The sequence below is a fragment of the Paracoccus versutus genome, assembly GCF_029909795.1.
Taxonomy (GTDB): domain Bacteria; phylum Pseudomonadota; class Alphaproteobacteria; order Rhodobacterales; family Rhodobacteraceae; genus Paracoccus; species Paracoccus versutus.
The window spans coordinates 1-111,488 of sequence record NZ_CP038196.1 but is presented as its reverse complement, the minus strand read 5'-3'; the positions used below and the strand labels follow the sequence as shown (position 1 = coordinate 111,488).

At 64.2% G+C, this 111,488-nt stretch carries 111 protein-coding genes and 3 pseudogenes (1 of these 114 running past the window's edge); 62 read left to right on the top strand and 52 right to left on the bottom strand.

Features of this window, described 5'->3' with window-relative positions:
- The 4 genes and pseudogenes from E3U25_RS00560 to E3U25_RS00545 all read left to right on the top strand — a co-directional run.
- A protein-coding gene (locus tag E3U25_RS00560; protein ID WP_116221745.1) for a TRAP transporter large permease crosses the window boundary here: on the top strand, positions 1-1,084 show its 3' portion. 227 nt of this gene lie to the left of the window's left edge; only the last 1,084 of its 1,311 coding nucleotides appear in the window; its start codon lies off the left edge, out of view; it ends in the stop codon at positions 1,082-1,084.
- Between the two features lie 79 nt (positions 1,085-1,163).
- A complete protein-coding gene (locus E3U25_RS00555) occupies positions 1,164-2,300 on the top strand; it encodes a C4-dicarboxylate TRAP transporter substrate-binding protein (protein WP_166435456.1) in 1,137 nt (378 codons plus the stop codon).
- Between the two features lie 122 nt (positions 2,301-2,422).
- Positions 2,423-4,015: a GMC family oxidoreductase gene (locus E3U25_RS00550; RefSeq protein WP_116221443.1), complete on the top strand. Its 1,593-nt coding sequence runs from the start codon at positions 2,423-2,425 to the stop codon at positions 4,013-4,015.
- Between the two features lie 90 nt (positions 4,016-4,105).
- A pseudogene (locus tag E3U25_RS00545) lies at positions 4,106-4,324 on the top strand (DUF4172 domain-containing protein); the annotation flags it as partial.
- Positions 4,325-4,589: 265 nt separating this feature from the next.
- Here the strand turns inward: E3U25_RS00545 and E3U25_RS00540 are convergent.
- Positions 4,590-4,952, bottom strand: coding sequence for a hypothetical protein (locus E3U25_RS00540; protein WP_208861556.1), 363 nt, complete (start codon positions 4,950-4,952; stop codon positions 4,590-4,592).
- 9 nt (positions 4,953-4,961) lie between these two features.
- On the opposite strand from E3U25_RS00540, the gene E3U25_RS00535 reads away from it, so the two are divergent.
- Positions 4,962-5,357, top strand: coding sequence for an antitoxin Xre/MbcA/ParS-like domain-containing protein (locus E3U25_RS00535; RefSeq protein ID WP_208861557.1), 396 nt, complete (start codon positions 4,962-4,964; stop codon positions 5,355-5,357).
- Positions 5,358-5,529: 172 nt separating this feature from the next.
- On the opposite strand, the gene E3U25_RS00530 is transcribed toward E3U25_RS00535, so the two are convergent.
- Both E3U25_RS00530 and E3U25_RS00525 read right to left on the bottom strand, forming a co-directional pair.
- On the bottom strand, positions 5,530-7,296 hold the full coding sequence (locus tag E3U25_RS00530) for a recombinase family protein (protein ID WP_116221444.1): 1,767 nt from the start codon (positions 7,294-7,296) through the stop codon (positions 5,530-5,532).
- A gap of 315 nt (positions 7,297-7,611) precedes the next feature.
- A complete protein-coding gene (locus tag E3U25_RS00525) occupies positions 7,612-7,947 on the bottom strand; it encodes a hypothetical protein (protein WP_147304489.1) in 336 nt (111 codons plus the stop codon).
- 53 nt (positions 7,948-8,000) lie between these two features.
- On the opposite strand from E3U25_RS00525, the gene E3U25_RS00520 reads away from it, so the two are divergent.
- From E3U25_RS00520 to acuI, 10 genes are all read left to right on the top strand, one after another.
- On the top strand, positions 8,001-8,966 hold the full coding sequence (locus tag E3U25_RS00520; RefSeq protein ID WP_116221445.1) for a branched-chain amino acid ABC transporter permease: 966 nt from the start codon (positions 8,001-8,003) through the stop codon (positions 8,964-8,966).
- Complete coding sequence (locus E3U25_RS00515; RefSeq protein ID WP_062562776.1) at positions 8,963-9,964, top strand: branched-chain amino acid ABC transporter permease; 1,002 nt, start codon at positions 8,963-8,965, stop codon at positions 9,962-9,964. Before E3U25_RS00520 ends, E3U25_RS00515 begins: the two co-directional genes overlap by 4 nt.
- On the top strand, positions 9,961-10,716 hold the full coding sequence (locus E3U25_RS00510) for an ABC transporter ATP-binding protein (protein ID WP_010397854.1): 756 nt from the start codon (positions 9,961-9,963) through the stop codon (positions 10,714-10,716). Before E3U25_RS00515 ends, E3U25_RS00510 begins: the two co-directional genes overlap by 4 nt.
- Positions 10,713-11,420 carry an ABC transporter ATP-binding protein gene (locus E3U25_RS00505; protein WP_010397856.1) on the top strand — a complete coding sequence of 236 codons (708 nt, stop codon included), beginning with the start codon at positions 10,713-10,715 and terminating at the stop codon, positions 11,418-11,420. The genes E3U25_RS00510 and E3U25_RS00505 overlap by 4 nt, the downstream gene beginning before the upstream one ends.
- 87 nt (positions 11,421-11,507) lie before the next feature.
- Positions 11,508-13,619, top strand: coding sequence for an acetate--CoA ligase family protein (locus tag E3U25_RS00500; protein ID WP_116221446.1), 2,112 nt, complete (start codon positions 11,508-11,510; stop codon positions 13,617-13,619).
- A gap of 2 nt (positions 13,620-13,621) precedes the next feature.
- A complete protein-coding gene (locus tag E3U25_RS00495) occupies positions 13,622-14,380 on the top strand; it encodes a GntR family transcriptional regulator (RefSeq protein ID WP_116221447.1) in 759 nt (252 codons plus the stop codon).
- A 100-nt stretch (positions 14,381-14,480) separates the two neighbouring features.
- On the top strand, positions 14,481-15,683 hold the full coding sequence (locus E3U25_RS00490; protein WP_116221448.1) for an ABC transporter substrate-binding protein: 1,203 nt from the start codon (positions 14,481-14,483) through the stop codon (positions 15,681-15,683).
- A gap of 38 nt (positions 15,684-15,721) precedes the next feature.
- Entirely contained in the window at positions 15,722-16,921 is a 1,200-nt protein-coding gene (locus tag E3U25_RS00485; protein WP_116221449.1) for an MFS transporter, read from the top strand.
- A 28-nt stretch (positions 16,922-16,949) separates the two neighbouring features.
- Positions 16,950-17,768 (top strand): enoyl-CoA hydratase/isomerase family protein, encoded by an 819-nt coding sequence (locus E3U25_RS00480; RefSeq protein WP_166435457.1) that lies wholly within the window; start codon positions 16,950-16,952, stop codon positions 17,766-17,768.
- Positions 17,769-17,790: 22 nt separating this feature from the next.
- Positions 17,791-18,774 carry an acrylyl-CoA reductase (NADPH) gene (gene acuI / locus E3U25_RS00475; RefSeq protein WP_116221451.1) on the top strand — a complete coding sequence of 328 codons (984 nt, stop codon included), beginning with the start codon at positions 17,791-17,793 and terminating at the stop codon, positions 18,772-18,774.
- Between the two features lie 194 nt (positions 18,775-18,968).
- On the opposite strand, the gene E3U25_RS00470 is transcribed toward acuI, so the two are convergent.
- The gene (locus E3U25_RS00470) at positions 18,969-19,613 is read right to left on the bottom strand and encodes a DsbA family protein (protein ID WP_062562779.1); all 645 of its coding nucleotides are present in this window, start codon (positions 19,611-19,613) and stop codon (positions 18,969-18,971) included.
- A 166-nt stretch (positions 19,614-19,779) separates the two neighbouring features.
- Between E3U25_RS00470 and E3U25_RS00465 the strand changes: the two genes are divergently transcribed.
- The 3 genes from E3U25_RS00465 (at position 19,780) to E3U25_RS00455 (ending at position 22,997) form a co-directional block, all read left to right on the top strand.
- Positions 19,780-20,481 carry a L,D-transpeptidase gene (locus E3U25_RS00465; protein WP_116221452.1) on the top strand — a complete coding sequence of 234 codons (702 nt, stop codon included), beginning with the start codon at positions 19,780-19,782 and terminating at the stop codon, positions 20,479-20,481.
- A gap of 279 nt (positions 20,482-20,760) precedes the next feature.
- Positions 20,761-22,101 (top strand): c-type cytochrome, encoded by a 1,341-nt coding sequence (locus E3U25_RS00460; RefSeq protein ID WP_116221453.1) that lies wholly within the window; start codon positions 20,761-20,763, stop codon positions 22,099-22,101.
- Positions 22,098-22,997 carry a c-type cytochrome gene (locus E3U25_RS00455; RefSeq protein WP_116221454.1) on the top strand — a complete coding sequence of 300 codons (900 nt, stop codon included), beginning with the start codon at positions 22,098-22,100 and terminating at the stop codon, positions 22,995-22,997. The genes E3U25_RS00460 and E3U25_RS00455 overlap by 4 nt, the downstream gene beginning before the upstream one ends.
- A gap of 73 nt (positions 22,998-23,070) precedes the next feature.
- Here the strand turns inward: E3U25_RS00455 and E3U25_RS00450 are convergent, their stop codons facing one another.
- Positions 23,071-24,444, bottom strand: a complete 1,374-nt coding sequence (locus tag E3U25_RS00450; protein ID WP_116221455.1) for a sensor histidine kinase — start codon at positions 24,442-24,444, stop codon at positions 23,071-23,073.
- A complete protein-coding gene (locus E3U25_RS00445; protein ID WP_062562783.1) occupies positions 24,441-25,112 on the bottom strand; it encodes a winged helix-turn-helix domain-containing protein in 672 nt (223 codons plus the stop codon). Before E3U25_RS00445 ends, E3U25_RS00450 begins: the two co-directional genes overlap by 4 nt.
- Positions 25,113-25,209: 97 nt before the next feature.
- On the opposite strand from E3U25_RS00445, the gene dsbD reads away from it, so the two are divergent.
- The 12 genes from dsbD (at position 25,210) to E3U25_RS00385 (ending at position 38,005) form a co-directional block, all read left to right on the top strand.
- Positions 25,210-26,994 carry a protein-disulfide reductase DsbD gene (dsbD, locus tag E3U25_RS00440; RefSeq protein ID WP_116221456.1) on the top strand — a complete coding sequence of 595 codons (1,785 nt, stop codon included), beginning with the start codon at positions 25,210-25,212 and terminating at the stop codon, positions 26,992-26,994.
- Complete coding sequence (locus E3U25_RS00435; RefSeq protein WP_116221457.1) at positions 26,991-27,797, top strand: TlpA disulfide reductase family protein; 807 nt, start codon at positions 26,991-26,993, stop codon at positions 27,795-27,797. Before dsbD ends, E3U25_RS00435 begins: the two co-directional genes overlap by 4 nt.
- Positions 27,794-28,234 (top strand): hypothetical protein, encoded by a 441-nt coding sequence (locus E3U25_RS00430; RefSeq protein ID WP_116221458.1) that lies wholly within the window; start codon positions 27,794-27,796, stop codon positions 28,232-28,234. Before E3U25_RS00435 ends, E3U25_RS00430 begins: the two co-directional genes overlap by 4 nt.
- The gene (locus tag E3U25_RS00425; protein WP_116221459.1) at positions 28,231-28,869 is read left to right on the top strand and encodes a DsbA family protein; all 639 of its coding nucleotides are present in this window, start codon (positions 28,231-28,233) and stop codon (positions 28,867-28,869) included. Before E3U25_RS00430 ends, E3U25_RS00425 begins: the two co-directional genes overlap by 4 nt.
- An 87-nt stretch (positions 28,870-28,956) precedes the next feature.
- Complete coding sequence (locus E3U25_RS00420; RefSeq protein WP_116221460.1) at positions 28,957-29,586, top strand: DsbA family protein; 630 nt, start codon at positions 28,957-28,959, stop codon at positions 29,584-29,586.
- 200 nt (positions 29,587-29,786) lie between these two features.
- Positions 29,787-31,334 (top strand): cbb3-type cytochrome c oxidase subunit I, encoded by a 1,548-nt coding sequence (locus tag E3U25_RS00415; protein ID WP_116221461.1) that lies wholly within the window; start codon positions 29,787-29,789, stop codon positions 31,332-31,334.
- Entirely contained in the window at positions 31,331-31,951 is a 621-nt protein-coding gene (locus E3U25_RS00410) for a cbb3-type cytochrome c oxidase subunit II (RefSeq protein ID WP_116221462.1), read from the top strand. Before E3U25_RS00415 ends, E3U25_RS00410 begins: the two co-directional genes overlap by 4 nt.
- On the top strand, positions 31,948-33,198 hold the full coding sequence (locus E3U25_RS00405; RefSeq protein WP_166435458.1) for a c-type cytochrome: 1,251 nt from the start codon (positions 31,948-31,950) through the stop codon (positions 33,196-33,198). Before E3U25_RS00410 ends, E3U25_RS00405 begins: the two co-directional genes overlap by 4 nt.
- Positions 33,188-34,234, top strand: a complete 1,047-nt coding sequence (locus E3U25_RS00400) for a c-type cytochrome (RefSeq protein WP_116221463.1) — start codon at positions 33,188-33,190, stop codon at positions 34,232-34,234. The genes E3U25_RS00405 and E3U25_RS00400 overlap by 11 nt, the downstream gene beginning before the upstream one ends.
- Positions 34,231-36,405, top strand: coding sequence for a heavy metal translocating P-type ATPase (locus E3U25_RS00395; RefSeq protein WP_116221464.1), 2,175 nt, complete (start codon positions 34,231-34,233; stop codon positions 36,403-36,405). Before E3U25_RS00400 ends, E3U25_RS00395 begins: the two co-directional genes overlap by 4 nt.
- Positions 36,405-36,920 (top strand): L,D-transpeptidase family protein, encoded by a 516-nt coding sequence (locus E3U25_RS00390; RefSeq protein WP_116221465.1) that lies wholly within the window; start codon positions 36,405-36,407, stop codon positions 36,918-36,920. The genes E3U25_RS00395 and E3U25_RS00390 overlap by 1 nt, the downstream gene beginning before the upstream one ends.
- 131 nt (positions 36,921-37,051) lie before the next feature.
- Complete coding sequence (locus tag E3U25_RS00385; protein WP_116221466.1) at positions 37,052-38,005, top strand: LysR family transcriptional regulator; 954 nt, start codon at positions 37,052-37,054, stop codon at positions 38,003-38,005.
- 5 nt (positions 38,006-38,010) lie between these two features.
- Here E3U25_RS00385 and E3U25_RS00380 read toward each other — a convergent pair whose 3' ends face one another.
- The 5 genes from E3U25_RS00380 to E3U25_RS00360 form a co-directional block, all read right to left on the bottom strand.
- Positions 38,011-38,238, bottom strand: a complete 228-nt coding sequence (locus tag E3U25_RS00380; protein WP_276330414.1) for a DUF2274 domain-containing protein — start codon at positions 38,236-38,238, stop codon at positions 38,011-38,013.
- A 428-nt stretch (positions 38,239-38,666) separates the two neighbouring features.
- Positions 38,667-39,383, bottom strand: a complete 717-nt coding sequence (locus E3U25_RS00375) for an IS110 family RNA-guided transposase (protein WP_276330415.1) — start codon at positions 39,381-39,383, stop codon at positions 38,667-38,669.
- Complete coding sequence (locus tag E3U25_RS00370; protein ID WP_116221469.1) at positions 39,361-39,678, bottom strand: transposase; 318 nt, start codon at positions 39,676-39,678, stop codon at positions 39,361-39,363. The genes E3U25_RS00375 and E3U25_RS00370 overlap by 23 nt, the downstream gene beginning before the upstream one ends.
- The gene (locus E3U25_RS00365) at positions 39,675-39,944 is read right to left on the bottom strand and encodes a hypothetical protein (RefSeq protein ID WP_244295030.1); all 270 of its coding nucleotides are present in this window, start codon (positions 39,942-39,944) and stop codon (positions 39,675-39,677) included. Before E3U25_RS00365 ends, E3U25_RS00370 begins: the two co-directional genes overlap by 4 nt.
- Before the next feature lie 233 nt (positions 39,945-40,177).
- A complete protein-coding gene (locus tag E3U25_RS00360; RefSeq protein ID WP_244295033.1) occupies positions 40,178-41,170 on the bottom strand; it encodes an AraC family transcriptional regulator in 993 nt (330 codons plus the stop codon).
- Between the two features lie 135 nt (positions 41,171-41,305).
- Here E3U25_RS00360 and E3U25_RS00355 point away from each other — a divergent pair, with 135 nt between their 5' ends.
- The 6 genes from E3U25_RS00355 to E3U25_RS00330 are packed head-to-tail and all read left to right on the top strand — an operon-like array spanning position 41,306 to position 48,006.
- Positions 41,306-42,958: an acyl-CoA synthetase gene (locus tag E3U25_RS00355; RefSeq protein ID WP_116221470.1), complete on the top strand. Its 1,653-nt coding sequence runs from the start codon at positions 41,306-41,308 to the stop codon at positions 42,956-42,958.
- A 3-nt stretch (positions 42,959-42,961) separates the two neighbouring features.
- Entirely contained in the window at positions 42,962-43,729 is a 768-nt protein-coding gene (locus tag E3U25_RS00350; protein WP_116221471.1) for an SDR family NAD(P)-dependent oxidoreductase, read from the top strand.
- A gap of 28 nt (positions 43,730-43,757) precedes the next feature.
- Entirely contained in the window at positions 43,758-44,939 is a 1,182-nt protein-coding gene (locus E3U25_RS00345; protein ID WP_116221472.1) for an acetyl-CoA C-acyltransferase, read from the top strand.
- On the top strand, positions 44,936-46,063 hold the full coding sequence (locus E3U25_RS00340) for an acyl-CoA dehydrogenase family protein (protein WP_116221473.1): 1,128 nt from the start codon (positions 44,936-44,938) through the stop codon (positions 46,061-46,063). The genes E3U25_RS00345 and E3U25_RS00340 overlap by 4 nt, the downstream gene beginning before the upstream one ends.
- Positions 46,064-46,065: 2 nt before the next feature.
- A complete protein-coding gene (locus E3U25_RS00335; protein WP_116221474.1) occupies positions 46,066-47,217 on the top strand; it encodes a CaiB/BaiF CoA transferase family protein in 1,152 nt (383 codons plus the stop codon).
- 24 nt (positions 47,218-47,241) lie between these two features.
- Positions 47,242-48,006, top strand: coding sequence for an enoyl-CoA hydratase-related protein (locus E3U25_RS00330; protein WP_116221475.1), 765 nt, complete (start codon positions 47,242-47,244; stop codon positions 48,004-48,006).
- Between the two features lie 11 nt (positions 48,007-48,017).
- Here E3U25_RS00330 and E3U25_RS00325 read toward each other — a convergent pair whose 3' ends face one another.
- The 4 genes from E3U25_RS00325 to E3U25_RS00310 form a co-directional block, all read right to left on the bottom strand.
- Positions 48,018-48,695: a TetR/AcrR family transcriptional regulator gene (locus tag E3U25_RS00325; RefSeq protein ID WP_116221476.1), complete on the bottom strand. Its 678-nt coding sequence runs from the start codon at positions 48,693-48,695 to the stop codon at positions 48,018-48,020.
- Between the two features lie 64 nt (positions 48,696-48,759).
- On the bottom strand, positions 48,760-50,088 hold the full coding sequence (locus E3U25_RS00320; RefSeq protein ID WP_116221477.1) for an aspartate aminotransferase family protein: 1,329 nt from the start codon (positions 50,086-50,088) through the stop codon (positions 48,760-48,762).
- Between the two features lie 23 nt (positions 50,089-50,111).
- Positions 50,112-51,398, bottom strand: a complete 1,287-nt coding sequence (locus E3U25_RS00315) for an amino acid permease (protein WP_116221478.1) — start codon at positions 51,396-51,398, stop codon at positions 50,112-50,114.
- A 53-nt stretch (positions 51,399-51,451) separates the two neighbouring features.
- Positions 51,452-52,432 (bottom strand): phosphotransferase enzyme family protein, encoded by a 981-nt coding sequence (locus tag E3U25_RS00310; RefSeq protein WP_166435459.1) that lies wholly within the window; start codon positions 52,430-52,432, stop codon positions 51,452-51,454.
- A 352-nt stretch (positions 52,433-52,784) separates the two neighbouring features.
- On the opposite strand from E3U25_RS00310, the pseudogene E3U25_RS00305 reads away from it, so the two are divergent.
- Positions 52,785-52,956: pseudogene (locus E3U25_RS00305) on the top strand (IS256 family transposase); the annotation flags it as partial.
- A 409-nt stretch (positions 52,957-53,365) separates the two neighbouring features.
- Here the strand turns inward: E3U25_RS00305 and E3U25_RS00300 are convergent.
- Positions 53,366-53,488 carry a hypothetical protein gene (locus E3U25_RS00300; protein ID WP_276330411.1) on the bottom strand — a complete coding sequence of 41 codons (123 nt, stop codon included), beginning with the start codon at positions 53,486-53,488 and terminating at the stop codon, positions 53,366-53,368.
- Between the two features lie 299 nt (positions 53,489-53,787).
- Here E3U25_RS00300 and E3U25_RS00295 point away from each other — a divergent pair, with 299 nt between their 5' ends.
- The 6 genes from E3U25_RS00295 to E3U25_RS00270 all read left to right on the top strand — a co-directional run bounded on the left by E3U25_RS00295 (position 53,788) and on the right by E3U25_RS00270 (position 61,532).
- Entirely contained in the window at positions 53,788-55,191 is a 1,404-nt protein-coding gene (locus E3U25_RS00295; protein WP_116221749.1) for an aldehyde dehydrogenase family protein, read from the top strand.
- A 12-nt stretch (positions 55,192-55,203) separates the two neighbouring features.
- Positions 55,204-56,796, top strand: coding sequence for an AMP-binding protein (locus E3U25_RS00290; protein WP_116221480.1), 1,593 nt, complete (start codon positions 55,204-55,206; stop codon positions 56,794-56,796).
- A gap of 310 nt (positions 56,797-57,106) precedes the next feature.
- Positions 57,107-58,081: a phosphotriesterase family protein gene (locus E3U25_RS00285; RefSeq protein WP_116221750.1), complete on the top strand. Its 975-nt coding sequence runs from the start codon at positions 57,107-57,109 to the stop codon at positions 58,079-58,081.
- A 14-nt stretch (positions 58,082-58,095) separates the two neighbouring features.
- On the top strand, positions 58,096-58,509 hold the full coding sequence (locus tag E3U25_RS00280; RefSeq protein WP_116221481.1) for an ester cyclase: 414 nt from the start codon (positions 58,096-58,098) through the stop codon (positions 58,507-58,509).
- A gap of 364 nt (positions 58,510-58,873) precedes the next feature.
- Positions 58,874-60,520, top strand: coding sequence for an electron transfer flavoprotein-ubiquinone oxidoreductase (locus tag E3U25_RS00275; protein WP_116221482.1), 1,647 nt, complete (start codon positions 58,874-58,876; stop codon positions 60,518-60,520).
- A gap of 97 nt (positions 60,521-60,617) precedes the next feature.
- Complete coding sequence (locus tag E3U25_RS00270; RefSeq protein ID WP_116221483.1) at positions 60,618-61,532, top strand: LysR family transcriptional regulator; 915 nt, start codon at positions 60,618-60,620, stop codon at positions 61,530-61,532.
- Between the two features lie 5 nt (positions 61,533-61,537).
- Here E3U25_RS00270 and E3U25_RS00265 read toward each other — a convergent pair whose 3' ends face one another.
- The 15 genes from E3U25_RS00265 to E3U25_RS00195 all read right to left on the bottom strand — a co-directional run bounded on the left by E3U25_RS00265 (position 61,538) and on the right by E3U25_RS00195 (position 73,555).
- A complete protein-coding gene (locus E3U25_RS00265) occupies positions 61,538-61,777 on the bottom strand; it encodes a DUF2274 domain-containing protein (RefSeq protein WP_116221484.1) in 240 nt (79 codons plus the stop codon).
- 2 nt (positions 61,778-61,779) lie between these two features.
- Positions 61,780-62,919, bottom strand: coding sequence for a TraB/TrbI/VirB10 family type IV secretion system protein (locus tag E3U25_RS00260; RefSeq protein ID WP_116221485.1), 1,140 nt, complete (start codon positions 62,917-62,919; stop codon positions 61,780-61,782).
- Positions 62,916-63,905: a P-type conjugative transfer protein TrbG gene (trbG, locus tag E3U25_RS00255; protein WP_116221486.1), complete on the bottom strand. Its 990-nt coding sequence runs from the start codon at positions 63,903-63,905 to the stop codon at positions 62,916-62,918. Before trbG ends, E3U25_RS00260 begins: the two co-directional genes overlap by 4 nt.
- A complete protein-coding gene (gene trbF / locus E3U25_RS00250; protein ID WP_116221487.1) occupies positions 63,902-64,591 on the bottom strand; it encodes a conjugal transfer protein TrbF in 690 nt (229 codons plus the stop codon). The genes trbG and trbF overlap by 4 nt, the downstream gene beginning before the upstream one ends.
- On the bottom strand, positions 64,591-65,946 hold the full coding sequence (gene trbL / locus E3U25_RS00245; RefSeq protein WP_116221488.1) for a P-type conjugative transfer protein TrbL: 1,356 nt from the start codon (positions 65,944-65,946) through the stop codon (positions 64,591-64,593). The genes trbF and trbL overlap by 1 nt, the downstream gene beginning before the upstream one ends.
- A gap of 3 nt (positions 65,947-65,949) precedes the next feature.
- Positions 65,950-66,240 carry a putative entry exclusion protein TrbK-alt gene (trbK-alt, locus tag E3U25_RS00240; RefSeq protein WP_116221489.1) on the bottom strand — a complete coding sequence of 97 codons (291 nt, stop codon included), beginning with the start codon at positions 66,238-66,240 and terminating at the stop codon, positions 65,950-65,952.
- A 20-nt stretch (positions 66,241-66,260) separates the two neighbouring features.
- The gene (gene trbJ, locus E3U25_RS00235) at positions 66,261-67,049 is read right to left on the bottom strand and encodes a P-type conjugative transfer protein TrbJ (protein ID WP_116221490.1); all 789 of its coding nucleotides are present in this window, start codon (positions 67,047-67,049) and stop codon (positions 66,261-66,263) included.
- The gene (gene trbE, locus E3U25_RS00230; protein WP_116221491.1) at positions 67,046-69,679 is read right to left on the bottom strand and encodes a conjugal transfer protein TrbE; all 2,634 of its coding nucleotides are present in this window, start codon (positions 69,677-69,679) and stop codon (positions 67,046-67,048) included. Before trbE ends, trbJ begins: the two co-directional genes overlap by 4 nt.
- An 11-nt stretch (positions 69,680-69,690) precedes the next feature.
- On the bottom strand, positions 69,691-69,972 hold the full coding sequence (locus tag E3U25_RS00225; protein ID WP_116221492.1) for a VirB3 family type IV secretion system protein: 282 nt from the start codon (positions 69,970-69,972) through the stop codon (positions 69,691-69,693).
- The gene (locus tag E3U25_RS00220; protein ID WP_116221493.1) at positions 69,972-70,304 is read right to left on the bottom strand and encodes a TrbC/VirB2 family type IV secretion system protein; all 333 of its coding nucleotides are present in this window, start codon (positions 70,302-70,304) and stop codon (positions 69,972-69,974) included. The genes E3U25_RS00225 and E3U25_RS00220 overlap by 1 nt, the downstream gene beginning before the upstream one ends.
- The gene (gene trbB, locus E3U25_RS00215) at positions 70,301-71,305 is read right to left on the bottom strand and encodes a P-type conjugative transfer ATPase TrbB (protein WP_116221494.1); all 1,005 of its coding nucleotides are present in this window, start codon (positions 71,303-71,305) and stop codon (positions 70,301-70,303) included. Before trbB ends, E3U25_RS00220 begins: the two co-directional genes overlap by 4 nt.
- A gap of 268 nt (positions 71,306-71,573) precedes the next feature.
- Positions 71,574-72,008 (bottom strand): Cu(I)-responsive transcriptional regulator, encoded by a 435-nt coding sequence (gene cueR, locus E3U25_RS00210; RefSeq protein WP_116221495.1) that lies wholly within the window; start codon positions 72,006-72,008, stop codon positions 71,574-71,576.
- Positions 72,009-72,023: 15 nt separating this feature from the next.
- The gene (locus E3U25_RS00205; RefSeq protein ID WP_244295036.1) at positions 72,024-72,788 is read right to left on the bottom strand and encodes a MauE/DoxX family redox-associated membrane protein; all 765 of its coding nucleotides are present in this window, start codon (positions 72,786-72,788) and stop codon (positions 72,024-72,026) included.
- Positions 72,789-72,954: 166 nt separating this feature from the next.
- Positions 72,955-73,350 (bottom strand): CopM family metallochaperone, encoded by a 396-nt coding sequence (gene copM / locus E3U25_RS00200; protein ID WP_116221496.1) that lies wholly within the window; start codon positions 73,348-73,350, stop codon positions 72,955-72,957.
- Between the two features lie 10 nt (positions 73,351-73,360).
- On the bottom strand, positions 73,361-73,555 hold the full coding sequence (locus E3U25_RS00195) for a heavy-metal-associated domain-containing protein (protein WP_116221497.1): 195 nt from the start codon (positions 73,553-73,555) through the stop codon (positions 73,361-73,363).
- 246 nt (positions 73,556-73,801) lie between these two features.
- Here E3U25_RS00195 and E3U25_RS00190 point away from each other — a divergent pair, with 246 nt between their 5' ends.
- A complete protein-coding gene (locus E3U25_RS00190) occupies positions 73,802-74,140 on the top strand; it encodes an ArsR/SmtB family transcription factor (protein WP_116221498.1) in 339 nt (112 codons plus the stop codon).
- 7 nt (positions 74,141-74,147) lie between these two features.
- Here E3U25_RS00190 and E3U25_RS00185 read toward each other — a convergent pair whose 3' ends face one another.
- Entirely contained in the window at positions 74,148-75,035 is an 888-nt protein-coding gene (locus E3U25_RS00185; protein ID WP_116221499.1) for a DMT family transporter, read from the bottom strand.
- A 229-nt stretch (positions 75,036-75,264) separates the two neighbouring features.
- Here E3U25_RS00185 and E3U25_RS00180 point away from each other — a divergent pair, with 229 nt between their 5' ends.
- Both E3U25_RS00180 and E3U25_RS00175 read left to right on the top strand, forming a co-directional pair.
- A complete protein-coding gene (locus E3U25_RS00180; protein ID WP_116221752.1) occupies positions 75,265-76,245 on the top strand; it encodes a cation diffusion facilitator family transporter in 981 nt (326 codons plus the stop codon).
- A 232-nt stretch (positions 76,246-76,477) separates the two neighbouring features.
- Positions 76,478-77,962 (top strand): MFS transporter, encoded by a 1,485-nt coding sequence (locus tag E3U25_RS00175; RefSeq protein ID WP_116221753.1) that lies wholly within the window; start codon positions 76,478-76,480, stop codon positions 77,960-77,962.
- A 96-nt stretch (positions 77,963-78,058) separates the two neighbouring features.
- Here E3U25_RS00175 and E3U25_RS24890 read toward each other — a convergent pair whose 3' ends face one another.
- Together E3U25_RS24890 and E3U25_RS24885 are read right to left on the bottom strand one after the other, a co-directional pair.
- Complete coding sequence (locus E3U25_RS24890) at positions 78,059-78,547, bottom strand: GlxA family transcriptional regulator (protein WP_244295039.1); 489 nt, start codon at positions 78,545-78,547, stop codon at positions 78,059-78,061.
- Between the two features lie 6 nt (positions 78,548-78,553).
- Complete coding sequence (locus E3U25_RS24885) at positions 78,554-79,051, bottom strand: DJ-1/PfpI family protein (RefSeq protein WP_244295042.1); 498 nt, start codon at positions 79,049-79,051, stop codon at positions 78,554-78,556.
- A 126-nt stretch (positions 79,052-79,177) separates the two neighbouring features.
- On the opposite strand from E3U25_RS24885, the gene E3U25_RS00165 reads away from it, so the two are divergent.
- Positions 79,178-79,609, top strand: coding sequence for a hypothetical protein (locus E3U25_RS00165; RefSeq protein ID WP_116221500.1), 432 nt, complete (start codon positions 79,178-79,180; stop codon positions 79,607-79,609).
- A 28-nt stretch (positions 79,610-79,637) separates the two neighbouring features.
- Here E3U25_RS00165 and E3U25_RS00160 read toward each other — a convergent pair whose 3' ends face one another.
- Positions 79,638-80,594 (bottom strand): GlxA family transcriptional regulator, encoded by a 957-nt coding sequence (locus tag E3U25_RS00160; protein WP_116221501.1) that lies wholly within the window; start codon positions 80,592-80,594, stop codon positions 79,638-79,640.
- Between the two features lie 101 nt (positions 80,595-80,695).
- On the opposite strand from E3U25_RS00160, the gene E3U25_RS00155 reads away from it, so the two are divergent.
- Positions 80,696-81,238, top strand: a complete 543-nt coding sequence (locus E3U25_RS00155) for a cysteine hydrolase family protein (RefSeq protein WP_116221502.1) — start codon at positions 80,696-80,698, stop codon at positions 81,236-81,238.
- A 340-nt stretch (positions 81,239-81,578) separates the two neighbouring features.
- Here the strand turns inward: E3U25_RS00155 and E3U25_RS00150 are convergent.
- Positions 81,579-82,172, bottom strand: a pseudogene (locus tag E3U25_RS00150) (transposase); the annotation flags it as partial.
- Positions 82,173-82,761: 589 nt separating this feature from the next.
- On the opposite strand from E3U25_RS00150, the gene E3U25_RS00145 reads away from it, so the two are divergent.
- From E3U25_RS00145 to E3U25_RS00115, 7 genes are all read left to right on the top strand, one after another.
- Positions 82,762-84,789 carry a hydantoinase/oxoprolinase family protein gene (locus E3U25_RS00145; RefSeq protein WP_116221503.1) on the top strand — a complete coding sequence of 676 codons (2,028 nt, stop codon included), beginning with the start codon at positions 82,762-82,764 and terminating at the stop codon, positions 84,787-84,789.
- 3 nt (positions 84,790-84,792) lie between these two features.
- Positions 84,793-86,760, top strand: coding sequence for a hydantoinase B/oxoprolinase family protein (locus tag E3U25_RS00140; protein WP_116221504.1), 1,968 nt, complete (start codon positions 84,793-84,795; stop codon positions 86,758-86,760).
- A 154-nt stretch (positions 86,761-86,914) separates the two neighbouring features.
- Positions 86,915-88,117, top strand: coding sequence for an ABC transporter substrate-binding protein (locus tag E3U25_RS00135; RefSeq protein ID WP_166435460.1), 1,203 nt, complete (start codon positions 86,915-86,917; stop codon positions 88,115-88,117).
- A gap of 58 nt (positions 88,118-88,175) precedes the next feature.
- Entirely contained in the window at positions 88,176-88,949 is a 774-nt protein-coding gene (locus tag E3U25_RS00130; protein WP_244295045.1) for an ABC transporter ATP-binding protein, read from the top strand.
- Positions 88,949-89,692 carry an ABC transporter ATP-binding protein gene (locus E3U25_RS00125; RefSeq protein WP_116221755.1) on the top strand — a complete coding sequence of 248 codons (744 nt, stop codon included), beginning with the start codon at positions 88,949-88,951 and terminating at the stop codon, positions 89,690-89,692. Before E3U25_RS00130 ends, E3U25_RS00125 begins: the two co-directional genes overlap by 1 nt.
- A complete protein-coding gene (locus E3U25_RS00120) occupies positions 89,689-90,603 on the top strand; it encodes a branched-chain amino acid ABC transporter permease (RefSeq protein WP_116221506.1) in 915 nt (304 codons plus the stop codon). The genes E3U25_RS00125 and E3U25_RS00120 overlap by 4 nt, the downstream gene beginning before the upstream one ends.
- A 12-nt stretch (positions 90,604-90,615) precedes the next feature.
- A complete protein-coding gene (locus E3U25_RS00115; protein ID WP_116221507.1) occupies positions 90,616-91,614 on the top strand; it encodes a branched-chain amino acid ABC transporter permease in 999 nt (332 codons plus the stop codon).
- A 261-nt stretch (positions 91,615-91,875) separates the two neighbouring features.
- Here the strand turns inward: E3U25_RS00115 and E3U25_RS00110 are convergent, their stop codons facing one another.
- Together E3U25_RS00110 and E3U25_RS00105 are read right to left on the bottom strand one after the other, a co-directional pair.
- Positions 91,876-92,637, bottom strand: coding sequence for a gamma-glutamyl-gamma-aminobutyrate hydrolase family protein (locus tag E3U25_RS00110; protein ID WP_116221508.1), 762 nt, complete (start codon positions 92,635-92,637; stop codon positions 91,876-91,878).
- A gap of 205 nt (positions 92,638-92,842) precedes the next feature.
- On the bottom strand, positions 92,843-93,691 hold the full coding sequence (locus E3U25_RS00105; RefSeq protein WP_116221509.1) for a MurR/RpiR family transcriptional regulator: 849 nt from the start codon (positions 93,689-93,691) through the stop codon (positions 92,843-92,845).
- A gap of 220 nt (positions 93,692-93,911) precedes the next feature.
- Here E3U25_RS00105 and E3U25_RS00100 point away from each other — a divergent pair, with 220 nt between their 5' ends.
- The 5 genes from E3U25_RS00100 to E3U25_RS00080 are packed head-to-tail and all read left to right on the top strand — an operon-like array spanning position 93,912 to position 99,537.
- Entirely contained in the window at positions 93,912-95,279 is a 1,368-nt protein-coding gene (locus E3U25_RS00100; protein WP_116221510.1) for a glutamine synthetase family protein, read from the top strand.
- A gap of 9 nt (positions 95,280-95,288) precedes the next feature.
- A complete protein-coding gene (locus E3U25_RS00095) occupies positions 95,289-96,671 on the top strand; it encodes an aldehyde dehydrogenase family protein (RefSeq protein ID WP_116221756.1) in 1,383 nt (460 codons plus the stop codon).
- 27 nt (positions 96,672-96,698) lie between these two features.
- Positions 96,699-97,547 carry a type 1 glutamine amidotransferase gene (locus E3U25_RS00090; protein WP_116221511.1) on the top strand — a complete coding sequence of 283 codons (849 nt, stop codon included), beginning with the start codon at positions 96,699-96,701 and terminating at the stop codon, positions 97,545-97,547.
- Positions 97,537-97,962, top strand: coding sequence for an SgcJ/EcaC family oxidoreductase (locus tag E3U25_RS00085; RefSeq protein WP_166435461.1), 426 nt, complete (start codon positions 97,537-97,539; stop codon positions 97,960-97,962). The genes E3U25_RS00090 and E3U25_RS00085 overlap by 11 nt, the downstream gene beginning before the upstream one ends.
- Before the next feature lie 27 nt (positions 97,963-97,989).
- Positions 97,990-99,537 carry a GMC family oxidoreductase gene (locus E3U25_RS00080; RefSeq protein ID WP_116221513.1) on the top strand — a complete coding sequence of 516 codons (1,548 nt, stop codon included), beginning with the start codon at positions 97,990-97,992 and terminating at the stop codon, positions 99,535-99,537.
- Positions 99,538-99,610: 73 nt separating this feature from the next.
- On the opposite strand, the gene E3U25_RS00075 is transcribed toward E3U25_RS00080, so the two are convergent.
- From E3U25_RS00075 to E3U25_RS00025, 11 genes are all read right to left on the bottom strand, one after another.
- Positions 99,611-100,069: a CopG family transcriptional regulator gene (locus E3U25_RS00075; RefSeq protein WP_116221514.1), complete on the bottom strand. Its 459-nt coding sequence runs from the start codon at positions 100,067-100,069 to the stop codon at positions 99,611-99,613.
- A gap of 9 nt (positions 100,070-100,078) precedes the next feature.
- Positions 100,079-102,067, bottom strand: a complete 1,989-nt coding sequence (locus E3U25_RS00070) for a conjugal transfer protein TraG (RefSeq protein WP_116221515.1) — start codon at positions 102,065-102,067, stop codon at positions 100,079-100,081.
- A gap of 15 nt (positions 102,068-102,082) precedes the next feature.
- The gene (locus tag E3U25_RS00065; protein WP_116221516.1) at positions 102,083-103,822 is read right to left on the bottom strand and encodes a relaxase/mobilization nuclease domain-containing protein; all 1,740 of its coding nucleotides are present in this window, start codon (positions 103,820-103,822) and stop codon (positions 102,083-102,085) included.
- A gap of 244 nt (positions 103,823-104,066) precedes the next feature.
- Positions 104,067-104,648, bottom strand: a complete 582-nt coding sequence (locus E3U25_RS00060; protein WP_116221517.1) for a hypothetical protein — start codon at positions 104,646-104,648, stop codon at positions 104,067-104,069.
- Positions 104,649-104,697: 49 nt separating this feature from the next.
- Positions 104,698-105,471 carry a lytic transglycosylase domain-containing protein gene (locus tag E3U25_RS00055; RefSeq protein WP_116221518.1) on the bottom strand — a complete coding sequence of 258 codons (774 nt, stop codon included), beginning with the start codon at positions 105,469-105,471 and terminating at the stop codon, positions 104,698-104,700.
- A 3-nt stretch (positions 105,472-105,474) separates the two neighbouring features.
- On the bottom strand, positions 105,475-105,810 hold the full coding sequence (locus tag E3U25_RS00050) for a DUF736 domain-containing protein (protein WP_116221757.1): 336 nt from the start codon (positions 105,808-105,810) through the stop codon (positions 105,475-105,477).
- Between the two features lie 34 nt (positions 105,811-105,844).
- The gene (locus tag E3U25_RS00045; RefSeq protein ID WP_116221519.1) at positions 105,845-106,429 is read right to left on the bottom strand and encodes a S26 family signal peptidase; all 585 of its coding nucleotides are present in this window, start codon (positions 106,427-106,429) and stop codon (positions 105,845-105,847) included.
- The gene (locus E3U25_RS00040) at positions 106,399-106,938 is read right to left on the bottom strand and encodes a DUF2840 domain-containing protein (protein ID WP_244295047.1); all 540 of its coding nucleotides are present in this window, start codon (positions 106,936-106,938) and stop codon (positions 106,399-106,401) included. Before E3U25_RS00040 ends, E3U25_RS00045 begins: the two co-directional genes overlap by 31 nt.
- Positions 106,935-107,366 carry a hypothetical protein gene (locus E3U25_RS00035; protein ID WP_147304491.1) on the bottom strand — a complete coding sequence of 144 codons (432 nt, stop codon included), beginning with the start codon at positions 107,364-107,366 and terminating at the stop codon, positions 106,935-106,937. The genes E3U25_RS00040 and E3U25_RS00035 overlap by 4 nt, the downstream gene beginning before the upstream one ends.
- Positions 107,359-108,483, bottom strand: a complete 1,125-nt coding sequence (locus E3U25_RS00030) for a replication initiator protein A (protein ID WP_116221758.1) — start codon at positions 108,481-108,483, stop codon at positions 107,359-107,361. Before E3U25_RS00030 ends, E3U25_RS00035 begins: the two co-directional genes overlap by 8 nt.
- Positions 108,484-108,488: 5 nt before the next feature.
- Positions 108,489-108,770: a helix-turn-helix transcriptional regulator gene (locus E3U25_RS00025; protein WP_116221522.1), complete on the bottom strand. Its 282-nt coding sequence runs from the start codon at positions 108,768-108,770 to the stop codon at positions 108,489-108,491.
- Positions 108,771-108,999: 229 nt separating this feature from the next.
- Between E3U25_RS00025 and E3U25_RS00020 the strand changes: the two genes are divergently transcribed.
- The gene (locus E3U25_RS00020) at positions 109,000-109,338 is read left to right on the top strand and encodes a GatB/YqeY domain-containing protein (protein ID WP_147304492.1); all 339 of its coding nucleotides are present in this window, start codon (positions 109,000-109,002) and stop codon (positions 109,336-109,338) included.
- On the opposite strand, the gene E3U25_RS00015 is transcribed toward E3U25_RS00020, so the two are convergent.
- The 3 genes from E3U25_RS00015 to E3U25_RS00010 all read right to left on the bottom strand — a co-directional run bounded on the left by E3U25_RS00015 (position 109,325) and on the right by E3U25_RS00010 (position 110,541).
- Entirely contained in the window at positions 109,325-109,891 is a 567-nt protein-coding gene (locus E3U25_RS00015) for a DUF2285 domain-containing protein (protein ID WP_208861559.1), read from the bottom strand. The genes E3U25_RS00020 and E3U25_RS00015 overlap by 14 nt on opposite strands.
- Positions 109,869-110,120 carry a transcriptional regulator domain-containing protein gene (locus E3U25_RS24940; protein ID WP_116221524.1) on the bottom strand — a complete coding sequence of 84 codons (252 nt, stop codon included), beginning with the start codon at positions 110,118-110,120 and terminating at the stop codon, positions 109,869-109,871. Before E3U25_RS24940 ends, E3U25_RS00015 begins: the two co-directional genes overlap by 23 nt.
- Positions 110,121-110,241: 121 nt before the next feature.
- Positions 110,242-110,541 carry a DNA -binding domain-containing protein gene (locus E3U25_RS00010; protein WP_116221760.1) on the bottom strand — a complete coding sequence of 100 codons (300 nt, stop codon included), beginning with the start codon at positions 110,539-110,541 and terminating at the stop codon, positions 110,242-110,244.
- Between the two features lie 493 nt (positions 110,542-111,034).
- Here E3U25_RS00010 and E3U25_RS00005 point away from each other — a divergent pair, with 493 nt between their 5' ends.
- Positions 111,035-111,322, top strand: coding sequence for a DNA -binding domain-containing protein (locus E3U25_RS00005; RefSeq protein WP_116221525.1), 288 nt, complete (start codon positions 111,035-111,037; stop codon positions 111,320-111,322).
- Positions 111,323-111,488 lie beyond the last annotated feature (166 nt).

Sequence of the window (111,488 nt, the reverse complement as noted above, 5' to 3'; positions counted from 1 at the left end):
CCGCGCCGAGTTGACGACGGGCTTGTTCGTTTCCATGAGGATTCTGCTGAACCGCATTCCGGGGAGTCTTGCCTCTGCCTCGGTTGCGGCAAGTGCGCTTTTCGCCGCCGCTTCGGGATCCTCGGTGGCCACCTCTGCCGCGCTGGCGCGCATCGCCGTCCCCGAAATGTTGAAGGCGAAATACGACAAGGCCCTCGCGACCGGGTGTATCGCGGCAGCGGGCACGCTGGGCTCGCTGATCCCGCCATCGATTCTGATGGTGATCTACGGGCTCTTCACTGACACCTCCATCGGCGCGCTGTTCCTGGCCGGGGTCATTCCCGGTGTGCTGACGGCTTTTGCCTTCGCACTTATGATCACGATCCGCGTGCGCCTGCGACCCGACATCGCGCCGAAGTCCGACGTGATCTTCACGCGTGAGGAAAAGCTCGCGGCGTTTCGCGATATCTGGCCGTTGCCGATGATTATCGTAGGCGTGTTGGGTGGTCTCTTTGCCGGAGCCTTCACCCCGACCGAGGCAGGGGCAGTCGGAGCTATGCTCGTCTGTCTGATCTCTGCGGTTCGCCGAACCCTCACCTTCCGCATGCTGCTGGAGGCGGCCAAGGATGCGGCGGTCTCGACAACCGTCATGTTCGTGATCGCCATGGGCGCTGCGATGTACATCCGTCTGATGGGGCTGACCGGCGTGCCGGATTTCCTGGCCGACCAGATGCTGACGCTGACCGACAACACCTTTCTGATCCTGCTGCTGATCTCGCTGATCTTCATCTTCCTGGGGATGTTCATCGATTCCATAGGGATCATGTTGCTGACGCTGCCGGTGGTGATGCCGCTGCTGCAAGAGCTCGGCATCGACATGATCTGGTTCGGCATCATCACCATCAAGCTACTCGAGATCGGTCTGATCACGCCGCCCGTCGGGTTGAACGTCTACGTGGTAAAAAGCGCACTTGGCGACAAGGTAAAGCTGACGACGGTGTTTCGCGGCGCTGCCTGGTTCCTGTTTGCCGACCTGCTGGTGCTGCTGCTGCTGATCCTGTTCCCGATCATCTCGCTCTGGCTACCGGGACAGATGGCGCAATGACCGGCGGCGCGGCGCTCGCGAGATCGACGGCCGGACAGAGCGTCCGTTCAAGCAAAATCATAACAGAGGAGGAAACAACGTGACACTGAAAACCCCCGCAGGGCTCGGCGCGCTGATTTGCGCCGCAACGCTTTGCTCATTAAGCGCCGCGCGCGCGGCCGATTACACCTACTCGACGCTTCTGTCGCCGGATCACCCGCAGAACGTGTTTGGCGGCCCGCCCTGGGCCGACGGAATTCGCGAAGCGACGAACGGCGAAGTCGACTTTCAGATCTTTGCCGGAGGCGTGCTTCTGCCTGGCGGCGAGGTACTCGAAGGCCTGTCGCAGGGTGTCGCCGATGCCGCTTTCGTGACCGCAGGCTACATCCCGGCCCAAATGCCGCTCTGGGCGCTGATCGGCGATATGGGCTGGATCGAACCGGACATGGCGATCATAACCATGGCCGCGACCGAATTCGGAATTCTCGACGAATACGGCATGCGCGACTGGCAGGACAACAACGTGGTCTTCGGCGGCGACCTGTCGACCGGACCATACGTCTTTCACTGCCGGGGCGAGCCCAAGACCCTCGCTGATTTCAAGGGGTTGCGCATCCGAACGGCGGGCAATGGCTGGGCGCGCTTTGCCGAGTATATCGGGGCGGTGCCGGTCAACCTGACATTCGCCGACATCTACTCCAGCCTCGAGCGCGGCGCGCTCGACTGCGCGGCGCTGGATGAGGCGCAGATCATCGAGGCGTCGCGCACCGGCGAAGTGGTTGATTCCATCGTCGCGCTGCCGATGGGCCCATTCTTCTCTCAGGCAACCTGGGCCTTTAACGAACAGTTCTGGTCTGGTCTGACCGCCGCTCAGCGCGAGGCGATCTTCGACCAGAACGCGCATATCATCGCAAAATATCTTGTCGGCATGGGTGAAACGATCCAGCGCAACTATGATGGCGGGCGCGACAGGGGGGTGACGATCCTTGAGCCCGCAGACGACCTGATCGCCAAGGCGGCAGAGTTCGTGGCGGATGATGTGGGCGGGCTGGCGGCGATCGCCGAGTCGCGCGGTGTGACCGACTACCAAGCGGCCCTCGCGAGCTTCACAGAGCTTGTCGAGAAGTGGCGCGGCCTGCTGGACGGCGTCGACCGGACCGACGAGGCGGCACTCTACGACCTCGCCCGGTCCGAGATCTTCGACAAGATCGACTACGAGACTTACCGCGTCGAGTGAGCCAGGGCGCGCGGCGCCTACACCCGCGTTGTTTGGGGCCACGCGCGTCATGGGAAAGAACCAGCGTTGAGGCGGGCAGGCCAGTCCGCCGCAACTGACGAAGACGAGAGGAGAGCCGGACCTTGGAGAGCTTTGATTACATCATAGTCGGCGCGGGTTCGGCTGGCTGCGTTCTGGCCGACCGTCTGAGCGAGGGCGGAACGAACACCGTCCTGCTGCTTGAAGCCGGCAGGCGCGACACCTATCCATGGATTCATATCCCCATCGGTTTTGCGAAAACATTCTTCAACGAAAAGTTCAACTGGTGCTTCGAGACCGCGCCGATTCCGGGCTTCGGGGGCCGTCGCGGCTATGCCCCCCAGGGCAAGGTTCTGGGCGGGTCGAGCTCGATCAACGGCCTCGTCTACCTGCGCGGTCTCCGCGAGGATTTCGATCATTGGCGCGCATTGGGGAATCCGGGCTGGGGATACGACGATGTGCTGCCCTACTTCCGCAAATCCGAGCATCAGGAACGCGGTGCCGACAGCTTTCACGGGGTGGACGGCCCGCTTGCGGTTTCGGACCTGCGGGATCCCCACACGCTGAACGACGTCTTCATCGCCGCCTCGCGTGAGGCGGGTTATCGCGAAACATCCGACTTCAACGGCGCCCGACCGGAAGGTGTCGGCCGCTTCCAGATGACGGCAAGGAACGGCCTGCGTGCGAGCACCGCCGTGGCCTTCCTGCGTCGCGCCGAACTGCGCGCGAACTTCTGCCTGCGCACCAACGCGCTGGTCGAAACGCTCAGCATCGACGCAGGCCGCGTCACCGGCCTGCGTTACAGCATCGGCGGCACGCTCCGCGAGGCGCGCGCGCGCCACTTGGTCGTGCTGTCGGCGGGAGCGCTTAACTCGCCGACAATACTGCAGCGGTCTGGCATCGGCGACCCCGAGGTGCTGGCTGCCGCCGGGGTGCCGTTACGCCATGCGCTGCCGGGGGTCGGAAAGAACCTTCAGGACCATGTGCAAGCCCGGCTGGTGGTCGAGACGCGAGGGATGTCCTCGGTCAACACCGCAGTGCGAAGTCCGATGGCCCTTGCCGCCATGGGCCTGAGGTATGCCCTTTTGCGCCGCGGACCGCTCGCCTATGCCGGGGGGCAGTGCGGGGGACTGCTGAAGACCATGCCGACGCTGGACCGTCCGGACATCATGTACTTCGTCATGCCCTTCTCAAGCGCCGATCTTCGCAAGGGGCTGGATCGGTTCGCAGGCTTCACAATTGCAGGCTGTCTGCAGCGGCCCGAAAGCAGAGGTACCGTCACCATCACCTCGGGAGCGGTCGGCGATGCTCCGGTCATCGCGCCGAACTTTCTGGACGCAGAAAGCGACCTGGAAACGCTGGTCCGGGGCTTGCGCTCAGCGCGCCACATTGTCGAGCAGGCGCCCTTCGCCGGTCTTGTCGTACGTGAGGTGCGCCCGGGCACGGAGATTCAAAGCGACGACGACCTGCACGACTATGTGCGGGCAACGGCAAGCTCGGTCTATCACTCGGCGGGGACCTGCCGCATGGGGGCGGGATCGGATGCGGTTGTCGATCACCGACTTCGGGTGCACGGGCTCGGCGGGCTCATTGTGGCGGATGCATCGATCATGCCTCGCATCGTTTCCTGTCCGACAAACGCGACCGCTATCATGATCGGTGAACGCGCCGCAGGGCTAATCAATGAGGATGCATAATCCATGACTCTGATGATGTGACCGCCCCCCCGACGGCATCTGTGTGCCAAGGTGGGTCTGCAACGATCCACAAAGGAGAGCGGTCATGTGTACCGCGACCGCCTGAATGAACGCCAGGCCAAGGTGGTCGAGCGAATGTTCCGCGAGGGGCCTACAGGGTTCAAGGTAGGGCTCAGCGCCGAGAACTACATTGCCATCACGGGCACGTCGCGCGCCACCACGACGCGGGATCTGCAGGATCTCGTGGGGATGGGCGCCCTGACGAGGACTGGAGAGCGGCGGCACACCCGCTATTCCTTGCGGATTTGACCAGTCGTTGAATATTCGTTTCTTGGGCATTTGAGGGGCGAGAATGTCGTGCCTGCCGCAGCGACCGCTTCGAAGCGCGTAGTGTCGCAAACGTCGCCGGCGGACGGCAGGTTGGGGCCGGGCTTCGCCAAGCGGTTTTTTTGTTGCGGGGGGGGGGGGCGGATGAGGCCAGACCAGTTCGATAGCTGTTCGGGCACGCCGACAGCGCAGCTTCGCAAGGTCCGCGAGATGCCCCTGCGGGGTGCCCTCGCCAGAAGGCAATTGCTCATGCTGTCTGTTTGTTTCGGACAATCTGCACTATCTTCATGCCGGAGAGCCTGAGGGCGACGATGGGACTGACCGCAGGGAAATCGGGGGGCGGCAACCGGGTCACGGTGAACCCTGCTGCGATGGATGATATCCTCAAGGTGCTGGCCCGCCATAACCCTGGCTTGTCGAAGGCCGCGCTCAAGGCGGTGGGCAGGGTGATGGCGGCAGTGTCCACTGCGACGGCGCGGCTCACGGTCGAGCAGCAGCGGCAGATCGCTTCCCTGAGGATAAGCTGGCCGAGGCGGTGGAGGCCGTGGTTGCCGATCTCGCGGGGAAGGGGGAGCGCCCCCTGACGGACCGCCCGGTGGATGTCAGCCAAGGGGCTGGCATGGGCGATCTGCTGGACATCGGCGAAGGGCGACGGCGACTGACCGCCTATGCGGTGTCCTCCCGGATCGAGGATTGGGCTGGCCCCGTGGCCGGTCCTGCCGAGATCGAAAGGACCTTCGGCACGAAGCGCTCGACGCTGCATGACTGGCAGAAGCGCGGCGCGGTGATCGACCTGCTGAAAGGCGAGCGCAAGCATGTCTTCCCGCTGGCGCAGTTCGTGGACGGGCGCCCTGCGAAAGGCATGTCGGACGTGGCGCGGATCATTCGCAACCCACGCGCAGCCTGGCAATGGCTGATCCAGCCGAAACCCAGCCTCGGCGGAACGCCCCTCGATCAACTCAAGGCAGGCAATATCGACCGGGTTGTCGCTGCGGCCGACCTGGACTTCGGCTGAATCGTGAAGCTCGATCCGAAAACAGTCCCGGAATTCGCCCTGGAGTTCCGGTCGGCACCGCAGCCATCGGCATGATAGCGCGAGGACGGCACGACCTATCGACAATGTGAGTTACAGAGGGGAAGCTCCGTGTTATCATGATGTTACGGTGGGTGACGGGATGTGGCCAATTCTACGCTGCGCTACGAAGCAGCCCTCTGGAACCCGATAAAGCCGACCGCTCAAGGAGGGCACGATATGCAGAGAGGAGCCGCAATTTGAGATGGTTGCGCGCCCCCGCAACCACTGAGACCAACACTCCCGAGCGTTTCGCGCCGGGAGTTTTGCTTTTTGTGCCGGACTTTCCGTCCTGACGCGCCACCCATTCCAGGATTGTCGCCAGATCGCCGTGCAACCGGGCGTAAACCTCGCCGCGCTTCGGTCCCGGCGTGAGGACGATCTTCTCGATCAATACGCGGAGCTGGTCGGCGGATTCGGCTCGGGTCTCGGGATGGTTCAGGGCTTCGCTGAGTTCGGCGACCCTTCCGGCGTAGATCTGCGCCGCCGCCGGCAGGATGTCTGGCGTGTCCTGCGGAGTGTTGTCGAGCAGCTCCGTCAGTTCGGCTTTGCGTGCTTCCAGCTTGTCCATCTCGCCCTTCATGCTCGGATGGAACATGCCGGCCTTGATGGCTTCGATGATGCCGCGAATGTCCTTCTCGACCTTGGCCAGTTCGCCGCGCCAGGCATCGCCATTGCTGCGGCGCTCGCGGTTGAGCCGGTTCATCTCCTCGGCAGAGGCTTTCATCGCGTCGGCGGCGATCTCGGGTGCCATCAGTTTTGTCTGGATGCCCGCGAGGACGCGGCTCTCAAGCTCCTGCTGGCGGATGGTCACCTCGTTGGCGCAGGTGCCCTTGCTGATATGGTTCGAGCAGGCGAAGCGGCCGGCGCCGCGCAGCGAATAGGGGCCACCGCAACAGCCGCAGAACACCAGACCCGAGAGCAGCGACTTCGGCCGGTGCGTCGCGTTGAGCCGGTTGTCGCGATGGTGCTTGCGGACCGCCTCGGTAACGTTGACATATTTCTCGGCGATCTCCGCCTGTCGGGCCTTCACCGCATCCCAGAGCTCCTGCTCGACGATGCGCAGGTCAGGAACCTCGGTGATGATCCATTCGGATTCCGGGTTCATGCGTGAGACCCGCTTGCCGGTGCGGGGATCCTTGATGTAGCGCATGCGGTTCCAGACGAGGCGGCCGATATAGATCTCGTTGTTGACCAGTCCGGTGCGGCGCTTGACGTGGCCGCGGATGGTGGTGTCACCCCAAGGCTTGCCGCCGGGGCCGGGGATACCTTCGTCGTTCAGGGTCTTGGCGATGGTCTTGGGGCCGATGCCGGCGGCAAAGTCCCGGAAGATACGGCGAACGATCTCTGCCTCCCGCGGTTCGATCTCGCGGTCGCCGCGGATCGGGTCGCCGCGGGCATCGAGTTGCTTGACCACCCGGTAGCCGAAGGAGATGCCGCCGCCGGATTTGCCGTCCTCGACCCGGCCGCGCAGCCCGCGATGAGTCTTGGCGGCGAGATCCTTCAGGAACAGTGCATTCATTGTGCCTTTGAGCCCGACATGTAACTCGCTGATCTCGCCTTCGGCGAGGGTAAAGATCGGCACCCCGGCGAATTGCAGATGTTTGAACAGGGTCGCGACATCGGCCTGGTCGCGGCTGATCCGGTCCAGCGCTTCGGCCAGCACCATGTCGAACCGGCCCGCTTGTGCGTCCTGCAGCAACGACTGGATGCCGGGGCGCAGGATCATGCTGGAGCCGGAGATGCCCGCGTCCTGATACATGTCGACGATCCGCCAGCCTTCCTTCTTCGCCCGGTCGCGGCAGATGCGGAACTGGTCCTCGATCGAGGCCTCGCGCTGCTGGTCGGAGGAATAGCGGGCGTAAAGGGCAATGCGGGTCATGGCTGGGCTCCCGGATGCGATCTGCGACGATGGCGGCACCTGCCGCCGCGTTGGTGTTCTGTGCCCGGCTACCGGGCTGGTCATGAAGCCAAGTCGCACCGCAATTCCGCGGCGGAGGCTCCTGATCTGGTAAAACACCCGTCGCGGGTCCCGTACTGGACCTGCGGAAATAGGCGTCGAGCGCGGCTCCGCAGGTCGTCGCTTCAATACTGGCTGCGATCCGTGCCGCATGTCCAGAAGTAATTGTCGGTTGCTGAAGGCGGCGGTGCGCTCCTTGCCACTGCTGTGCGCGAAGTTTTCCGTGAATGGCAAGGATCATGGTTCTTTCAGATCAGGAGCTCGCTGGGCGCGCCGAGCTTCCCGGTCGCGGGGTTCGGGAGACGTCTCCTGCTGGTTCCTGAACTGCTCCCTGGCGATCTGACGGCCGATGATCTGCGCCAATGCGCGCACCGCTTGCTTGGCTGCTTGGCCGGAGGCTGGCTTCCGACCGGGCGAAACAACCTCGACGATCAGCTTCTGTGGAACTGGTGCGGCCATCCCGACACCCCGCTTCAGTTGCGTTTCCTTGAGCGAAGCAGGGATCGAGGCTTCAGGGAAGGCGCTTCTGCCGGATGGCGTAGCGGGGGATAGACAGGGGTAGAAATCGGACAACTTCAGACCCTCCAGAAGCACGTTTTTGCTAACACCTCCAGAGAGCTCTAACGATGGCGTCCATTACTAATGTCAACTTTAAGATTGTTGACATTAAGACAGAGAATCCGCACCCTTCGAATCAGCGGAGCATTCGGAGGGAGGAGCCGAAAATGCTTGCACTATCGTTGGTCCTGAACGGTATCGTTCTGGGCTCGGTACTGCTCTTGTTCAGCCTTGGGCTGACCTTGATCTACGGTGTTGGCCGTATCGTAAATTTTGCTCATGGCGCTTTGTTCAGCGCCGGAGCCATGGCCGGCGTCTGGCTGGTCGCATCTGGCGTTCCGTTCGGCCTCGCGCTGGTCGTCGCGCCGGTGGGGGTGGGACTGATCGGCGTGCTGATCGACTGGGCGATCCTTGCCCGGATCCGCGATCGTCCGATGGTGGACAGCCTGCTTCTGACCTTCGGCCTGGCGCTGCTCATCACCGGGATTCTCTATGAACTTGGCGGTCGCAATGTCCAGATCATGCCCATCCCCCAGGTCTTGGGCGGCGTGATCTCGATGGGTGGCATCAGCCTGCCGGCCTACCGCATCTTCGTCTCGATCCTGGCGGTGGCACTGACGGTTGCGCTGATCCTGTTCCTGAAGAACTCGAAATGGGGCTTGCGCGTGCGCGCCGCCAACGACGACCCCGAAATGGGCGCATGTATCGGCATCGACCGCGAGCGGCTGATGCACTCGGTCGTGGGGGTCAGCGCAGCACTGGCCGCTGCGTCCGGAGTCGCGGCCGCGCCGATCTTCACCGCCCATGCGGTGGTCGGCGACAAGATCCTGATCCTGGCCTTCATGACGGTCATTCTCGGTGGTCTCGGCAGCTTGCGTGGGGCGGTGGTCGCCGCCTACGTCGTCGGCCTGATCCTTGTCTTCGGCGAGGGCTATTTCGGCGGCCAGTTGGCGCTGATGCTGCTGTTCATCATGGTCATGGCGATGCTGATCAACTGGCCGCGCGGATTTTTCGGCGAAGGGAGAACGGAATGACCGGAGCAACCCTATCAGAGCGCCGCACGCGCAGCCGGGGCGGGCTGATCGGCTTGGCCATCGTCGCGCTGGCCGGCATCGTCCTGCCTTTTGCGAGTGCGGGCCAGCCGTTTCTGCTGATGCTGGCATCGCATGCCCTGATCGCGGCAATCCTCGCGCTCAGCCTAGACATGCTGACCGGCAATACCGGATTGCTGTCTTTCGGACATGCCGCCTGGTTCGGCTTCGGCTCATACGTCGCGGGGCTGCTGTCGAAAAGCGCCAGTTCCGACATTGTCGTGCTGAGCCTGCTGACGCTGGCAGCCACGGTCCTGGTTGCCGGGGTCATCGGGGCGGTTCTGGTGCGCCAGATCGGCAAGACCTTCGCCATCCTGACCCTTGCGCTCAGCCAGATCATGTTTGCCATCGTCTTCGTCTTCTCCGACATCACCGGGGGCGAGGACGGGCTGCAGGGCATTCCCATGGCCACGTTCCTCGGGATGCAGATCGTCAGCCCGACCACCTGGTATGCAATTCTGCTGGTTGCGCTGCTGCTGGCGCTGGCGGGGGCGTTGCATCTGCGCCGCTCGCCGCTCGGCCGGGCCTGGCTGGCCATCCGTGAGAACGGTGAGCGGGCACGCTTCATCGGCATGAACGTCAACAAGCTGAAGCTGATGTCCTATGTTATCTCGGCCGGGCTCGCCTCTCTTGCCGGTGTTTTGTTCGTGCTGTTCAACGGTGCTACCTCGCCCGATCTGCTGCACTGGCTCGAGTCGGGCAAGGTGCTGATGTATGTCGTCCTCGGCGGCGTCGGCACCATCTTCGGCCCGGTGATCGGTGCGGTGGTCTTCACGCTGGCCGAACATTACGTCAGCACCTTTACCGATGCCTGGCTGATCTATTTCGGCGCGCTTTTCGTGCTGATCGTCATCGTCGCGCCGGGCGGGCTGTTCGGTGGCGCGGCGCGGATCGCCGAACGCCTGTCGGCCCGTAAGTCGGGACGGAGGACCGCGCAATGATCATCCTGGAAGTCAGTGAACTGACCAAGCATTTCGGTGGGTTGAAGGCGGTGAACGGGGTGAACCTGCGGGTGCAGCGGGGATCGATCCACTCGATCATCGGGCCGAATGGCGCGGGCAAGACCACGTTGTTCAACCTCATCACCGGCTCGATCCGTCCCATGTCCGGCACCGTCCTGTTCGAAGGGCAGGACATCACCGGCTGGCCGCCCGAGCGGCTGGCGCGCGGCGGGGTTGCCCGCACGTTCCAGCGCACCAGCATCTTCATGGACCTGCCGGTGCTGGAGAACGTCATGCTGGCGATCCGGTCGCGCGAAGGGCGCTCTGCCGCGCTATGGCAGTCGCACCAGCACGAGGACGAGGACGCCGACGAGGCGCGGGGTATCCTTGCCAGCGTCGGGCTGCGCGGGCGCGAGGATGCGAAGGCCGGAATGCTGGCGCATGGCTATCAGCGCGCGCTGGACATCGCCATCGGCCTTGCGCTGAAGCCGCGGCTGATCCTGATGGACGAACCACTGGCCGGCATGTCGCGCGGCGACCGCGAGACCATCGCCTCGCTGATCACCCTGCTGCGCGATACCATGGGCCTGACCATCATCGTGGTCGAGCATGACGTGGGCATGATCATGCGGCTGTCCGACCGGATCACCGTCATGCAGCACGGCACCGTCATCGCCGATGCCCCGCCCGAGGAAATCCGCGGCAACGAGGCCGTCCGTCAAGCCTATCTGCATGGGAGTTTCGCGGAATGAACGCCGTGCTTCGCTACGACAACCTGTCGGCTTTCTATGGCGTCAGCCAGATCCTGCACGGGCTCAGCTTCGACGTGCCGGCCGCTTCGGTGACCTGCCTTCTGGGCCTGAACGGCATGGGCAAGACCACGACGCTGCGCGCCACCATGGGGCTGGTTGACCGGACCGAGGGCCGGATCACCCTGAACGGCCGGGAAGTGACCGGCCCGACCTTTCGCCGCGCCCAGATGGGGGTGACGCTGGTGCCCGAGGATCGCAAGGTCTTTGCCAATCTGACGGTCGAGGAAAACCTGGAAGTCGCGCGCCGGCCGACCGGATCGGGGCAGGACTTCACCATTGCCGAGGCGGTCGAGATCTTTCCCCGCCTGGGCGAGCGGATGGGCCAGAAGGCCGGCACGATGAGCGGCGGCGAGCAGCAGATGCTGGTCGTGGCCCGCGCCATGCTGGCCAACCCGGCCTACATGATGCTGGACGAGCCGACCGAGGGCCTGTCGCCCAGCTATGTCGGCGCCATCGCCCAATCCATCGAAGAGGCGCGCAAGCGCGGCATCGGGGTCATCCTGGTCGAACAGAGCATCCCGCTGGCGCTTTCGGTCGGGGATGCCTTCCACATTGTCGAGAACGGCCAGATCAGCCGCAGCTACACGCGCGATGAGGCGCTGGCGGATCGGGAAGGGCTGGAGCGGATGCTGACGGTCGAGTGATCCGCACGGGCAAATATAAACGGGTTGAAACGGCGGCTGCCGCCATCGGGCACGGCTGCGCTTCACGGAACAATATTCAGGAACGAGATGAAAACCGAAATCGAATCCAAGGAACTTCTGGCGCGCTACGGGATCGAGACCACGCTGCCGGAACTGGCGGCCTCGCCGGAGGAGGCGCATGCCATCGTCGCGCGGATCGGCGCGCCCTGCGCGCTGAAGGTCGTCTCGGCCGATATCGTCCACAAGGTCGATGCTGGCGGTGTCCGCCTGTCGGTCACGGCGGAAGGGGCGGCGGATGCCTGGCGGTCGATCATGGACGCCTGCAGGGCCTCGTACCCTTCGGCGCGCATCGACGGCGTGCTGGTCGAGGAAATGGTGTCGGCGGGGCTTGAAGTCTTCATCGGCGGGCGGATCGATCCGGATTACGGGCCGGTAGTGCTGTTCGGCGCCGGCGGCAGCGGGGTAGAGCAACGCGGTAAGCCTGTTGCCGCGCTGGCGCCGCTGACGGAGACGGAGGCCCGGTCGATGATCGATGCGGCCTTCCCGGCCCCCTTCGCGGCCGAGGATGCGGTCGGCCGTGTCGCGCTGGTCCGCTGCCTGATGGCGGTGGGCGGGCCGGAGGGCATGCTGCTGAACGAGGACATCGCCGAGCTTGACATCAACCCGATCATCCTTTCCGGCGCCCGCGCGGTCGCGGTCGATGCGGTGGCGGGCGGCGAACGCCCTGCCGCCACTCCGCGCGGCGCGGCCGAGACCGCCGCCGCGCTTGACGCCCGCCGTGCCAAGCTGTCCGGGATGGGGGCGCTGTTCAATCCCAAGGCCATCGCTTTCGTTGGCGCCTCGACCTCGCCCGACAAGTTGGGCCATCACATGATCCGCAACCTGGTCGATTTCGGCTTCACCGGCCCGATCTATCCGATCCACCCCAGCGCCGACGAGATCTGCGGCCTCAAGGCCTATCCGACGATCACCGATGCGCCGGACGGGATCGACCGCGCGCTGGTCGCCGTCGCCAGCCATCGCGTGCCCGACGTGCTGGCCGAATGCCGCGCCAAGGGGGTCAAGCTGGCGCAGGTGCTGACGGCGGGCTTCGCCGAGTTTTCCAGCGACAGCGCCGACCTGGAATGCCGGATGCTGGAACAGGTCGCGGACGGGGCGATGCGCATGGTCGGGCCGAACTGCATCGGCACCTTTTCGGCCAGCTCGCGCATGGCGATCGGGGCGGCGCGCTACAACCCGACCGAGGGCGGCGGCATCACTTTCTTCTCGCAAAGCGGCACCTTTGCCGGCGACGTGGTGCGCAGGGCGCAGGTCTGGGGTCTGCCGCTTGGGCGGGCCTTGTCCTGCGGCAACTGCTCGGACGTGGACATGGTCGATCTGCTGCTGCAGGCCGCGCAGGATCCCGAGACGAAGATCATCGCCTTCTACATGGAATCCCTGCGTGATCCGGGGCTGTTCTTCCGCGCGGCGGCGGCGCTGGAGAAGCCGGTGGTAATCCTGCGCGGGGCCCAGACCGAGCAGGGTCAGGTCGCGGCCTCCAGCCACACGGCGGCGATGGCGACCGACAGCCTGTTGTGGGACGCGGCGCTGGCGCAGTCCGGGGTCATCCAGGTCTCGAATGTGGACGACCTGATGGACACGTTGCTGGCGCTGACCGCGCATGGGCGGGGACCGGGCGCGCGGCTGGCGATCTTCGGCTCGGGCGGCGGGGTCAGCGTCACCGCCTCGGATGCGGCGGCGCGGGCGGGGCTGGTGGTGCCTGCGCTCGACCCGGCCACCGAGGAAGGGCTGAGGCGCTTCGGTATTCCCGGCACCAGCGTCGCCAATCCCATCGACATCCCGGTCTGGGGCCTGCGCGACGGCGAGCGCTACATCTTTGAGGAAATCATCAACCTGCTGAAGGTGTCGCCGGTCATCGACCGGGTGGTGGTCTTCGTGGAGATGGGCTGGGTGCTCGATTTCATGGACAGCGACGAGGCCGGTCTGGTCGCCCTGGAACGGATCTGCGATTCCATTGCCCGTGCGCGTCCCGACGGCGCGGCGATGTCGCTGGCCTTGCGCAGTTCGGGCGACAAATACCAGGACGATTTCGTCCGTGAGCAGCGCGTGAAGTTCCTGAAACAAGGAATTTCGGTGTATCAATCGACATCACGGGCCGTTCGTGCTCAGGCAAGACTGGTTCACGGCAAAGGGATGTAGAATTGACCAATCGCGCTTCCAGCAATCCACAGACTCCGACATTCGGCACCCATGTCGATCTGGCCAGGACATTCCGGACCGATCCGGCTGAGGGTATGCAAACCCTGCCCGAGCAACTCAGCGCCCGGATCATGGCGTTGATCATCAACGGCGAGTTCGAGCCGGGCCAGCGGTTGCAGGAAAGCGCATTGGCTGAACGGTTCGAAGTCAGTCGCGGCCCGATCAGGGAAGCGCTACGGATTCTGGAGCGCGAGGGGCTGGTGACCATGGCCTCGCGCCGCGGCGCCAGCGTCACCCGGCTGACCGCCGCGCGGTTGCGTGACATCTTCAATGTGCGCGCGGCATTGATGGGCATATGCGCCGAGGAACTCGCCGAACGTCGGGACCCCGAGGTTCAGTCGATTGTGGACGAAGGAACCAGAAGTCTTCTGGCGGCCAACAAGGCCGGTGATGAGGAGGAGTTCATCGCTATCGTCTATCAACTCAGCATGTATGTCGCCGAGGCGGCCGGAAACGAGATTGCGCGCTCGATCCTGTTCTCGCTGGGCCGCCAGACGCTGCCGCTGACACGGCGCCTGTTCCAGGACGAGGCCGAACGCCTGACCTGGGCCGGCAACTGGCAGGCGATCAGCGAGGCGATCCGCGCGGGCGATCCCGTCCGGGCGCGTCAGGCGGTGCGCAAGCTGATGGCCGATATCACCGTAGGCGATCTGGCTATACACGAGCGGCTCGAAAAGGAGCGACGTTCCGCCGGATCATAATCAACGGGTTCACCAGGCGGGAAGGGACCCGGCCACCGGCTCCTCGGGGAGGGGGAGTCGGCTGGCTTCCTATACCCGCATCACAGGAGTGGAGGAGAGAATGGGAAAGTATCGTTTGTCCGGAGTGATGGGCTTCGTCCTTATGGCATGCACCGCACTGTTGGGCGGTTCGGCGGCGGCCGAGGTTGCCATCGGTGTCTTTGTGCCGACGACTGGCGTCCTTGCCCCCTTGGGCAACGACATGCGCAATGGTTTTCTGCTGGCCGCCAAGGATGCCACGGTCAAGGGCGAGCCGGTCAGGCTGATTGTCGAGGATACCGGCGGCAATCCCGCCAACGGGTTGCGCAAGGCTCAGAAGTTGGTGCTGGAGGACAAGGTTTCGCTGCTGCTGGGCGGGGCGAGCAGCGCGGTTACGTTGGGCATCAACGCCCAGGCGCCACGCCTTAACGTGCCGATCATCACCACCAACGCTCAGGCGGTACCGATCACTGGCGAACAGTGCAGCCGCTTCATGTTCCGCACCGTGCCCCATGACGGCAATACCGCCAAGGCCAGCGCGGCGATGTTCGCCGAGCGGCCCGACATGATCGGACGGAAATGGTTCGTTGTGTATCACGACTATGCCTACGGCCTGTCGAATAAGGCCGAATTCGCGCATATCCCCGGCATCCAGATCGCCGGCGAGGCCGGCCGCCCCGTCGGCACGGCGGATTGGTCCAGCGCCATTGCGCAGATCCAGTCCAGTGATGCGGACGGTATCTATCTGGCGCTCGCCGTGGGGGACGACCTGACCGCCTTCGTCAATCAGGCGCGCGGCTACGGGCTGGACTTTCCGATCATGACCCCGGCCGGCATTCCCGACACGATGCTGCAGGCGCTTGGCAAGAACGGCGTCGGCATGATCGCGAACGGGCTGACCGCTTCCTGGATGCAGGAGGACGAGAACCCCCAGATCGCGGCACTGGTCAAGGCCTATCACGACGAATACGGCATCGTGCCGGGCTATCAGGCGATCCAGGCCTATGCGGGGATGCAATTCGTTCTGGCTGCGCTGGAGGCGGCGGACGAGATCTCGACCGATGCGATCATCAAGGCGCTCGAAGACACGGTGGCGGAAACCGTCGTGGGCCCCATCGACATCCGCGCCGAGGATCATCAGGGCATGCAGGGCACCTTCGTTGCCGAGGCGGTGGCGGTGGATCCGCCCCGGCATGGTGCCTCCATCGGTTGGAAGCCCGTCACGCCGATGAGTTGGGACCAGATCAACCTGCTTCCCGAGGAAACCGGGTGCAAGGGCTTCTGATCCCTTCGCCCGCCATTCTTTGACAGGGAAGTGCAGCCATGACCGATAAAGCCCGCTCCATCGGATTGATCCTGTTCTGTCAGGTCGCGGCCATGACGCTGTGGTTCTCCGCCACGGCGGCAGCGGTGGCGCTGGTGGCGGATGGCACGCTCTCGGGCCAGCAGGCGGGCCTGTTGACCGGCGCGGTGCAGCTTGGCTTCGTCGTCGGGACCCTGCTCAGTGCGCTGACCGGTATGGCCGACCGCTTCGATCCCCGGCGGCTGTTCGCCGCCTCGGCCATAGGCGGGGCGGCGGCCAATGCGCTTTTGCTGGTCACGGGCTTCGACGGCGCGGCGACCGTGGTGCTGCGCTTTGTCACCGGCATGACGCTGGCCGGGGTCTATCCCGTGGGCATGAAGATGGCCGCAGGCTGGACGCAGAAGGGCATGGGGCTGATGATCGGCGTGCTGGTGGGCGCGCTGACGCTGGGATCGTCGCTGCCGCACCTGTTCAACGCGGTGGTCGGGCTGGACTGGCGCACCACGATCGTCATCTCCAGCCTTTGCGCGGCCAGCGCGGCGGGGGCGATCCTGTTCTCGGGTCTCGGCCCGCATCTGCGCCGCGCCGCCCGCTTCCGCTTTTCCGAGGCGCGGCGGGCGCTTCTGCAGAAGCCCGTGCTGCTGGCGAATGCCGGCTACCTCGGCCACATGTGGGAGCTTTACGCCATGTGGGCGTGGATCGGCGTTTTCCTCGAATGGGCGCTGACGAGGGCGGGAAGCCCGCTGGCGGCGCAATCCGGGCTGGTCACCTTCGCGGTGATCGCCACCGGCGCGATCGGCTGCGTCGTCGCGGGCGTGCTGGCCGACCGTTTCGGCCGCACCACCGTCACCATGGCGGCCATGGCGGTCAGCGGAACCTGCGCGCTGCTGATCGGCCTGACGCCGGCCCTGGGGGCGGGCGTCGTGATCGCGGTCGCCTTGATCTGGGGCATCAGCGTGATTGCGGATTCGGCACAGTTCTCGGCGAGTGTCGCTGAATTGTCCGAGCCCGAACTGGTCGGCACCATGCTGACGCTGCAGACCAGCATGGGTTTCCTGCTGACCTTCATCATCATCCAGTCGATGCCGCTGATCGTCGCGGCCTGCGGCTGGGCCTTTGCCTTTGCTGCGCTGGCCATCGGGCCCTGGCTGGGTGTGCTGGCCATGGGGCGGCTGCGCCGGCTGCCCGAGGCCCTGCGGCTGGCCAATGGCCGGCGCTAAAACCGAAACCTCAACGACGGAGTCTCAGATGGAATGGGAAACACTTCTTTACGACCAGCCCGAGCCGGGCATCGGCGTCGTCACTTTCAACCGGCCCACACGCGCGAACGCCATGAACCAGCATATGCTGGCCGAACTGGACCAGCTTTGCCGCCATATCTCTGCCGATGCCGGTATTCGTGCCGTCATCGTGACGGGTGCGGGAAAGGCGTTTTCGTCGGGCTTTGACCTCAAGGCGCAGGCGGAGGCGACGCCGCAGGGCGTCGGTGAATGGGAGCCGGTGCTGGAGGCCGATTTCAGGGGCATCATGTCCTTCTGGAACCTGTCCGTCCCGACCATCGCGGCGGTCAACGGGGCGGCCCTTGCCGGAGGGTTCGAACTGATGATGGGCTGCGACCTCGCCCTGTCGGTCGAAAGCGCGGTCTTCGGCGAGCCGGAGCTGAAATTCGGCGCCGGCATCGTCGCCATGCTGCTGCCCTGGCATGTGCCGCCCAAGATCGCCAAGGGCGTCATCTTCACGGGCGAAGACGCGATTGCGGCGCCCCAGGCGCTGGACTGGGGCCTGATCAACCGTATCGTGCCGGCCGAGGATCTGCTGGCCGAGGCCGTGGCGCTGGCCCGGCGGATCTCGCGGCTGGACGCGATGGCGATGCGGCGCACCAAGCAGGCGATGCACCGCAGCTATGAGCTGATGGGGATGCAGGCGGCGCTGCGGGCCTCGCTGGATATCGATATCCTGCTGGAAGGCGAGGGGACGGATCTCAAGCGAGGTTTCCTCAAGGTGCTGCGCGACCAGGGGCTGGGCAAGGCTCTGGCCTGGCGCGAGGCGCGCTTTGCCGGCGCATGACATCAAGGAAGGAGTAGAAACCATGTTCGACGCAATCCTGATCGACAAGGACGAGAGCGGATATTCCGCCAGGCTGGCGCAGTTAGACGACGATGCGCTGCCCGAGGGCGACCTGACGGTCGCGGTCGAATGGTCGACGATGAACTACAAGGATGCGCTGGCGCTGACCGGGAAAAGCCCGGTGGTGCGGCGCTTTCCCATGGTGCCCGGCATCGACTTCGCCGGCACCGTCCTGCAATCGGGCAGCGATGCCTTCGCGCCCGGCGACAAGGTGGTCTATACCGGCTTCGGCATGGGCGAGACGCGATGGGGCGGCTATGCCGAACGGATGCGCGTGGCCTCCGAACGCACGCTGAAGCTGCCCGAGGGTCTGGACACAAGGCAAGCGATGGCCATCGGCACGGCTGGGTTTACCGCAATGCTATGCGTGCTCGCTCTTGAACGGCATGGCGTGAAGCCCGGCGACGGCGATGTTCTGGTGACCGGGGCAACGGGCGGCGTCGGCAGCTTTGCCGTGAAGCTGCTCGCCGGCCGGGGCTACCGCGTCGTCGCGGCGACCGGCAAGGCCAGCGAGGCCGACTATCTGACCGGCCTCGGCGCAGCCGAGATCCTGGATCGGGCCGAGCTTTCGGCACCCGGCAAGCCTCTGGGCCGCGAACGCTGGCTTGGCGCGGTCGATGCCGTGGGTGGCGTGACGCTGGCCAATGTATGCGCGGGCACGAAATATGGCGGCACCGTTGCAGCCTGCGGCCTGGCCGAGAGCATGGAGTTTCCCGCCACCGTCGCCCCCTTCATCCTGCGCGGCGTGACGCTGGCCGGCATCGACAGCGTGTTCTGCCCGATGGAGCTGCGCGCCCAGGCCTGGGAGGCGCTGGCGAAGGAAGTCGATGCCGGCACATTGGATCAGGTCGCGACCGAGATAGGTCTTGCGGATGTGATCGGTCGGGCATCGGAACTGCTGGAGGGAAAGGTTCGGGGTAGGCTGCTCGTCAACGTAAAACGTTGAACAACAGCGTCACCGGCATCGTTTGCCGATGACGCTGTAGGAGACCAGGGATTGCGCCGTCGGCGAGGCGGGCGCGGGCTGATCAACGATCGGCACGGCGGCATCGAGTCGACGAGGTGCGCCGCGATCAGTAAGATCGCTGGACTTGCCAAACCGTGCCGGCTGGCTCGATCCGCTCGGGGCCGATCAATAAGTCACGAGCGGTTGCGGCGCACCTTTGCAATCATTGCGCGAAGCTCGTTTAGTGATTGCCGGCCGAACGCGCCGAAGTCCCCGGCGATGAAGGTCGGCGTCCCGGACAGCCCCATCTTTTCGGCCAGGATCCACGAATGCTCGATCTGGCGGGCGATCACGACATCATCCATATCCCTGCGCAGGCGGTCCATGTCCAGCCCGACCGCCTCTGCGACACGATGGGCGCTCCTGTCATCCGCCTCGCCCTCGATGTTCATCAGGCCGGCGTGGAACTGCCAGAACCTCTCCTGCCGCAACGAGGCCAGCGACATGCGGGCGCAGTAAAGCGAAGCCGCACCGAATACCGGCCATTCCCTCAGCAGCACCCGCAGATTCGGGTCTTCCGAGATCAATTGGTGGATGTCGGCAACCGAAGCGCGGCAGTAGGGGCAATTATAGTCGAAAAACTCGGTCAGCGTGACATCTCCCGAGGGGTTGCCAAGGACCGCGCCGAGCTGTTCGTGCTCCAGGGCCTGGCGCAGCTCCGGGGGCATCGGATTGTCCTGCGCCCGCGCGGATATTCCGCTGGCCGCCAGGGCGCTGGCTGCGATGCCGGTCCGCAGGAAACGCCGGCGGTCGGGGTGATGTCTTTTGTCCTGTGGCATGAACCTGTCCTTTTCCGGATCTGCCGCGGATCGATATGAGCAATGGCTTAACCCAACCTTAAGAGGCTGCCCCGTCTGCGCCCGCGCGCTCTTAAGCTGCGCTTAAGCTTGGTCGGCCATCTGCGAGGCTGGGCAATTTGCCCGATGAACGACTGGAGCACGAGACATGGACCAACCTTGTCATCCACGCCTGTCAGGGCTGCGCGAACATGCTGCCGCTTCCGGCGGCGGAACCGGCAGGCGCGCCTTTCTGGGCGGATTGCTGGCGAGCGGATTGGTGTTGCCGCGCATCGCATCGGCGCAGGCAATCGATCCGACCACCGGGCAGGCCGTCTACGGCGCATCGACCGCGGGGCAGGCTCCCGATATGGGTGTGTATCAGATCGACCCGGCGCAAGACACGCGGCGCAATATATCCTCATTCCGAAACCACCATTGGAGTGATTTCTATCCGACCCTCGGCAAGGGGGTGATCCTGGCGGATGTGGCGTCGCGCGCCCTGCATTTCTGGTCCGGCGACGAAAGCACCTATCTGGTTTTCCCGTCCTCTATCCCGGTTTCGGAAGAGTTGACCAAACGTGGCAGGACCGAGGTCGTGCGCAAGGCGGAACGTCCGTCCTGGACGCCGACCCCCAGCATGCGTGAACGCGACCCGACCTTGCCGCAACGCGTCGAGGGCGGGGCCGTGGACAACCCCTTGGGCGTCTATGCGCTTTACCTTTCGTGGCCCGCCTACCTGATCCACGGCACACATGACACGCGCAAGATCGGCCGCAAGTCGTCCAGCGGTTGCTACGGGCTTTACAACGAGCATATCGCCCGCCTCTATCCGCTGGTCGAGGTGGGAACGCAGGTGACCATCTTCTGACGGGCGCGGGGCGGTTCGGCAACGATCCGCCCCTTAAGCTTCGCTTAAGGTTGGGGGCTGAAAGGATGCGATGGCAATCGCGCCAGCCGCTGTTCGGATATCTGCAACCTCTTGCCGAACAGCCTGCCCGCGCGATCAGGGCGAGCTTTCTCCCCCGATGGCGCGTATTCTTTTAATATATTGATTTAATTAAATAAAACACCTTAGCCATTGATCTGGATCAACATCTCCGCGCACAGGAAAGCCTATTGCTTCCTCATCGGTTGAGACGAGGAAGTCATGCGATTCGTCAGATTTGCCCTTCTGGGCGGAATATCGGGACTGGCTTTGGCCTGGGGCATCGCGGTCACCAGCCCGTGGTGGTTTGCGCCGAAAGAGGATCGGGTCGTCGATGTCAGCGATCCCGACCTGATCGCGCGCGGGGAGTATCTTGCCAGGGCGGGCGATTGCGTCGCCTGCCATACCGCGCCGGGCGGCGCGCCCTTCGCGGGCGGGCTTGGCCTGCAAACCCCGATGGGCACGATCTATGCCACCAACATCACCCCGGATGCCGAGACTGGTATCGGCAGCTATGATTACGGCGATTTCGAGCGGGCCGTGCGCAAGGGGGTGCGCCCGGATGGGGTGCATCTTTATCCGGCGATGCCGTTTGCGTCCTATCGCATCGTCTCGGACGAGGATGTGCAGGCGCTCTACGCCTATTTCATGTCCTCGGTCGCGCCGGTGCGAAAGGAGAACCAGCCGGCGACCATTCCCTGGCCCGCTTCGATGCGCTGGCCCCTGGGCTGGTGGCAATTGCTGTTCGCGCAACCCCGCGAATTCGAGACCGCCGAGGGCACCGCCCCCGAGATCGCGCGCGGCGCCTATCTGGTCGAGGGCCTGGCCCATTGCGGCGCCTGCCATACGCCGCGCGGTCTGGGCTATCAGGAAAAGGCGCTGAAAAGCGACGCGGCCGGGCGGTTCCTGTCGGGTTCGGTGCTGGAGGGTTGGTATGCCAAGAACCTGCGCAACGAGGATACGGGCCTGGTCACCTGGACCGAGGATGAACTGGTCGCCTTCCTCAAGACCGGCCGGAACGCGCGGACGGCGGCCTTCGGCTCGATGACGGATGTGGTGCAGCATTCGCTGCATTACCTGACCGATGCCGACCTGACCGCCATCGCGCGCTACCTGAAATCGCTGCCGCCGCGGCCGGGGCGCGAGACCTGGCAGCCGCAGCCGGACGAAACCACCGAGGCCATGCGCGCGGGCGATTTCTCGGCCCCCGGCGCGATCGACTATGTCGAACATTGCACGCAATGCCACCGCCTCGACGGCATGGGCGCGCCCGAGATCTATCCGGCGCTCAAGGGCAATTCGATGGTTTTCGCGGACGATCCAAGCTCGCTCATTCAGGTGACGATGGCGGGGGGGCGCATGCCCGAGACGCCGGCGCACCAGATGACTTTCGTCATGCCGGGCTTTGCGCATCTGTCCGACGAGGATCTTGCCGGGGTGATCAGCTTCATCCGCAACTCCTGGGGCAACCATGCCAGCGCGGTGACCGAGCGCGACATCGCCCGCATGCGCCGCGAGCTTGCGCATAAACCCGTCCATTACGCACCGGAGGCAAAGCAATGAAAAAGCCGGTTCTGTTGATCGCCGGAGTGGCGGTCCTTGCCCTTGGCGTATGGGGTATCCTGCGCGGGGCTCCTGCGGATGTGTCTGATCCGCAAGGGATGGCGATCCTAGATGCCGAGGGCAACGTTGTGGGTGACTATACCGTGCCCGCCGACCGCGACATCCTGGCCCAGCCCAATGCGGATCAGATCCTTTATGGCAAGCGCCTGCTCGCCGATACCGCCCGGCTGCTGCCCGACAATGTGGGCGCGGCAATGAACTGCAACTCCTGCCATCTGGGCGACGGCAAGATCGACGCTGCGAACGGATATATCAATACGGTGAACTTCTATCCCCGCGTGATGCCTCGTGCCGGCAAGGAGGTGGATCTGGAGATGCGGATCAACGGCTGCTTCCAACGCTCGATGAACGGCAAGCCGCTGGACCCGGACGGTCCCGAGATGAAGGCGATGATCGCCTATATGGACTGGCTGCGCCAGGACGTGCCGAAGGACCAGACCGTGGATATCGTCAATGCCGGGCCGATCGACGAAAGCCTGCTGCCAGATCCCGAAAACGGCAAGCGTATCTACGCGGCCAAATGCGCCGCCTGTCACGGCGCCGATGGCGAAGGGATGCGCGACCAGTCCGGCGATATCCTGTTCCCGCCGCTCTGGGGCGAGGAAAGCTTCAATATCGGCGCGGGCATGGCGCGAACCTACAAGGCGGCGCAATTCGTCAGATGGGCGATGCCCCCGGCCATGCATATGGGCGGGCAATTGGGGCAGGGCGGCGTGCTGAGCGATCAGGAGGCGGTGGATGTGTCCGAATATTTCACGCATATGCCGCGCCCGGATTTTCCGGGCAAGGTCAACGATTGGCCGAACGGCAACAGGCCCAAGGACGCGCGGTATTAGAATGCTGCCGAAGCAGCCGGCTCTCGACGCGGTTTTTCCGGCATATCGTCGTCCCGAACTACCGGCCCGGTCGTCACGAAGTCGCGGCCGGCGCCCCACCTGGCAGGATGATTTCCGCCCGTTCGCCGCCACCTTCGCGGGGGGCGAGGCACAGCTCTCCGCCCATGGCCTTGACGGCTGCGGCGGTGATGGAGAGGCCCAGCCCGCTGCCGCCGCCCGAGGGGCTGGCCGCGCCCCGGTAGAAGCGCTCGGTGACATGGGGGCGGTCGGTCTCGGCGATGCCGGGGCCGCGGTCCAGCACGCTGAAGCGCACCCTGTCGCCGTCGCGCGCCAGCCGCGCCTCGACATTGGCGCCGGCGGGCGAGGCGAGGATGGCGTTTTCCAGCAGGTTGCGCAGCGCCGGGGCCAGCAGCGCCGCCTGCGTGCTGCGCCATTCGGCCCCGCCGGTTTCCAGCCGCAGGGTGACGCCGCGCGATCCGGCCAGCCCGCCAAGCGCCCCGGCCACATCGGCGAGGATCTTCGCGCCCTCCTCGGCCGGGGCGGTGCTGTCGATGGGGTTCTCGGTCGCGGTCATGTCCAGAAGCTGGCGCACCATGCGGTCGGTGCGGTCCACGCCCTGCGCGATCTGCGCCAGCGCCCGGTCGCGGGTTGCGGCATCGGGGGCCAGCGTCGCGATCTGCGCCTGGGTCTTCAGCCCGGCCAGCGGGGTCTTCAGCTCATGCGCGGCGAAGGCGGTGAAGCTGCGCTCGCGCTCGCGCAGGCCCTCGACGCGGTGGAAGAGCCCGTTCAGCGCTTCGATCATCGGGCGCAACTCCGTGGGCGCGCGGGTCTCTCCCAGCGGGCTGAGATCGGTCGCGGGACGACGGGCCAGCGCCTGGGCCAGCCGGTCCATCGGCGCCAGCCCGCTGCGAACGGCCAGCCAGATCAGCGCCGCCAGCAGCGGCAGGATCAGCATGGCCGGGGCCAGAAGCCCCATCGCCACGCCATGCACCAGCCGGTCGCGCATGGAACGCGCATCGCCGACCATGACGCGGATGCCCAGCTCCGCATCGACATGGGTATAGACGCGCCAGACCTCGCCATCGACCTCGCGCTCGCTGAAGCCTTCCTGCTCGGCGAGTTGCCCCAAAGGCGCGCCGTCGGATTCGCTTTTCAGCTGGCCGTCGAAGCCCCAGACCTGACAGATCAGCTGGCGGGCGAAGTCGTGGTGCCCGGTATCGGGCAGGGCGGGGGCGTCGTCGACCAGCGCGGCGGCGTCCGGCCCGGCGATGCCGCCGTTGCGCCGGATCAGCGAGGCGACCATCTGCGCCGATTCCTGCAAGCGCCGGTCCAGCACATGGCCGACCTCGGTGCGGGTCGAATGCTGGATCCAGACGACGGCGAAGAGCCAGATCGCCCCGGTTCCGGCCAGCAGGATGATGAGCAGCCGCCTGCGGATCGAACTCATGCCTCGTGCCCCCTGTCCGCCAGCCGGTATCCCGCCCCGCGCAGGGTCTGGATGAAGTCCCGGCCCAACTTGGCGCGCAGGTGGTGGATATGGACCTCGACGGCATTGCTTTCGACCTCCTCCTGCCAGCCATAGAGCCGTTCTTCCAGCTGCGTCTTGGACAGGATGCGGCCGGGATGCTCGGCCAGCGCGTGCAGGACGGCGAATTCGCGGCGGGAAAAGCGCAGCTCGCGCTCGCCGACCCGACCCGTCTGCGTCGCCGGGTCCAACCGCAGCCCGTTCCATTCGATCACCGCCGCCGCGCGGCCTTCCTGCCGGCGCAGCATGGCGCGCAGCCGGGCGGCGAGTTCCTCCAGATCGAAGGGCTTGCCCAGATAGTCGTCCGCCCCCGCATCCAGCCCCGTGACCCGGTCGCGCACCCGGTCGCGGGCGGTCAGCAGCAGCACCGGCAAGCGTTCGCCCGCCGCGCGCAGTTCGGCCAGCAGGTCCAGCCCCGAGCCATCGGGCAGCATGATGTCGAGGACCATGCCCGCGAAGCCGCCGGTCGCCAGCGCCGCGCGGGCATCGGCCAGCGTGCCCACCGCATCGGCGGTAAAGCCCGACAGGCCCAGCCCGACGGCAAGCCCGTCGGACAGGACCGGGTCATCCTCGACAATCAGCAGGCGCATGGCATGTTTCCTTCGGCGTGATGGATCACGCATTCGTCGATGAAGCTTAAGCTGGGCTTAAGGTGGCGTCTCTAGCCAGCCCGGCATGATGACGAGAATGTTTGCTTTCCTGATCTCTGCCCTGTGGCTGCTTGCCGGTTTCCTGACGCCGGCGCAGGCGCAACCCCTGCAACCCGAGGACGCCTTTGCGCTGAGCGTCGGTCAGGACGAGGATGGCGCGCTGGTCCTGAATTGGCGCATTGCCGATGGCTATTATCTTTATCGCAGCAGTTTCGCGGCGGATGCCGGGGGGCAGAGCCTGCCGCTGTCCCTGCCCGAGGGCGAGACCCATGAGGATCCGTATTTCGGCGAGGGCCAGATCTATCGCAAGGATGTCACCGCGAAGCTTGCGCATGCGGGCCAGCCGGTCACCCTGCATTGGCAGGGCTGCCAGCAGGACGGCATCTGCTATGCCCCGCAGAGCGTGCGGCTGGACGGCGACGGCACGGTGCTGGCGGATGATGCCGCCGCCAGCGCGCCGGGCTGGAGCCCCCAGGCCGCGAGTTCCCGAGAGGCCGGCGCAGCGGTCGGCACACCGTCCGGGCTGGTGCTGGCGCAGGATCAGGGGCTGGTGCAGGGGCTGGCCGCGCGCGGCGGCGGGGCGTTGGTGATTGCGGGCTTCCTGGGCTTTGGACTGCTGCTGGCCTTCACCCCTTGCGTCTTTCCGATGTTCCCCATTGTTGCAGGAATGCTGGCCGGGCAGGGCGAGACGCTGACCGCCCGGCGCGGTCTGGCCCTGACGGGGGCCTATGTGCTGGCGATGGCAGCGGCCTTCGGGCTGCTGGGCCTCGCCGCGGCATGGTCGGGGGCGAATTTGCAGATGGCGCTGCAATCGCCCATGGCCATCGGCGTGATCGCGGTGATCTTCGTCGCGCTGGCCCTGTCGATGTTCGGCTTTTACGAATTGCAGATGCCGCTGGCCCTGCAAAACCGCCTTGGCCGGGTGGCGGGCAGGCGTGGCTCGCTTGGCGGCGCGATGCTGCTTGGCTTCTCCTCGGCGCTGATCGTCGGGCCTTGCGTGACCGCGCCGCTGGCCGGGGCGCTGCTCTACATTGCGCAGACCGGCGACGTGATGCTGGGGGCGGCGGCGCTGTTCGCGCTGGGGCTGGGGCAGGGGCTGCCGCTGCTGGCCATCGGCGCCTTCGGCCCGCGCATCCTGCCCCGCAGCGGCGGCTGGATGGAGGGCGCGAAGCGCGCCTTCGGGGTGATCTTCCTGGGCTTTGCGATCTGGCTGGCGGGGCGGGTGCTGCCGGGGCCGGTCACGCTGGCGCTGTGGGCCGCGCTGCTGGTCGGGACGGCGGTGTTCCTGGGTGCGCTGGACCGGCTGGAGGGCGATGCCTCCCGCAACCGCCGGTTTGGCGCGGCGCTGGGCGTGCTGCTACTGTTCGCCGGGCTGATGCAGGGCCTTGGTGCAGCGCTTGGCGCGCATGATCCGCTGCGCCCGCTGGCGCCGCTGGCGGGCAGAGCGGCCCCTACGCAGACGCAAGCGCAATTTGCCGAAGTCACCACCCGCGAGGGGCTGGATCAGGCACTGGCCTCGGTCAGTGGCGAACCGGCGCTGCTCTATCTGACCGCCGACTGGTGCGTGACTTGCCGCGCCATCGAACGCGGTCCGCTGGCCGACCCGGCGGTCCACGCCGCGCTGGCCGACGTGGCCGCGATCAAGCTGGACGTCAGCACTTTCAACGCCGATGCGCACGGGCTGATGCAGGATCTGGCTGCCGCCGGGCCGCCGACGATGATCTTCCTCGACGCGGCCCGCGCCGAGGCGCAGGGCAGCCGTCTGGTGGGCGAGATGGACAGTGCCGCGCTGCTGGCATCCATCGGAAAGATAGCCCGGTGAATGCGGTCTCGATAGGGCCACTGGTCTTCGACGGCGCGCGCTTCGCGGCCGTCGTGGGGCTGCTTCTGTTCTTCGTGGTGGTCGAGATCATGGCGCGGCTGCAAAAAGGCGATGCGGTGCGATGGGCGGGATTTGCCGTGCTGGCCTGGATCGTCGCTGCGCGCATGGGCTTCGTCGCCGCGAACTGGCCCGTCTTCGCCGCCCATCCGCTGGATGCGCTGAAGCTATGGCAGGGCGGTGTCCTGCCCGCTGCAGGTTGGGCCGGCGGCGGCGCCGTCCTGCTGGTGGCGCTGCTGCGCAAGGCGCGGCGCGCGGCGCTGCTGCTGGCTCTTGGCGGTGCGGTGGCGATGGCGGCGCATCTGGCGGTGACCAATGCCCTGACGCGCCCGCCGGTTACCTTGCCCGAGGAAAAGCTGATTGCGCTGGACGGGCGTGGGGTGCAACTGGCGGGTCGCCACCGGCCGGTGGTGCTGAACCTCTGGGCAACCTGGTGCCCGCCCTGCCGGCGCGAGATGCCGATGATGACCGATCTGGCCGCCCATACCCCCGGCGTCGAGTTCGTCTTTGCCAATCAGGGCGAGGATGCCGGACAGGTCCGGGCCTTTCTGGCAGCCGAGAAGCTGTCGGACCAAGGCATGATCCGCGATCCGCATGGCCGGTTGATGGGTGCGCTTGGTGCGGTCGGTCTGCCGTCGACGCTGGTCTTCGACGCCAAGGGCCGGCTGGTCGCGGCGCATACAGGCGAGATCTCTCGCGCCGCCCTGACCCGGATGATCGGGCAAGCGTCAGGAGATCCCAGATGAACCCGATACGAACCGCATGGGCGGGCGCGGCGCTGCCGGCACAGGCCGCCGGCGCCTCGACCAAGCCGGCGGCACCCACCGAGCCGCCGCCGCCCGCCGTCAGCCCCGAAGTGGCGGCCCTGCATGGCGCGATGGCGGACGAGGGCCATCATGTCCCCGCCGTCGATCCCACCCTGCTGACCGGGGGCAAGGCGCGGCAACTGGCGGATGACCGGACCAACGAGACGCCGGGCACGATCATCGTCGATCCCCATGCCCGCCACATTTGTCAGGTGCGGCCCGGCAACACGACGATGCGCCATGCCGTCGCCGTGGCGGGTTACGGCTTCACCCGCGATGCGCATCAGGCGGAATCCGGCAAGGGCACCGTGCCGCCGGGCCAGCCGCTGCCGCAACCGGCCATGGCTGCAACCGATCAGACAGGAGGAACGACATGAGCATCACCCGACGCGACATGCTGGCCGGGGCCGCGGGGGCCGGGCTTGCGGGGATTCTGGGCGGGGCGGTCCTGCGGGCGCGCGGCGGCGGAACCGAGACGGCGGAAATGACCATCGGGGACGTTCTGCACGACCCTGACAACCCGGTCCTGGGCAACCCCGAGGGTGCGCTGATCATCGTCGAATATTTCGACTACCAATGCCCCTACTGCAAGATGGGCCATGCGATGCTGACCCGCGTGGTCGGCGACGAGGGCGATGTCAGGTTGGTGATGAAGGACTGGCCGATCTTCGGTGCGCCCTCGGTTCTGGCCAGCCAGCTTGTCCTCGGCGCGGCCTCGACGGGCGGATACGAACAGGCGCACGAGGCGCTGATGGCGACTGACGCCAAACTGACAGAGGACCAGGTCCGGCAGGTGCTGGGCGATGGCGGCATCGACACCGACGCGGCGCTGGCCGCCTATCGCGCCGAGCGCGGCAAATGGGACGGGCTTCTGGCGCGCAATGGCAGGCAGGCCGCCGAACTGGGTTTGCAGGGCACGCCCGCCTTCATCATCGGAGAGAGGATCTATCCCGGCGCGCTGGACGAGACCCGCCTGCGCCGCGCCATCGCCGAGGCCCGGCGCGCGTCCTGATCCGGGCCGGCAAGGACACGCCGGCCATTCCAGCCGCCATTGCCGCCCGGCACCCCTGCCGGGTTCGGAAAACAAGAAGGAAATGCAATGCAACGTCGAAACATCATCCTTGCAGGTGCCAGCCTGCTGTCGCTGCCGATCCTGGGCCGGTCCGCCCTTGCGCAAGTGCGCGGCAACCCGATGCCGGACGATTTGCGCAAGGCGCTGGAGCGCGATCCCGCTGCGCCGGTCCTCGGCAACCCGAAAGGCGACATCACCCTGACCGAGTTCTTCGACTACAACTGCCCGTTCTGCCGCAAGATGGTCGAGCCGATGCACCGGTTGATTGCTTCGGACAAGAACCTGCGGGTGGTGTTTCGCGAGTGGCCGGTCTTTGGCGAGGATTCCGAATTCGCGGCCCGTGCCTCTCTCGCCTCGCTGCAACAGGGCCGATACTGGCAGTTCCATACCGCGCTGTTCCGCACCAAGGGCCGGGTCACACAAGAGGCCACGATGCGCGCCGCGCGCGAGGTCGGCCTGGACACCGCCCGGCTGGAGCGCGACATGGCGGCCGAACCGGTCGAGCGGCACATTTCCATGAGCGGCATGCTGGCCGAGCATATGGGCCTGGTGGGCACCCCTACCTTCGTCGCCGGCGACGAGGGTGCCTTCGGCCAATACAGCCTCGACGAGTTGCGCGGGCTGGTCCAGCGCGCGAGAAAGACGATGGGGGCCTAAGGATGGTCTGGCTTTTGATCTGGGCGCCGTTGTCGGGCGCCGCCGCCGGTCCAGGCTGGGAGGCTTTGCTTGCGGCGCCTGGGGCTTAAGCCTGTCTTAAGCTTCGTTGCCGATAGGGGCCTGACGCACGAGATTCGCGTGAGTCCCTGACCGGCCGCTCCCGACCCGCCACGGATTCACCGGCACGCACGGGGGGAGACATGCCGATCACGATGGGCCTTTTGCTGGGCCTGAGCTTTGTCGTTTCGCTTCTGGCGCTGAGCTTTCTCATCTGGGCCATCGCCACCAGGCAGTTCGCGCTGGACCGCGCCCATGCCGCGACGGTCTTCGGCAAGGGCGGCGCGGACGGGCCGGATACGGACGGCACCCATCTGTTCGACACGACCGGCATCGACAGGGTCTCGGCCCGGCCCGTGCGGCTGTTGATCCTGGGGGCGATTTTCTGGCTGGTGCTGGGCTCGACCTTCGGGGTCATCGCCTCGCTGAAGCTGCACTGGCCCGACTGGCTGAATCAGGCGGCGCCGCTGACCTTCGGGCGGATGCGGGCGCTGCATCTGAACCTGGTCGCCTATGGCTGGCTGTCGCAGATCGGCATCGCCTGCATGTTCTGGATCCTGCCGCGCATCTTCCGCACGCCGCTGCGCGCGCCGAAGCTGCCGGTGATCGGCTTCTGGATCTGGAATATCGGCGTGGCGCTGGGCGCGCTGGCCTTCTCGCAGGGCTGGACCGATGGCGAGGAATGGCTGGAATTCCCCTGGCAACTCGACACGCTGCTGGTGCTGGCGGGCGTCTTTTTCGTGGTGCCGCTGGTCAAGACCGCCCGCGCCCGCGAAGTCGACCATATCTATGTCACCGGCTGGTATTTCCTGGCCGCGATGGTCTGGTTTCCCTGCCTGTTCTTCATCGCCAACCTGCCCGGCATCCATTACGGGGTCGAAGAGGCGACGGTGAACTGGTGGTTCGCCCATAACGTGCTGGGCCTGTGGCTGACGCCGCTGGGGGTGGGCACGGCCTATTACTTCATCCCCAAGATCATCGGCAAGCCGATCTATTCCTATTCGCTGTCGCTGATCGGCTTCTGGGGGCTGGCGCTGTTCTACAGCCAGGTCGGCATCCACCACCTGATCGGCGGGCCGCTGCCGACCTGGGTGGTCACGCTGTCGGTGGTGCATTCGGTGATGATGTTCATCCCGGTGATCGCGGTGGCGATCAACCAGCATGTCACCGTCGCGCGCAACCTGTGGGCGCTGAAGGAATCGCTGCCGCTGCGCTTCATCTCGTTCGGGGCGGTGATGTATACGCTGGCCTCGTTCCAGGGCTCGATCGAGGCGCTGCGCTCGGTCAACACCATCACCCATTTCACCCATTACACCGTCGGCCACGCGCATCTGGGCGCCTATGCCTTCGTTTCCATCGTGATGTTCGGCGCGGCCTATCACATCATGCCGCGCATGATGGGGCGCGACTTCGCCCATCCCGGCCTGATCCGGCTGCATTTCTGGCTGGTGGTCGTGGGCTTTGCGATCTACTTCTTCGCGCTGACCATCGGCGGCCTGCTGCAAGGGCTGGCCATGCTGGACGCAACCCGCAGCTTTGCGGAAAGCGTGATCCTGACCAAGCCTTGGCTCGAGGCCCGCTCGGTCGGCGGCACGATGATGACGCTGGGCCATATCCTTTTCGCAATCAACATCATCGGCATCCTGCGCAAGCCGCGCGCGATCGCCCAAAGCGCGGTGGCAGCAGAATGAACCGCTACCTTCCCCTTGTCCTCATCGCCTTCGGCATTCTGGCTTTCGCGACGCTGATGCTGGTCATCGCGCCCGGCATCCAGATGGCGCAGCGCAGCGTCCCCGAGGGGCTGCGCCCCTATTCCGAGCAGGAGAGCCGCGGCCGCGAGCAATATGTCAGCCTCGGCTGCGTCTATTGCCACAGCCAGCAGCCGCGCTCGCCCGATCAGGCCCCGGATGTGGAACGGGGCTGGGGCCGTCCCTCGGTCGCGGGCGATTACGTCTTCGACCAGCCGCACCAGCTTGGTACCATGCGCACCGGGCCGGACCTGCTGAACGTGGGCGTGCGGCTGCCCTCGGAAAGCTGGCACCTGACCCATCTCTATCAGCCGCGCGCGATCTTCGGCTGGTCGATCATGCCGGCCTATCCCTACCTGTTCGAGGAAAAGGCGGAAGCCGGGCCCGAGGATACGGTCGTCGTGCTGCCCGAGGGCGTCGGCCCCGAGAGCGGCGTCGTCGTCGCCCGGCCCGAGGCGCTGGACCTGACCGCCTATCTGCTGGCGCTGGACCGGACCTATCCGATCCCCGAGGACGCCCTGCGCGACGACGGCTATGCCCGCAAGGAGAGCGGATCGTGAACAGGACCAGCAAGCAGACCGCAACCAGGAACGTGAAGCCGGGCGAGGATTTCGAGCCCTGGGAAAGCCATAACCGCGTGCCGCTGCCGGTGATCTGGATCGCGCTGGCCCTGGGCGTCTGGGGCACCGCGCTGCTATTCCAGGACCAGAGCAGCTATGCCGTCGCACAGGGCGACCGCGAGGCGGATGAGGTCGCGGCCCATGACGCGCCCGAGGGCGGCGAGGCGCTGTTTCTGGCCAATTGCTCGACCTGCCACCAGCCGAACGGCGTCGGCGTCAGGCTGGCGGTCCCGCCCCTGCAGGACTCGGAATTCGCCAAGGCCGGGCCCGAGGTCGTGGCGCAGATCATGCTGCGCGGCATCGACGGGCCGATCCGGGTCAAGAGCTTCACCTTCGACGGCCACATGCCCAGCTTTGCCGCCGCGCTGGACGACAGCGAAGTGGCGCAGCTTGCCTCTTACGTCGCGGGCCGCTTCGGCGGCGCGGATGCCGCGCTGGGACGCCATCAAGTCGCGGAACTGCGTGCCGCCCATGCGGGCAGCGGCAGCTGGCAGGGTGGCGAGGAACTGGCCGGGCTGGTGCCGGGCCTGCCCACGCAGCCCGCCATGCCGGCGATAGCCCAGGCCGGGCCGGATCCCGCGATCTCGGACCTGATCTTCGCGGGCAAGGGCGATGTCTGGTCCTGCGCAAGCTGCCATGGCGGGCTGGGGCAGGGGGCCGAGAACACGCCGCGCCTCGCCGGGCTGTCGCAAGGCTATATTGCCAAGCAGTTGCAGGATTTCCGCGAGGGCGAGCGGCAGAACGAGCATATGAGCTTCGTCGCGAAGGGATTGAGCGACGCCGAGATCGAGGGGCTGGCCGCCTATTACGCCGGGCTGCGGGTGGCCTCGACCGCGCAGCCCGCGCTCGGCGGCGATCTGGCGCGGGGCGAACGGATCGCGCTGCAAGGCGACTGGAGCCTTGGGGTTCCGGCCTGCTTCAGCTGCCACGGCCCGTCGGGCTTTGGCGTCGGGGCGGAGTTTCCGGCGCTGGCGGCGCAGCAGCCCGCCTATCTGGCCAGCCAGCTTGCCGCCTGGGCGGGCGGGCATCGCAACAATTCGCCGCTGGGGCTGATGGACCGGATCTCCAAGGCGCTGCCGGAATCCGACCGCCGCGCGGTCGCGGACTATCTCGCCTCGCTTCCGGCCGTTCCGGCGGTCGAGCAGAAGGCGATGGCAAGGATCGAAGGGGGCGGGGATGAGCTCTGAACATCAAGAGGATGCGGGCCAGGGCCGCAGCGCGAAACGGCTGATCCTTGCGGCGGGCGGCGGGCTGGCGCTGGTCGCCCTGGGCGCGCTGGCGCTGGAAAGCGGCTGGGTGCCCGGCTGGATCAGCGGGCGCGAGACGGTCGAGGACATGGCGCAGAGCGACTATTTCCAGCCGCCCTCCGATGCGGATATCCCCGACAGCCCCTTCGGCGAGGCTGTCAGACGGGGCCGGGACATCTTCATGAACACCTCGACCAATGCCGGGGAATATGTCGGCAACGGGCTGGCCTGCTCGAACTGTCACCTGGACGGCGGGCGCCAGCCGTTGTCGGCGCCGATGTGGGCGGCCTGGACGCGCTATCCGATGTATCGCAAGAAGAACGACCAGATCAACACCATGGAAGACCGGGTGATGGGCTGCTTCACCTTCTCGATGAACGCCCAACACTCGGTGGCGGGTGGCCCACCGCCGCATGGCAGCGACATCTATCGCGACCTCGAAAGCTATTTCTACTGGCTTGCCACCGGCGCGCCGACCAATGTGCCGATGGACGGGAACGGCTTTGGCAAGGTGGCCAAGACCGACCTGGGCTATTCGCCCGAGCGCGGGGCCGAGGTCTTTGCCGCCAATTGCGCTGTCTGCCACGGCCCGGACGGGCATGGCCAGACCGATGCCAACGGTCGCATCGTCTTTCCGCCGCTCTGGGGCCCGAACAGCTACAACTGGGGCGCGGGCATGGCGCGGATCGATACGGCGGCGGCCTTCGTCAAGAACAACATGCCCCTGTCGCAGCCCGGCAAGCTGAGCGACCAGGAAGCCTGGGACGTGGCCGCCTTCGTCAACAGTCATGAGCGCCCGAAAGATGCGCGGCAGGGCGACATGACCATCGAGGAAACCCGCCAGCGCTTCCATGACGGGGATCAGATCTATTACGGTCAGAAGGTGAATGGAGTGCTTCTTGGTGTCGGCACTCCGGATCCCGAACGGCCCGTCGGAGCGCCCGAGCTTCCCATCGGCCCGACGCCGCTCGAATGACCCGGCAGTTGTTCGGCATCGACGGGCTGGCCTGCGCGGGTTGCGCGCGCGGGCTGGAGGGGCGGCTCAGGGCGCTGCCCGGCGTCCGGGCAGCGGGGGTGCATTACCTGACCGCCTCGGCACTCATCGACTGGGACGAAAGCCGGGCCAGCCGCGAGGTCCTGGCGGCAGCGGTCGCGAAGGCGGGCTATCGCATGGCCGCCCGCCACCGCCCCGAAGAGATTTCCGCCGCGATGGGGCGCGATCTGCGCCGCCTCGGCATCCGCCTTGCCGTGGCCATCTTCGCCGGCATGTGGTCGATGGTTCCGGCGCTGGTGATCTATTTCACCGTGCTGCCGCCGGGCATGGCCTGGTGGCTGGCCTTCGCCTCCGGGGTTTTCGCGCTGCCGGTGGTGTTCTGGGCCGGGTCGGGCATCCTGTGGATGGGCTGGCGCTCGGTCCTGCTGCGCGCGCCGGGGATGGACCTGCTGATCAGCCTTGGCGCGCTGGCCGCCTGCGCGGTGTCGGTCTGGTCATTGGCGCAGGGCCGGGCCGAGGTCTGGTTCGATACCGCCACCATGCTGGTCGCGCTGCTGCTGTTCGGGCGGCTGGTCGATACCGCGACCCGGCGCAGCGCCGTCGATGCCCTGCGCGCGATGGAGGAGGCCACGCCCGAGATCGCGCTGGTCGAAAACGGTGCCGGCTGGCGGGGACGGCCATGCGCCGGGATCCCCGTCGGTAGCCTCGTCGCCGTCGATGCGGGCGCGCCGGTCGGTATGGACGGGGTGGTGCTGTCGGGCGAAAGCGATATCAGCCGCGCCGTCCTGACGGGCGAATCCGCGCTGGTCACGGTCGGGCCGGGCGACCGGATCGAGGCGGGCGCGCTGAACCTCGGCCGCCGCCTGGTGCTGCGGGTGGAGCGCCCCTTCGGCGACCGCGAAATCGACCGCATGGGCGGCGCCATTGCGCTGGAGATCGCCCGGCGTGGCACGCGACCGACCGCTCCAGACCGTTGGGCGGCGCGACTGTCGCTGGCGATCCCGGCCCTGGCGGGGTTGACCGCGCTGCTGTCCTTCGGCCTTGGGTTGGGACCCGAGGCGGCGCTGATGCGCGGGCTGACGCTGCTGGTCGCGGCCTGTCCCTGCGCCCTGTCCATCGCCCTGCCGCTGGCGCAGATGCGGGCGGCGCAGACCGCCGCGGCACGGGGAATGCGGCTGCGCGATCCCGACGCCTTTGCGGTGCTGGGCCATCTGCGCGCCATCGTCTTCGACAAGACCGGCACGCTGACCACGGGCCGTCCGCAAGTGGCGGAATTGTGCCCGGCTGCGGGCTTCGACAATGCGCAACTGCTGGAACTCGCCGCCCTGGCCGAGACCGGGATCAGCCATCCCATCGCCCGTGCCATCGTCACCGCCCATGGCGGCGAGGCCGGGCCGGGCGGCCAGCGCCTGCCGCGCGGCGCCGAGGCCGAAGATACGGCCGGGCGCATTGTCGAGGTCGGCTCTGCCGGGCAGCCTGACGAATTGGGGCGCACATGGCTGACCGTCCGGCGCGACGGGCGTGAGGTCGGGCGGATCGCGCTGGCCGATACGCCGCGCCCCGAGGCAGCCGGGGTCGTGGCGGACCTGCGGGCGCGGGGCATCGCCCTGCACATGGCCACCGGCGACGGCGCGCCTTCGGCGCTGGCGCTCGCCGCCCGGCTGGGGTTGCCGGCGGAGGCGGTATCGCATGACTGCACCCCGGCGGGAAAGGCGCAACTGCTGCGCGGCTTGCCGCGCCCGGTGGCCTTCGTTGGCGACGGGGTGAACGACGGACCCGCGCTTGCTGCCGCCGACTGCGGCATCTCGGTGGCCGAGGCGCATTCGGCGGCGGCGCAAACGGCGGCGGTGGTTGTGATGTCGGGCGGGCTGACGCGCGTGGCCGAGGCCATTGCGTTGTCACGACGCACCGGTCGGATCGCGCGGCAGAACCTTGCGCTGGCGCTGGTCTATAACGCGCTGATGCTGCCCGCCGCCGCCTTCGGCCTGATCGGCCCGGCACTGGCAGCGGCGGCGATGCTGGCAAGCTCGGTCTCGGTGGTGCTGAACAGCCAGAGGCTGAATGTTGCCTCGGAGGGTGAGCGGCATGTATCGCTAAGCCGTCGAACGACCTGCTATCTACCCGATAAAACCGGAAAACTTGAGAGACCCTGATGCATCGGATCAGCCGCAGGACGTTGAGCCTCCTGCCATTCGCTTTGCTGGCCGCCTGTGGCGGGCCGGAACCCAAGTTCAAGAGATACGACGGCCCGCCCGTCACGCAGATCGTCGTCAACAAGGGCGAACGGCGGATGTATCTGATGAGCGGCCGGATCGTACTGAAGGCCTATGACGTGGGGCTGGGCAACGAACCTGTCGGAACCAAGCGCTTCGAGGGTGATGGCAAGACGCCGGAGGGGGTGTATTTCATCGACCGCTTCAATCCCGACAGCGCCTATCACCTGTCGCTTGGGGTGTCCTATCCGAACAACCTCGATACCGCTTTTGCGCGGTCGCAGGGCCTCGATCCGGGCGGCGATATCTTCATCCACGGCTGGGGCGCCGAGGGCCACCGCCTCGCACCGGGCAAACGCGACTGGACAGCGGGCTGCATAGCGGTTCGGGACGAGGAGATCGAGGAGATCTATGCCATGGTGCAGGGCGGGATCCCGGTTGTCATCAACGGTTAAGGTGATTGAACTCGCGTCTGATTGACAGAGACGAAGGTCCGCCTTGGCACTTCGCGATGGGTTCGAGACCTTAAGCTGTGCTTAAGGTTGGCAACATATTATGCGCTATTACCTTGCCATCGTGCCAATCCATGGCCGAGCGCATGGTGGCCGTTCCGAAAGGAATCAGGATGCCGGATATCGCTTTTGATTTAAGATATCTGCGCTACGCAATCATGGTTGCGCAGCACGGAAGCTTTCGTTCCGCTGCCGAGAGTCTCAATCTTTCGCAGTCTACTGTAAGTCGCCGTGTTCGACTGTTGGAACGAGTGCTCGGGGTGCCGCTGTTTGAGCGGGATCACAAGGGAGCAAAGCTCACTCCCGCCGGTCAGCGTTACATTCAGGATGCCACAGTCGGCGCAAATCTTCTGACCGACGCGATAAGAGACCTCCAGAATATTCACCGCGGCGGGGTGGGAGAGATCAGAATTGGGCTGATGCTGTCTCTGGCGGGTGGATTTCTGGCCGATCTGCTGAAGAGTTTCCGGTCTCGATATCCAGATGCCGAGATCACGGTCGAGGAATTGTCCTCCGATTGCGCCAAGATCGGCCTTTTGTGCAATCGGGTAGATGTGGCCTTCCTGCCCAATGTCGAGGAGATTCCGGGGTGTCAGGCGATCGAACTCTGGGGTGAGCGGGTGTTCTGCGCATTGCCCAAGGATCATCGCCTTGCCGATAGGGAAGCCCTCAGCTGGGAGGACATCGCCGAGGAGGCATTTCTCGTCCCGTCGGGAGGCGCCGGCGCGGAACTCGATGTCTATTTCCTTCGGAAGCTGTCAGGGGGCAAAACCGACGTGCACATGTCGATGCAGTCGGTTGGTCGGGAAAATCTGCTGAACATGGTTTCCGACGGATATGGCGTGGCTTTGTTGTTGTCGTCTGCAACGCAGCAACGGCACGAGGACGTCGCGTTCATCCCGCTGGCGGAGCTTCGGGAGCCGGTCCGGTTCAGCGCGGTATGGTCCCAGACCAACGCGAATCCGGTCGCACAGCGGCTCCTTGAGATGGCCCGCAAGAACGCAGGAAAGCCACGGACCGGCAAATAGCCGGATCACTCCAGGCGATTACCCGTGGGCTTGCCGCGTTTCGCCTTGGCGAACCCGCGATCCGAGGCCAGAAATTTTTCCAGCATCGGCACGATGAGCCTTGCAGGTTCGACCGGCGGCCCCCCGGCTTCGCGACCAAGAATCTGCCCATAAGCGACAAGATCCCGAAACAGCGCCGCAGGCAGCTCCACAGTCATTTTGACCGGCTTGTCGTCGGCGGCCGGCGAACGGATTCTGCTTCAGCACCGCTTTGGCTTGCGAGGCGAGCGCCGCAAGCCATTGCTCATCTATGGACGCCTCCCGGATTGCAAGGCGATTTCTGAGCTGTTTACTGGCAGGCTTGCAGCCATCTATCCGGCCTCTGATTGCAGCACGGTCTTGGCTGCGGACCACCATGAGATCCGTTGAACCCTTGTCCCATCATATCGTCGAGATCGGGGCTCGATGCGCAAACCGGGTTGATCAGGTTCTGGTCTCGCCAGTCATGTCATCTCAGATCACTGCCCTCGCAATTCGTTCGTGCCGGTGCCCCTGGGGCTTAGGCCATCTTGTATTCGGTCCCTTTTGTGATCATGGACCACATGATCCGGGCCATCTTGTTGGCCACCGCGACCGTGACGATGTTGAAGTGACGTCGGTCCAACATTCAGTTGATCCAGTCCTACATTCTACCCTCCCGGCCCCGCGCGATACGAACAACGGCGCGTGCGCCATTGATCAGTTGTCGTCTGAGATAGGTATTACCGCGCTTGGTTATGCCAAAGGTGCGCTCTTTCCCGCCGCTCGAATGCTGTCGCGGTGTTATCCCGAGCCAGGCAGAGAATGAGCTCGCGCGATCAAAGAATCCCCCAGCCGACAAGAACGCGGGCATGGCAGTAGCAATGACAGGCCCCGCCCCCGGCACCTCGCGCAGGCGCCGTGAAACGTCCGCCCCTTTGCACTGTGCCTTCAACCTCTTATCAAGCTCAGCGATGGACTGCTCGTAACCTCGGATCTCGGAGGTGATCATTCCCAGGAGTTCGGCGACCTCCCAAGGCAATGGGCTGTTGCTCTTCTCGACCACCATTAGCAAGAGGTTCAACCCGGCGCGCTGGCTTGCCGAGACAAGCCCGAATTCCGCCAGGTGGCCTCTCAGTGCATTGATCGTGCCGGTGCGCCGCCGGATGAAATGGTCGCGCACCCGGTGTAACATGAACGTCGCTTGCTGCGCTTCGCTCTTCGCAGGGACAAAGCGCATGCCGGGGCGCTGCACCGCTTCGCAGCAGGCTTCTGCGTCGGACGCATCATGCTTGTTGCCCTTCATATAGGGACGAACATATTGGGGTGGCATCAGCCTGACACCACGTCCTCGGACGCTAACCCAGACAACGGCCCCAATAATGCGCCCCCGACCCGGCTTCCATCCCTACCAAGCACGGAGGATGTGCCGCCATCTCGGCCAGAAATGTCGCCCTTGTCAGGCGCTTTCGAAGCACGATCCTGCCTTGATCATCAACTCCATGCAACTGAAACAGGCGCTTCGCAATGTCGATGCCGATAACAGAAATGGTCACGTTCTTCTCCCCGTAAACCAGACCGTCAGTCTGGCGCTGCGCCAAGGGAGGCGTCCATCCCATCATGTCCGTCACCCCGGCCGCCAGCCAGACCCGCGTGTTGGCCGGAACCGGGATCACGCCATCAGACCCCGGATCAGCCGCGCCAGCGCCTTGGGATCGTAGCTCCCGCTGATCCGTATCCTGTGCCCGCCCGCACGCTCGATCTCGATGTGACCGTCTGCGGCAGGTGCTGCAACTGGAGCCTTCGTTTCCGCGAAGATCTCCATCGGCAGAAAGCGCGCCTCCTCCGGCAAGATGGGAGCCGACGCCGGGTCCGACGCATAGCGGGGATCGCGCAGCCATTTGAAGATCAGGTTCGCGTTCACCGCGTAGCGCCGCGCCACCTGGGCCACCGAAACGCCCGGCGCCACCGTCTGGAAACAGATCGACCGCTTCTCTCATCCGTCCAGAGCCGCTTCGTCCGACGCGCCACGCAAGCACCATAATGTCCACTATCGATGGTGGACACTACCGCTCCGTTGCGTCTCATCGTCACCATGCGTCCAAAATACGCCTGTCGGACCTGCACCGATGCCCGCAGATCCCAAGTGGCCAACCTTTTTCTGACGCAGTAAGACTAACGGGAACTGAGCGCCTCAGAACGGAAGGCGCCGGGCGGGATGCCGGCCTGTTTCAGGAAGGCGCGGTGGAAGGCGCTGGGTTCGCCGTAGCCCAGCCGATGCGCGATCTCGGCCACGCTGAGGGGCGTGTCGCGCAACAGCTGGCGGGCGGCGCGCAGGCGGATCTCGGCCCGGATGGCGCCGTAGCCTTGGCCCTCGGCGCGCAAGCGGCGGCGCAGGGTGGCGGGCGACAGGCGCAGATCGGCGGCGAGGCGGTCGAAAACGGGCCAGTCGGCAGGGGGCGCCGCCTGCAGCCGGGCGCGGATACGGGCGGTCAGCCCCTGGTCGTGGCGATAGCGGATCAGGATATTGGCCGGCGCGCCGCGCAGGAAGCCTTGCAGCGCCTTTTCCTGGCGGATGATCGGCAAGGGCAAGTAGCTCGCGGCAAAGCTCAGCCGGCTGGCGGGCTGGTCGAAATGCACCGGCGCGCCGAAGAACTGGAGGTAGTCGCCGCGATCCTCGGGCGCGGCGCAGGCGAAATCGACCCGCATCAGCGGGATGCGCCGGCCGATCAGCCAGCACATCAGCCCGAGCAGGATCAGCCAATAGGTGCGATAGGCGAAGGCGCGGCGGGGCGCGGCGCGGTCGGTGAGGCGGATCTCGGCCAGCCCGTCCTGCACGGAAAGGCTGCCTGTCGGGTCGTCGAGCAGCACGGCGAGGAAACGCAGCGCCCGGCGCAGGGCGTTCTCCAGCGTGCCGGCATGCACGGTCGCCTGGCACAGGAGCTTGAAGCTGCCCGGACGCATGGGCCGCGCGCCCTCGGCGAAGAACTCGTCGCCGACCGCATCCGCGATGGCGAGCCAGAGCCGGCCGTATTGCACGTTCGAGACCGGCTGGCCGCGGTCGTGGATGCCGGCCGCGACCAGGAGCGGCCCCGGGTCGATGCGGCGGCGATAGAGGCAACCCAGCGCGTCCTCGACGAAGCCGGGCGAGATCATGCGGCGTTCCACGGGCGGTCCATCTTGCAAAACCGATCAGATAATCTGGCCGGGAATGACATTGTTTGCAATGCCGGCGGCGCTAAGCTGGCCGGGAACTCGGAGGAGCCGCGCCAAGCTTGGGTTGGGCGGTGGGTGGAGGAACATATGGTGGCGAAGGATCTCGCCCGGTCGCGGCCGGGTTACGAGCAGGCCGTGGCGCGGTTCAGCATCGAGGCGGCGATGGAAGGCTTGCAGGGCGATCTGCAAGGCGGCCTGAACGCTTGCGTCGAATGCTGCGACCGGCATTGCGGCGCGGACCGGGTGGCGCTGCGCTGCGTCTCGGCCGAAGGCGATTTGCGGGACTATACGTTCGAGGAGCTGCGCGACCTGTCGGCGCGGGCCGCGAACCTGTTTCGCGACAAGGGCGTCAAGCCGGGCGACGTGGTGGCCGGGCTTCTGCCGCGCACGGTCGAACTGGTCGCGGTTGTGCTGGGCGCCTGGCGGCTGGGGGCGGTCTATCAGCCGCTGTTCACCGCCTTCGGGCCCAAGGCGATCGAGCACCGGCTGGCGACCAGCGGCGCCAGGCTGGTGGTGACGAATTCCGCCCAGCGGCCGAAGCTGGACGAGATCCCCGACCATCCGCTGGTCGCCACGGTGGGCGAGGCGGTGCCGGCGAGCGACGTGGATTTCCGCGCCGGTCTCAACGCGGCCTCGGACCAGTTCGAGCCGGTGATGCGGCGGGGGGACGATCTGTTCATGATGATGTCGACCTCGGGGACGACCGGCCTGCCCAAGGGTGTGCCGGTGCCGCTGCGGGCGCTCTTGGCCTTTGGCGCCTATATGCGCGAGGCGGTGGACCTGCGCGAGGACGACGTGTTCTGGAACATCGCCGATCCGGGCTGGGCCTACGGGCTTTATTATGCGCTGACCGGCCCCTTGCTGCTGGGGCAGGCGACGATCCTTTACGAGGGCGGGTTCACGGCCGATACGACCTATGGGCTGATCGCGCGGCTGGGGGTGACGAACCTCGCGGGCTCGCCCACCGCCTACCGGATGCTGATCGCGGCCGGGCCGGAGGCGGCCGCCGCGGTCAAGGGCCGGTTGCGCGTGGTCAGTTCCGCCGGCGAGCCGCTGAACCCCGAGATCATCCGCTGGTTCGCCGAGCACCTGGCGGTGCCGATCCATGACCATTACGGCCAGACCGAGATGGGCATGTGCGTGAACAACCACCACGGGCTGGAGCATCCGGTGCGTCCGGGCTCGGCCGGGCTGGCCATGCCCGGCTATCGCGTGGTGGTGCTGGACGAGGCGGGGCGCGAGCTGGGGCCGAACCAGCCCGGCGTGCTGGCCATCGACCTGGAGCAGTCGCCGCTGATGTGGTTTTCCGGCTATCTGAACCAGCCGAAACTGTCGGGGCGCTATTATTCCACCGGCGATTCCGTCGAATTCGAGCCCGACGGCTCGGTCAGTTTCATCGGCCGGGCGGATGACGTGATCACAAGCTCGGGCTATCGCATCGGGCCCTTCGACGTGGAAAGCGCGCTGATCGAGCATCCGGCGGTGATCGAGGCGGCGGTGGTCGGCGTGCCCGACCCCGAGCGGACCGAGATCGTCAAGGCCTTCGTCATCCTGGCGAACGGGGTCGAGGGGACGGATGCGCTGCGCGAGGAATTGCAGGGCCATGTCAAGCGCCGGCTCTCGGCCCATGCCTGGCCGAAACTGCTGGATTTCGTGAGCGAGCTGCCGAAGACGCCCTCGGGCAAGATCCAGCGCTTCATCCTGCGCAGGGCGGAAGTCGAGAAACAGGCGAAGGCGTAAGACATGGATATTCGGGACAAGGTGTTTCTGGTCAGCGGCGCGGGCTCGGGCCTGGGGGCGGCGGTGGCGCGGATGGCGGCCGGCGCCGGCGCGCAGGTCGCGGTGCTGGACGTGAATGCCGAGGCCGGCGAAGCGGTCGCGGCGGAACTGGGCGCGGCGGCACGCTTCCTGCGCTGCGACGTGACCAGCGCCGAGGACGGCGCGGCGGCGGTGGCGGCGGCGGTCGCGGATTTCGGCCGCATCGACGTGGCGGTGAATTGCGCCGGCGTGGCGCCGGGCGAGAAGATCGTCGGCCGCGACGGGCCGCACCGGCTGGAGAGCTTTGCCCGCGCCATCCAGATCAACCTGGTCGGCACCTTCAACATGCTGCGGCTGGCGGCCGATGCCATGGCGAAGAATGCGCCGAATGCCGGGGGCGAGCGCGGGGTGGTGGTGAATACCGCCTCGGTTGCCGCCTATGACGGGCAGATCGGGCAGGCGGCCTATGCCGCCTCGAAGGGCGGCGTCGCGGCGCTGACCCTGCCCGCCGCGCGCGAGCTGGCGCGGCACGGCATCCGCGTCGTCACCATCGCGCCCGGCATCTTTGCCACGCCGATGATGGCCGGGCTGCCGCAAGAGGTGCAGGACAGCCTGGGCGGCACGGTGCCTTTCCCCTCGCGGCTGGGGGACCCGGGCGAATATGCGGCGCTGGTGCGCCATATCGTCGAGAATGCCTATCTGAATGGCGAGGTCATCCGGCTGGATGGCGCGCTGCGCATGGCGCCGAAGTGATGGCGCCCCGAAATCAGGAGATCCGACAATGAGCAGCGATCCGATTGTCATCACCGGCGCGGCGCGCACGCCGATGGGCGGCTTCCAGGGCGATTTCGCCGGGGTCGAGGCCGCCGCGCTGGGCGCGACCGCGATCCGGGCTGCCCTGGCCGGGCTCGACCCGCAGGCGGTGGACGAGATCATCATGGGCTGCGTGCTGCCCGCCGGCCAGGGTCAGGCGCCGGCACGCCAGGCGGCGCTGGGGGCCGGGCTGCCGCTGGGGGCCGGGGCCACCACCGTCAACAAGATGTGCGGATCCGGCATGAAGGCCGCGATGCTGGGCCATGACCTGCTGCTGGCGGGCTCGGTCGATGTCGTGGTCGCGGGCGGCATGGAGAGCATGTCGAACGCGCCCTATCTGCTGCCGAAAGCGCGCGGCGGCTATCGCATGGGGCATGGCCAGGTGCTGGACCACATGTTCCTGGACGGGCTCGAGGATGCCTATGACAAGGGCCGGCTGATGGGCACCTTCGCCGAGGATTGCGCCGAGGCCTATCAGTTCACCCGCGAGGCGCAGGACGAATTCGCCATCAGCTCGCTGACCCGGGCGCAGAAGGCGATTGCCGAGGGGCGTTTCGCGGCGGAAATCGCGCCGGTGACGGTCAAGGGCCGCGGCGGCGACACGCTGGTCGCGATCGACGAACAGCCGGGCAAGGCGCGGCTCGACAAGATCCCCGGCCTGAGGCCGGCCTTCCGCAAGGATGGCACGGTGACGGCGGCGAACAGCAGCTCGATCTCGGACGGGGCGGCGGCGCTGGTGCTGATGCGCCAGTCGCAGGCCGAGCGGCGCGGGCTGACCCCGCGGGCGCGGATCATCGGCCACGCGACATTCGCCGACAAGCCGAACCTGTTCCCGACCGCGCCCATCGGTGCGGTGCGCCGGCTGCTGGAGCGGACCGGCACCGGCCTGGGCGATTACGACCTGTTCGAGGTCAACGAGGCTTTCGCCGTGGTCGCCATGGCGGCGATGCGCGATCTGGGCCTGGCGCATGACGTGGTGAACGTGAACGGCGGCGCCTGCGCGCTGGGCCATCCCATCGGCGCCTCGGGCGCGCGGGTGCTGGTGACGCTGCTGGCGGCGCTGGAAGGGCAGGGGCTGAAGCGCGGCATCGCCACGCTCTGCATCGGCGGCGGCGAGGCGACGGCCATGGCGGTGGAGGTGCTGCAATGATCCTGACCGAGGAACAGGAGGCGATCCGCGAGGCCGCCCGCGATTTCGCGCAAGAACGGCTGGCGCCCGGCGCCGCCGCCCGCGACCGCGCGCATCAGTTCCCGCGCGAGGAGCTGACCGAGATGGGGGCCCTGGGTTTCCTGGGCATGCTGGTGCCCGAGGCGCATGGCGGCTCGGAAACCGGCATGCTGGCCTATGCCCTGGCGCTGGAGGAGATTGCCGCAGCGGACGGGGCGTGCTCGACCATCATGTCGGTGCATAGTTCCGTCGGCTGCGTGCCGATCCTGCGTTTCGGCACGGATGCGCAAAAGGAACGGTTCCTGCCCAGGATGGCCAGCGGCGAATGGATCGGCGGCTTTGCCCTGACCGAGCCGGGGGCGGGGTCGGATGCCTCGGCGCTGAAGACGCGGGCGCGGCGCGAGGGCGAGGATTATGTCATCGACGGCGCCAAGCAGTTCATCACCTCGGGGAAGAACGGCAAGGTGGTGATCGTCTTTGCGGTGACCGATCCCGAGGCCGGCAAGAAGGGCATCTCCGCGTTCATCGTGCCGACGGAGACGCCGGGCTATCAGGTGGTCTCGGTCGAGACGAAGCTGGGCCAGCACAGCTCGGATACCTGCGCGCTGGCGTTTTCCGGCATGCGGGTGCCGGCCGAGAACCGGCTCGGCGCCGAGGGCGAGGGCTACAGGATCGCGCTGTCGAACCTGGAAGGCGGGCGGATCGGCATCGCGGCGCAGGCGGTCGGCATGGCGCGCGGCGCCTATGAGGCGGCGCTGGCCTATGCGCGCGAGCGGGTGACCTTCGGCCGGCCGATTGCCGAGCACCAGGCGGTGGCCTTCAAGCTGGCCGACATGGCGACGCAGATCGACGCGGCCCGGCTGATGGTGCTGCGCGCGGCGAGCCTGCGCGAGGCGGGAAAGCCCTGCCTGCGCGAGGCCTCGATGGCCAAGCTCTTCGCCTCGGAAATGGCCGAGAAGGTCTGCTCGGCCGCGATCCAGATCCATGGCGGCTATGGCTACCTGGCCGATTACCCGGTCGAGCGCATCTATCGCGACGTGCGGGTCTGCCAGATCTACGAGGGCACCAGCGAGGTGCAGCGACTTGTCATTGCGCGGGGGCTCTGACCATGGCGGGTGTGCTTGAAGGACTGAAAGTCGTTGAGCTTGTCGGCCTTGGCCCGGCGCCTTTCGCAGCGATGATGCTGGCAGATCACGGGGCGCAGGTCCTACGGGTGCATCCCTTGCGGCCCCGGCCGGGAATCCCTTCGGTGGACACCCCGGCTGACGTCCTTGCGCGCGGTCGGGATTCGATCGCCGTTGACCTGAAACATCCTGCGGGACGGGGGTTGATCCTTGATGTCCTTAAGAATGCAGATGCCTTTCTCGAAGGATTTCGCCCCGGTGTCACTGAAAGGCTTGGCCTCGGCCCCGGAGACTGCTTGCAGCGGAACCCTCGGTTGGTCTACGGGCGGATGACCGGGTGGGGGCAAGATGGCCCGCTTGCGGCGCGGGCCGGGCATGATCTGAACTATATCTCGCTAAGCGGCGTGCTGGGTGGCATAGGGCCGTCCGAGCGTCCTGTCGTACCGCTGAATCTGCTTGGAGATTTCGGTGGCGGCGGCATGCTGATGGCGTTCGGCCTGTTGGCAGCGGTCCTGAGCGCCCGCACCACTGGCAAGGGGCAGGTGGTTGACACCGCGATGAGCGATGGCGTCGCGATCCTTTCCGCTATGATTCACGGATTTCGGGCCGCGGATAGCTGGCAGCCCGGGCGCGAGCGGAACCTGCTGGATGGCGGCGCTTATTTCTATGGGACGTATCGTTGCGCGGATGGTGGTTTCATAGCCGTCGGAGCGATCGAGCCACAGTTTCACGCTCTTCTCCTCCAAGGGCTCGGATTGGATCCGGCGGATTTCGATCAGATGGATAAATCGCGTTGGCCCGAATATCGCCAGCGTCTGGCCCAGATCGTTGCCAGCAAGCCGCGTGACCATTGGGCTGACCTGTTCGCAAAAACCGATGCCTGCGTCACACCCGTGTTGGACTGGGACGAGGCGGCGGATCATCCCCACAATAGGGCGAGACAAACTTTCGTTCATGTGGCAGGTGTAACACAACCAGCCCCTGCACCGCGATTTGACGGGACACCTGCGCCACAACCGCGGCCTCCGTTGCTGCCTCATGCGTCCCCGGTCGAGGCGCTTGGCGCCTGGGGAGTACCCGCAGACAGAGTAAGAGACCTTGAAGCCAGTAGTGTGCTTGGCTGCTGGAAGCTTTGAATGTGATCTCAGGGAACGCAAGAAATGACCGCACTGATCAAGACAAGCCGGGATGGTGCCGTAGCACTGATACGCCTGAACCGGCCAAAGCAGCTGAACGCGCTGAACTCTGCGCTAGCGGCCGAGATAGTCGCGAAAGTGGCCGATCTGGATCGTGACACCAGTGTCGGCGCAATCGTTATCACCGGATCGGAGCGTGCTTTTGCGGCTGGAGCGGATATCTCCGAAATGGTCAAGAAAACGGCCGAGGAGATGATCGAGGCTGATTTTTTTGCGGAATGGGATCGCTTTACCGCGTGCCGGACGCCGAAAATCGCAGCGGTGAACGGCTATGCGCTTGGTGGCGGGTGCGAACTGATGATGATGTGCGACTTCGCAATTGCCGGACAGGGCGCCAGGTTTGGTCAACCCGAGGTGAAGATCGGTGTGATTGCCGGCATGGGAGGAACGCAACGCATGACGCATCTGATCGGTCGCGCACGTACGATGGATATGCATCTTACCGGGCGCATGATGGATGCGTCCGAGGCGCTGGCGTCGGGGCTTGTTGCCCGTGTCGTGCCGGATTCCGATGTGGTTTCCACCGCAATGGATGCGGCCCACCGGATCGCAAGCTATTCGCGCGCTGCGGTCAGGCAGGCGCGTGACGCTGTCATGCGCGCCGAGGAACTGTCGTTGACCGAGGGACTGAACTACGAGCGCCGCCTGTTCCATCGCCTGTTCGGTACGACCGATCAGCAAGAAGGCATGTCAGCATTTCTGGAGAAACGCCCGGCGCGTTTTGGATAGATCTTGGTCCGTCAGGTCGCTTCGATCTTGCTTGGCATGGAGCCGACTGGCGTCGAAGCCGACTTGACAGTGTACAGAAATGAGTTTGCCATATATTCCGTGAATCGCGGCAGTTGGTCGGCCCAAGGTTTTTGGTATCCGCAGAAAACGGTCAAGCCTTCCAGTGATGCTGTGATGAAGGCCGACAGTTCGCGCGTCCGTTCGGGGCCGAGGCCGGGGTTCACCGCAAGGATCAGCTCGTCGAAATAGCGGTATTGACGCTGATACATGTCGTATAGCCGCTCGGCGACAAATTCATCATGCGCCGACAGCGCCCAGAGTTCCGGGAAAATCCTCGTTGTCCGCTTCGTGCCGATATCCTCTGCAATCATACTAATTAGGTTTACCAGGCGCTTGTCAGGGCTAGCCCCCCCCTCATTTATGGCAAGCGTAAAGGCTTCTTCATAACTCACCATGATTGCATCCAGCAGGGTACGCAGCAGGTCATCCTTCGACTTGAAGTAGTAGCTGATATTGCCTGACATCATGCCGCATTCAGATGCAATGCGACGCATTGTCATGGCCTTGTAGCCATTCTCTACCAAGACCTTTTCGGCGGCTTTGAGGATTTGATCCAGACCGTCGTCGCCGCGTGAGTTGCCGCCATCACGAGATGGTGCTTTGATGGGGGGGACAAAGAAATGGGGCATGACTCTTCGCGCGTTACCTGTGTTCCGTCGGTTCTGGACCGCCGGAGCACAGATTGCAACCCGGTCAGCTGTCCAATATCGCGTCTTCAAGCGCCTCGACGAACAGGTCGGATTCTGCCGCCGTCATCACCAGTGGCGGCCGGAAGCGCAGTGTTGCGCTTTCTTTTCCGGCCATTCCGATCAGGACACACCTGTCGCGCAGCCTGTTGACCAGTTCTACGGCAAAGCCCGGATCCAGCTTGGTCGGATCGTCTGGCGAGATGATGTCCACGCCAACGAAGAACCCGGCGCCACGAACCTCGCCTAGTCGCGGATTGCGTGTGGCAAGGGACAGCAGTCGCTCTTTCACATGCGCTCCGACGCAGCTGGCATGTTCCTGCAACCTCTCACGCTGAAGAATGCGCAGTGTCGCATGCCCAGCGGCTGCGGCAACAGGGTTGCCCGCAAACGTGTTGAAATAGCCCGACTGGTCGCAGAATCGTGTCAGGTAGTCTGATCGAACCGCTAGGCCTCCCATGGGAAACCCATTCCCCATGGGCTTGCCCATGGTCATGATGTCGGGGGAGACACCATGTCGCTGTACGCCCCAGAAGGCATCCCCGGTGCGTGCAAAGCCAGGCTGCACTTCATCGGCGATGAATAATGCACCAGCGGCGCGAGCAGCTTGGATTGCCGTTGCGATTTCTCCCGGTACGCAAGGGCAGACTCCGTCGGATGAGAAGATGCTGTCATATAACAGGGCCGCGGGAGCGATTCCCCGAGACTCCAGCGTCTCAATGGCTCGCTGGACGGCCTGTGTGAAGCCTGCACCTACGCCCTCGGGATAGTTGCGCGAAAGTGGTGCCGGCACGATCACAATATTGTCGGGCGGAGTAGTGCTGCGCATCGAGGAGGGCGACACCGTACAGACCAATCCGGTATTTCCGTGATAGGCGTTTTCGGTGACGATATAGCCTTTACCGCCCGTAACGACCTCGGCGATCCGCATGGCGAGATCGTTTGCCTCGCTGCCTGTGCAGGTCAGGACGATATTGTCCAACCCGGCGGGCATAGTCGCTTTGAGCGCCTCCATATAGGCATCGACGCTTTCCACGATATAGCGTGAATGTGTGTTTAGAACGGCCATCTGCCGTGCAACGGCCTCGACGATCTCGGGGTGGCTGTGGCCGACGGCGGGCACGTTGTTGTAAACATCCAGATAGCGGCGACCATCGCTACCGGTCATCCATGCACCTTCCGCGCTGATCATTTGTACGGGATCGCGATAGAAAAGGACCGCCGAGGCACCGACATTGTCAATGCGCCGCCGGGCTGCATCCGACAGTGCACCGGGGGCGTTGCGAAAGGTATTCAGATCAAGAATAGTTCTTGAAGATGCAGGCTGCTTGCCCATTGTGATCACTCCGGTTCGAAGGGTTATGTGGTTGCCGTATGCGCGCGTGTGCGAGCCAGATAACGATGCATCAGAATTACAGCGAAAGTGGCTGCAACTATCGCCACGGTTATGGCGTCAAGTGCGAAGCAGGCATAGAAGATCAGCGTTGAAAGAATCAGCGTTACGAAACCTGTGACACGCCCGCCGACAGCGCCGTAAGCGCGTGGAACCACTGCGTGGCTGCGGCGCAGGGCAACATAGGCCAGAGCGGTCAACAGGTAGGTTGCCGTAAACATCAACACGATGATCAGGAGCAATTGCTCGGGACTGACCAAGGACAGCAAAAAACCAATGGTAATGACTGCGACAATCGCGACGTAAGGCACGCCGCCCCGGCTAAGTCGCCTAAAAGGCGCGGGTAGGAACCGTCCGCGAGCAAGGTCGAAGATCTGGCGCGACGCCGAGTAGTTGATCGAGAAGAAACTGGCCAACAGCCCTAGGACCGCCCCGGTTCCAATCAAGCCCACGATGAACTTGCTGGCGATGCCATTCGCGCTTAGGGCCGCAAGCAATGGGTCTGCGGCCTCAGAAATAGCCGCTACGCCGCCGGCGCCAGAGGCACTGATCAGCACCCCCAGGCCCGTGCAAGTCAGTACGATCAGCCCCATGGCAAGGCCGCGGGGGACATCGCGGGCAGGAACATCGGCCTCTTCCGAGGCGCAGACTGCCTGTTCCAGCGCGAGATACATCCAAAGCGCATAGGGAATGGCGCTGATGACGCCCTTTGCGCTTATCGTACCAGTTTCGAGAGCAAAGTTGGCAACTGTTATATGGGGCGCTGCGACAAAGGTAAACGTTACCAGCGTCGCAACAGCGATGCTGCCGGTCAGGAGAAGGAACCACATAGTTTCTTTGGTCCCTAGCAACAGAACAAGCAGTATACCGCTGAACAGCGCGATCCTGACCGTCATTCCGTCGATGCCGAAGGTGGAGGTCGCGTAGCCTGCGATAAATGTGCTCACGATTCCAGAGGCCGCGATCATCGCCATTCCGATCGAGACGCTGACCAACCCACCAGCATAATCGCCGAACGCCAGGCCGCAAAAGCGCGCTAACCCGCCTGCACTAGGCCACGTTGCACCCATCTCCGACAGAAGCTGACAGAAGCTGAGATAGAAGAGGAACATGATTGCTGCCGCGATGGCAAAGTTTGCCCAGCCGAACTGCAGCCCAAAGTTCCAGCCAGAAAACTGACCTGCAACGACGATAGAAACGCCCAACATGCCAATGATGGGCCAGCGCAGGGTATGTGTGCGCAATGTTGTCATGGGATCCTCCCGTTAAGAAGATTTCGGCGGCAATTTTTGGCGACCGCTCTGATTTATGAATTATTCTGCAGATAGCGTTGCGCCAGAGTCACCGTACCGGCGGTGTATCCTGACTCCCGCATATGATGCGCGAGCTCGGTTTCAGGATGCGAACCTGCCCAGCCCATGACGATCAGGCGGCGCAGGAGCATCAGAGTCGGCACAATAGATAGTTCCTCATCGGGCAATGGGGCGACTGTGCGATAGCCGGCAACCCATGCGGCGATGATCGCGTCCGCCCTTTCGTGGTTTTCCTGAAAGGAAAGCGCCGAGGCGAGATCGTACAGGAACCAGCCAATCCCGCAGTCATCAAAGTCCAGTATCTTGGTCTTGCCATCTTCGATGAGGAGGTTGGCAGAGCGCAGGTCGGAGTGAATAAGGCCGAAACGATCTGGTCCTGTGCCGTAGGCGGCAAGCTGTTCCTTCATGAGTCTGTCGGCCTGCCGGACGACTTCTATGTCGCTTTGGGATCCTGCAAAACCCGGTTCCCACCCTCCCCAGTTCGGGTTTGAGCCAAGTGAGTTTTCATAATCCCAGACCATGCGCTCAAAATATGCGGGGCGCTCCCATTCACGGGCGTGATTATGCATCGTGGCCGCCATGGCACCAAGATGGCCAAATGCCGCTTCCATATCCTCGACCTGCGGCTCGCGGCCTGAGATGAAGTCGAACAGAACGACGAAGCGCTCTTTCTCGCCAGCGGCGGGGGCGATGTACTGGATCAGTTGCCCATCGGTGCCCGGGAGCGCGATCGGCGTCTCAATACCCTTGTCGCGGGTCAGCGCAGCCATCCAATCCAACTCGGAGCGAATAGCGCTTGCGCTGTGATAGTTCATCCTATGGATACGCAGGACACGCTTCCAGTCACCATGCGACAGCAGGAAGACAGCATTTTCTGAATGGCTCAACAGCCGGGCACTGACACCTTCAGGTATGTCCCAGCGTAGGGCTGATTCGGCAATAATCGCACTCAGATTCTCTTGTGTTTCTCTCATATCTAACCTCCAGAGTGAGCTAGATCTCACCTTGTTTGTGTTCTCTGCCGCCATTTTGGATAGCCGTCCAAAATTGGACATCTGTCCAAATATCGCACTGTTTCGCTTTGACGCAAGACTTTTCCTTGCGGATGCCTTTTTTTTGGTCTCGCAGCCTAGTCTCTCAAGAAACGACCGGTCTGGAGGCGGATGATGGGATGCTGTCCCTGAGCGTGGTGGAGGTTCTGGGTGAGGTGGTCACCGGCGATGTTAAGGTAGGGTCTGGTTGCTGACACCAACCTGGACCGGAGATTCCACCGATGACCACCGACATGATGAACCTGCGTAATTTCGTCGAGAACAAGCGCCGCACGATGTCCTGGGTATCTTCCCCAGCGACGCGGCTATCATCCGCCTGGTCGGGGCCTTGCTGCTGGAAGAGAACGTCGAATGGGCGGTCCAGCGCGCCCGCTACATGACGCTGGAAATCATCGCAGCGATGGGCTGATGATCCCGTCATCAGCCTGCCCGCCGTGGCATCCTGATCAAGCAGGCCCGCGCCGAGCATCACGGTGACGATTAGCGCCAGCTACACCACTCCAAGCGACAGCATCGATGATGGAGTCGGCTAGCCGGGCTTGGGGATCGACGGCGTCGAGTTCGGCCGCTTCGTCGACGATGGCTGCAGCCTTCGGCTTCTGATCCGACGAAGAGTAGTTCTTTCTCCCGAAACTGATTCGAGGCCGCGACGGTCCTTCGTCCGGGCGGCGTCAATGATGCGGGTCCGGGTCACCCCCGGTACGAACTCGCTGATGCTGTCACTCTTGCTAAGCAGTAGGCGGTTGTTCGGCAGACAGGGACGTATATGCAATTGAGGTCGATGACATGCGCCTCGACAAGTCGCACAGCTTGGGTAGGTGTTAGCTTCGGTCGTTGCGTGCCGGTTGCGAAGCGTCAGGCAGAACACGCGCCGGTGCCGATTGTCCCGGCGCACAAGGCGGCGAAGAGCTTCTCGAAACCGGATTCGGCCACCATACCGCTGGCGAAGCGGCGGAGATCGTTGTCGGTCACATTCATGGTCCGGAAATCACAACGACGCCCGACTCTCCACTTGTTAACATGGCAAACTCAAAGCGAGAAAATTTGACGCTTGACATACTTTGGTCACAAGTCCAACTTTGGGCATCCCTGTCGGAGGTAACCTTGGTCATACAAGCCGACCAAGGCAAAGCGGGGAAGATTGTCGCGGTCTGGAGGAGGCTGCGGCGCGTTGACAGCATTCGCCTTTCAGTTGGGAGGGGCTTTGCCCCCGCTTGCTTCAACACGTCAACCTCCTTCGGGGACTCTCGATATCGGGTGCATGGAAGGAGGCCAGCATGCAGGAATTCAAGCTTTTAATTGGTGGCAAGATGGTCCCCGGAGACGACCAGATGGACGTCATCAATCCGGCAACCGAACAAGTTTTTGCCACCTGTCCGAGGGCGTCAATAAGTCAGTTGGACCGGGCGGTTGCAGCCGCAAAGGCCGCGCAGAAGGAATGGTCAGCGCTTCCCTTCGAAGAACGCCGGAAAAGCATCGTCCGCATTGCAGATGTCATCGAGGCAAATATCGACGAATTGGCCCGACTGTTGACGCAGGAGCAGGGCAAGCCACTTACTGAATCGACCTCTGAGATCGGATACGCGGCGTCTATCTTTCGCAACCTTGACGGCCTGAATCTCGACAATGAGATCAGAGACGATAGCGCCAGCCGGTGTGTTGAGATTCGTCGTCGTCCGCTGGGTGTCGTCGGATGCATAATCCCGTGGAATTTCCCAATTCTTCTGATCTCGTTCAAGGTGCCGCTGGCGCTCCTGGCGGGCAATACCGTGGTGCTCAAGCCGTCGCCAACCACACCGCTTGCGACGCTTCGCCTAGGGGAGCTGCTGCGGGATATGCTGCCACCGGGGGTTATCAATGTCATTACCGATCTGAACGATCTGGGCGCGGCGATGAGTTCGCATCCTGATATCGCCAAGATTAGCTTCACCGGTTCGACCGAAACTGGAAAAAGGGTGATGGCGTCGGCTGCCTCGACGATCAAACGCCTGACTTTAGAGTTGGGCGGAAACGATGCCGCGATTGTCATGGCCGACGCGGATCCGAAGGAAATCGCTCCGAAAATCTATGGCAGTGCATTCCTGAACGCCGGCCAGACCTGCATTGCGATCAAGCGCGTCTACGCCCACGAAGACATTTATGACGAATTGTGTGACGAATTGGCCGCCCTAGCTTCGGCTTCGGTCGTCGATGACGGTATGAAGCAAGGTGCAGAATGTGGTCCTCTTCAGAACAAAGCGCAATTCGAAAAGGTCAAATACTACCTCCAAAATGCTATCGAAAGTGGTAAAGTGATCGCTGGGGGCGATATCCCTGAACGACCCGGCTACTTTATTTCACCCACGGTCGTGCGCGATGTCAGCGACGGAACCGCGATTGTTGATGAAGAGCAGTTCGGTCCGATTTTGCCAGTCATCAGGTTTGCAGATGTGGACCACGTCATGGCTGTGATCAACAACTCGACGCTGGGACTAGGTGGGTCAATCTGGAGCAACGATCAGGAAACAGCCTATAAGCATGCGTGCAAGATGGAAGCGGGCACGGTCTGGATCAACAAGCACCTCGAGTTCGGCCCCGGCGTTCCATTTTGCGGAGCAAAACAATCTGGCTTTGGATCCGAGTTCGGCCAGGAAAGTCTGCATGACTTCACCCAGATCCAAGTGATCAACCAGGCAAAGTGAAGAGGTAGAAACATGCTTGACAAGGAAGAAACCTGGAAAACTCCTGCGCAATATAACTTTGCGCGAGATAGCGTGGCGCTCCATGCTCAGGAACGCGGTGATGCCCGGGCCTTGCTCTGGGTGGACGCAGGAGGAACGACCGTCGAGATCAATTTTCGCGACATGAACCAACGCGCAGAACGCGCCGCCGCAGTCCTGCGGGCTCAGGGTGTCCGGCGTGGGGATACCGTCCTGATCCTGCTGGGGCGCGAGCTGGCATGGTGGGAACTGATGCTTGGCTGTATGCGTATCGGCGCGATCGCGTCGCCAGGCACGATCCAGCTTATGCCGAAAGATATTTACTATCGTAGACATGCTGCGAATGCGCGTTGCATCATTGCCTCGGAAACTGTTGCGGAACGAGTGGATACGGCGCTCGTGGACGATGATAGTGCGAAGCTATATGTAGGCGGGACTCGCGAAGGCTGGGCTTCGTATGACGAGCTTTTTGAGGCATCTGCATCTTTAAAGGAAATTGTGGACACTGAAGCTACCGATCCGCTGCTTTGCTATTTCACCAGCGGAACAACTGGCCAACCTAAAATGGCCGTGCACGGAGCTTGCTATCCGCTGGGACATCGAATCACCGCCTATCACTGGTTGCAACTCGGAGAAGGCGATCTTGTCTGGAATCTTTCGGATACGGGCTGGGCAAAGGCTGCCTATTCTAGTCTGTTCGGCCCTTGGCTGGCCGGTGCTGGCATCATGGCCTATCATGCCCCCGGTCTCGATTCCGAAAGTATCTTGGAACTTTTACAGAAACATCCAGTGACCACGCTTTGTGCGCCTCCCACTGCCTATCGAATGTTTGTGCGCTCCGGTCTTGGCGACTTCAGCTCCCCGACGCTGCGTCATTGTGTTAGCGCTGGCGAGCCGCTTAATTCCGAGGTCATTGATCTGTGGAAGCAAGCCACCGGATTGGATATTTACGATGGGTATGGCCAGACTGAGACCGTCATCCTCTGTTGCAACCGGCCAGGCGCGCATAAACAAGGTACCATGGGCAAGCCGACTCCGGGCTTTGATCTTGCGGTCATAGACGAAAATGGCAACCGGGTTGCCGTGGATGAGGAAGGTGATATTGCTCTGTGGACAGGCGATGACCGCAAGGCGCCAGGCCTGTTCCTTGGGTATCGTGATGACCAAGCTCGCACCGAAAGCGTTTATCGCGGAAGTTGGTATGTGACTGGTGACCGTGCGATCGTTGACGCGGAGGGCTTCTTCTGGTTCGTCGGACGTGCGGATGACGTTATTCTGACTTCCGGCTATAGGATCGGCCCGTTCGAAGTCGAGAGCGCTCTGTTCGAACATCCCGCCGTTGCTGAAAGTGCGGTGGTCGCCAGCCCGGATCCCGCACGTGGCGAGATCGTGAAGGCTTTTGTGATCTTAGCGGCTGGATACGAAGCATCCGACGCCTTGGCGAAAGAGATCCAAGATTATGTCAAACACACGACCGCGCCATATAAATACCCCCGGAAGATTGAGTTCGTGACTTCGCTTCCGAAGACCATCAGTGGAAAGATCCGCCGCAAGGAACTGCGCGAAAGGGAGTGGCGGGGACACTAGATAGTTACTGTCACCGCACGGCACCGGAGCGATGATCAGTCTGGAGCCTTGATGCGCCATCGGTAAGACAAGTTTGCGATGTTCACGCGGTGCATCAACCTGAAGCATGGAAGTCGGGTAGTAAGGCCATATTGCCCATCTCTTGAGCAAGTCCGTCGAGAGGCGGAAGAAAGTTGGACAGCAGTCAAATATAGGTCTGTTGTCCAATTTTGAGCGTGACTAACGTAGTCTCACATGCCCCGGAAAGTATTAAGAAAGACCCTAATAGCGCGAACCGGAGTTGAAGCGCTATATCAACATGGAGAATGAAATGAACAAGACCGTAAATACCGCTCTTGGCCCTATCAGCGTCGAGGCTATGGGCAAGACCCTTGTCCACGAGCATTTCTGGTTCACCTATGCGGGATGGTATGGAAACACGCTCTACGTCAACGACCGGAAGGAGATGGTCAAGATAGGCGTTGATCTGGTCGAGCGCGTCCGTGCCTTCGGTGTTAACACCATCTGCGATCCCACTGGCCTCGACTGTGGCAGGATGCCCGATGTCCTCAAGGAGATCGCGGATATTACCGGCTTCAACATCATCTTCTCGACTGGCTATTCTTATGAGGCCGAAGGTGGCGCAGCCTACTTTCGCTGGAAGAATGCAATCGGCCAAGGCTATGATGAGTTGTTTGAGCTATATATGACCGAGATAACCGAGGGGGTCGGGCGGACCGGCCCTAAGCCGGGTTTCATCAAGGTCGGCACCAGCCTGAACAAGATTACGCCTTATGAGGAAATGAATCTGCGTGTCGCCGCCCACGTCAGTCGCGAAACGGGTGTGCCTATTGCTTCGCATACCGAAGAAGGTACGATGGGACCTGATATCGCAAAGTTTTTGATCTCCGAAGGTGCAGATCCGAAAAAGATCGTGCTCTACCACATGTGCGGAAATTCCGATGTGAAATATCACAAGCGCTGTCTCAGCCAGGGTGTGTGGAGCTCGTTCGACCGCTTCGGAGTGCAGGGCTTTGTTGGTTGCCCGATGGATGAAGATCGCAGCACTATGTTCATGGGGCTGATCGGAACAGGCTACATCGATCAACTTCTAATGTCGCAGGATATGGTCAACCTGTGGCTTGGAAAGCCGCCGGCTTGGCCCCAACCAATGATTGATTCACTTGCAAATTGGAGTAGTACCCATATCTTCGAAAGAATTATCCCTGCGATGCAATCTGCTGGATTGACAGATGCTCAGGTCGATAAGATCTTGATCGAGAATCCGAAAAAACTCTTCTCGTGACATAGGTGATAATCATGAGTGGCGAAACTAAAACTGCTGAAATCGTCCGTAAGTTCTATGCATTGTTGCAGGACCAGAATTATGAAGATCTCGCGGATCTGTGCCATGAGGATTTTACATTCCGCTCACAGATCGACACTCCATTTTATGGGTCTGCTGGCCTGATTGCGGCGGAACGACGAAACTTCGAAGCATTCCCGGATTTTCAGTTCCCCATTGAAGCCCTGTTCGTCAATCGAGATGAGGCCGCAACGTATATGACGTTCGAGGGAACGCACACTGGTGGGGAGTATGCAGGAATTCCGGCGACAGGACGCCGAATCAGAATTTCCATCATGCAATATCTAAAGATTAAGGATGGTAAAATAATTGAAAAGCGCGCGCACATAGACGTCAACGATATCCTTAAGCAGTTGCAGGGAAGCTAATGACTTAGCTCTGTGCAAGGCGGTGATATCGCGGCTAAATGCTCAGTCCCAGTTGTCAAGTCATCAATCTGGGAAAAATCTATCTAGCCGTGGTGTTATGGTGTGCAGGTGTATCCGTGCGGGGTAAGTTTTATGATGGCGCTTAGTTCGTTTGGGTACACCGTCATGTCATCAACAGATATAGGAGATTCGCTTGGAGCCGGCATCATGTTTTTTTATTTTTATGTCGCGCTTCTCCGTGGCCGAGCGTGGCTTCCGATGCCGCGTTCTGAATTAATCTGGTTCGTGCCGGCAACATACGCAGGTTGGTAGAAGGCAGAACTCCGTAACTTTCCTCGCCGGATTCCGTCCAGGAGAATCGAACATGCCTGAGATCGCCCGCGAATCCATGGAATACGACGTGGTGATCGTCGGCGGCGGGCCGTCGGGGCTGTCTGCGGCGATCCGGCTGAAGCAGGTCAACCCCGCGCTTTCCGTGGTGCTGCTGGAGAAGGGTTCCGAGATCGGCGCGCATATCCTCTCGGGTGCAGTGCTGGACACCGCCGGCCTCGACAAGCTGATCCCCGACTGGAAGGAGAAGGGTGCCCCGGTCACCACCGAGGTGAAGGAGGACAATTTCTACATCCTCGGCCCGCATGGCCAGGTGCGGGTGCCGAACTGGCCGATGCCGCCCCTGATGAACAATCACGGCAAATACATCGTCTCGATGGGCAATGTCTGCCGCTGGCTCGCCGAGCAGGCCGAGGCGCTGGAGGTCGAGATCTTCCCCGGCATGGCCTGCTCGCAGCTGGTCTACGAGGGCAGCCGCGTGGTCGGCGTCGTCGCCGGCGAGATGGGGCTCGAGGCCGACGGCACCCCCGGCCCGGGTTATGAGCCCGGCATGGAGCTGCGCGGCAAATACGTGCTGATCTGCGAGGGCGTGCGGGGGTCGCTCGCCAAGGAACTGATCGGCAGATACGACCTCTCGGCCGGCCACGAGCCGCAGAAATTCGGCCTCGGCATGAAGGAGATCTGGGAGATCCCGGCCGAGAAGGCCCGCCCCGGCACCGTCACCCACACCATGGGCTGGCCCTTGGGCAAGAACGCCGGCGGCGGCAGCTTCATCTATCACCTCGGCGGCAACCAGGTGCTGGTCGGCTTCGTCGTGCACCTGAACTACAAGAACCCCTATCTCTATCCCTACATGGAGTTCCAGCGTTTCAAGCATCACCCGCTGGTCGCCGAGCTGCTTGAGGGCGGCAAGCGCGTCGCCTATGGCGCCCGCGCGATCTCCGAGGGCGGCTGGCAGTCGATCCCGAAGCTGACCGTGCCCGGCGCGGCGCTCTTGGGCTGCTCGGCCGGGCTGGTGAACGTGCCGCGCATCAAGGGCAACCACAACGCCATGCTGTCCGGCATCGCCGCGGCCGAGGCGGCGGCGGCGGCCATTGCCGCCGGCCGTGCGGGCGACGAGCTGACCGATTACGAGGCCGAGGTCCGCAAGGGCCCCATCGCCCGCGACCTGAAGCCGGTCAGGAACGTCAAGCCGGTCTGGTCGAAGCTGGGGCTGTGGCCCTCGCTGGCGCTCGGCGGCTTCGACATGTGGGTGGCGAACCTGACCGGCTGGAACCCCTTGGGCAGCTGGAAGCACGGCAAGACGGATGCGCAGGCGACCGGCAAGGCCGCCGATTTCCAGCCCATCGACTACCCGAAGCCCGACGGCAAGCTCAGCTTCGACCGGCTGACCAACGTGGCGTTCAGCTTCACCAATCACGAGGAAAGCCAGCCCTGCCACCTGAAGCTGAAGGACCCCGCGGTGCCGATCGCGGTGAACCTGCCGCTTTACGCCGAGCCGGCGCAGCGCTATTGCCCGGCCGGGGTCTATGAGGTGCTGGAGGGGCCCGAGGGGCCGAAGTTCCAGATCAACTTCCAGAACTGCGTGCATTGCAAGACCTGCGACATCAAGGATCCGTCGCAGAACATCAACTGGACCACGCCCCAGGGCGGCGACGGGCCGAACTACCCGAATATGTGAAATTGCGCCGTGGTGTACAGAGGCTTCTAGATCAATAGCAAGGATAACAAGTGACGAAATTCATTCGATAATATGCTAATTTAAAAGGAAAAATTCGATGCCGGACATCGCTTTCGATTTAAGATATTTACGATACGCGATCCTGGTGGCTCAACATGGCAGTTTTCGCTCTGCTGCCGAAAGCCTCGATCTTTCGCAATCCACGGTGAGCCGCCGCGTCAGGTTGCTGGAACGAGTGCTCGGGGTGCCGCTGTTCGAACGGGATCACAAGGGAGCAAAGCTCACCGCCGCCGGACAGCGTTTTGTTCAGGACGCGACGGTCGGCGCAAATCTTCTGACCGACGCGATAAGAGACCTCCAGAATATTCACCGCGGCGGGGTGGGAGAGATCAGAATTGGGCTGATGCTGTCTCTGGCGGGTGGATTTCTGGCCGATCTGCTGAAGAGTTTCCGGTCTCGATATCCAGATGCCGAGATCACGGTCGAGGAATTGTCCTCCGATTGCGCCAAGATCGGCCTTTTGTGCAATCGGGTAGATGTGGCCTTCCTGCCCAATGTCGAGGAGATTCCGGGGTGTCAGGCGATCGAACTCTGGGGTGAGCGGGTGTTCTGCGCATTGCCCAAGGATCATCGCCTTGCCGATAGGGAAGCCCTCAGCTGGGAGGACATCGCCGAGGAGGCATTTCTCGTCCCGTCGGGAGGCGCCGGCGCGGAACTCGATGTCTATTTCCTTCGGAAGCTGTCAGGGGGCAAAACCGACGTGCACATGTCGATGCAGTCGGTTGGTCGGGAAAATCTGCTGAACATGGTTTCCGACGGATATGGCGTGGCTTTGTTGTTGTCGTCTGCAACGCAGCAACGGCACGAGGACGTCGCGTTCATCCCGCTGGCGGAGCTTCGGGAGCCGGTCCGGTTCAGCGCGGTATGGTCCCAGACCAACGCGAATCCGGTCGCACAGCGGCTCCTTGAGATGGCCCGCAAGAACGCAGGAAAGCCACGGACCGGCAAATAGCCGGATCACTCCAGGCGATTACCCGTGGGCTTGCCGCGTTTCGCCTTGGCGAATCCCCGATCCGACGCCAGAAATTTCTCCAGCATCGGCACGACGAGCCTTGCAGGCTCGACCGGCGGCCCTCCGGATTCACGGCCAAGGATCTCGCCATAAGCGTCAAGATCCCGAAACAGCGCTGCGGGCAATTCCACGGCCAGTTTGACGGGTTTGTCGTCGGCGATGGGCCCGAGTTTCAGTTTCACCATGATCAATCTCCCTGCGGTTCCAGGACTAAATCCCGCACGACAATGATGCGGAGCGGAAAGCCCTGCCGGATGGTCAGGGTCGGGGCGACCTGCAGCTGGCGCTCGACGATCTGCTGGCCGGCATCGGCGATGGTGTCGCCGGCACCTTCGCGGATGGCGCGCACCAGGGGATCGTCGTCTTCGCTGCCGATCTCGGTGCCGATGGCGAGAATGGTCGAGAGGCCGGCGGCCTTGGCCATCTCGCCCCAGTGATAGTCGACACCGTCCTCCAGCCCCGCGTAACCCTGCGCATCGGCGCCCGGCAGGCGTTCCAGCACCAGGGATCGGCCATCGGGAAAAATCAGCCTGTTCCAGACCAGCAGCACCCGGCGCTGGCCGAAGCTGACCGCATCGCTGTATTCGCCGATCACCCGGGTGCCCTGCGGGATCAGCAAATAGCGGCCGGAGGGGCTGTCATAGACGTTTTCGGTGACCTGGGCCACGATCTGGCCGGGCAGGTCCGAGCGGATGCCGGTGATCAGCGCGGCTGGAATGATCGCGCCAGCCTGCAGCAGATAGGGCGAGGCCGGTTCGATGATCCGCTCCACTGAGACCGGCTGACGGTCCGGCGCGGCATTCAGGAAGGCCTGTTGCGGGTTCTGGGCTATGGATGAACCGCTCATATCGATTGTGCTAGAGCCTGCCACGGACGGTTCGGCAGCCGGACCCGGGCCCGTGGTGGGCGAGGTCTCGAAGAACAGCTGGCTGATCCGCGCAGCCTCCTCCTCGGCGAGGCGGCGTTGTTCGTCGGGATCGGCGGTGGGTGGCGTGACCGTCGGGACCACGGCAAGCTCACCGCGGTTCTGGGCCTCGAGAATAGGTTTGCCGAGATCGCCGGGCAAAGGCGGGCCGAGCAGAGGACCGGTATAGTCGCGGGGCAATTCCGCAAGCCCGTCGGCGGTGGGCCGGCTCTCGGTGGAAAAGAGTTCCTCGCCGTCCTGACCGCGGTCGCGGGGCTGCAGCGCATAGATCAGCGCCCCGCCGATCGCCAGTGAAGCGATCAGGCCGAAGGCGGTGAGGGCCTTGCGCGACAGCCGGGTCACCTTCGGCGGCTCGACGCGCAGACGCATCGGTTCGGCGGTCTGGGACTCCTTACCGGTCATGTCTTGTGCCCTCCGGCGGCCCTCACCTGCCGGGGCACCTGCGTGCGTGGCTCGACGCGCAGGATCCGCACCACCTGCTGGCGCTCGCCGGAACCGAGCCTCAGTTCGGCCGCGGCGAAGATGCGGTCGACGATCAGCACATTGCCGTGGGTGCGGCTGTTGACGATCTGCGCCTGGCCATCGGGGCTGAGGACGAAGAGCGGCGGCATCTCGCCTTGGGCGATGCCGCGCGGGAAGACGACATAGCTGCGGCGGCCATCGTCGAAGACCGAGACCGGCCGCCAGGGCGGGCTCGCGCCCTCGATCTGCAACCCGTAGCGGTAATTCCGCGCGGCAGGCGCTGGGATGACGGGCGCGGCGACGGTTTGCTGTCGCTTGCTTGCCGGCTGCGCCGGATAGGTCCAGGCCACGGAGGGCATGTAGAGCGCCTCGCGGGCCCGCAGCTCGATCATGTAGACCCGCTGGTCGGTGGTGATCACCAGATTGGTCGAGATGTCCTCGCGGATCGGCTTGACGAAGACATGCACGCGCCGGGAGGTGCCGCTGCCGCTTTGGGTATCGCCGATGATCCAGCGGGCGGTGTCGCCGGCGGCGATCGATCCCTCGCCGCTCAGCGTCTCGCCGTGTTCCAGCGCGATATCGGTGATCTGGCCCGGCGCGGCATAGACCTGATAGAGGGCGCCTTCCGACCAGGGATAGACCTGGATGGCATTGTAATAGCCTTCGCGGCGCGGTTCCACGCGCGCGGCGGCATTGGCATTGCCGACCCGGCCCTCGGGCGTCTCCGCGGTTCCTCCGCCGCGCGCCGGCGTCCAGCCGGGCGGCACATGCAGCGGTTTCGGGGCCGGGTCAGCCGGAGCGGTGGGAGGCGACGGCAGGGGCGGGACATTGTCGTCATAGCTGAACTGCGGCGTCTTGCTGCTGGCACAGCCGGCGAGAGCGGCGGCCGCGAGAAACAGAGCGGGCAGGGCGGCGTTGTGATTCATTGCGACATCTCCCGTGACCAGTTGACGGCATTGACGTAGATGCCGAGCGGGTTCGCCCGCAGCCGTTCTGCGGTTCGCGGCGTCTGGATCACCACGGTCAGGATCGCGGTCCAGCGCTCCGTCGTGGACAGCTGGCCGTTCTCGTAATGCCGCTCGGTCCAGGCGACGCGGAACGAATCCGGCGAGGCGCGGATCACCGAGGATACCTCGACCGCGATCTGCTGGCGCCCGACGCGGGTGAAGGGATCGTTGGTGCGGGCATATTCGTTCAGGGCGGCGGCGCCGCGATCAGTGGTGAACTCATAGGCCCGGAGCCAGTTCTGCCGCACGACGATGGGATCGGCCGGGATGCTGCGCACCTGCTCGACAAAGCGGCCGAGATGCCAGGCGATCTGCGGATCGGTGGGCCGGTAATCGGCATTTGCCGGGGCGACGGCCTGGGCCTGGCCGAGATCGTCGACCTGCACCACCCAGGGCACGACGGTGCCGCGCGCCGATTGCCAGATCAGGGCCGCAGCAAAGCCGGCCGCGAGGATCAGGCAGGCGAAGGCCATCAGCCGCCAGTTCCTGGCCTGCACCCGGGCAGAGCCGATGCGCTCGTCCCAAACCTGCGCCGCCTTCTGGTAGGGCGTCTCAGGTTCCGGCGTCTTGCCGTAATGGGTCGCGGGGCGTCGAAAAATGTTCATCAGCGATTTCTCTCGGAAAGATTGATCGAAGCGCCGCCGGCATGGTTGTCGCCGGAGCGGATGGCGTGGCCGGCGATCGAGAGTCCACGGCTCAAGGCCTGTCCCCGGCGCATCTTCTGGGCCCATTGGGGCGCACCATCAGTCGGGGAGGCGTCGGCGCCAGCACCAGTCGGGGCGCCCCCGGCAGTACCCATGGTGGATCTGCCGCCGGTGGTCGCAAAACTGCCCCGCGCGCCGGAGGCATAGCTGGACTTGATGCCGCCAGCGGCTTTCCCGACCATGCGGCGCAGCGGCGAGATCGCCGCCGATCCGGTGGCGCTGGCGACGCCGCCCATGCCGGAGGCGATGCCGCCCGCGCCGGAATGTCCGATGGAACCGAGCCGGTAGGCGGTCGAGGCCGCGCCTGCCGCCGCCGCGCCGGTCCGGACGGTGGCGGCACCGCCCGACAGGGCCATGCCGCCGGCGCGGGCCGCGAGCATGGCGCCGCCCCCCGCGGCCATGGCCGCACCGCCGATGGCGAGGCCGGTGCCGACCGCCGCGCCCGCGCCGAGTTGTGGACCACCCGAGACGAGCCCATTGGCGATGCCCGGGCCGAAGATGCCGAGGCCCAGCAGCGACAGGGCGGCGAGCACAATCGCCATGGCGTCGTCCACGGTCGGGGCGACGCCGCCGAAGCCCATGGTGAACTGGCTGAACAAGGTGTTGCCGATTCCGATGATCACCGCCAATACGAGGACCTTGATCCCCGAGGACACGACATTGCCGAGGACGCGCTCGGCCATGAAGGCGGTCTTGCCGAAGAGGCCGAAGGGGATCAGCACAAAACCGGCGAGCGTGGTCAGCTTGAACTCGATCAGGGTGACGAAGAGCTGCACGGCGAGGATGAAGAAGGCGAGGATGACCAGCGCCCAGGCGAAGAACAGGCAGAGGATCTGGATGAGGTTCTCGAAGACCGCCACCCAGCCCATCAGGTCGGAGATGGATTCCAGGAGCGGCCGGCCGGCATCGAGCCCGGTCTGGGCGACCCGGCCGGGGCGCATGAGATCGGCGGCGGTGAAGCCGGTGCCGGAGGCCATCAGCCCGAGACCGGCGAAACTGTCGAAGACGATGCGCGCGAGACTGTTCCAGTTGGTGATCAGCCAGGCGAAGACGCCGACGAAGATGGTTTTCTTCACCAGCCGGGCGAGAATGTCGTCCTCGGCGCCCCAGGCCCAGAACAGCGCCGCCAGGGTCACGTCGATGACGATCAGGGTGGTGGCGATGAAGGCGACCTCGCCGCCCAGCAGGCCGAACCCGCTGTCGATATAGCTGGTGAAGACCGCCAGGAAATTGTCGATGACGCCGGAGCCGCCCACAGTTCACTCCCTTTCGCCGGCTGTGGCGGGCGCCGTCCGGTCGGGATCGCGGCCAAGGAAGCGGTCCCGGGTCTCGGTCCAGATCGCCAGGCACTCGGCATCCTCCGCCGCCGCCTCGCCCATGCGCTGGCAGCGGCGCTGATCGGCGCGTAGCGAATCCTCCGGCTGCTCACGCGCCTCGCGCCCGGGCAGCGGCGGCAGGTCGCCGCTCCGTTCCATCCGGATCAGGGTAACGGTCATGACGATCGCCAGGAACAGGATGGCAACGAGCCGGACCATCGCCTTGCCCTCCATGGTTGCGCCTCCTCGGGCCTTCAGTCGTTGAACATCCGGGCATTGCCGGGCTGGTAGCCGCTGCCGGGTGTCAGGAAGCGCTGGCGCTGGATGCGGCCCTGTTCGGCCGCCGCCGCGCGCTCGGCCTCGCTCAGCGCCTCGGCGCGGCCGGTGGCGGCAAGGAGCGCGGTGAGGTCGGAGAGCTGCTGGGATTGCAGGGCCAGCAGCTGGTTGCCGGCCTGGCTGGCTTGAAGCGCGCCGACAGCATTCTGGCTCTGCTCGACCAGCGTGGCCATCTCGGCCCGCTGCGCTTCGATATTGCCGGTGACGCCGGCCTGGACGCGCATGGCGTCCTGCAGCCCGCCCATGGTGTTGCTCCAGCGGGTGCGGGCGTCGTCCAGCAGTTGCTGCTCGGTGATCGAGAGGTCGGGCGTGCCGTATTCCCGCTCGAACGCCTGATCGACCTCCTGCACCTCGAAGGCGATGTTCTGGGCTTCGTCGAGGAGCTGCTGGGTGCGGCTGACGTTCTGCTGCAGTTGCTGCAGCGAGCTATGCGGCAGGCTGGCGAGATTGCGGGCCTGGTTGATCAGCATCTGCGCCTCGTTCTGCAGCGAGGCGATCTGGTTGCTGATCTGCTCCAGCGTCCGGGCGGCGGTCAGCAGGTTCTCGGCATGGTTGGTCGGGTCGTAGACGATGCGGCCGAAACCGCCGCCGAAGAAGGCATGGGCCGGCGTGGTCAGGACAGGCGCCAGCGCCAGCGGTGCCGCCAGCGCAAGGGCCAGTGCCGTGGTGCTGATGGAACGGGTGATCATGGATGGTCTGCGCGTCATGGCGCGGTCTCCTCTTCAGCGCTTGTTTCTGGTCCTGTCTCTGCGGGGATGGATCCTGCCTCGGCGTCGCCGGGCGCGACCGCGTCACCGGCAGGCCCGGTCTCCGGGCCGGAAAACCCGGCCTCGGCGAGGCCCATGCCGCGATCAGCACGTACCATTTCTGAACCGAATGGTTCAGATTCGGACGTACCTGCATCCTCGGGCGCGAGATTGTCGAGATCCGGGATCAACTCGGTCGCCCAGTCCACGCCGCGCGCCCGGAGCCAAGCGGCGAGGAAGCCGTCACGACCATGAGCGGCAAGGATCTCGCCGATCAGCGTCTGATCGGTTTTGGCCGATGCGGCGCAAAGCGCGAGTCCGACCTCGCTGAGGCCCAGTTCGAACAGCCGGTTGCCGCGCCGGGACTGGCAGTAATAGTCCCGCTTCGGCGTGGCCCGGGCCAGAATCTCGATCTGGCGGTCGTTGAGGCCGAAGCGGCGATAGATGGCGGTGATCTGCGGCTCGATGGCGCGTTCGTTGGGCAGCAGCAGCCGGGTCGGGCAGGACTCGATGATCGCCGGCGCGATGGCCGAACTGTCGATGTCCGAAAGCGACTGCGTGGCGAAGATCACGCTGGCGTTCTTCTTCCTCAGCGTCTTCAGCCATTCGCGCAGCTGGCCGGAAAACCCCTCGTCGTCCAGCGCCAGCCAGCCCTCGTCTATGATCAGCAGCGTCGGCCGGCCGTCCAGCCGGTCGCCGATGCGGTGGAACAGATAGGACAGCACCGCCGGCGCGGCGCCGGTGCCGACCAGCCCCTCGATCTCGAAGGCCTGTACATCGGCCGAGCCGAGATGTTCCGTCTCGGCGTCGAGCAGCCGGCCATAGGCGCCACCGATGCAATAGGGCCGCAACGCCTGCTTCAGCTCATTGGATTGCAACAGCACCGCTAGACCGGTGATGGTGCGTTCCCCGACCGGGGCCGAGGCCAGCGAGGTCAATGCCGTCCAGAGATGGTCCTTCACCTCCGGGGTGATCTCGATGCTCTCGCGGCGCAGGATGGCCGCAATCCAGTCGGCCGCCCATGCCCGTTCGGCGGTCTCGTGGATGCGGGCCAGCGGTTGCAGCGAGACGGAAGCCTCGTCACCCTCGGATAACCCACCGCCGAGATCGTGCCAGTCGCCGCCCATGGCCAGCGCGGCGGCGCGGATCGAGCCGCCGAAATCGAAGGCGAAGACCTGCGATCCGGCGTAGCGGCGGAACTGCAAGGCCATCAGCGCCAGCAACACCGACTTGCCGGCGCCGGTCGGACCGACGACCAGCGCATGGCCGACATCGCCGACATGCAGCGAAAAACGGAACGGCGTCGATCCTTCGGTGCGTCCGTAAAGCAGCGGGGGTGCGCCGAAATGGCCGTCCCGCTCGTCGCCGGCCCAGAGTGCCGAGAGCGGGATCATATGGGCGAGGTTCAGCGTCGAGACCGGCGGCTGGCGGACATTGGCATAGGCATGACCCGGCAGTGAGCCCAACCATGCGTCCACCGAGTTGACCGTCTCGATCATGGCGGTGAAATCGCGGCCCTGCACGATCTTCTCGACCAGCCGCAGCTTCTCGTCGGCGATGCGGGCGTCCTGGTCCCAGACGGTGACGGTGGCGGTGACATAACCCATGCCGGCGATGTCGGCGCCGAGCTCCTGCAGGGCCATGTCGGCGTCGGTGGCCTTGTTGGCGGCATCGGTGTCGACCAGGGCCGAGGGCTCGCTGGTCATCACCTCCTTCAGGATCGCGGCGATGCTCTTGCGCTTGGCGAACCATTGACGGCGGATCCTCGTCAGCAGCCGTGTCGCATCGGTCTTGTCGATGAGGATGGCGCGGGTCGACCAGCGATAGGGGAAGGCGATGCGGTTCAACTCGTCGAGAATGCCGGGCGTGGTCGCGGTGGGAAAACCGGTGATGGTCAGCACCCGCAGATGCGCCTCGCCCAGGCACGGCTCCAGCCCGCCGGTCAGCGGCTGGTCGGCGAGCAGCGCGTCGAGATGCATCGGCACTTCGGGCAGGCGCACGCGCTGCCGGTTGGTCGAGATGGTGGAGTGCAGATAGGTCAGCGTCTCGCCATCGTCGAGCCAGGCACATTCCGGCATGAATCCGTCGAGCAGCGCCAGCACCCGGTCGCTGCGGTCGATGAAGCCGCGCAGCAACTCCCAGGGATTGACGCCGGATGTCTCCCGGCCCTCGTAGAGCCAGCTTTCCGCTCGCGCCGCTTCCTCGGCCGGCGGCAGCCAGAGCAGGGTGAGGAAATAATCCGAGACGAAATGACTGCCTTCCTGCTCGAAATCGGCTTTCCGCTCGGCATCGGCCAGCGCCGAGGCCGGATCGGGAAAGGTGCTATCGGGATAGGTCGCGGCTTCGGATCTTTGCGCTTCGACGAAGATCGCCCAGCCGGAACCGAGGCGGCGGAAGGCGTTGTTGAGCCGCCCGGCCACCGCGACCAGTTCGGCGGCCACGGCGGAATCGAGGTCGGGGCCGCGAAACCGGGCGGTGCGCTGGAAGGAGCCGTCCTTGTTCAGCACCACGCCAGGCGCGACCAGCGCCGCCCAGGGCAGGTAATCGGCGAGGCGGGCGGCGGTGCGGCGATATTCGGCGAGGTTCATCATGGCAGGAACTCTCAGACGGCGAGATGGCCGGGGAGACGCAGGTGGCGCCGCCCGACCTCGACGAAGAGCGGATCGCGTTTGGCGGCAAAAACGGCGGCCAGATGGCCCACCGCCCAGATCAGGATCCCGGCGATCCATAGCTGGAGGCCAAGGCCGACGGCGCCGGCCAGGGTGCCGTTCAGGATGGCGATGCTCCTCGGCGCGCCGCCGAGCAGGATCGGCTCGGTCAGGGCGCGATGCACCGGGACCGTGAAGCCCGGAACCTCGGAAAGTTGTTCCAATCCGGCGGACATCAGACCACGGCTCCGCCGCCGAAACTGAAGAAGCTCAGGAAGAAGGAACTGGCGGCGAAGGCGATGGAGATGCCGAAGACGATCTGAATCAGCCGCCGAAAGCCGCCGCCGGTATCGCCGAAGGCCAGGGTCAGACCGGTGACGATGATGATGATCACCGCCACGATCTTCGCCACCGGCCCCTCGACGGAATCGAGGATCGACTGCAGCGGCGCCTCCCAGGGCATCGATGAGCCGGCGGCATGGGCGGCGGGCGCCAGCACCAAGCTGACATAGGCGAAACTGGCGGCTGTCGCGATACGGCGGCGGAACGTCAGGGCAGGACGGATCATGGCAGTTCTCCGGTATTTTCTGCGGTTGGCAGGTCGGCGTCGGGAATGACGGGGGTGATGCGGTAGTCGCCGTTAGGCCCCAGCCCATCGACGCGGGCCAACTCGGCCAACCTGCGCGCGGAGCCGCGTCCGGCGAGGACGGCAACGAGGTCGATGGTTTCCGCGATCATGGCGCGCGGCACGGTGACGACGGCTTCCTGAATCAGTTGTTCGAGGCGGCGCAGGGCGCCGATCCCCGATCCGGCATGGATGGTGCCGATGCCGCCGGGATGGCCGGTGCCCCAGGCCTTCAGCAGATCGAGCGCCTCAGCGCCGCGCACCTCGCCGATCGGGATGCGGTCGGGACGCAGGCGCAGCGACGATCGGACCAGATCTGACAGGCTGGCGACGCCGTGTTTGGTGCGCATGGCAACGAGGTTCGGCGCGGCGCATTGCAGCTCGCGGGTATCCTCGATGATGACGACGCGATCCGAGGTCTTCGCCACCTCGGCCAGCAGCGCATTGGTCAGCGTGGTCTTGCCGGTCGAGGTGCCGCCGGTGACGAGGATATTGGCGCGGGTCGCCACGCCGAGGCGCAGCGCCTCGGCCTGCATCCGGGTCATGATCCCGGCGGTGACGTAGTCGTCCAAGGTGAACACCGCGACGGCGGGCTTGCGGATGGCGAAGGCGGGCGCGGCGACCACCGGCGGCAGCAGTCCCTCGAACCGTTCGCCGGTCTCCGGCAGTTCGGCGGAGACGCGCGGGGACCGGGCATGGACCTCGGCGCCGACATGATGGGCGACCAGGCGGATGATGCGCTCGCCATCGGCAGGGGAAAGGCGTTCGCCCGTGTCGTTCAGGCCCTCGGAAAGCCGGTCGATCCAGATCCGGCCATCGGGGTTGAGCATGACCTCGATAATGGCGGGATCTTCCAGAAACCGGGCGATGGCAGGTCCGAGCGCGGTGCGGAGCATGCGGGCGCCGCGCCGGATCGCTTCAGGTTTCTGGTGAGCAGCCGCCATCTCGTCCTCGTTCCGTCACGGGCACCCGCGACGGGCGGCCCTGGATCGGGGACAAGTAGAAGAGGCAGAAATTCGGCTCTGGCAACATGGGAAATGGGATCGACGTACTGGGGCGCAGGAAAAGAAAGGAAAGGGAGGGTACGTTATTGTATTAGCTATACAATCGGTAACGACCGGAATGCAGCGAGATTAGACGGGCAACATCGCGGTGGCCGAAGCCGCAATAGTCATCAGCCCGACGCCTTTGCCATGTTAAAATGCGCATCTCTTAAACGGCGCCGCTTCTTGGACGGATGGTCAGGTCTTCATCCGGCCTGTCGGTTTCCAGCCGTTCGAGGATCGGGCAATCCGGCCGGTGATCGCCCCGGCACGAGCGGGCCAGCTCCTTCAGCGTTTCCGTCATCTCCTGAAGGGCGCGGATCTTTTCCTCCAGCGCGGCGATATGGTTGCGGGCGATGCGCTTGACCTCGCTGCTTTGGCGCGACTTGTCGCGCCAGAGGCCCAGCAATCCGTCGATCTCTGCCACGGAAAAACCAAGGTCGCGCGCCCGGCGGACGAAGCGCAGCATATGCACCTCGCTGTCCGAATAATCGCGATAGCCCGAGGCGGTGCGGTCCGCCGGCGGGATCAACCCCGTCTGTTCGTAATAGCGGATCATCTTGGCCGATACGCCCGAGGATTTCGCCGCCTGACCGATATTCATGCTGCCGTTCCCTCCCTAATGCCCCAGCCCGACGCCCATCGGCTTGAGCAGCATCCAGACCGCCATCGCCACCATCATCAGGTTCTCGGTCAGCGAGACGAATCCCAGGGGCACGTTGCTGTCGCCGCCGACGCAGGCGCATTTCAACTCGCGTTTGTCGATATAGACCGCCTTGAAGACCGATACCGCGCCTACCGTGCCGATGAACAGCGCGACCGGGATCGACAGCCACATCATCGCCCCCGCGATCATCAGGATGCCCGCCAGCGCCTCGGCGAAGGGATAGACATAGCCGTAGCGCACCCATCGCCGCGCCAGCAGGTCGTAGTTGAGGAACATGGTCGAGAAACCCTCGACATCCTTGAGCTTCTGAAGCGCCAGCAGACACATTGCGATCGCGATGAACCACTCGGCGGCCTGCACCGTCGCGAGGCTGCCGAGGGCGGCCCAGCTTGTCGCCAGCGCCATCAGCGCCGCCATGGCGAAAAGCGCGATCACCGGCCGGTAGGTCGGGGCGTCCTTGTCCTTCACCTGCTTGCCGAAGAAGGCCAGCAGGTCATCATAGCCGCCGATGCGCTTGCCGTCGATGAAGGTCTGGGGCGTGGTCTCGACACCGTGCTTTGCCTTGAAGGCGTCGATTTCGGCGCGGTCGGTCAGGTGGTGGTCGTCGACCTCGTAACCCTCGCGTTTCAGCAGGTCGAGCGACTTCAGCCCCCAGGGGCAGGTATGGTCCGCCGTCACCATCCGGTAAAGCGCGGCGCGTTTTGGGGTATCTGCCATGGTCTTCTCCTTGCGATCGCCGCGCGACAGGCTGGCGATCATGTTCGGGTGAGCCGGACCCTCGTCCGAAGACAATCGGTCCGGCGGGAAGCGGTTCCCCGGATGCCTGCCCGCAGGCAGGTGGCGGCGGACCTGACGGAAGGCCCCGCCGCACTTTGGGATGCGCTTACTTGCCGTGATCCGCCAGCCATTCGCGCATCATGGCGATCTCGGATTCTTGGGCCCTGATGACCTCTTCGGCCAGCTTGCGGACCTGCGGGTCCTTGCCGTGCTCCAGCGCTACCTTGGCCATGTCGATGGCTCCCTGATGATGCGGGATCATGCCGCGCATGAAATCGACATCGGCATCGCCGCTATAGTCGATCATCATTTCCTGATGCATCCGGTCCATCGCCTCAACATAGGCCCGGGTCGAGGGGCTGTCCTCCGCGGCGGGCGCATGCATCGCGCTCATGTCGTGCCCCTGCCCCCCGCTGTCTCCCTGCGTCTGGTGCTGGGCATTCGCAAATCCGGCCGAGATCGCGGCCATCGCCGCGATGAAGATCGTCGTCAGCTTGTTCATGCGCGTCTCCTCAAGCTGCGGTCGCCGGAAAACCGGCCTCGTCCAGCGCCTTCATCACCTCCGGCGCCGCCGCGGCGGTGTCGACCGAAATGGTCCGCGAGACGGTATCCGCCTCGACCTTTGCCTGCGCATCCAACACGGTGATGGCCGCACTGACCGCGCGCACGCAGCCGCCGCAGGACATGTCGGGAACGTGGAATTTCATGGGGGATCTCCTGATTTGCGTTTCAGGTCCCTGATATGGGGTTTCCCATCGTTGGAAGGTCAAGGGGTGTTGCCGGAAATACGAGGCACCGGGCCGGAACGGCGTGGCCGGGGCCGATTGATCTGGTGCAAGGCAAGATTCTGTTGGAAATCATACGTATAACCGCAAAGAAAGCTCGGATTCATTGCGCTCTGCCTTCGTGGTTGCTAGATTCCCTTCACCCACGCGATCAAAGGCATGTGACACATGGACGCCGCCACCGGGCCCGACTGCAAACGGTCCGTCTCACTGTCCCAGAACGAGGTGACGATCCTCGCCGAGACCTTTCGCCTGCTCGGCGATCCGTCGCGGCTGCGGATCGTGCTGTGCTGCCTGGACGGGCCGATCGCGGTCAGCGACATCGCCGAACGGCTGGAGCTGTCGGTCTCGCTCGTCAGCCACCACCTGCGCCTGCTGCGCGGCGCGCGGCTGGTCAGGGGGGTGCGGCAGTCCAAGCAGATCTTCTATGAGATCGCGGATCACCATGTCAGCCATGTCTTGCTGGATATGGGCTCCCATATTGCTGAAGACCATCACGAAGACTGACCCCGGACTAAGCGCCCGTCCTGGACAGTCGCGTCTTGCCGGCGCGCTGATGGACCAGCAGCGAGCCCAGCCCCGAAACGGCGATCAGCACCAGACCCGCCAGTGATACGATGTCGGGCCAATCGCCGAAGACGACGATCCCGAGCGCCGTGGCCGAAATCAGCTGGCTGTAGACCAGGGGCGCGATCAGGCTCGCCTCGGCCTTCCTGCTGGCCATGACCAGCAGGTAGTTGCCCAGGGCCGAGCCGACGGCGCTGACGAGGAGGAGCGTGAGCAAGGGCGCATCGAGCGCGGGAAAGTCGGATTGCAGGCCGAAGGGCGTCAGGACGACGGCTCCGATCAGCAGCTGCGAGATCAGCAGGAATCGCGGCCGGAATGTTCCCGCCAGAGTGCGGGTCATGACCAGATAGGCGCCGTAGAACGTCCCCGCCGCCAGGGCGAAACCCATGCCGGCGGAACTGCCGAAACCGGGTTTGACCACCAGCATCACGCCGGCGAAGCCGATCGCCAGCAAGAGGCTTCTCTGCGCCAATGGCCGCTCGCCCAGGAACAGGATCGCCAGGATATAGGACACGACCGGGCCGACGAAGAAGGCGCCGAAGACATTGGCGATCGGTTCCGTCTTCAGGGCCGTCAGGATGCAGCAGATCCCGCATACGATGAATCCCGCCCTCAGCAAGACACGCCAGGTCAGCAATGCCGGCAGTTCCCGCCGGGTCAAGCCGCTGAAGGGAAGCAGCATCAGCGCGGCCAGGAAGAACCGCGACCATGCCACGATGAAGGGATCCACGCCGCCGCCGGTCAGCAGCTTGCCCGCCGTATCCCCGATGACCACGCAGGTCACTGCGACGAAGACGGTCGCGATCAGTCGTAGCAAATCCGGCGTATTGGTCATGGTCGTTCTCGGGATGCGGAAACTGGCGGTGTCGTGCGACGGATCGGAAGATCGCCGCGCTGAAAGGTCATCTGAACCACTGCGCCACCAGCGATACAAGCCACGACAAGCCCAGGCCTCCCCTGTGACGGCAGGAAGGGGTGGTCGGGGCAGGCAGCATCGACTTGGCATTGACTGGCAATACTTAAACACTTATTCAAGTATAGAATCAATGAAGGCGGATTGCGTCATGGCTCATCAGCACGACCACGGCCCGCATGCCGGGCATCACCATCACGATCACGATCATTCCCATGTCCCTGCCGTCACCGGCGAGAATGAGCGCAAGATCCTGATCTCCTTCTTCATCATCTTCGGCTTCATGCTGGTCGAGGCCATCGGCGGCCTCCTGTCCGGCTCGCTGGCGCTGCTGGCGGATGCGGGACACATGCTGACCGACGCCATCGCGCTGGGGCTGGCCTATGCCGCCTTCCGCCTGGGCCGGCGCGCCGCCGACAGCAAACGCAGCTTCGGCTATGCGCGCTTCGAGGTCATCGCCGGGCTGATCAACGCGCTGACCCTGTTCGGGATCGTCGGGTTCATCCTCTACGAGGCCATCGCGCGCCTTCGCGAACCGCAGCCGGTGCTGGCCGGCTGGATGTTCGTGGTCGCAGTCATCGGCATGCTGGTGAACCTGTTCGTCCTGTGGTTCCTGACACGCGGCGACACCGGGCATGTGAACGTCAAGGGCGCGGTCCTGCATGTGATGGGCGACCTGCTCGGCTCGGTCGGCGCCATCGCGGCGGCGGTGGTGATCTGGTTCACCGGCTGGACGCCCATCGACCCGGTCCTGTCGGTCTTCGTCTCGCTTCTGATCCTGCGCAGCGCCTGGAGCCTGCTGAAGAACACGCTGCATATCCTGCTTGAGGGCGCACCGGATGATGCAGGGGCGGAAAGGATCGCCGCGCATCTGAAGGCCAATGTCGACGGCATCGAGGATGTCGGCCATGTCCATGTCTGGCAGATCACCTCGGGGCGCGCGCTGGCGACGCTGAAAATCCGCCCGACCGCCGGCGCCGACCTGATGGCGCTGACCACCCAAGCCGAACAGATCCTGCGATCCGAGTTCGATATCGAGCATCCGACGGTGGGGATCGACTGGACCGGGACGGAAAGCTGCAGCCTTGATAGGCCCGCCGCGCCGTCCGGTCACATCGGTCACAGCCACTGACTTCCGGAAAGCACGTGGCGCGGGTGGAATAGCCTGCGGAGCCTCTTGACCTTCCAACGATGGGAAGCACCAGATTGGCCGGCATGAGGTGAAGGCAAGGGGCTTCTCATGCAGATCCATGATGGAAAAATGGCTGACCGGCCGCCAGCGCATACGCAGGCGATGGTGGGCGGATGATGCGCCGAGCCATCAGCTTTTCTCACTGAAATTCAAACATATCCAGGATATTCCAATGACAGCTGTGGGAACCCCGCAAAACGACCGGCCCGATCAGAATCTCGGCCTGTCCCTGACCGTCATCGCCACGGCACAGTTGATGCTGGTGCTTGACGATTCCATCGCCAATATCGCCTTGCCGGTGATCCAGAACGAACTCGGCATTTCCGCCGCGAACCTGCCATGGGTCATCAATGCCTATATCCTCGCCTTCGGCGGGCTGCTGCTGTTCGGCGGTAGGCTGGGCGATCTGTTCGGGCGCCGGCGCCTGCTCCAGATCGGCATGGCGGTGTTTACATTGGCCTCGCTGCTGGCCGGGCTGGCGCAGGACGGTGCGTCGCTGATCGCCTTTCGCGGGTTGCAGGGGCTGGGGGCCGCATTGACCGCGCCCAATGCGCTGGCCCTGATCGCCACCACTTTTCCGGAAGGCCAGCCGCGCAGCAAGGCGATGGCGGTCTATGGCGGCATGTCGGCGCTCGGCATCGTCGCCGGCCTGCTGCTGGGCGGTGTGCTGACCAGCACGCTCGGCTGGCGCTGGGTGTTCTTCATCAACATTCCCATCGGCCTGGCGGTCCTGGCCGGATCGCGCATCCTTGCCGAGGCCGATCTGCATCGGGGCCGCCTCGACCTTGCCGGGGCCGCGACCAGCATCGCCGGCATGTCCGCGCTGGTCTATGCGATCACGCGCGGCGGCGAGCATGGCTGGACCGACGAGATTACGCTTGCCGCCTTCGCGGTCGCCGCCGTCATGCTGCCGCTTTTCCTCATCCTTCAGTCGCGCGGCAAAAGCCCGCTGCTGCCGCTGCATCTGTTCAACGACCGCAACCGGACCGGATCCTATCTGGCGACGGCATTGCTGGCCTTCGGGCCGATGGGGGCGTTCTACCTGTTGACGCTCTACATGCAGCATATCGAAAGCTACAGCCCGATCGCGGCGGGGCTGGCATGGCTGCCCTTCGCCATCGGCCTGGTGCTGGGGGCCGGGATCAGTTCGAAGCTGGTCCTGCGCCTTGCGCCCCGGCAGGTCGCGGTGCCGGGGATGCTGATCGCCGGCGGCGCGCTGTTCTGGCTGTCGCGGATCGGGGATGCGTTCGACTATGCCGGGCATTTCATGCCCGGCGCATTCCTGCTGGGCTTCGGCTTCGCCATGGGCATCGTCTCGCTGACCCTGACGGCGGTGAAGGGCGTGGCCGCACAGGAAACCGGTATCGCCTCGGCGCTGCTGAACGCGTCCCAGCAGATCGGCGTCGCCTTCGGGCTGGCGGTGCTTTCGACGGTCTCCGTGACGGCGACGGCGAGCCGGATGCCCGATGCGCTGGCCGGCCTCTATCGTGGCCGCAATGCCGGAGATCAGGGGCTGGTGGAGGCGGCGAACGACGCCCTTGTCCACGGCTACGGCCTCGGACTCGCAGCGGCTTCGGCAGCCCTCATCGCTGCGGCCGTGATCGCCGCGGTTCTGGTCAACGCGAGAAGGGGCGAAGTCTCGGCTGAGTTGGTGTAGTCGCCCAAGGCAGAGGATCCGGTTCCCCCAGATATCGCGCATGGTCGCCGGGATACCGGATCCGCGATCCGCGATCCGTGGAACCTAGGGTGTTCGTTACAGCCGGGAAAGGGTCCGGCCCGAACCGAAGCGATGACGGTATTCGCCTGGTGTCAGGCCGAGCAGCTTTGTGAACACTCGGCTGAATGCACTTACGTCATGGTAGCCGACCTCCCAAGCGATGCTCTCGACCGAGGACTGACCGAATTGCAGCAACTCTCTGGCGCGACCCATACGGATGCGCTGGCAATATTCCGTTGTTGTCATTCCTGTTGCCTTGCGGAAACGGCGCAGAAAGGTCCGCTCCTCCAGGCCGGTGATCGCGACCATGGAGTTCAGCACCATGTCCTGTGCCGCAGTGGCATGCAGCCAATGCTGCACCTTCAGAATGGCCTGGTCGCCGTGGCTCATGTCGGGAGAGAAGAAGCTGTAATAGCGTTGCTCGCGGCCGGGCGGGTCTATCAGCAGGATGCGCGAGGTTTCGAGCATCACCCGCGAGCCAAGAAAGCGGTCGAGCAGCTTCAGACCCAGATCGGTCCAGGACATCGCCCCTCAGGCGGTGATGATGTCGCCATCATCTATGACGAGCCGGTCGACATCGAGCTTTACCTGCCCAAATTGCCGGCGGAATGGCTCGGCATAGAGCCAATGCGTCGTGACCGTGCGCCCATTTAGCAGCCCGGTCTGGGCCAGCAGAAAGGCGCCGGCGCATACCGAGCCGAGCGTCGTGCCCGTCGCGTGCCGTTCGCGTAACCAGGCGACCGTGCTGTCGTCGAGCGCGTGACCGCCGGGATCTCCCAGGACAGAGGGCAGCACCAGCACCATCGGCATGCCTTCCCTTTCCGGGTGGGTGTCGAATATCCGCTCGGGCGGGCTGTCAGGGCATGTTGCCTGCCAATGCGAAACACGCACTTCCTTTGCGGATTCTTCGTCATCGGAAAGAACGAAACGGTTGGCGATCACCAGGAGATCGGTGAGGCCGGACACCACCGATACCTGCGCGCCAGGATAGAGCACCAGGCCGAACTCTGTCAGGGTCTTAGCGCTCATTGTCGGAATCAGCCATGTTTATGTCGAGATCGCCAATGGTCGTATAGCGGGCGACACCGATAACCTCCAGTGACACCGGCGACCAAGGCGCTCTCGCCCTCCGCCGGCCAATCCTGGAGACCGCATATGATCACCCATGACCTCAACCACTGGCCGCTTATTGTCACCGTCCTTCGAGGTGCCCCGACGGCCGATGAGCAACTGGCATTCTTAGATCAGTTCAGTCGCTGGCTTGATCGCGGAGAGCGGTTCGCAACCCTGCGGATCTACGCCGATAGCGATTCGCTTTTGCGCCCCCAAGGCAACGGACAGGAGGCGAAGGAGTGGTTCCAGTCCAATGCGGAACGAATCGCTGGTCTTGTTCTTGGCATGGCACGGGTGCTTCCCGCCGCGAACTTGACGGAGGCGCGGCCCATGCCCAGGCTCGGCGTGCCGGCTGAGACCTTCGGCGCGCTGGACACGGCGTTGTCCTGGCTCATCGATGACATTCTCGCCCCTAATGGAATTCAAATGACGCGCCAATCACTTGGCGATCTCCACGGGCTGATGTCACCTTGATCCAGATGATATCGGAGGCTGGGCCGGCTCAGGCATGGAACCTCTGCCGGTATTCCCCCGGCGTCAGGCCGACGATGCGCAGGAAGACCTTGCGGAATGCGCCGGGGTCGGAATAGCCGACCTGCCAGGCGATCCGTTCGACGGGTTGCTGGCCAAATTGCAGCAGTTCCTGCGCCTTGGCCACCCGCAAGCGTTGGGCGTAATCCGTCGCGGTCAACCCGGTCGCCTTCTGGAAGCGGCGCAGGAAGGTGCGGGGCTCCAGCCCGGCCTCGGCGGCCAGGACGGCAAGGCGGGTCTCCTTGCCCTCACAAGCCTGCAGGACATGCTGCGCCTTCAGGATCGCGGCATCGCCATGGCTCAGGCGTGGCACGAAGCCGCTGTAATAGCGCTGCTCGCGTCCCGGCGGATCGACCAGCAGCATCCGCGCCGTCGCGGCCATCGCCACCGGGCCAAGGAAACGGTCCACCAGTTTCAACCCCAGATCGGTCCACGACATCAGCCCGCCGGCCGAGACGATGTCGCCGCCGTCGATGATCAGCCGGTCGGTATCCACTTGCGCCTTGGGAAAGCGGTCCTGCAAGGCCTGGACATAGGTCCAGTGCGTGGTCACGGCGCGGCCCGCCAGCAGGCCGGTCTCGCCCAGCAGGAAGGCGCCGCCGCAGACCGAGGCCAGCACCGTGCCATCGGCATGCCGCTCCCGCAGCCAGCGCGCCAGCGGCACTGCCGCCTCGGGGCTGATCGGCGGTTCCAGCGACGGCGGCAGGATCATCACGTCGCAACGCGCATCGTGGAACCCTTGCGGATCGCTGTCGAAGACCGTTTCCGGCGCGGCGCCGCCATCGGCCCGCAGGTGCCGGACGCGCAGGTGGCCCGCCGCATCCTCCCGTGGCGCGGATCGGCAGGCGAGGTGGAACAGGTCGGTCAATCCCAGCACCGCCGAAACCTGCGCGCCGGGATAGAGCAGGATGCCGATCTGCGCCGTCATTGTCGATATTGCCCCTGATTCTGTCGATTTCGCCAATGGTCCACACCATTATCCGAACTCATATTCAGTGCAAGAAAACCCAACCACCGAAAGGAAATATCATGTCGAAACGCGCCATCCTGGTCGTTGATCTTCAGAACGAATACTGGCCCACCGGCAATTTCTCCCTCGTGGGGATCGAGGCCGCCGCCGCCAATGCCGCCCGCGTCATGGCGCATGCCCGCGAAAGCGGCGACCTGGTGGTCAACATCCGCCACGAGATCCCCGGCGGCCCGATCTTCGTCGCCGGCAGCGAAGGCGCGCAGATCAACCAGGCCGTGCTGCCGCAGGGCGACGAGCCCGTGATCACCAAGAACTTCCCCAACTCCTTCCGCGAGACCGGGCTGGACCATCTGCTGAAGCAAAACGGTGTCGAGGAGGTCGTGGTCGTCGGCGCCATGAGCCACATGTGCGTGGATGCGACGGTCCGGGCGGCCAATGACCTGGGCTACCAGACCACCACAATCCACGACGCCTGCGCCACCCGCGACCTGGAGTTCGACGGCGTCACCACCCCCGCCGCGCAGGTCCATGCCGCGCTGATGGCGGCGCTCGCCTTCATGTATGGCGAGGTCATCGACACCGACGCGTTCTTGGCGCGCTGAGCCGGACGCAGATCAGTCCCGGGCCCGGTCGGACCGGGTCCGGACGAAGGACACGCTGCTGATACCGAGCGCAGCGATGACGCAGGCCACGACGAACCCCCGGCGGAACTGAGACCGTCGTCATCTTAGCAACCATGCTGTAGGGACATACTGAATTCCTTCGCAACCCGATGCTGGCTCATACCTGCCGCGCAGGCTTGAAGAACTCATAGTTTCACGCTTCAGCAGGGTGCTGAAATAGTCGCTGCGTTGGAACGGTTTCCCATCGCTGGGACCGGGATCCCTGTCAACCGGGTGGGCGAAGAGGAAGTCCACGCGGGTCCGGTGACGCCCCTCGGCCTCATGCGGTCAGCAACCGGGGCAGTCTGGCCAGATTGTTGGCGGCCATTGTGAGGATGAAGCGGGACCGCACACGCTCGACGCCACAATAGACGGTCTGTGCCCTGCCGCCGACGGTCTTGGCCCAGCCGAAGGCCTCCTCGATGCGCTTTCGGTTCTTCAGGGACAGGGCGTATCCCTCATGCCGGGTGGCGCGACCGTCGATCGCTGAATGTCGCGATTTCTGCGCGACATGAGGGGTGACGCAGGCTTGGCGCTGATTGGCGACGAAGTCGGCCGTGTTGAAGCCCTTGTCCGCGACCAGTGTCAGCCGCCGGGTCGATCCAGGGGAGTGACGGTGGATCATGTCCAGCGCGGCGCGCCGTACGGCATGGCCGTCGGCTTGGGTGAGATCGCCCCGCACGATCAGGCTGTTGCGGTTCTCCATCAGCGCATGGCCGATGAAGCGCAGCATCGCCCCAGCGCCCAAGGACTTCTTATAGAGCCGCGCGTCAGGGTCGATGGTCGAGGCATGGGTGGCGTTCGTGCGCTTCTCACGCCGGAAATCGACCTCGGCATTGCGGTTCTGGCGGTTGGGGCGGGGCCTCAGGTCCGGTTGGCTCAGAGTGGTCTTCGACGGGCGTGTCGGGTCCATGCGGGCTAGGCCTCCAACAGTGTCCTCCAACTCTGCTCAACCGATCAGTCTGCCTTAGAGTGGTCGCCTATGCTCCGGCCGCTTACCAGGTTTGTAGCGCCGGTGTTGATCTACAGCGCACGGCGGCTTGAACGAGCGAACAGTCATAGGCCGTGCCGCTGCCAGCGCAGGAATCATAAATATATAATACAAATCAATGAATTACAATATTTCCTGTAATTTCTCGTAAACTTTGTTGACTGACGTCGGGTTTGGATGATATATTACAGATAAGAACAAAAAGACGTGAATCGTAACGTGGATTAAACAGGGGTTCGCTGCCGTGCACGACACTGCAATGGCGCAGATTGCGCCAGGAAAGCCGCATCGTTCGGCGCTGAGATTCCCGGCGCGATGACGGAGCGGCAACGTCTCATCCGGCTTCTCCTGCTCATACGCCCCACGGAACCGGTGCCTCTGCGTCCGCCGGTTCCGCGATAGCTGGGCCGAGAACAATTCCGACACCAAGGCGCCGTTCTGGCGCAACCGCGAGAACAAGAAGGAGGCTGATTTGGAAAGCATACGTGTTGCAGTCGACGTTGGTGGGACGTTCACCGACATCTGCATTCTGGACGAGGAGACCGGCCAGATCCGGGTCGAGAAGGCGTCTTCAACTCCCAGCGATCCCATTGAGGGCATCATGAACGGCATTTCCAATGCCGGCATCGATCTGAGCAAGGTGGCCTTGTTCTCCCACGGCACGACGGTGGCAACGAATGCCCTGATCACACGCCGACTGCCGCGCACAGCCATGATCTGTTCTCAGGGCTACCGGGATGTGGTCGAGATCCGCCGCGGTAACCGCAACGAACTGTGGGATGCCTACAAGGATATGCCCGGCTCTTATATTCCGCGCCGCGACCGTCTTACCGTCCCCGAGCGGATCGACTTCGAAGGCAAGGTCTTGACGCCGCTGGACGATAAAGCCGCCCGCGACGTTGCTCGGATTCTCAAGCGTCGCGGCGTAAAGGCTGTGGCCGTTTGCTTCATCAATGCCTATTTGAATGGCTCCCATGAGCGTCGGATGCGGGAGATCCTTAAAGAGGTGATGCCCGATGTGCCGGTCTCGATCTCGAGCGAGGTCATGGCAGAGATCTTCGAGCATGAGCGGTTCTCGACCACCATGGTGAATGCCGTGTCCAGTCCGGTGGTGGTGGATTACGTGGACCGCTTGGGCGAGAAGCTGGCCGAAGGCGGCTATAAGCGCGACCTGCTGCTGCTGCATTCGGGCGGTGGCGTGATGACGCCGGCTTCGGTGCGCGATTTCTCGGCCCGTCTTGCCGGATCGGGCATTGCGGCGGGGGCCATCGCGTCGCGCCACATCGCCGGCCTGTGCGGCTATGAGAATGCCATCGGTCTCGACATGGGGGGCACCTCGACCGACATCTCGATGGCATACAAGGGTGAACTGCGTGTCACCAACGACTGGTTCATCGAATTCGGGTATCCGATCCGCTTCCCGGCGATCGAGATTGTTACCATTGGGGCGGGCGGCGGCTCGCTGGCCTGGACCGACCCGGCGGGATCGTTGAAGAACGGACCGCAATCGGCCGGGGCGGATCCGGGCCCTGCTTGTTATGGAAACGGTAACATGCAGGCGACCAACACCGATGCGAACGTAGTGCTGGGCCGTCAAGGGCCGACGCTCGCCGGGGGCAAGATCACCCTTAAGGCCGAGCTTGCCGCCGAGGCAGTCGCGGCGGTTGCCAAGGATCACGACCTGACCGTCCCGGAGGCGGCGGAAGCCATCGTCAAGGTGGCCAACGCCAACATGGCAGATGCGGTGCGGATCATTTCGATCGGCCGCGGTTATGATCCGCGGGATTTCGCGCTGGTTGCATTCGGCGGCGCCGGCGCTCTGCATGGTGTGGATGTGGCCCGCGAACTGTCCATCCCGGCCGTGATCGTGCCGCCGAATCCCGGTGTCACCTCGGCGCTTGGCTGCCTGCTCGTCGACGTCCAGCACGACTTCAAAGAGAGCTTCCTCAAGGCAGCACGCAATACCACACCCGAAGAGATCGAGGCGCGATTCAAGGCCATGGAGACGGAGGCGGTAATGCGCCTTTCACATGAGGGCGTGGATGGAAAGGATATCGTGCTGCAGCGCAGCATCGATATGATGTATGAGGGACAGTGGCGAACGCTCACGGTTCCTGTGCCGGGGAGCATCACAGATATCAAGGGACTTACCGACGCCTTCCATCGCGAATACGAGCGCGAATACGCCTATCGCCGCGATGACACACCGGTCGAGTTCTTCAATCTGCAACTCAAGGCCATCGGTGTCGTGCCGAAAGCCGACCTGGCGGTGCATGAACCCACGGGTGTCCGGCCCGAACCAGCCAGCCGACGCGAGGTCTGGTTCGACAATCAGCCGCATGCCAACACGCCGATCTTCACCCGAGAGGATCTGCCGGCGGGGTTCGAAATCGCCGGCCCGGCGATCGTCGAGCAGTTCGACTCCACCATCGTCATCCCGCCGAAATCGGTGGCCCATGTCGACAAGTATCTCAACATCGTCATCAAGCTGGAGGGCTGACGGATGCTCGACACCAGGAAGATCGATCTCGATCCTGTCACCTTCGAAGTTCTCAAGAACTCATTCATCAACTCGGTCGACCAGATGGGCGAGCAGATCCTGCGGACCTGCTATTCCTTCGTGGTCTACAACCGCGACTTCTCGTGTTCGCTGCATGATGCCGAAGGCAATCTGGTGGCGCAGGGCAGCGAGGATTGTGCGGTCCATGTCGGCACCATGCACAACACCTGCAAGGCGGTGATTCGGGATTTCGAAGGCGACATCCATGAAGGCGACGTCTTCATCATCAACGACCCGTATGAGGGGGGCACGCATTTCTGCGACTTCCGCCTGTGTCGGCCGATCTTCTCGGATGGCAAGCTGATCGCCTGGAGTCAGGCCAACGGCCATTGGCAGGATGTGGGCGGCGGGGTTCCCGGCTCGCTGGATACCGGCGCGCGAGACATGTTCCGCGAGGGCGTACGTGTGCCCCCGACCCGCGTGGTGGACAAAGGGGTCTGGCGCAAGGACGTGGCAAATCTGATTGCCAAGATGACTCGCGACCCGGATTCGATCATCGGCGACATGGTGGCGCAGACCGAGGCCACGCTGGTCTGCCAGCGTGAGATCCTGCGGCTGGTGGAGAAATACGGCCGCGACACCGTGGAGGACGGCATCCAGGAGGTGCAAAACCACACCGAGCGCGCCATGCGCCTACGGCTGCGCGAGATCCCGGACGGCGAGTGGGAGGTCACGGAGTATTTCGACAAGGACCCCGGCAATCCGGGTGACAAGATGCTGCCGGTGAAGATCAAGATGACCAAGAAGGGCGACCAGGTCACCTATGACTTCACCGGCACCCACCCGCAGATCCGCTCGATCTACAACGCGTCTTTCGGGGGATCCTTTTCGGGGCTGGTGGCCGGGATGAAGACATTTTTCCCGGATCTGCCGATCAACCACGGGTTTTACCGGGTGATGGACGTGATCGCGCCCAAGGGCACCATGATCAACGTTCAGTGGCCGGGACCGTCGCAGGCCTATCTGATGGCCTTCGAGAAGGTGATGAACGCAACTTACGAACTGTGGTCGATGGTCTTGAAGGAACGCGCCATGTCCTGCGTGTTCAATATCGAGTTCCTCCTGGTCGGAGGAACCGACAAGCGTTTCGACAACAATCCGTTTTTCATGTTCTATGACTGGCTGCCTGGCGGCTGGGGTGGCCGCAATGGCAAGGACGGTGCCGGGATGGGGCCATCGTCTTTCGGGACGGGCCTTCGCTCGCAACCGATCGAGGGGCAGGAACGCTTCATCCCGATGGTGGTGAACGAGTTCGAGATCCAAACCGATTCTGGCGGACCGGGCAAGTGGCGCGGCGGGGTCGGGGCGGTGAAGTCTCATACCTTCACCCAACTCGATGATACGGTGCTGTCGTATATCTGCGACCGCGAACGCTCGGTTGCGTGGGGCAGCGAAGGAGGCCTGCCGGCGACGCCGATGGGAATTGCGGTAACGCGCAAAGGCGCCAGCGAACCGACGTGGCTCGGCGTCGGCTTCTCCGGCGAGCATCTGTATGAGGGCGACTACATTACCCGTCCCACCGGCGGTGGTGGCGGCTACGGCGATCCCCTGGAGCGTGATCCTCAAGCGGTGCTGGAGGATGTGATCGACGACTACGTCTCGCTTGAGCGCGCACGCAAGGACTACGGCGTGATCATTGAGGCGATCGATCCGGAAGTGCTGGAATTCCGTCTCGATCTCGACGCGACCGAGAGGGAACGCGCGACGCAGCGCGAAACTCGTGCGGCACGCGCTCGAATGGATCCCGAGATGGTCGCGGGGATGTTCCGCGCCGGCGAGATCGACCAGTTCGACTGCGTGCGCCATTACGCCACGATTCTCGACTGGGGCACGGGCGCCTTGCTGCCCGACACCACGCGCGATTTCCGCGCGCTCTACGAACGGCGCAGCATCGCGCATTGGAAGGACTGAGCGCCGACTGCGGCGCTCCACCTCAAGGCTGCCTGCGAGGCGGCATTGGATCGCCCCACCCATCGGGGCGGTCCGACTGCGGCGAAGTATCCCATGAGAGCGATCCGCCGCACCAGCCATCCAGCTTTCTGGAATGTCCAACATGGAGAGAGACATGACGAAGTTCCGCGATTGCGGGGGCGCGCTTGCCCTTGCGACCTTGCTGGCCACGCCACATGCTGGTCTTGCACAGGACAATGGTGTCACCGTCGGCATGGCACTGGCCTACTCGGGCTGGATGCAAGCCTATGACGGCGAGGCCGGCAACATGGCCGAGCTATGGGTCGAGCAGAAAAACGCCGCGGGCGGCTTGCTCGGCGAGCAGATCGAATTGATCAGAGGAGACACCAAGACCGACCGGGTGGTCGGCGCCAAGGTCGGGGAGGACCTGGTCTCTCAGGGCAGCGATCTGCTCGTCGTATCCTGCGATCTCGATTATGGCTCGCCTGCCGCGCTGGCCGCGGCTTCGGCGGAGATCGTGAACGTGTTCATCTGTGCGGCCGAACCCCGCGTGGTTCCTGCCATCGGTCCCTACAGTTTCACATCCAATACGGCCGGACAGCTGGATGGCGTGACCATGGCCGCATGGGGCAGCAAGGAGAAGAGCTTCTCCAAGGGATATGTTCTGCTGGATGAAACGATCGAATACAACAAGGCCGCCTGTGCTGGATATGATTGGCAGATGGCGCAGCAGGGAAGCGAGATTGTCGGCCGGGATTCGTTCAAGGGCGTCGATCCGGTCATCAGCTCGCAGATCACTCGTCTGGCGGAAGCGATCCGCAACGACGCGGTCGACCATGTGATGTTCTGTTCGACCATGCCCGGAGCCGGAAGCGCATTGCGCCAGATCCGTGCTGCAGGAATCGATATTCCCATTCTCAGCCTGGCGACCCTAGACGGGACCTACTGGCTGGATTCGGTGCCCGGCCTGAAGGATTTCTATATTCCCGTGCAAGCAATGACCACCGGGGACGACCCGCGTGCCGAGATCAATCAGCTGACGGCTGCCTATGAGTCCCGTTTTGGTCAGAGACCTTCGACGATCTGGGCCTATCCGATCTACGCATGGCTCGATCTTTGGGCGCAGGCAGTGGAGAAGGTGGGCACAACCGATGCCGAGGCGGTCGTCGCCGAGATGAACACCTATGCGGAAGTTCCAACCGTGCTCGGCCCGCGCAGCTTTAGTCCGATGATTCATATCCAGACCAATGTGCCGCTGTTGATCACCGAATTTCGCGACGGCAAGCAAAGCATGGTCGGAGAATGGCGCATCGACCAGCCGATCCCCGACAATGTCCTATTCCGCACAAAGAACTGAAAATCGCTCGGCAGGGTCGGTGCGGCACGCACCGACCCTGCGGTTCAAGGGGATTGAGATGTTGGACCAATATGTAGGTTCCGTGGAAACGGGGAGCGCCCACGCGCGCACCGATGCAATGACGATGGGCTGCTCAGGGCTCGGGGTGATGTTTGACGGGCTCGCCGCGATCTCGGATGTTACCCTGTCGCTCCGGCGGGATGAGATACTGGGGCTGATCGGACCGAATGGAGCCGGGAAAACCACGCTGGTGAACTGCCTGACGGGTTTTCAGCGCCCTACCACCGGCAGTGTGACGCTGGGCGGGGAGAATACGCTGGGCTGGTCGGTGACCAAGTTCCGTGAGATGGGTATCGCGCGGACCTTTCAGGCGGGCCGCCTGTTTCGCGACATGTCCGTGATCGAGAATGTCGAAGTAACCGGTGTGGGCCTCGGCCTTTCGCGGCGCATCGCACATGACAAGGCGGCGGCAATGCTGAACTGGCTGGGCCTGTCGGACATGGCGTGGTCGAAGGCTGGGTCGCTGGCCTATACCGACCAGCGCCGGCTGAGCATCGCGCGTGCCCTCGTCGTGCCCCCCGCTTTCATCTTGCTGGACGAACCTGCGGCCGGGATGTCCGACACCGAGTGCGAAGCCCTCAATGAGGTAATTGTCGCGATCCCGCAAAACTTCACCTGCGGCGTTCTTCTGATCGAGCACAATATGCGCGTGGTGATGAGTATCAGCGACCGCATCCATGTGCTGGACGGCGGCAAGACCATCGGAAGCGGCACGCCTGAGGAGATCAAGGCGAATGCGGCCGTCGTCGCCGCCTATCTGGGAGAGGCATGATGGGCCGTATGCTGGAGGTTTTGTCCGCAAACGTCTCCTACGGGGACATGGTCGCGCTGCGCGACGTTTCGATCTATGTCCAGGAGGGGGAGGCGGTCTGCGTGATCGGGCCGAACGGGGCCGGGAAATCCACCTTGATGACCGCTATCGCCGGCGGCGTCGGCCTGCGCAGCGGTCATATTCGTCTGAACGGGGAAAGTATCGCGGGGGTAAAGCCGGAGGATATCGCGGCGCTTGGCGTGACCATGGTGCCGGAAGGGCGTCATGTCTTCGGCACTCTGACGGTGACCGACAATCTGAGGATTGGCGGAATGCTCAAGAGTTCGAGCCGGCAGATTGCCGATGACATCGAGCGGACGTTCGAAATCTTCCCCCGGCTTCGGGAAAGATCCGGCTCGCTCGCGGCCCGGCTTTCCGGGGGCGAACAGCAAATGCTGGTCGTGGCTCGTGGGCTTATGACCCGACCACGCCTGATGATGATCGACGAACCCTCGCTCGGCTTGGCTCCCATGATCACCGAGCAGATCTATCATACGGTACTGGAGATGCGCAGCCGCGACGGGCTGACCTTGCTGATCAACGAGCAGAGTTCGGAGCGCATCCTCAAGCATGCGGACCGCATCTACGTGTTGCGCGGCGGACGTGTGCAACTGGAAGATCTCGCCGTCAATCTGCGCGATGGGAAAGCGATTTCGCAGGCTTACTTCGGATTCCACCCACAGGACGAAGGTGCGGCATCATGACGAATTTCCTCCAGAACCTTATCGACGGCCTGAGCCTCGGCAGCATCTACGCACTGGTAGCGCTTGGGATCGGGCTTCTTTTCGGAATCCTGCGGCTGATCAATTTCGCCCATGGCGATTTCATCACGGTCGGTGCCTATGCGTTGATCGTGCCGTCGGCCGATGCTGCGGCCCAGGTGTTCCTGGGCAAGCTGCCCTGGATCGCTATCCTTCCGTTGGTTTGCCTGATCGTGGCAATCGTTGCGCTGGTCGCTGACGGGCTGTTCTTCCGGCCGTTGCGCAAGGCCAGCGCTCCAACCCTTATGATCGCCTCTTTCGCGGTCAGCTATATCCTGCAGAACGGCATTCTGATGCTCTACGGCTCTCGTCCCAAGGCAATCGATCTGGGCGGTGGGCTGAACATGCAGATCCAACTCGGCGATCTGCGTGTTCCATTGCTCCAGCTCGTCACGTTGGGCATCACGATCATTCTGATGACAGCGCTTGGGTTGTTCCTGCGGCGGACACGATACGGAATCCAGATGCGCGCCGCCGCCGAGGATTTCCGCATGGCGCAATATCTTGGTGTCAGGGGTAACTTTGTGATCGGCTTGGCTTTCGTGATCAGCGGCATCCTGGCCGCGGTGGTCTCTCTGCTGTTCACGATGCAATCCGGTATGCTCAGCCATACGATGGGTGTACCGCTTGCTCTGTTCGCCTTCGTGGCGGTTGTCGTCGGTGGCATGGGCAGTCTGACCGGCGCGGTGGTCGGCGGCTTCGCCATCGGCATGATCGTCACGATGCTCCAGGCCTATCTGCCGGCGGACCTGCGTCCTTTCCGCGACGCCTTCGCCTTCGGGATCGTCATCGCCGTTCTGCTTTGGCGCCCGGCAGGCCTCATACCATCCAAAACCTCTTTCGAGCGCATCTGAAGGATTGGCGAAATGCAGAAGACATTTGCAAAATACCAGACCCCTGTCCTTCTCTCCGTGCTGATCGTCGCCGTCACTGCTGTTACGGTATTGGCGGGCAGCAGTCCGTCGGCGGTGACCGAGATGCTCATCCGGATGATTGCGGTCGTCGGGCTTTACATCTTCGTCGGCAATTCCGGGATCGTATCCTTCGGACATATCGGCTTCATGTGCATTGGCGCCTATGCGGCGGGATGGTGCACAGCCCAGCCGATGTTCAAGCAGATGATGCTGTCGGGGCTGCCGGTCTTTCTTCAAGAAAACCAGTATCCGTTCCCGCTGGCGCTCGGGCTCGCTATTGTCCTGCCCATGATGGTGGCCTGGCTTCTCGGGGTGGCGATCATGCGGCTATCGGGCATGGCGGCAGCCATCGCCAGCTTCGCCTTTCTGATGATTGTCTACAGCGTCTATTCCAACTGGGATTCCGTGACGGCCGGGGTCAGCACGATCGTGGGCATTCCCAAAGTCGTGGGACCATGGACGGCGTTCGGCTTTTCCGTATTGGCGATCTTCATCGCATGGTTGTTCCAGAACTCGCGCTACGGCCTTCTGCTGAAGGCATGTCGCGACGATGCGGTCGCGGCCCAAGCCTCCGCGGTGCATTTGCGGCGGATGCGGCTGATCGCCTTTGTCCTCAGCGCAGGCGTAACCGGCCTCGCGGGTGGACTCTATGCGCAGTTTCTGGGCCTTCTTGCGGTGGAGTCCTTTTACCTGACATTGACCTTCACCGTGATAGCCATGCTGGTCGTCGGTGGGATGTCCAGCCTGACAGGCGCGGTGATCGGAGTGCTTGCCGTTACCTCGGTGATCGAGCTTCTGCGTGCATTGGAAGGCGGTGTCCAAGTTTCGACAGTAACCTTGGCCTTGCCGTTGGGATCCCAGGAGATCGGGCTGGGCATACTCTTGGCCTGTGCGCTGATCTTTCGGCCATCCGGTTTGACCGGAGGCCACGAGCTCAGGATTCTGCGCTGAATGCCGCCTCGGTGCGGTATACCCTGGTGTAGGTGATGCCACGCGTCGTGGAAGCCAGCAGCAGTTTGGCACGATCACGAGCCGAGCTTCACCGATGGGATTGATCCCGCACGCGGCGTCCAACATCGATAAGATCCAAACCGGCAATCCGGAGCGCCGTGCAGATCCTTACAGGCAATAGGTGGCGGAGCTGTATATGAGGCCCGGATACCCCGTGTCATGGCGCCAGTTTTGCATCGTTATGAATGCGAGGCCCCCAGCCTAAGTTAGGGCAGTGTTGCGACACATTGCTTCAGCGACGAAGGATCGGAACAATAGGTTGCGGTCGGATTGTGACGCTTCGGTTGCTTCCGGGTGCCACTGCACGCCTATCACCCAGTCAGGACCATCGGCCTCGATCGACTCGATCATGCCATCGGGCGCACGAGCCCCGACACGCAAACCCCGCCCCAGTTCCCGCACGGCTTGATGATGGCCGGATAGAACCGACAGTTCTCGTTCGCCATAGATCCCCCGAAGACGTGTGTCGGGCTCCAAGCGGACAAGATGCTCAGTCATGGATGCGTTATCAGCGGCGACGTAATGGATGCTATCGCGTCCGAGGTCCTGAATCAGGTCGCCGCCAAAGGCGATATTGATCAGCTGCATACCGCGGCAGATGCCAAGGATCGGAATTCGTCGCAGTCGAGCCAGCCGACACAGCTCCATTTCGAAATGGTCGGCATCCCGGTTGACGCCATAGAGGGAAGTTGCCGCTTCGGCATGGCCGTAGAGGTGCGGATCGGCGTCCGCCCCACCCAAGATGAGCAGTGCCTGGACATTTGCGATTGCCCCGGCCGGATCAAGCTGCAATCGACTGGCCTCGAGAAAGTGAGGTTCGGCTCCGGCGTAACGCAAGGCTGCAAACACATTCCCAGCCAGTTCGGTCAGCACCTTGTTCAGGTGTTGAGGAACAGCGGATGAGCAAAGCGACCCTGAAACCGCAATCGAAACCGGTTCATTCGACAAGGGGGCTGCAACCATGGTTTAAGACCTCTTCTGGTATGCGTTTCGCTGTGGCTATGTCCAGGTATGGAACACGCATGAACTGTTCCTGCGCGGCGGCTGGGATAACTTCTTTCCTGGCCCGGAGAAAAAGGTGCTGAGGGCGACCGGGCCTAGGTTATCGTTTGCATTGCTCCGAGGGGCTGGAGGCGCGAATACCCCATGGACGATGGACAGAACGGGCTCACATGCCTTCGCGCAACTGCTCCATCGCCGACAGCCGCTCCTTCGCCTTGGGCCACAGCTGATGCGTTACCGCCGTGATGATGGTCTCGCACAGCAGCAGGATTCCGACCGTGGAATCCCAATTATGGCCGGTGCGGATATAAGCCGGCAATAGATGGGTGGCTTCGCGAGTCGCGGGAGAAAGCCATGTGTCAGTGATCAGGATGACCGATGCCCCCTGGCTGCGTGCGGTCCTGGCCAGTTGCAGCGTTTCCGGATCGTATCGGCGAATGTCGAACAAGACCAGGACGTCCTTGCGGCCCATGTCCATTGCCCGGTCTTTCCAGTTGCGTTGCTCCAGCAGGGTGACGCCCCGTCTCATCATCCGCAGGTGGGTGGCCAGATAGCTGGCATAGGACCCCGTGAACTGGCCACCATGCAGGTGGATGTTCCTCTTCTCGTCTGAAAGAGCGGAAATGACCGCATTCAGCACTGCTGGGATGGTGCTGTCGATGGTGGCGCGGATGTTCTCCTGGAGACGATCGGCGACGTCGTGGATCAGCGACGCATCGCCCTGATCGCCGGCGCTGCTGCCGTCATGGACCGGGGCCTTGGTGACGGGTGTTTCGAGTTGCGCCTCAAGCTCACTGCGCAGCCCGCGCTGAAACTCGGGATAGCTGGAAAAGCCCAGCCGGGATACGAAGCGCAGGATGGTCGGTGCGGACACCGAGGCGCGGCTTGCGAACTGGGCGACGGTTTCAAGGCCGGCGAACGGGTAGCTGGCGAGCAGTGCGTGGGCAGCAAGCTTCTCGCTCGGCGTAAAGGTGTCCATGTTGCGGCGGATACGCTCGGACAGGGCCAGTTGCATGGTTTCCGGCTCTTTTGATGACACGGGCCTGGTTCCTTTGTTTCAGCGCTTGACGTCCTGCAGAAATTGTATCACACATTACAGCAATGGGGAAACCCTCTTGATCTGTAATCTGCCTTACTTTTCCTGTCCATGGGAAGAGCGTAGTCACCTCGTGGATCAGGAGAGCCAAGACAGTCAGATTCAAGTCTGGTGGCGCCAAGCAGGTGAGGAAACCGAAATGCAGCCCGAGAACGTCAGAACCCTTGAAGATGCTGCGCAGATCGTGCGCGACAGTGGTGCCGAACACATCAAGATCGGTATCGCCGACCTCGATGGTATCATGCGGGGAAAATACCTTTCTACCCCCAAGTTCCTGTCAGCGCTGGAAAACGGGTTCAACTTTGCCGATGTGCTGTTCGGCTGGGACATGACGGACACGCTCAACCCGGAGAGCAAGTTCACCGGCTGGCATACAGGCTATCCGGACGCCGAGGCGCGTATTATCCCGGAAACTTGCCGTATGCTTCCAGATGAGGATGGGAGGCTCTTCTTCCTGAGCGAGTTTACCGGCAAGGCGACCACGCTCTGTCCCCGCAGCCTTCTCAAGCGTGTTGTCGAACGTGCGGATCGTCTGGGCTTCAAGGCCTGCGTGGCCAGCGAGTTCGAGTTCTTCGTCTTCAACGAGACACCGCACTCCGTGCGAACGAAGCACTACCGCAACATGGAGAATCTGGCGCCGGGTTCGTTCAGCTATTCGATGCTGCGTGCATCCGTCCATTCGGATACTTACGAAGCGGTCCTGTCCATGTGCCGCCAGCTCAACATTCCCATCGAGGGCCTGCATGAGGAGACGGGGCCGGGGGTGATGGAGGCGGCGCTGACCTATTCCGATCCGCTGACTGCCGCCGACAACGCGTTCCTGTTCAAGACTTTTGCAAAGATCCAGATGCAACGCCTTGGCAAGATGGCGACGTTCATGGCCAAGTGGTCGAACGATTGGCCAGGGCAGTCGGGGCATCTGCACCTGTCCCTGCAAACCAAGGATGGAAAGCCGGTCTTCCATGATTCCGAACGCCCCGAAACAGCCTCGCAGGAGATGCTTTGGTTCATCGGCGGGCAACAGACTCTGATGCCCGAGGTGCTGCCAATGGTGGCGCCGACCGTGAACAGCTTCACCCGCCTGGTGCCGGGCATGTGGGCGCCCACCCAGGCGACCTGGGGGTTCGAGAATCGCACCTGCGCCTTGCGGGCAATCAAAGGGTCGCCGAAAAGCCAGCGCGTTGAATACCGGATCGCCGGTGCCGACATCAATCCCTATGTCGCCATCGCCGCGGCACTGGCCTCAGGCCTTTGGGGGATCGAGAACCGCATCGAGCCGGATGCACCGATCGCAGGCAACTCCTACGATAAGGAACATGCGCCCGAGCGGGTTCTCCCGGCGCGGCTTCTGGATGCGGCCAACCGTCTCGAAGGCTCGGTCGCCGCGCGCGACCTCTTCGGAGACCAATTCGTAGAGCATTACGCCATGACACGCCGCTGGGAGGAACGCGAAGCCCAGAAGGCGGTCACGGACTGGCAACTCGAACGCTATTTCGAACTGATCTGAGGGACAATGATGTCGGACCTGGTTTGCATTTCGCCCATTGACGGCCGCGTCGTTGCGCAGCGGAATTATGATAGCGATGCCGCGCTGGAAGCAGCATTGGACAAGGCTCGGAGGGCACAGGCAGACTGGGCCGCAACGCCGCTGGAGGAGCGCAAGCGACATATAGGCCGATTTCTGGCTGAGATCGAGCGGATGAACCCGGAACTGGTGCCTGAACTGGCGATTCAGATGGGTCGCCCGGTGCGCTATGGCGGAGAGTTGAACTCCATGCGCGAGCGCATCAATGTCCTGCTCGCTATCGCCGAGGAGGGGCTGGCGACCTATATGCCCCCACAGGAACCGCGAATTGCCCGCAAGATCAAGCGGGTGCCAAAGGGCGTGGTGCTGGCCATCATTCCTTGGAACTATCCCTATCTCTCGGTGATCAATCCGGTGATTCCAGCACTCCTTGCCGGAAATGCCGTGATGATGAAACACTCGGTCCAGACTCTGCTTGTCGCGGATCGGGTCACTGAAGCATTCCGCGCTGCCGGCTTGCCCGATGGAGTTTTCACCAGCGTTCATATGAATCATGAAACCACGGCTCGTCTGATTGCCGCTCGCCGGTTCGATCATATCAGCTTTACCGGATCGGTGCGGGGCGGCGCCGAGATCGAACGCGCTGCTTCCGGCACATTCGCATCATTGACGCTGGAACTTGGCGGCAAGGACCCCGCCTATGTCCGACCCGATGCCCGACTGGATTTCGCGGCGCAGGCACTGGCCGATGGCGGCTATTTCAACTCGGGGCAATGTTGCTGCGGGGTCGAGCGGGTCTATGTCCATGAGGCCGTCTATGACGACTTCGTCGCGCAGCTGGAGGCAGAGGCCTCGGCACTGGTGCTCGGCAACCCGCTGGAACAAGAAACGACACTGGGGCCCATGGCCTCGGTGCGGTATGCGGAGACGGTGCGGGCGCAGGTCCGGCAAGCGCTGGCGCGCGGCGCGCGTCAGATCATAGACCCGAGCCGTTTTCGCGCGGCGGGTGAAGGAAGCGCTTTCGTGATGCCGCATCTGCTGGTGAATGTCGACCACGATATGGACGTGATGCGCGACGAGACTTTCGGACCGGTGATCGGCGTGATGAAGGTGCGCTCGGACGAGGAAGCTGTCGCGTTAATGAACGATAGCAGCTTCGGGCTGACGGCCTCGATCTGGACGCAGGACAACGAGGCCGCTGAACGCCTTGGAGACAGGCTCCAGACCGGCACGGTCTATATGAATCGCTGTGACTATGCCGATCCTTACCTCGCCTGGGCAGGTCTCAAGGATACCGGCCGCGGCGTTTCCCTTTCCGTCCTGGGCTTCGAGGGCGTGACCCGGCCAGCTTCCTTTCACCTGCGCAGCATTTGAACTGACGCATTCCTGAGGGTCTGAACAATGGAAATACTCGTTCTGGAAGGCAACATAGCAGAGGTTCGGGAGCACAACCGACGCCTCACCGGGCGCACTCCGGGCGAAGCTTATGCGGATGTTTTGCAAAAACTGGATCCGCTAGTGCGCTGCGAGATCCTGTGCCCCGCCGATCGGGACGATGTGGGTCTCGACCATCTCGCGCGCTACCGGGGCGTCGTGATCACCGGTTCTGCCTTGAACGCTTATCAGGACATTCCGCCTGTGCAACGACAGGTGAAGCTTGCCCTGCAGATTTTCGAGAGCGGTCTTCCCTTTTTCGGTTCATGTTGGGGATTGCAGGTGGCGGTGGTCGCGGCAGGCGGCGAGGTCATCCGCAATGAGCGCGGCCGTGAGGTCGGCTATTCTCGGGCCGTGCAACTGACCGAAGCCGGAAGGGGGCACCCGATGCACGTCGGACGACCTCAGGTTTTCGACACGCCCGCTGTTCACTCAGACCATGTCTCCCGGCTGCCCGAGAATGCCGTCGTTACCGCCTTCAATGAGGTCAGCGAAGTGCAGGCGCTTGAGATTCGCCACGGCAACGGCGTGTTCTGGGGCGTGCAATATCATCCGGAATTCTCTCTTCGAGACATCGCGGCGACATTGCGCCGCTACGGTCCGCGTCTGATCAAGGAAGAGGGCAGTTTCCAGACAGTGGATGAACTCGAGACATATGCCAGAAACCTCGAAATCCTTGAGGATATGCCGGACAGAAAGGACATCGCGTGGCAATATGCACTGGGGGCCGATCTTCTGGATCCCTCGAGGCGCCAGGTTGAAATTCGCAACTGGCTTGATCATTGCCGCAGGGAGGCGCTGCGGAATGCCGCATGACGAAGCCATGATGCAGGACAACATCCTTCTCGGCCAAGTTCTCGCGGCCTTCAATGCCGGGGCCGCGACCTGGGACGCAGATCGGATGGCGCAAGTCTACTGGGACGATGCGGTTTTCTATGGCCTGCTGACAAATCACTCGGTGGGGCAACGGTCCGTCCGGGACTACTTCGCATACTACAAGGACATCCTGAAGGGGGCCAGGCTCGTTCTCGTGGAGCAGGAAATCCGTCCTCTGGGAGCGGATGCGTTCCTGGCTCAGGGGTTCGGCGATTTCACGTATGACATGGCCGACGGATCGGTCAGCCGCAATCGGCTGCGCACCTCCCTTGTAGTGGCGCGCCGCGATGGAGAGTGGAAGATCGTTTTGCATCACTTCTCTCCGATTCCACCCACTCCGACCTATGGTCATTGATCCTTTGGTTCTGAAGGCAGGAACATTATGAAGACTTATGACTATGTAGTGGTCGGCGGCGGCTCGGCGGGTGCGGTGGTCGCCGCGCGGTTGAGCGAGGATCCCGCCGTAACGGTTTGTCTCTTGGAGGCGGGCGGTGGTGGGCGGAATCTGTTTCTGCAGATCCCAAATGGCATATACTTCGTCAAAGGGAACCCAAAGTTCCACTGGATGATGACGGCCGAACCCGACCCCACCCGATACGACCGCAAGGAAGGGTTGACTCCGGGACGCGGACTGGGCGGCGGCAGCGCTATCAACGGCATGGTCTATGTCAAGGGCCTGCGCCAAGATTACGAGGACTGGAACTCGGCAGCGGGCGGCGACTGGAGCCTGGAGGAGGTCGATCGCGCTTTTGGCCGGGTCGAGGATAAACTGGAAATCTCCGGGCCGACACCCATGCACCCCATGGCGAAAAACTTCATGAGTGCCGCGCGGAATTGGGGTCTTCCTGAAAACACGACAGACCTGAAGCGCACCGGCAGTGGTGTCATGCCTTGTCCGACCAGCGCGTCTCGCGGTCAGCGTCAAAGTACCTTTCACGGCTACCTCCGTCCTGTTCTCGGGAGGAAGAACCTCACCGTCGTGACCAATGCGGTGGCGGAAAAGGTGATCGTCGAAGGTGGCCGAGCGATCGGGATACGCTACATCCGCAAGGGCCGGGCAGAAACCGTCCAGGCCGGATCGGAAGTAATCCTTTCTGCCGGGGCCCTGATCACGCCGAAGCTGTTGATGCTGTCCGGGATCGGCCCAGCGGATCATCTGCAGGCGGTCGGGATCAAGACTCTTATCGATTTGCCGGGAGTGGGGCAGGGGATACAGGACCATCCATGCATGTGGATCAGCAACCGGGTTGCCCAGCGAACGTGGAACGATGAACTGAATCTTTTGGGAATGGCGAAATCAGGTTTGCAGTGGCTCCTGTCGCGAACCGGATCGGCTGCATCGGGAATGTGCCATGTGACGCTTTACGGCTCCACCGATGGAAGCGATGGCAGGCCGGATTTTCAAATGAGCTTCATGCCCGCCGGCTACATAGTCCTGGACCAGGGTGTGGAGTTCATCAAATCGTCTTCGGTTACCACGGCGGTCAGTCTTTGTCGACCGGTGGGGCGTGGTCGGATCGAATTGCGCTCGTCGGATATTCGCGAGGATCCCGTTATCCACTACCGCCTGCTCGACAGTGCCGACGACGTTCGTCGTCTCACCGAAGCCTGCCGCATCGCACGCGAGATCGTCCGGCAAAAGCCGATGGCAGACTATGTCCTCGACGAAGCCGGTCCTGGCCCGGCGGTCCAGACCGACAAACAATGGGAGGAGACCATTCGCCGGACGGCGGTCAACATGTGCCATCCGGTCGGCAGCTGTCGGATGGGACAGGATACCGGGGCGGTCGTCGATTCCCGCTTGCGGGTAAAGGGTGTGGCCGGATTGCGCATCGCAGATGCCTCGATCATGCCGAACCTCAGTAGTGGAAACACGAATGCGCCTTCGATCATGATTGGCGAACGTGCGGCCGAATTTTTGAGAACATGAAAGGGAACCAGCGAACCACCTTAGGTGAGATGACTGACCGTCGCAGCAATCCCCGAAGGTGGCCGGATCGCGGCTAATCGCCTGCGTCACCGCCGGGTGAAGCTTGCTGCGCCTCGCCTTCGACCTCCTCCGCGACTTCCTGCCTGAGTTTCGGCCCCTGCGCCAGCCGTCGCCCCAACGCGGTGACGAAGGCATCGTAGCGCTTGGCGGCGCCGGCGCGGGCGGCCTGCTGGGCTGGCTCGGGCAAAGGCGGGCTGGTGGTGAGCCAGAAGCGCACGAAGACCGCCAGCGTTTCGACGGCGATGCCGAGGTCGCGCTCCAGCCGGGTCAGGCGGCGGTCCATCTGGTCGAGGCGCCGGATCAGCGCCGCCTCCTGCCGTTCCGCAGCGTCGGGCGACAGGAAGGAGGCGATGCCGGCCTCGGCGATCAGCGACAGGGACTGGTTGCGCCGCGCGGCATGGGCGGCCAGCGCCTGCATGATCTCCGGCTCCAGATAGACCGAGAGGCGCTGTTTGCGGGGGGATTTCGCCATGGCGTCCTCCTAGAGTTCGATCCCGTCGTCCCGGTCCATGGAGGCCTGGCGGGCGACGGTCAGCATGTTGCGGGTCATGCGGCTGGTCCGGGCGAGGTTCTCCTCCGCCTCGTCGGCCGGCTCGCCGAAATCGAACTCGTTTTCGATCGGCTGCCAGCGCTCGACTGTGGCGGTTCGGCTCAGTTCCGGCTGCAGGCGCTGCTCGGACTCGGTGCTGTCCTCGCTGCCGGTGCCGTCGGACATGGGAGCGACATCGACTTTCGGGGTGGCGGGGATCGCCAGCCCGCTCCAGTCATCCGGCCGCAGCGTGGCACCCTGCGGCAGTACCGGCGGATCGACGACCCGCTCCCGAAACCGCCCGTCCTGATAGTATCGCACCTTCCCGGCCCGGATCGGCGGGGTACCGGCGACCATGACGATCTCGTCCTCGGGCGGCAGCTGCATCACCTCGCCGGGGGTCAGCAGCGGCCGGGCGGTCTCGGAACGCGAGACCATGATATGGCCGAGCCAGGGTGCCAGCCGATGCCCGGCATAGTTCTTCATCGCCTTCATCTCGGTGGCGGTGCCAAGCGCGTCGGAGACCCGCTTGGCTGTGCGCTCGTCATTGGTGGCGAAGCTGACCCGGACATGGCAATTGTCGAGGATCGAGTTGTTCGGCCCATAGGCTTTTTCGATCTGGTTCAGCGACTGGGCAATGAGAAAGCTCTTCAGCCCGTAGCCGGCCATGAAGGCCAGGGCGGATTCGAAGAAGTCCAGCCGACCCAGCGCCGGGAACTCGTCCAGCAGCATCAGCACCCGGTGCCTGCGGTCTTTTGCGTGCAGATCCTCGGTCAGCCTGCGGCCGATCTGGTTCAGCACCAGCCGGATCAGCGGCTTGGTGCGCGAGATGTCCGAAGGCGGCACCACCAGATAGAGCGTCGAGGGTGTCCCGCCCGCGATCAGATCGGCGATGCGCCAGTCGCAGCGGCTGGTCACCTGGGCGACGACCGGGTCGCGATATAGGCCGAGGAAGGACATGGCGGTGGACAGCACGCCGGAGCGTTCGTTCTCGGATTTGTTCAGCAGTTCCCGCGCGGCGCTGGCGATGACCGGATGCGGCCCGGCCGCGCCCAGATGCGGGGTCTTCATCATCGCCGCCAGCGTCGCCTCGATCGAGCGGCGCGGATCGGAGAGGAAACCCGCGACCCTCGCCAGGGTCTTGTCGGTCTCGGCATAGAGCACATGCAGGATGACGCCGACCAGCAGGGCGTGGCTGGTTTTTTCCCAATGGTTGCGCTTTTCCAGCGAGCCTTCGGGGTCGACCAGGATGTCGGCGATGTTCTGGACGTCGCGCACCTCCCATTCGCCGCGCCGGACTTCCAGCAGGGGGTTGTAGGCAGCCGAGGCCGCATTGGTCGGATCGAAGAGCAGCACCCGGCCATGCTTTGCCCTGAACCCGGCGGTGATCTGCCAGTTCTCGCCCTTGATGTCGTGGACGATGGCCGAGCCCGGCCAGGTCAGGAGGGTCGGCACCACCAGCCCGACACCCTTGCCGGATCGGGTCGGTGCGAAACAGAGCACATGTTCCGGGCCGTCGTGGCGGAGATAATCCTCCCCCAGCTTGCCGAGCACGACGCCGTCCGGTCCCAGCAGCCCGGCTTCCCTGACCTCATCGGGCTTCGCCCATCTGGCGGAGCCATAGGTCTCGACGTCTTCGGCCTCGCGGGCACGCCAGACCGACATCAGGATGGCTGTGCCGATGGCGAGAAATCCGCCCGAGGCGGCGATGATGCCGCCGATATTGAAGACGGCCGGGGCATAGGCGTCATAAAAGTACCACCACCAGAAGAAGGCCGGCGGGTAATAGACCGGGATGCCCCAGATCTCGAACCAGGGTGGGCCGAGCTGCGGCTGGAAGCCGAGTCGCCAGGCCACGTATTGCGTCGCCGCCCAGATGAAGGCGAGGACGATCAGGAAGACCACGGCGATCTGGCCCCAGAGAATCTTCGTTCCGGTCATGGTATATTCCTTTCCTTACAGCCCCAGCCCGCGCTTGCGGCCGAAGCTCCAGTCGACGCCGCCATCGCCGCGAGCGGTGCCGGAGACATGCCGGCCGCGATGGCGTTCCAGCGACGGCGTCCAGGGCACCAGCCTGAAGCTCAGCCCGTCGTCGATCATGGCGAAGCGGCCCGAGGCGAGGAGGAAGCGGCGGCGATAGGTGCCGCCGACATGCTCGCCGCTGGCCGCGCGATCGAAGGGCAGGCCGGTCTCGGCGGCGAGCTTTTCGCCGAGCGCCTGGACTTCGCGGTCGCGCAGGCGGTTGAGAAGGTTGCGGGCGAAGATCACGCGACCGCCCTGGCGCTGGGCGAGACCTTCATCGATCAGATGCTCAGCACGCTGCTTCATGGCCTGGCGCAGCTCGACGCCGAAACCGTCGTCGCCGAGCGCGACGGGATCGCGGGCCAGTGCCTGCCGGTCGAGCCAGGTCGCGCCCATGGCGCTCACCTGCGCCCGGATGTCGAGATCGGAACGCACGGCCAGCGCCACCCGCCGTCGGCCATTGGCATCGTCGAACTTGCGCAGCTCGACGATGGAGCCGGGCATGCTGTCACCGGCGGCATCGAGATCCGGCAGGCGGATATGGTGCGTCCGCCCGTCAACGCCGTCGACCACGGCATAGGCGGTGCCCTTCAACTCGTCGTCGAGCCCGCGCTCGACCAGCCGGCCGAGGACCGGATCGTCGAGGCTCTCGCCGGCCAGCACATAGCGGGCGCTGCCGCGGTCGATCCCGCGCTCGCCGAGGCCGCGATGGACGCGCTTGATGATATCGCCGCGCAGGCCCATCTCGCGCAGCACCGCCTGGGCGTTCTCGGTCAGCACCCATTGGCCCGGCCCGATCTGGTCGGCAAGACCAAGGGTTTCCAGCTTGCGCAGCCGGGTCACCTTGAAACTGGCATAGGCGTCGGGCTGCCGGTCCGGATGCGGGGCGAGGTCGATGACGCCGCTGCGGGCGGCATCGCGGGCCAGCTGGCGGTCGAGTTCGGTCCAGCGCTCGGCATCCATCTGGCGGACAAGGGAGGCGCGGATGTCGATCTCGCTGCGCGGGCCGAGTTCCAGCGTGACCAGGTCGCGGGCGCGGTCGCGCATGCCTTCCTTGATGTAGTCGCGCGCGATGACCAGGTTCTCGCCGTCGTCGCGGACGCCGCGCACCAGCAGATGGACATGCGGATGGCCGGTGTTCCAGTGATCGACGGCGACCCAGTCCAGTTCCGTGCCGAGGTCCTTCTCCATCCGGCCGACCAGATCGCGGGTGAAGCCGCGCAGGTCGGTCATGTCCACGGCATCGTCGGGCGAGACGATGAAGCGGAAATGATGCCGGTCGTCCTTGCAGCGCTCGGCGAAGTCCTTGATGTCCGCATCGTCGCTTTCCGGGCCGAACATCCGGGCCTTCGCGCCGTCGCGGGTGACGCCATCGCGGGAGAGGTAGCCAAGATGGGCGGGCAGGGCGCCCGAGCGCCAGCCATTGCGGACGACTCGGGCCTTGATGACCACGCTTCGGCTGCGGGAGGTGATCAGCCGGTTGGCCTGCACGGCGGCGCGCTGGCCGCGCCCGAAGCGGGAGCGCGATCCCGAGCCGATGCTGCCTTTGCGCGAGACGGTGCCGCCGGCCTTCTGCGCGGCGGCGAGCGCCTGGGCGATGAAGGGCCGGGTCTGCTGGGCGCGGGTCGAGCGGATCCGGCCCGGACGGATGCGGAAATCCTCGTCGCCGCTCATGGCAGGGGCTCCGCACATCGCGCCAAACCTAGTAACTCATTGAAAAAGCCAAAAAATCGCACCTCGCGCAGGGAGGACGCACATCGCGGATACGCGGCATAACCCATTGAAAACCCACGACCGTCCAAGCCCGCACCTCGCGGTCCTTTATCCTGCCTCTCCAAGCCGGGCGGCGCGGTCCGCAGGGCCACGCCGCCCGGCTCTTCTCTGCAGTATCCTCTGGTGCGATCTGGCTCCCGAATGCTCATGACGGGCCTCTTGGGAGGGATCGTCCCCGGCGGGCGCTGTCCGATGGCGGCAGATCGGCTAGCGGATCGTCCGGCAGGGTGAATTTCCGCTGCCATGTGCGCCACGCCGCGGTGACGGCGCCGGTGCCGGGAAACAGGTCGTCGAGCGTGTCCTCGGGCCGCGCCGCGACCATCTCGAAGCACCAGTGACAGACGGCTTCCGGCTTGGCGCCGGTCAGGCCGCGACGCAGGGTGATGCTCTCCTGGATCCAGTCGCGCAGCACCAGCCGCTTGCTGACCACGGGTTTGCGGGCGGGTTTGACGATCACCGGCTCCCAGGCCCAGGCGACCGGGACATTGCGCTTGAAGGCGGCGAAACCCTTCACCCAGGCCATCCACCGGGCGCCGGTCGGTTCGATGAGCGGCGCGAGGACAGCGATGGACCTGGGTGTCGCGGCGGCGTGCAGGACCCAGCCGTCGTAGTTGCGTTCGAGCCGTTCGATCAGCGCCGCATGATCGACCTCGCCGGCGTAATCGGCACGACCACGATAGAGATGCGCGCAGCCGATATAAGGCGGGTCCGCATAGGCGATCCTCATGTGCCGGGCCCTTCGCCGGGGTGAACGAAGTGATGAATGGAAGATTTTTTCATTGCACTGATCCTGCGTCGGATCGGTGGACGAACAGGCCATCCGGCTGCGGTGTAAGGGCGGCAGAAACGTCATCGGATGGTTCAGCGAACTGCGTTGCATGGGCAATTGCTGTGCTGTCGGATGGCACCTGTTCTGCGCCGGAAACAGGGATCATGCTGCCTGTGAAGAGCGGTGCTTCGCGCCAGTCTGGCGGCGGCGCGGCCGCGAAACCCGCGCCGGGGAGCGGGCCGCCGCCGAGCAGCGGCGCCAGCGTGGCGACATAGGCGCGGGTCTCGGCCGGCAGGGTCCGACCCGAGACCAGGTGCTCATCGTAGCGTCCCGGTCCCGCGTTATAGGCGGCCAGCATGGCCGAAATGCTGCCGTAGCGGTCATGCATCTCGCGCAGATAGGCGGCGCCGGCAAGAATGTTGTCGCGGGGATCGAACGGATCACTGCCGAGAGCATGGCGGGCGCGCAGCGCCGCCCATGTCTCCGGCATGATCTGCATCAGGCCCATGGCGCCTTTCGGTGAGACGGCCTGCGGATTGCCCCCGCTCTCGACATGCCGCACGGCGCGGATCCAGCCGGGCGGGATGCCGAAGCGCAGCGAGGCTTCTGCGACATGAGAGGCGAAAGGATCGCCAGCCTGCTGCGCGACCGGCTGCACGGTCTGCGCCAGCGGGCCGGCAGCCGGGAAGGCGGCAAAGGTCAGGCCGGAAAGCAGAAGAATTGCGGCCTGACGGGCGGCGCTCGCCCGCGCGTCTGCATGGTGATGGCGGAAAACCGGCATGGCTCAGTCCCGCTCGTCGCGTTTTCTGGGGCGAGACCAGTGCAGGCCCCAGTTGCGGCCATGCTCGTCGGACTGGAACAGCCTTGCGCGGATCGGCTGCGCGAGGACGGGATCGTCGAGGGCGACCGAGATATAGGTTCCGGCCTTTTCGCCGCTATGGGTCCAGCCGGCGCCGATCTCCGGGCCGTCCTCGCCGTCGAGATGGATGCGGTAATCCGGGGCGTTCTCGACATCGGCGTTGTGGGTCGGCACGAAGACCAGTGCGAGTTCGAGGGTGACGGTGCGGACGCGCCCCTCGTAGCCCGATTGCGTGCGGGTGAATTCTCCGATCTGTGGCATCATTTCGTCCTTTCGGTTGCGGTTGGAGAGAAGTTCAGGGGCCGCCTGCCGCGTCGGCCGCAGGCCGGCGGAAGCGGCCGTCGCCCGCCGCATCGGTCCAGTGGGGCACGATGCGGGCGGTGACGCTGCTGACCGGGAGCGGGCCGAAATAGCGGCCGTCGAGACTGTCTTCGGCGTCCCGGTTCATGAGAAAGACCTCGTATGCGCCGACGACCCGGCAGCCCTGCCAGATGGGCAGCGGCCGGCCGAGACTGTCCCGGTCGCGCGCTTGGCCGAGGACCTGGCCGGCGACCGTGATCGTGGTGCCTGTGCGGCAAACCCACGTGCCGGGAAGCGCGGCGACGCGCTTCAGCAGCGGCACGCCGGGGTCGACATAGCCGCGCGCGGTGATGAACTCCGCGAGCGGTTCGGGCGGCGTGACGGCAACCAGATCGCCGATGGTCAAATCACCGACGGGCCGCAGGGCATAGAGCCCGACGGGCACGCTGGCCGAGGCGTTCCAGATCAGTCGGGGCGCATGGTCAGAGAGGACCGGTGCAACAACAAGCGCGACGCCGACGAGCGTCAGGCCAAGGATCGGGCGTAGTCTCACGGCATCACCTCGCGGCGTTTCAGCCATGCGGCATGCCGCAGGCGCGTGTAGCGATGCGGCGCCTCGTTGGCGGAGAGACGGTGATGGAGATGCCGCCAGTAATCCGGCGCGACATCGCCGGGCGAAATACCGATGGCCTCGATCCGGTCGATGGCTTCCAGCACGCGCGCGACGCGCGGCCAGCCATGCAGTTTCAGCAGGATCTCGGCGCCGGGCTGGACATGGGGGATGGTCTGGCAGGGCTGGTCGGCCTCCACGGCGCGCAGGATGTCGATGCGGGAGGCCGTGGTGCCGTAGCCGTTCGCCGTCCAGCGCACGAAGGCGAAGACGCTGCCGGGTGCGAACCCGAGCGTCCGGCGTTCGCGGTCCTGGACCCACTTGAATCGGAAACGGCCGAAGCGGATCCAGTATTCGATCTCGCCCTTGCGCCAGATCAGGTCGACCAGGGTGCAGCCAGACGGCGGAACCGGGGGCGCGCAGCACCCGTCCGGTTCCAGTCCTGCGCCGGCCTCCGGGTTCATGGGGTGAACCGTCATGCTGGCCTCCTGCCGTCAGAGGGCCGCTGGATGGCGTGCCGCGCACGGGCGTGCCCGGCAATGACAGGATCGATCTCGCAGCCGATGTGGCAGCGGCCAGCCCTGCGGCAGGCTTCGGCAATGATCAGGTCGTAGGGCGCATGCCGGGGCATTTCCTCCCGGAAATCGCCGGTGAGGATGGTCGTGGCGATGATCTTCCTGGTGACGGATCGATCGGATGCGGCGATGAGCCAGTCGCATGATCCGGGGCCAGCAGTCTCATCAACTGGGGCCAACACCTGAGGTCTGTGAGGCCTCTCGCTGGCCTGCCGGCTGGCTCCGCGGTGGCCGAAGGTGCCGTTGGTATTGTCGCTGCTCGTCGCCGGTTCAGACCGCGAGTCCACGATTAAAGGGAAACCAGTCGATGATTTAAGGGACAACTCAGCCATCGGGGCGCCCCGTTTTCTCGGCCTTTTTCGGCGGTTCCAGTTCGTGATTCCTGGCCCCGGTTCGCGAAACCTGGCCCCTCGGCGCGGGTTCTCCACAGCGGGCGCGGCGCCTACTACAGTTAGACTCTAAGTTAGATTCTAAGTTAAGGGCCGGAATCAGCGTTTCTGGCCATAGGGTTAACTGGGTCTCTTGCGCCCGAAATCCCGATAGCGATGCGCCTGAAATCCCGATACCGTTTGCGCCCGAAATCCCGATACCTTCCACAGAGTTATCCACAGGATCTGTGGATAACTTTGCGGGCCGGATACGCAGCAGCTGGTGGCGTCCGTCGCGCTCGATGCCGAGGCGATAGCCCGGCAGCGGCTGGCGGGCGACGAGACGGCGGATATCGAGGGCGAAATCGGATGGTCGGGCGAGGCTGCCGGACTTGGCGTGCAGATGCGGAATCTCGAAGCGCCAGCCCGAGGGCTGACGGCCGGCATGCTTGCGGGCGACGCGGTAGAGCCAGCGCTCGATGCCGCCCTTCAGCCGGAAATAGGCCGGATCGATGGACAGGACCAGCGAGCGGTCGATGACGCCGCGATAGAACCATTCGGGCAACACGAACTCCATGCCCTCGATCCGGCCGTCGCTGGTCTCGCATTCCTCCCATTCGTTGATCCAGGAGAATTGATGCCGCCGCCAATGTTTGCCATGGCGGATGGTGGTGCGGATCACCGTCGATTGCAGCCGCGCCATGGTGTTTTTCAGCAGGCGGTATTCCGTCGCGCCGGTCTGGCGACCGATGGCGGTGAGCAGCTGATAAGGGGTGAAGCGCAGGAAACGCGAGGTTTGCAGGCCCGCGTTCTCGGCCTCGACGATCTGGCTGGCGGCCCAGATCAGGATGTCGGCATCCCAGATCGTCGCCATGCCGTGTTCGGGAAAGCCCTGGACATGGACCTGGACGCCGCCGGATTCGTAGTGGATCGGCGTCAGGCGCTTGGTCTTGGCGAGCGAGAAGAACGGCCGTTCCATCAGATCGCGCTGGTCGCGGGGACTGGCATCGCCGCCGGAAACCACGAAGGGGCTGAGCTTGGCCCGTTCGCCGGTGGGGCGTTTGCGGTTGCGGGAAGACATGGCGATCACCCTTTCTGCCCGGCGGGGTGCGGCCGGCGCAGGCGGTATTTCGGCAGGGCGGGAAGCACGGGCGGCGTCGGATCGGATGTCGATGTCACGGTGCCGCGCTCGGCCCAGGCCTGGAGGTCGCCGACGGCATAGACGACGCGGCCGCCGAGCTTCTTGTAGGTGGGGCCGGTGCCGTAGACGCGGTGCTTCTCCAGCGTGCGATCCGAGAGGCCGAGGAAACGGGCGGCTTCGGGGGTGCGCAGATAGCGATGGGGCAGGGGGGAATGGTCATGGGACATGGCTGCGATTCCGTGTTCTCGAAGGGCGCCGCCGCAGGGACGGCGCGTAGTCACGGACAGCCTGGCGCAAAAAACGGCCGGGGGTGGATGTCGAAGATTTTCGAGAATTTTCGACACCCCTCGACGCCGGTTTCGGGCGTTTCACTCGAAGGCTGCGAATGATAGGAAGGGCGCTCGCAATTGCAGGAAACCGCGCGAGGCCGAGATGGTGCAGGATGCCGGACATGAGATGAAGACCCGCATGCGGGCTGATTTGCGGACGGCGATGAAGGACGGCCGTGGCGGCGACGCGAGGCTGATCAGGTCGTTGATCGCGGCGATCGACAATGCCGAAGCGCCGCCCGCCCGCGCGAGCAGCGGCGCCGCGGAACAGCATCGCTTCCTGTCCGGCTCGGCGGAGGTCGAGCGGCTTTTACTGGATGCGGAGCGGGTGCGGGCGATCCTGCTGGCGGAGATCGAGGAGCGGGAACAGGTTACGGCGGAAATGGACCGCCTCGACCGACCGGATCGCGCCGATGCGATCCGGGCCGAGGCGAGGCTCGCCGCAAGCTATCTCAGCCGGTCCTGAGCGCTTGGCCTTTGCGCTTTCGCCGATGTCGGCGGCGATGCAAGAGCGACCTGTATCCGCCGGCAACGAGCTGGAACCCGTCGCGCACCAGACGGACCGCGGTTTCGCGCAGGGCATTGCTCTTCCACGTCGCCAGGGTGATCCGGTGCGCCGGGAACAGGACCTCTGCGATCATCCGGTAGCTGGCGCCGTCCTTGCGCCCGTCGACGGCGCGCAGGGATTTTCCGGCGCGCTGGCGCTTCTGCCGGGACATGCGGTGGCCATCGGGCGGAGCCTTGTCGCCGGTGAGCGCGGCCCAGAAGCGCTGCACCGCCTCCAGCCGATCCAGCGCCAGGTCGTCGGCGAGGACGACCGCTGCGACGGGCTGGTCCGGCCCTCCCGCGAGGAACAGCAGCGGGAATTCCATGCCGCCGACGCTGGCGGTGCAGAATCCGCCCTCGCCGAGGCCGCTGACGATCACATCGTCGCGGTCGGCGAGGCGTGGCCCGTCCATGCCGGGCGGGCAGGGGCGCAGCAGGATGCGCGACGGATCAACGGCAGGCGACCAGATCACCCGCTGCCTTCGTGCCGGGCGGCTCGGGTCGGCGGGGAAAGCACAACCCCCATCTTGCGGCGAGGGCCCGGCCAGCCTCGGTCTCGAGCTGGCCTGCCGCCGAAAGACGGAAGTACTCCTCTCTGTAGGTCTCGTTCCTGCGCAGGAATTCCCAGGCGAGTTCCGCAGGCGTCAATGTGTCGATGTAGTCGTAGGCGGATCGAGACCGCCACTCGGCGTATCGTGGCATTGCATTGCCTCCCTCATCGCGCGCGTTCCCTTTGAAAGAGAGGGGTCAGGATTCAAGCCGAGAGGAAGGTTGTGAAGCGCAAAGGCAGCGCAACGCTGTGCGGAGCCGGGATCGCCGGATCTCAACCGCGGCCGGCGAGCAGCAGTTCGAGATAACCGCTTGAAGCAAGCCATTTTGCACGGTCGAGATGCGAGGTGAAAACCTTCTCGGCCCGTTCTGGATGCTCGGACGGATCGATTCCGAAAATGATCTCAAACGCTTCCTGCCAGCCGGCGCCGTCGCGATCCGCGTCGAGCAGGCGCAGATAGAGCGTCAACTGCTCCTTGTCGTAGCTGGTCGGCTCGTCGCCCGCCGGCGGCTGATCCTGAAACTCCCGGGCCATTGCAGTTACCCTGTCCTTCGATTGCGGCAATCGCTGCATCATGTGTTAACGAAGTCGTGACGGTCTGGGAATGATTTTTCCGCCTGCGCAACCGGACCGTGTGCGGGCGGTCAATCCGAGAGTGGTCACGCTTTACGACTGCCGCAGGCGCTGGGCGTCAGCCATGTGGAGCTGATTGCGCCGGACGATCAGGTGTGATCCGCATTCTTGCTAAAGGACTGAATCCGACGCGCCAGATCACGATGCGTCGATTGGCGAAGACAAGGTCGTGTTGATCTATTATGTTGGCGCTCGGAGCAGACGCGCTGCTCTGGGGCGTCGAAACCCCTCTGTTACCGGTTGGTGCCGGCCGTAACGGCACCACAAACCTCGAACCTTATGGTCGGGGAGCCCATGGCGTATGTCCAGGGCTACCCGCCTAAAGGTCATGGGGCCGGGTAACAGCGGTTTCGAACTCCCCGATCACCAGGGTCAGAGGGCAATTGCGGGGGCGTACCGCAAGCCATGCCCATCGGAAACAAGGGGAAAAGCCATGAGCGCTCCCATTGATCGCGATTCCGTCGTGGAGGACGAGGCACCGGCCTCGGACAGGATTACCGCCTATGACGAGCGGCATTATGTGACCTATCTGCGGCTGCTCGACGCCAGCGCCGAGGATGCGGACTGGAAGGAAGTGGCGCGGATCGTGCTGCGCCGCGATCCCGACGCCGAAGAACTGCGCACATATCGCTGCTGGCAAAGCCATCTGGCGCGGGCAGAGTGGATGACAAAGAACGGCTACAAGCAGATGCTGAGAGGCGCCACCGCCAACAAAGGTTGAGCCTGGCAAATGGCGTGTTCGGCTGCCGCCAACAGACTGTTCTTTCTGTGCCGGCGCGCGAGGGTCGCGGTCTTATCGGTCGGCGAAGGGTCAATGAGGCGTGTCGCCACTTCCCGCCATCGGTGTCCGCCCTTTCTCCGGCGGGTATCCAAAACATGGGGCCGAA

Excerpts from the sequence above, each read along its gene's own strand:
- trbF (WP_116221487.1), bottom strand. The coding sequence starts at position 64,591 with ATGAACATTTTTCGACGCCCCGCGACCCATTACGGCAAGACGCCGGAA.
- E3U25_RS00390 (WP_116221465.1), top strand. The coding sequence starts at position 36,405 with ATGCATCGGATCAGCCGCAGGACGTTGAGCCTCCTGCCATTCGCTTTG.
- E3U25_RS00065 (WP_116221516.1), bottom strand. The coding sequence starts at position 103,822 with ATGAGCGGCGACGAGGATTTCCGCATCCGTCCGGGCCGGATCCGCTCG.
- E3U25_RS00400 (WP_116221463.1), top strand. The coding sequence starts at position 33,188 with ATGAGCTCTGAACATCAAGAGGATGCGGGCCAGGGCCGCAGCGCGAAA.
- E3U25_RS00520 (WP_116221445.1), top strand. The coding sequence starts at position 8,001 with ATGGCGTCCATTACTAATGTCAACTTTAAGATTGTTGACATTAAGACA.
- E3U25_RS00450 (WP_116221455.1), bottom strand. The coding sequence starts at position 24,444 with ATGAGTTCGATCCGCAGGCGGCTGCTCATCATCCTGCTGGCCGGAACC.
- E3U25_RS00460 (WP_116221453.1), top strand. The coding sequence starts at position 20,761 with ATGCGATTCGTCAGATTTGCCCTTCTGGGCGGAATATCGGGACTGGCT.
- E3U25_RS00135 (WP_166435460.1), top strand. The coding sequence starts at position 86,915 with ATGACGAAGTTCCGCGATTGCGGGGGCGCGCTTGCCCTTGCGACCTTG.
- E3U25_RS00115 (WP_116221507.1), top strand. The coding sequence starts at position 90,616 with ATGCAGAAGACATTTGCAAAATACCAGACCCCTGTCCTTCTCTCCGTG.
- E3U25_RS00385 (WP_116221466.1), top strand. The coding sequence starts at position 37,052 with ATGGCCGAGCGCATGGTGGCCGTTCCGAAAGGAATCAGGATGCCGGAT.
- acuI (WP_116221451.1), top strand. The coding sequence starts at position 17,791 with ATGTTCGACGCAATCCTGATCGACAAGGACGAGAGCGGATATTCCGCC.
- E3U25_RS00005 (WP_116221525.1), top strand. The coding sequence starts at position 111,035 with ATGAGCGCTCCCATTGATCGCGATTCCGTCGTGGAGGACGAGGCACCG.
- E3U25_RS00350 (WP_116221471.1), top strand. The coding sequence starts at position 42,962 with ATGGATATTCGGGACAAGGTGTTTCTGGTCAGCGGCGCGGGCTCGGGC.
- E3U25_RS00340 (WP_116221473.1), top strand. The coding sequence starts at position 44,936 with ATGATCCTGACCGAGGAACAGGAGGCGATCCGCGAGGCCGCCCGCGAT.
- E3U25_RS00085 (WP_166435461.1), top strand. The coding sequence starts at position 97,537 with ATGCCGCATGACGAAGCCATGATGCAGGACAACATCCTTCTCGGCCAA.
- E3U25_RS00045 (WP_116221519.1), bottom strand. The coding sequence starts at position 106,429 with ATGGCTGAAACGCCGCGAGGTGATGCCGTGAGACTACGCCCGATCCTT.
- E3U25_RS00160 (WP_116221501.1), bottom strand. The coding sequence starts at position 80,594 with ATGACGGCGCAGATCGGCATCCTGCTCTATCCCGGCGCGCAGGTTTCG.
- E3U25_RS00285 (WP_116221750.1), top strand. The coding sequence starts at position 57,107 with ATGAACAAGACCGTAAATACCGCTCTTGGCCCTATCAGCGTCGAGGCT.
- trbG (WP_116221486.1), bottom strand. The coding sequence starts at position 63,905 with ATGAATCACAACGCCGCCCTGCCCGCTCTGTTTCTCGCGGCCGCCGCT.
- E3U25_RS00355 (WP_116221470.1), top strand. The coding sequence starts at position 41,306 with ATGGTGGCGAAGGATCTCGCCCGGTCGCGGCCGGGTTACGAGCAGGCC.
- E3U25_RS00120 (WP_116221506.1), top strand. The coding sequence starts at position 89,689 with ATGACGAATTTCCTCCAGAACCTTATCGACGGCCTGAGCCTCGGCAGC.
- E3U25_RS00070 (WP_116221515.1), bottom strand. The coding sequence starts at position 102,067 with ATGACCGGAACGAAGATTCTCTGGGGCCAGATCGCCGTGGTCTTCCTG.
- E3U25_RS00470 (WP_062562779.1), bottom strand. The coding sequence starts at position 19,613 with ATGCCACAGGACAAAAGACATCACCCCGACCGCCGGCGTTTCCTGCGG.
- E3U25_RS00030 (WP_116221758.1), bottom strand. The coding sequence starts at position 108,483 with ATGTCTTCCCGCAACCGCAAACGCCCCACCGGCGAACGGGCCAAGCTC.
- E3U25_RS00275 (WP_116221482.1), top strand. The coding sequence starts at position 58,874 with ATGCCTGAGATCGCCCGCGAATCCATGGAATACGACGTGGTGATCGTC.
- E3U25_RS00190 (WP_116221498.1), top strand. The coding sequence starts at position 73,802 with ATGGACGCCGCCACCGGGCCCGACTGCAAACGGTCCGTCTCACTGTCC.
- trbB (WP_116221494.1), bottom strand. The coding sequence starts at position 71,305 with ATGGCGGCTGCTCACCAGAAACCTGAAGCGATCCGGCGCGGCGCCCGC.
- E3U25_RS00325 (WP_116221476.1), bottom strand. The coding sequence starts at position 48,695 with ATGCCCCATTTCTTTGTCCCCCCCATCAAAGCACCATCTCGTGATGGC.
- cueR (WP_116221495.1), bottom strand. The coding sequence starts at position 72,008 with ATGAATATCGGTCAGGCGGCGAAATCCTCGGGCGTATCGGCCAAGATG.
- E3U25_RS00315 (WP_116221478.1), bottom strand. The coding sequence starts at position 51,398 with ATGACAACATTGCGCACACATACCCTGCGCTGGCCCATCATTGGCATG.
- E3U25_RS00330 (WP_116221475.1), top strand. The coding sequence starts at position 47,242 with ATGACCGCACTGATCAAGACAAGCCGGGATGGTGCCGTAGCACTGATA.
- E3U25_RS00090 (WP_116221511.1), top strand. The coding sequence starts at position 96,699 with ATGGAAATACTCGTTCTGGAAGGCAACATAGCAGAGGTTCGGGAGCAC.
- E3U25_RS00445 (WP_062562783.1), bottom strand. The coding sequence starts at position 25,112 with ATGCGCCTGCTGATTGTCGAGGATGACCCGGTCCTGTCCGACGGGCTT.
- E3U25_RS00300 (WP_276330411.1), bottom strand. The coding sequence starts at position 53,488 with ATGAATGTGACCGACAACGATCTCCGCCGCTTCGCCAGCGGTATGGTG.
- E3U25_RS00415 (WP_116221461.1), top strand. The coding sequence starts at position 29,787 with ATGCCGATCACGATGGGCCTTTTGCTGGGCCTGAGCTTTGTCGTTTCG.
- E3U25_RS00425 (WP_116221459.1), top strand. The coding sequence starts at position 28,231 with ATGAGCATCACCCGACGCGACATGCTGGCCGGGGCCGCGGGGGCCGGG.
- E3U25_RS00505 (WP_010397856.1), top strand. The coding sequence starts at position 10,713 with ATGAACGCCGTGCTTCGCTACGACAACCTGTCGGCTTTCTATGGCGTC.
- E3U25_RS00430 (WP_116221458.1), top strand. The coding sequence starts at position 27,794 with ATGAACCCGATACGAACCGCATGGGCGGGCGCGGCGCTGCCGGCACAG.
- E3U25_RS00320 (WP_116221477.1), bottom strand. The coding sequence starts at position 50,088 with ATGGGCAAGCAGCCTGCATCTTCAAGAACTATTCTTGATCTGAATACC.
- E3U25_RS00465 (WP_116221452.1), top strand. The coding sequence starts at position 19,780 with ATGGACCAACCTTGTCATCCACGCCTGTCAGGGCTGCGCGAACATGCT.
- dsbD (WP_116221456.1), top strand. The coding sequence starts at position 25,210 with ATGTTTGCTTTCCTGATCTCTGCCCTGTGGCTGCTTGCCGGTTTCCTG.
- E3U25_RS00290 (WP_116221480.1), top strand. The coding sequence starts at position 55,204 with ATGCTTGACAAGGAAGAAACCTGGAAAACTCCTGCGCAATATAACTTT.
- copM (WP_116221496.1), bottom strand. The coding sequence starts at position 73,350 with ATGAACAAGCTGACGACGATCTTCATCGCGGCGATGGCCGCGATCTCG.
- E3U25_RS00270 (WP_116221483.1), top strand. The coding sequence starts at position 60,618 with ATGCCGGACATCGCTTTCGATTTAAGATATTTACGATACGCGATCCTG.
- E3U25_RS00205 (WP_244295036.1), bottom strand. The coding sequence starts at position 72,788 with ATGGCAGATACCCCAAAACGCGCCGCGCTTTACCGGATGGTGACGGCG.
- E3U25_RS00110 (WP_116221508.1), bottom strand. The coding sequence starts at position 92,637 with ATGGTTGCAGCCCCCTTGTCGAATGAACCGGTTTCGATTGCGGTTTCA.
- E3U25_RS00535 (WP_208861557.1), top strand. The coding sequence starts at position 4,962 with ATGGGCGATCTGCTGGACATCGGCGAAGGGCGACGGCGACTGACCGCC.
- E3U25_RS24890 (WP_244295039.1), bottom strand. The coding sequence starts at position 78,547 with ATGTCCTGGACCGATCTGGGTCTGAAGCTGCTCGACCGCTTTCTTGGC.
- E3U25_RS00140 (WP_116221504.1), top strand. The coding sequence starts at position 84,793 with ATGCTCGACACCAGGAAGATCGATCTCGATCCTGTCACCTTCGAAGTT.
- E3U25_RS00050 (WP_116221757.1), bottom strand. The coding sequence starts at position 105,810 with ATGCCACAGATCGGAGAATTCACCCGCACGCAATCGGGCTACGAGGGG.
- E3U25_RS00130 (WP_244295045.1), top strand. The coding sequence starts at position 88,176 with ATGTTGGACCAATATGTAGGTTCCGTGGAAACGGGGAGCGCCCACGCG.
- E3U25_RS00180 (WP_116221752.1), top strand. The coding sequence starts at position 75,265 with ATGGCTCATCAGCACGACCACGGCCCGCATGCCGGGCATCACCATCAC.
- E3U25_RS00480 (WP_166435457.1), top strand. The coding sequence starts at position 16,950 with ATGGAATGGGAAACACTTCTTTACGACCAGCCCGAGCCGGGCATCGGC.
- E3U25_RS00035 (WP_147304491.1), bottom strand. The coding sequence starts at position 107,366 with ATGGCTGAGTTGTCCCTTAAATCATCGACTGGTTTCCCTTTAATCGTG.
- E3U25_RS00025 (WP_116221522.1), bottom strand. The coding sequence starts at position 108,770 with ATGTCCCATGACCATTCCCCCCTGCCCCATCGCTATCTGCGCACCCCC.
- E3U25_RS00020 (WP_147304492.1), top strand. The coding sequence starts at position 109,000 with ATGAAGACCCGCATGCGGGCTGATTTGCGGACGGCGATGAAGGACGGC.
- E3U25_RS00195 (WP_116221497.1), bottom strand. The coding sequence starts at position 73,555 with ATGAAATTCCACGTTCCCGACATGTCCTGCGGCGGCTGCGTGCGCGCG.
- E3U25_RS00395 (WP_116221464.1), top strand. The coding sequence starts at position 34,231 with ATGACCCGGCAGTTGTTCGGCATCGACGGGCTGGCCTGCGCGGGTTGC.
- E3U25_RS00345 (WP_116221472.1), top strand. The coding sequence starts at position 43,758 with ATGAGCAGCGATCCGATTGTCATCACCGGCGCGGCGCGCACGCCGATG.
- E3U25_RS00100 (WP_116221510.1), top strand. The coding sequence starts at position 93,912 with ATGCAGCCCGAGAACGTCAGAACCCTTGAAGATGCTGCGCAGATCGTG.
- E3U25_RS00530 (WP_116221444.1), bottom strand. The coding sequence starts at position 7,296 with ATGACCCGCATTGCCCTTTACGCCCGCTATTCCTCCGACCAGCAGCGC.
- E3U25_RS00515 (WP_062562776.1), top strand. The coding sequence starts at position 8,963 with ATGACCGGAGCAACCCTATCAGAGCGCCGCACGCGCAGCCGGGGCGGG.
- E3U25_RS00455 (WP_116221454.1), top strand. The coding sequence starts at position 22,098 with ATGAAAAAGCCGGTTCTGTTGATCGCCGGAGTGGCGGTCCTTGCCCTT.
- E3U25_RS00125 (WP_116221755.1), top strand. The coding sequence starts at position 88,949 with ATGGGCCGTATGCTGGAGGTTTTGTCCGCAAACGTCTCCTACGGGGAC.
- E3U25_RS00490 (WP_116221448.1), top strand. The coding sequence starts at position 14,481 with ATGGGAAAGTATCGTTTGTCCGGAGTGATGGGCTTCGTCCTTATGGCA.
- E3U25_RS00260 (WP_116221485.1), bottom strand. The coding sequence starts at position 62,919 with ATGACCGGTAAGGAGTCCCAGACCGCCGAACCGATGCGTCTGCGCGTC.
- trbJ (WP_116221490.1), bottom strand. The coding sequence starts at position 67,049 with ATGACGCGCAGACCATCCATGATCACCCGTTCCATCAGCACCACGGCA.
- E3U25_RS00185 (WP_116221499.1), bottom strand. The coding sequence starts at position 75,035 with ATGACCAATACGCCGGATTTGCTACGACTGATCGCGACCGTCTTCGTC.
- E3U25_RS00060 (WP_116221517.1), bottom strand. The coding sequence starts at position 104,648 with ATGAGGATCGCCTATGCGGACCCGCCTTATATCGGCTGCGCGCATCTC.
- E3U25_RS00410 (WP_116221462.1), top strand. The coding sequence starts at position 31,331 with ATGAACCGCTACCTTCCCCTTGTCCTCATCGCCTTCGGCATTCTGGCT.
- E3U25_RS00280 (WP_116221481.1), top strand. The coding sequence starts at position 58,096 with ATGAGTGGCGAAACTAAAACTGCTGAAATCGTCCGTAAGTTCTATGCA.
- E3U25_RS00055 (WP_116221518.1), bottom strand. The coding sequence starts at position 105,471 with ATGCCGGTTTTCCGCCATCACCATGCAGACGCGCGGGCGAGCGCCGCC.
- E3U25_RS00165 (WP_116221500.1), top strand. The coding sequence starts at position 79,178 with ATGATCACCCATGACCTCAACCACTGGCCGCTTATTGTCACCGTCCTT.
- E3U25_RS00040 (WP_244295047.1), bottom strand. The coding sequence starts at position 106,938 with ATGACGGTTCACCCCATGAACCCGGAGGCCGGCGCAGGACTGGAACCG.
- E3U25_RS24885 (WP_244295042.1), bottom strand. The coding sequence starts at position 79,051 with ATGAGCGCTAAGACCCTGACAGAGTTCGGCCTGGTGCTCTATCCTGGC.
- E3U25_RS00420 (WP_116221460.1), top strand. The coding sequence starts at position 28,957 with ATGCAACGTCGAAACATCATCCTTGCAGGTGCCAGCCTGCTGTCGCTG.
- E3U25_RS00485 (WP_116221449.1), top strand. The coding sequence starts at position 15,722 with ATGACCGATAAAGCCCGCTCCATCGGATTGATCCTGTTCTGTCAGGTC.
- E3U25_RS00105 (WP_116221509.1), bottom strand. The coding sequence starts at position 93,691 with ATGCAACTGGCCCTGTCCGAGCGTATCCGCCGCAACATGGACACCTTT.
- E3U25_RS00225 (WP_116221492.1), bottom strand. The coding sequence starts at position 69,972 with ATGTCCGCCGGATTGGAACAACTTTCCGAGGTTCCGGGCTTCACGGTC.
- E3U25_RS00265 (WP_116221484.1), bottom strand. The coding sequence starts at position 61,777 with ATGGTGAAACTGAAACTCGGGCCCATCGCCGACGACAAACCCGTCAAA.
- E3U25_RS00010 (WP_116221760.1), bottom strand. The coding sequence starts at position 110,541 with ATGCAGCGATTGCCGCAATCGAAGGACAGGGTAACTGCAATGGCCCGG.
- E3U25_RS00080 (WP_116221513.1), top strand. The coding sequence starts at position 97,990 with ATGAAGACTTATGACTATGTAGTGGTCGGCGGCGGCTCGGCGGGTGCG.
- trbE (WP_116221491.1), bottom strand. The coding sequence starts at position 69,679 with ATGATGAACCTCGCCGAATATCGCCGCACCGCCGCCCGCCTCGCCGAT.
- E3U25_RS00295 (WP_116221749.1), top strand. The coding sequence starts at position 53,788 with ATGCAGGAATTCAAGCTTTTAATTGGTGGCAAGATGGTCCCCGGAGAC.
- E3U25_RS24940 (WP_116221524.1), bottom strand. The coding sequence starts at position 110,120 with ATGCCACGATACGCCGAGTGGCGGTCTCGATCCGCCTACGACTACATC.
- E3U25_RS00510 (WP_010397854.1), top strand. The coding sequence starts at position 9,961 with ATGATCATCCTGGAAGTCAGTGAACTGACCAAGCATTTCGGTGGGTTG.
- E3U25_RS00155 (WP_116221502.1), top strand. The coding sequence starts at position 80,696 with ATGTCGAAACGCGCCATCCTGGTCGTTGATCTTCAGAACGAATACTGG.
- trbK-alt (WP_116221489.1), bottom strand. The coding sequence starts at position 66,240 with ATGGAGGGCAAGGCGATGGTCCGGCTCGTTGCCATCCTGTTCCTGGCG.
- E3U25_RS00095 (WP_116221756.1), top strand. The coding sequence starts at position 95,289 with ATGTCGGACCTGGTTTGCATTTCGCCCATTGACGGCCGCGTCGTTGCG.
- E3U25_RS00500 (WP_116221446.1), top strand. The coding sequence starts at position 11,508 with ATGAAAACCGAAATCGAATCCAAGGAACTTCTGGCGCGCTACGGGATC.
- E3U25_RS00310 (WP_166435459.1), bottom strand. The coding sequence starts at position 52,432 with ATGAGAGAAACACAAGAGAATCTGAGTGCGATTATTGCCGAATCAGCC.
- E3U25_RS00175 (WP_116221753.1), top strand. The coding sequence starts at position 76,478 with ATGACAGCTGTGGGAACCCCGCAAAACGACCGGCCCGATCAGAATCTC.
- E3U25_RS00220 (WP_116221493.1), bottom strand. The coding sequence starts at position 70,304 with ATGATCCGTCCTGCCCTGACGTTCCGCCGCCGTATCGCGACAGCCGCC.
- E3U25_RS00335 (WP_116221474.1), top strand. The coding sequence starts at position 46,066 with ATGGCGGGTGTGCTTGAAGGACTGAAAGTCGTTGAGCTTGTCGGCCTT.
- E3U25_RS00075 (WP_116221514.1), bottom strand. The coding sequence starts at position 100,069 with ATGGCGAAATCCCCCCGCAAACAGCGCCTCTCGGTCTATCTGGAGCCG.